The sequence below is a fragment of the Bacillus sp. REN16 genome, from assembly GCF_020731355.1.
In the GTDB taxonomy this organism is placed as follows: domain Bacteria; phylum Bacillota; class Bacilli; order Bacillales; family Bacillaceae_L; genus Ferdinandcohnia.
The window spans coordinates 173,014-288,356 of record NZ_JAJFZK010000005.1; the positions used below are offsets into that span (position 1 = coordinate 173,014).

95 protein-coding genes and 3 pseudogenes (2 of these 98 only partly in view) are annotated in these 115,343 nt (G+C 39.8%); 89 read left to right on the top strand and 9 right to left on the bottom strand.

The annotated features are described in order from the left end of the window. From LKW28_RS08170 to LKW28_RS08220, 11 genes are all read left to right on the top strand, one after another. On the top strand, positions 1-211 hold the 3' portion of the coding sequence (locus LKW28_RS08170; RefSeq protein WP_229139862.1) for a sugar transferase. Its footprint begins 431 nt before the window's first position; the window shows 211 of its 642 coding nt (coding positions 432-642); its start codon lies off the left edge, out of view; its stop codon occupies positions 209-211. Between the two features lie 166 nt (positions 212-377). Next, entirely contained in the window at positions 378-1,487 is a 1,110-nt protein-coding gene (locus tag LKW28_RS08175; protein ID WP_229139863.1) for a glycosyltransferase, read from the top strand. An 89-nt stretch (positions 1,488-1,576) separates the two neighbouring features. After that, on the top strand, positions 1,577-2,686 hold the full coding sequence (locus LKW28_RS08180; protein WP_229139864.1) for a DegT/DnrJ/EryC1/StrS family aminotransferase: 1,110 nt from the start codon (positions 1,577-1,579) through the stop codon (positions 2,684-2,686). A gap of 9 nt (positions 2,687-2,695) precedes the next feature. Further along, entirely contained in the window at positions 2,696-3,463 is a 768-nt protein-coding gene (locus LKW28_RS08185) for a Wzz/FepE/Etk N-terminal domain-containing protein (protein WP_229139865.1), read from the top strand. A 2-nt stretch (positions 3,464-3,465) separates the two neighbouring features. Beyond that, positions 3,466-4,779: a nucleotide sugar dehydrogenase gene (locus LKW28_RS08190; protein ID WP_229139866.1), complete on the top strand. Its 1,314-nt coding sequence runs from the start codon at positions 3,466-3,468 to the stop codon at positions 4,777-4,779. 88 nt (positions 4,780-4,867) lie between these two features. After that, positions 4,868-6,202, top strand: a complete 1,335-nt coding sequence (locus LKW28_RS08195; protein ID WP_229139867.1) for a flippase — start codon at positions 4,868-4,870, stop codon at positions 6,200-6,202. Further along, positions 6,199-7,353: a glycosyltransferase gene (locus tag LKW28_RS08200; protein ID WP_229139868.1), complete on the top strand. Its 1,155-nt coding sequence runs from the start codon at positions 6,199-6,201 to the stop codon at positions 7,351-7,353. Before LKW28_RS08195 ends, LKW28_RS08200 begins: the two co-directional genes overlap by 4 nt. A 1-nt stretch (position 7,354) precedes the next feature. After that, complete coding sequence (locus LKW28_RS08205) at positions 7,355-8,638, top strand: O-antigen ligase family protein (protein WP_229139869.1); 1,284 nt, start codon at positions 7,355-7,357, stop codon at positions 8,636-8,638. A 7-nt stretch (positions 8,639-8,645) separates the two neighbouring features. Next, positions 8,646-9,740: a glycosyltransferase gene (locus LKW28_RS08210; protein ID WP_229139870.1), complete on the top strand. Its 1,095-nt coding sequence runs from the start codon at positions 8,646-8,648 to the stop codon at positions 9,738-9,740. Between the two features lie 14 nt (positions 9,741-9,754). Continuing rightward, complete coding sequence (gene galU, locus LKW28_RS08215; RefSeq protein WP_229139871.1) at positions 9,755-10,630, top strand: UTP--glucose-1-phosphate uridylyltransferase GalU; 876 nt, start codon at positions 9,755-9,757, stop codon at positions 10,628-10,630. A gap of 184 nt (positions 10,631-10,814) precedes the next feature. Beyond that, positions 10,815-13,799, top strand: coding sequence for an N-acetylglucosaminidase (locus LKW28_RS08220; RefSeq protein WP_229139872.1), 2,985 nt, complete (start codon positions 10,815-10,817; stop codon positions 13,797-13,799). Positions 13,800-13,883: 84 nt separating this feature from the next. Here LKW28_RS08220 and LKW28_RS08225 read toward each other — a convergent pair whose 3' ends face one another. Both LKW28_RS08225 and LKW28_RS08230 read right to left on the bottom strand, forming a co-directional pair. After that, complete coding sequence (locus tag LKW28_RS08225; protein WP_229140035.1) at positions 13,884-14,885, bottom strand: LCP family protein; 1,002 nt, start codon at positions 14,883-14,885, stop codon at positions 13,884-13,886. 33 nt (positions 14,886-14,918) lie between these two features. Then, positions 14,919-15,560, bottom strand: a complete 642-nt coding sequence (locus LKW28_RS08230) for a YigZ family protein (protein WP_229139873.1) — start codon at positions 15,558-15,560, stop codon at positions 14,919-14,921. A 222-nt stretch (positions 15,561-15,782) separates the two neighbouring features. Between LKW28_RS08230 and LKW28_RS08235 the strand changes: the two genes are divergently transcribed. The 7 genes and pseudogenes from LKW28_RS08235 (at position 15,783) to LKW28_RS08260 (ending at position 24,897) form a co-directional block, all read left to right on the top strand. Beyond that, complete coding sequence (locus tag LKW28_RS08235; protein ID WP_229139874.1) at positions 15,783-16,922, top strand: sensor histidine kinase; 1,140 nt, start codon at positions 15,783-15,785, stop codon at positions 16,920-16,922. Between the two features lie 227 nt (positions 16,923-17,149). Beyond that, positions 17,150-17,839 (top strand): response regulator, encoded by a 690-nt coding sequence (locus LKW28_RS08240; protein ID WP_229139875.1) that lies wholly within the window; start codon positions 17,150-17,152, stop codon positions 17,837-17,839. Positions 17,840-18,046: 207 nt separating this feature from the next. Beyond that, positions 18,047-19,363 carry a hypothetical protein gene (locus LKW28_RS08245; protein WP_229139876.1) on the top strand — a complete coding sequence of 439 codons (1,317 nt, stop codon included), beginning with the start codon at positions 18,047-18,049 and terminating at the stop codon, positions 19,361-19,363. Between the two features lie 9 nt (positions 19,364-19,372). Continuing rightward, complete coding sequence (locus LKW28_RS08250) at positions 19,373-21,610, top strand: hypothetical protein (RefSeq protein ID WP_229139877.1); 2,238 nt, start codon at positions 19,373-19,375, stop codon at positions 21,608-21,610. 383 nt (positions 21,611-21,993) lie between these two features. Beyond that, positions 21,994-22,911, top strand: a pseudogene (locus LKW28_RS23220) (cache domain-containing protein); the annotation flags it as partial. Next, positions 22,903-23,850 (top strand): methyl-accepting chemotaxis protein, encoded by a 948-nt coding sequence (locus LKW28_RS23225; protein WP_420708847.1) that lies wholly within the window; start codon positions 22,903-22,905, stop codon positions 23,848-23,850. The pseudogene LKW28_RS23220 and the gene LKW28_RS23225, both read left to right, overlap by 9 nt. Before the next feature lie 204 nt (positions 23,851-24,054). Continuing rightward, complete coding sequence (locus LKW28_RS08260; protein ID WP_229139879.1) at positions 24,055-24,897, top strand: DegV family protein; 843 nt, start codon at positions 24,055-24,057, stop codon at positions 24,895-24,897. Between the two features lie 63 nt (positions 24,898-24,960). Here the strand turns inward: LKW28_RS08260 and LKW28_RS08265 are convergent, their stop codons facing one another. Beyond that, positions 24,961-25,194 carry a hypothetical protein gene (locus tag LKW28_RS08265; RefSeq protein WP_229139880.1) on the bottom strand — a complete coding sequence of 78 codons (234 nt, stop codon included), beginning with the start codon at positions 25,192-25,194 and terminating at the stop codon, positions 24,961-24,963. A gap of 143 nt (positions 25,195-25,337) precedes the next feature. On the opposite strand from LKW28_RS08265, the gene LKW28_RS08270 reads away from it, so the two are divergent. The 15 genes and pseudogenes from LKW28_RS08270 to LKW28_RS08340 all read left to right on the top strand — a co-directional run bounded on the left by LKW28_RS08270 (position 25,338) and on the right by LKW28_RS08340 (position 35,902). Next, entirely contained in the window at positions 25,338-26,828 is a 1,491-nt protein-coding gene (locus tag LKW28_RS08270) for a DEAD/DEAH box helicase (protein WP_229139881.1), read from the top strand. A 66-nt stretch (positions 26,829-26,894) separates the two neighbouring features. Then, the gene (locus tag LKW28_RS08275; protein ID WP_229139882.1) at positions 26,895-27,482 is read left to right on the top strand and encodes a class D sortase; all 588 of its coding nucleotides are present in this window, start codon (positions 26,895-26,897) and stop codon (positions 27,480-27,482) included. Positions 27,483-27,666: 184 nt separating this feature from the next. Further along, positions 27,667-27,948, top strand: a complete 282-nt coding sequence (locus LKW28_RS08280; protein WP_229139883.1) for a late competence development ComFB family protein — start codon at positions 27,667-27,669, stop codon at positions 27,946-27,948. 3 nt (positions 27,949-27,951) lie between these two features. Then, positions 27,952-28,656: a ComF family protein gene (locus LKW28_RS08285; RefSeq protein WP_229139884.1), complete on the top strand. Its 705-nt coding sequence runs from the start codon at positions 27,952-27,954 to the stop codon at positions 28,654-28,656. 84 nt (positions 28,657-28,740) lie between these two features. Further along, on the top strand, positions 28,741-29,160 hold the full coding sequence (locus tag LKW28_RS08290) for a TIGR03826 family flagellar region protein (RefSeq protein ID WP_229139885.1): 420 nt from the start codon (positions 28,741-28,743) through the stop codon (positions 29,158-29,160). 69 nt (positions 29,161-29,229) lie between these two features. Next, entirely contained in the window at positions 29,230-29,490 is a 261-nt protein-coding gene (gene flgM / locus LKW28_RS08295; protein WP_229139886.1) for a flagellar biosynthesis anti-sigma factor FlgM, read from the top strand. A gap of 20 nt (positions 29,491-29,510) precedes the next feature. Next, positions 29,511-29,993, top strand: a complete 483-nt coding sequence (locus LKW28_RS08300; RefSeq protein ID WP_229139887.1) for a flagellar protein FlgN — start codon at positions 29,511-29,513, stop codon at positions 29,991-29,993. A 14-nt stretch (positions 29,994-30,007) separates the two neighbouring features. Further along, entirely contained in the window at positions 30,008-31,561 is a 1,554-nt protein-coding gene (flgK, locus tag LKW28_RS08305) for a flagellar hook-associated protein FlgK (protein WP_229139888.1), read from the top strand. Positions 31,562-31,570: 9 nt separating this feature from the next. Beyond that, on the top strand, positions 31,571-32,449 hold the full coding sequence (gene flgL / locus LKW28_RS08310; protein WP_229139889.1) for a flagellar hook-associated protein FlgL: 879 nt from the start codon (positions 31,571-31,573) through the stop codon (positions 32,447-32,449). Positions 32,450-32,491: 42 nt separating this feature from the next. Continuing rightward, positions 32,492-33,082, top strand: a complete 591-nt coding sequence (locus tag LKW28_RS08315) for a DUF6470 family protein (RefSeq protein ID WP_229139890.1) — start codon at positions 32,492-32,494, stop codon at positions 33,080-33,082. Positions 33,083-33,225: 143 nt separating this feature from the next. Continuing rightward, a complete protein-coding gene (gene fliW, locus LKW28_RS08320) occupies positions 33,226-33,657 on the top strand; it encodes a flagellar assembly protein FliW (protein WP_229139891.1) in 432 nt (143 codons plus the stop codon). Positions 33,658-33,669: 12 nt separating this feature from the next. Next, complete coding sequence (csrA, locus tag LKW28_RS08325; RefSeq protein ID WP_229139892.1) at positions 33,670-33,903, top strand: carbon storage regulator CsrA; 234 nt, start codon at positions 33,670-33,672, stop codon at positions 33,901-33,903. A 198-nt stretch (positions 33,904-34,101) separates the two neighbouring features. Next, positions 34,102-34,308, top strand: a pseudogene (locus LKW28_RS08330) (flagellin); the annotation flags it as partial. Positions 34,309-34,586: 278 nt separating this feature from the next. Further along, positions 34,587-35,444: a flagellin gene (locus tag LKW28_RS08335; protein ID WP_229139893.1), complete on the top strand. Its 858-nt coding sequence runs from the start codon at positions 34,587-34,589 to the stop codon at positions 35,442-35,444. 359 nt (positions 35,445-35,803) lie between these two features. Beyond that, positions 35,804-35,902 (top strand): flagellin, encoded by a 99-nt coding sequence (locus LKW28_RS08340; RefSeq protein WP_420708848.1) that lies wholly within the window; start codon positions 35,804-35,806, stop codon positions 35,900-35,902. Positions 35,903-36,345: 443 nt separating this feature from the next. On the opposite strand, the gene LKW28_RS08345 is transcribed toward LKW28_RS08340, so the two are convergent. After that, positions 36,346-37,299: a hypothetical protein gene (locus LKW28_RS08345; protein WP_229139894.1), complete on the bottom strand. Its 954-nt coding sequence runs from the start codon at positions 37,297-37,299 to the stop codon at positions 36,346-36,348. Positions 37,300-37,451: 152 nt separating this feature from the next. Here LKW28_RS08345 and flaG point away from each other — a divergent pair, with 152 nt between their 5' ends. The 43 genes and pseudogenes from flaG (at position 37,452) to ftsX (ending at position 95,854) form a co-directional block, all read left to right on the top strand. Further along, on the top strand, positions 37,452-37,820 hold the full coding sequence (gene flaG / locus LKW28_RS08350) for a flagellar protein FlaG (protein ID WP_229139895.1): 369 nt from the start codon (positions 37,452-37,454) through the stop codon (positions 37,818-37,820). Positions 37,821-37,835: 15 nt separating this feature from the next. Then, the gene (fliD, locus tag LKW28_RS08355) at positions 37,836-39,908 is read left to right on the top strand and encodes a flagellar filament capping protein FliD (protein ID WP_229139896.1); all 2,073 of its coding nucleotides are present in this window, start codon (positions 37,836-37,838) and stop codon (positions 39,906-39,908) included. 16 nt (positions 39,909-39,924) lie between these two features. Then, positions 39,925-40,326 carry a flagellar export chaperone FliS gene (fliS, locus tag LKW28_RS08360; RefSeq protein WP_229139897.1) on the top strand — a complete coding sequence of 134 codons (402 nt, stop codon included), beginning with the start codon at positions 39,925-39,927 and terminating at the stop codon, positions 40,324-40,326. Then, positions 40,326-40,676: a flagellar protein FliT gene (locus LKW28_RS08365; protein ID WP_229139898.1), complete on the top strand. Its 351-nt coding sequence runs from the start codon at positions 40,326-40,328 to the stop codon at positions 40,674-40,676. The genes fliS and LKW28_RS08365 overlap by 1 nt, the downstream gene beginning before the upstream one ends. A gap of 151 nt (positions 40,677-40,827) precedes the next feature. Continuing rightward, positions 40,828-41,733, top strand: a complete 906-nt coding sequence (locus LKW28_RS08370) for a hypothetical protein (protein ID WP_229139899.1) — start codon at positions 40,828-40,830, stop codon at positions 41,731-41,733. Between the two features lie 453 nt (positions 41,734-42,186). Further along, a complete protein-coding gene (gene hpf / locus LKW28_RS08375) occupies positions 42,187-42,744 on the top strand; it encodes a ribosome hibernation-promoting factor, HPF/YfiA family (protein ID WP_229139900.1) in 558 nt (185 codons plus the stop codon). A 145-nt stretch (positions 42,745-42,889) separates the two neighbouring features. Then, on the top strand, positions 42,890-43,957 hold the full coding sequence (locus tag LKW28_RS08380; protein WP_229139901.1) for a GGDEF domain-containing protein: 1,068 nt from the start codon (positions 42,890-42,892) through the stop codon (positions 43,955-43,957). A 185-nt stretch (positions 43,958-44,142) separates the two neighbouring features. Next, positions 44,143-46,653 (top strand): preprotein translocase subunit SecA, encoded by a 2,511-nt coding sequence (secA, locus tag LKW28_RS08385; protein ID WP_229139902.1) that lies wholly within the window; start codon positions 44,143-44,145, stop codon positions 46,651-46,653. 116 nt (positions 46,654-46,769) lie between these two features. After that, positions 46,770-47,871 (top strand): peptide chain release factor 2 gene (prfB, locus tag LKW28_RS08390; RefSeq protein ID WP_229139903.1). Its coding sequence is split into 2 segments (ribosomal slippage): positions 46,770-46,841 and positions 46,843-47,871, totalling 1,101 coding nucleotides; the frame shifts between segments, so codons are not numbered across the junction. A gap of 1,360 nt (positions 47,872-49,231) precedes the next feature. Beyond that, positions 49,232-49,813 (top strand): methyl-accepting chemotaxis protein, encoded by a 582-nt coding sequence (locus tag LKW28_RS23230; protein ID WP_420708849.1) that lies wholly within the window; start codon positions 49,232-49,234, stop codon positions 49,811-49,813. A gap of 61 nt (positions 49,814-49,874) precedes the next feature. Then, positions 49,875-50,870, top strand: a complete 996-nt coding sequence (gene mgrA, locus LKW28_RS08400; protein ID WP_229139905.1) for an L-glyceraldehyde 3-phosphate reductase — start codon at positions 49,875-49,877, stop codon at positions 50,868-50,870. Positions 50,871-51,080: 210 nt separating this feature from the next. Next, complete coding sequence (locus LKW28_RS08405; RefSeq protein ID WP_229139906.1) at positions 51,081-52,091, top strand: LacI family DNA-binding transcriptional regulator; 1,011 nt, start codon at positions 51,081-51,083, stop codon at positions 52,089-52,091. A gap of 209 nt (positions 52,092-52,300) precedes the next feature. Continuing rightward, a complete protein-coding gene (locus tag LKW28_RS08410; protein WP_229139907.1) occupies positions 52,301-53,569 on the top strand; it encodes an ABC transporter substrate-binding protein in 1,269 nt (422 codons plus the stop codon). Between the two features lie 71 nt (positions 53,570-53,640). Continuing rightward, complete coding sequence (locus LKW28_RS08415) at positions 53,641-54,507, top strand: carbohydrate ABC transporter permease (RefSeq protein WP_420708839.1); 867 nt, start codon at positions 53,641-53,643, stop codon at positions 54,505-54,507. Next, complete coding sequence (locus LKW28_RS08420) at positions 54,507-55,340, top strand: carbohydrate ABC transporter permease (RefSeq protein WP_229139908.1); 834 nt, start codon at positions 54,507-54,509, stop codon at positions 55,338-55,340. The genes LKW28_RS08415 and LKW28_RS08420 overlap by 1 nt, the downstream gene beginning before the upstream one ends. A gap of 93 nt (positions 55,341-55,433) precedes the next feature. After that, positions 55,434-58,586 carry a glycoside hydrolase family 2 TIM barrel-domain containing protein gene (locus LKW28_RS08425; protein ID WP_229139909.1) on the top strand — a complete coding sequence of 1,051 codons (3,153 nt, stop codon included), beginning with the start codon at positions 55,434-55,436 and terminating at the stop codon, positions 58,584-58,586. Between the two features lie 348 nt (positions 58,587-58,934). Continuing rightward, positions 58,935-60,098 carry a galactokinase gene (locus LKW28_RS08430; RefSeq protein WP_229139910.1) on the top strand — a complete coding sequence of 388 codons (1,164 nt, stop codon included), beginning with the start codon at positions 58,935-58,937 and terminating at the stop codon, positions 60,096-60,098. Between the two features lie 234 nt (positions 60,099-60,332). Next, entirely contained in the window at positions 60,333-61,322 is a 990-nt protein-coding gene (gene galE / locus LKW28_RS08435; RefSeq protein ID WP_229139911.1) for a UDP-glucose 4-epimerase GalE, read from the top strand. 9 nt (positions 61,323-61,331) lie between these two features. Then, a complete protein-coding gene (gene galT / locus LKW28_RS08440) occupies positions 61,332-62,822 on the top strand; it encodes a UDP-glucose--hexose-1-phosphate uridylyltransferase (protein ID WP_229139912.1) in 1,491 nt (496 codons plus the stop codon). Positions 62,823-62,837: 15 nt separating this feature from the next. Continuing rightward, positions 62,838-63,884, top strand: a complete 1,047-nt coding sequence (locus LKW28_RS08445; protein ID WP_229139913.1) for an aldose epimerase family protein — start codon at positions 62,838-62,840, stop codon at positions 63,882-63,884. Positions 63,885-64,471: 587 nt separating this feature from the next. Next, entirely contained in the window at positions 64,472-65,458 is a 987-nt protein-coding gene (locus LKW28_RS08450) for a LacI family DNA-binding transcriptional regulator (RefSeq protein WP_229139914.1), read from the top strand. Positions 65,459-65,587: 129 nt separating this feature from the next. Continuing rightward, positions 65,588-67,654: a beta-galactosidase gene (locus tag LKW28_RS08455; RefSeq protein WP_324255020.1), complete on the top strand. Its 2,067-nt coding sequence runs from the start codon at positions 65,588-65,590 to the stop codon at positions 67,652-67,654. 710 nt (positions 67,655-68,364) lie between these two features. Continuing rightward, a pseudogene (locus tag LKW28_RS23235) lies at positions 68,365-69,531 on the top strand (arabinogalactan endo-1,4-beta-galactosidase); the annotation flags it as partial. A 21-nt stretch (positions 69,532-69,552) separates the two neighbouring features. Beyond that, a complete protein-coding gene (locus LKW28_RS23240) occupies positions 69,553-70,533 on the top strand; it encodes an Ig-like domain-containing protein (RefSeq protein WP_420708850.1) in 981 nt (326 codons plus the stop codon). A gap of 680 nt (positions 70,534-71,213) precedes the next feature. Further along, a complete protein-coding gene (locus LKW28_RS08465) occupies positions 71,214-71,558 on the top strand; it encodes a hypothetical protein (RefSeq protein ID WP_229139915.1) in 345 nt (114 codons plus the stop codon). A gap of 107 nt (positions 71,559-71,665) precedes the next feature. Then, entirely contained in the window at positions 71,666-72,085 is a 420-nt protein-coding gene (locus tag LKW28_RS08470) for a hypothetical protein (protein WP_229139916.1), read from the top strand. A gap of 39 nt (positions 72,086-72,124) precedes the next feature. Next, positions 72,125-76,735, top strand: coding sequence for a type VII secretion protein EssC (gene essC, locus LKW28_RS08475; RefSeq protein WP_229139917.1), 4,611 nt, complete (start codon positions 72,125-72,127; stop codon positions 76,733-76,735). Continuing rightward, the gene (locus LKW28_RS08480; protein WP_229139918.1) at positions 76,728-76,979 is read left to right on the top strand and encodes a methyltransferase; all 252 of its coding nucleotides are present in this window, start codon (positions 76,728-76,730) and stop codon (positions 76,977-76,979) included. The genes essC and LKW28_RS08480 overlap by 8 nt, the downstream gene beginning before the upstream one ends. Before the next feature lie 286 nt (positions 76,980-77,265). Next, on the top strand, positions 77,266-77,988 hold the full coding sequence (locus tag LKW28_RS08485) for a hypothetical protein (RefSeq protein ID WP_229139919.1): 723 nt from the start codon (positions 77,266-77,268) through the stop codon (positions 77,986-77,988). 4 nt (positions 77,989-77,992) lie between these two features. Next, positions 77,993-79,396, top strand: a complete 1,404-nt coding sequence (locus LKW28_RS08490; RefSeq protein ID WP_229139920.1) for an Mbeg1-like protein — start codon at positions 77,993-77,995, stop codon at positions 79,394-79,396. Positions 79,397-79,420: 24 nt separating this feature from the next. Continuing rightward, positions 79,421-79,612: a hypothetical protein gene (locus tag LKW28_RS08495; protein WP_229139921.1), complete on the top strand. Its 192-nt coding sequence runs from the start codon at positions 79,421-79,423 to the stop codon at positions 79,610-79,612. 590 nt (positions 79,613-80,202) lie between these two features. Continuing rightward, positions 80,203-80,505, top strand: coding sequence for a WXG100 family type VII secretion target (locus LKW28_RS08500; protein WP_229139922.1), 303 nt, complete (start codon positions 80,203-80,205; stop codon positions 80,503-80,505). Positions 80,506-80,545: 40 nt separating this feature from the next. Continuing rightward, the gene (locus LKW28_RS08505) at positions 80,546-80,848 is read left to right on the top strand and encodes a pore-forming ESAT-6 family protein (protein WP_229139923.1); all 303 of its coding nucleotides are present in this window, start codon (positions 80,546-80,548) and stop codon (positions 80,846-80,848) included. 66 nt (positions 80,849-80,914) lie between these two features. Next, a complete protein-coding gene (locus tag LKW28_RS08510; protein ID WP_229139924.1) occupies positions 80,915-82,174 on the top strand; it encodes a DUF6382 domain-containing protein in 1,260 nt (419 codons plus the stop codon). Positions 82,175-82,192: 18 nt separating this feature from the next. Then, a complete protein-coding gene (locus tag LKW28_RS08515) occupies positions 82,193-82,960 on the top strand; it encodes a PP2C family protein-serine/threonine phosphatase (RefSeq protein ID WP_229139925.1) in 768 nt (255 codons plus the stop codon). Between the two features lie 182 nt (positions 82,961-83,142). Then, positions 83,143-85,083: a serine/threonine-protein kinase gene (locus LKW28_RS08520; protein ID WP_229139926.1), complete on the top strand. Its 1,941-nt coding sequence runs from the start codon at positions 83,143-83,145 to the stop codon at positions 85,081-85,083. Positions 85,084-85,099: 16 nt separating this feature from the next. Next, a complete protein-coding gene (locus LKW28_RS08525; RefSeq protein ID WP_229139927.1) occupies positions 85,100-85,669 on the top strand; it encodes a hypothetical protein in 570 nt (189 codons plus the stop codon). Between the two features lie 5 nt (positions 85,670-85,674). Then, positions 85,675-91,002 (top strand): Ig-like domain-containing protein, encoded by a 5,328-nt coding sequence (locus LKW28_RS08530; protein WP_229140039.1) that lies wholly within the window; start codon positions 85,675-85,677, stop codon positions 91,000-91,002. Positions 91,003-91,288: 286 nt separating this feature from the next. After that, positions 91,289-92,155 (top strand): YitT family protein, encoded by an 867-nt coding sequence (locus LKW28_RS08535; RefSeq protein WP_229139928.1) that lies wholly within the window; start codon positions 91,289-91,291, stop codon positions 92,153-92,155. Positions 92,156-92,210: 55 nt separating this feature from the next. Beyond that, on the top strand, positions 92,211-92,552 hold the full coding sequence (gene cccB / locus LKW28_RS08540; protein ID WP_229139929.1) for a cytochrome c551: 342 nt from the start codon (positions 92,211-92,213) through the stop codon (positions 92,550-92,552). Between the two features lie 454 nt (positions 92,553-93,006). Next, positions 93,007-94,017, top strand: a complete 1,011-nt coding sequence (locus LKW28_RS08545) for an NERD domain-containing protein (protein ID WP_229139930.1) — start codon at positions 93,007-93,009, stop codon at positions 94,015-94,017. A 267-nt stretch (positions 94,018-94,284) separates the two neighbouring features. Further along, positions 94,285-94,971 carry a cell division ATP-binding protein FtsE gene (gene ftsE, locus LKW28_RS08550; protein ID WP_229139931.1) on the top strand — a complete coding sequence of 229 codons (687 nt, stop codon included), beginning with the start codon at positions 94,285-94,287 and terminating at the stop codon, positions 94,969-94,971. Further along, the gene (gene ftsX, locus LKW28_RS08555) at positions 94,961-95,854 is read left to right on the top strand and encodes a permease-like cell division protein FtsX (RefSeq protein WP_229139932.1); all 894 of its coding nucleotides are present in this window, start codon (positions 94,961-94,963) and stop codon (positions 95,852-95,854) included. The genes ftsE and ftsX overlap by 11 nt, the downstream gene beginning before the upstream one ends. 44 nt (positions 95,855-95,898) lie before the next feature. Here the strand turns inward: ftsX and LKW28_RS08560 are convergent, their stop codons facing one another. The 3 genes from LKW28_RS08560 to katA all read right to left on the bottom strand — a co-directional run bounded on the left by LKW28_RS08560 (position 95,899) and on the right by katA (position 98,748). Beyond that, positions 95,899-96,261: a hypothetical protein gene (locus LKW28_RS08560; protein WP_229139933.1), complete on the bottom strand. Its 363-nt coding sequence runs from the start codon at positions 96,259-96,261 to the stop codon at positions 95,899-95,901. Positions 96,262-96,457: 196 nt separating this feature from the next. Beyond that, positions 96,458-96,886, bottom strand: coding sequence for a Fur family transcriptional regulator (locus LKW28_RS08565; RefSeq protein ID WP_229139934.1), 429 nt, complete (start codon positions 96,884-96,886; stop codon positions 96,458-96,460). Between the two features lie 398 nt (positions 96,887-97,284). Continuing rightward, positions 97,285-98,748: a catalase KatA gene (gene katA, locus LKW28_RS08570; RefSeq protein WP_229139935.1), complete on the bottom strand. Its 1,464-nt coding sequence runs from the start codon at positions 98,746-98,748 to the stop codon at positions 97,285-97,287. A gap of 293 nt (positions 98,749-99,041) precedes the next feature. Here katA and LKW28_RS08575 point away from each other — a divergent pair, with 293 nt between their 5' ends. Continuing rightward, positions 99,042-100,655, top strand: a complete 1,614-nt coding sequence (locus tag LKW28_RS08575; RefSeq protein ID WP_229139936.1) for a catalase — start codon at positions 99,042-99,044, stop codon at positions 100,653-100,655. A gap of 165 nt (positions 100,656-100,820) precedes the next feature. Here LKW28_RS08575 and LKW28_RS08580 read toward each other — a convergent pair whose 3' ends face one another. Continuing rightward, the gene (locus LKW28_RS08580; RefSeq protein WP_229140040.1) at positions 100,821-101,249 is read right to left on the bottom strand and encodes a GNAT family N-acetyltransferase; all 429 of its coding nucleotides are present in this window, start codon (positions 101,247-101,249) and stop codon (positions 100,821-100,823) included. Between the two features lie 378 nt (positions 101,250-101,627). On the opposite strand from LKW28_RS08580, the gene LKW28_RS08585 reads away from it, so the two are divergent. The 8 genes from LKW28_RS08585 (at position 101,628) to LKW28_RS08620 (ending at position 110,580) form a co-directional block, all read left to right on the top strand. Further along, positions 101,628-103,073 (top strand): S41 family peptidase, encoded by a 1,446-nt coding sequence (locus tag LKW28_RS08585; RefSeq protein ID WP_229139937.1) that lies wholly within the window; start codon positions 101,628-101,630, stop codon positions 103,071-103,073. A gap of 573 nt (positions 103,074-103,646) precedes the next feature. Then, positions 103,647-104,849, top strand: a complete 1,203-nt coding sequence (locus tag LKW28_RS08590; RefSeq protein ID WP_229139938.1) for a PDZ domain-containing protein — start codon at positions 103,647-103,649, stop codon at positions 104,847-104,849. Positions 104,850-105,098: 249 nt separating this feature from the next. Further along, entirely contained in the window at positions 105,099-105,518 is a 420-nt protein-coding gene (gene nikR / locus LKW28_RS08595) for a nickel-responsive transcriptional regulator NikR (RefSeq protein WP_229139939.1), read from the top strand. Between the two features lie 59 nt (positions 105,519-105,577). Then, positions 105,578-107,200, top strand: coding sequence for an ABC transporter substrate-binding protein (locus tag LKW28_RS08600; RefSeq protein WP_229139940.1), 1,623 nt, complete (start codon positions 105,578-105,580; stop codon positions 107,198-107,200). Positions 107,201-107,217: 17 nt separating this feature from the next. Next, on the top strand, positions 107,218-108,186 hold the full coding sequence (locus LKW28_RS08605; RefSeq protein WP_420708841.1) for an ABC transporter permease: 969 nt from the start codon (positions 107,218-107,220) through the stop codon (positions 108,184-108,186). Between the two features lie 2 nt (positions 108,187-108,188). Further along, positions 108,189-109,031: an ABC transporter permease gene (locus LKW28_RS08610; protein ID WP_229139941.1), complete on the top strand. Its 843-nt coding sequence runs from the start codon at positions 108,189-108,191 to the stop codon at positions 109,029-109,031. Between the two features lie 18 nt (positions 109,032-109,049). After that, positions 109,050-109,976 (top strand): ABC transporter ATP-binding protein, encoded by a 927-nt coding sequence (locus tag LKW28_RS08615; protein ID WP_229139942.1) that lies wholly within the window; start codon positions 109,050-109,052, stop codon positions 109,974-109,976. Next, positions 109,966-110,580, top strand: a complete 615-nt coding sequence (locus LKW28_RS08620) for an ABC transporter ATP-binding protein (RefSeq protein ID WP_229139943.1) — start codon at positions 109,966-109,968, stop codon at positions 110,578-110,580. The genes LKW28_RS08615 and LKW28_RS08620 overlap by 11 nt, the downstream gene beginning before the upstream one ends. A gap of 775 nt (positions 110,581-111,355) precedes the next feature. On the opposite strand, the gene LKW28_RS08625 is transcribed toward LKW28_RS08620, so the two are convergent. Next, a complete protein-coding gene (locus LKW28_RS08625) occupies positions 111,356-112,219 on the bottom strand; it encodes a dimethylarginine dimethylaminohydrolase family protein (protein ID WP_229139944.1) in 864 nt (287 codons plus the stop codon). 162 nt (positions 112,220-112,381) lie between these two features. On the opposite strand from LKW28_RS08625, the gene LKW28_RS08630 reads away from it, so the two are divergent. The 4 genes from LKW28_RS08630 to LKW28_RS08645 all read left to right on the top strand — a co-directional run. Then, the gene (locus tag LKW28_RS08630) at positions 112,382-112,669 is read left to right on the top strand and encodes a hypothetical protein (RefSeq protein ID WP_229139945.1); all 288 of its coding nucleotides are present in this window, start codon (positions 112,382-112,384) and stop codon (positions 112,667-112,669) included. 228 nt (positions 112,670-112,897) lie between these two features. Next, complete coding sequence (locus LKW28_RS08635; protein WP_229139946.1) at positions 112,898-114,433, top strand: carboxypeptidase M32; 1,536 nt, start codon at positions 112,898-112,900, stop codon at positions 114,431-114,433. A gap of 118 nt (positions 114,434-114,551) precedes the next feature. Then, a complete protein-coding gene (locus LKW28_RS08640; RefSeq protein WP_229139947.1) occupies positions 114,552-114,932 on the top strand; it encodes a hypothetical protein in 381 nt (126 codons plus the stop codon). After that, a protein-coding gene (locus tag LKW28_RS08645; RefSeq protein ID WP_229139948.1) for an RNA polymerase sigma factor crosses the window boundary here: on the top strand, positions 114,919-115,343 show its 5' portion. Its footprint extends 103 nt past the window's final position; 425 of the gene's 528 nt are visible here — the first part of the coding sequence; its start codon is at positions 114,919-114,921; the stop codon falls past the right edge of the window. The genes LKW28_RS08640 and LKW28_RS08645 overlap by 14 nt, the downstream gene beginning before the upstream one ends.

Here is a 115,343-nt window from a genome sequence, read left to right on the forward strand (position 1 = left end):
TTTTAACATTAGACCAGGGATAACCGATTATGCATCCATTAAGTACAGTGATGAAAGTGAACTTCTTGGTAAGGCTGAAAATCCAGAAAAAACCTATATTGAAGAAATCATGGTTGATAAATTACGATATAATTTAGAATACCTTCGTAACCGTTCTGTGATTGAGGATATTTCTATCATTTATAAAACTGCACTGAAGATCCTTAAATGACGGAAAGCGTAGTATGTTGCTACGCTTTTTGTTCGTCATATAATGGAGCGTTATTACTTTGTGTGCGAAATTTGTCTTTTCTTGACAAATAACAATCGTGTTGTTATTGTAATATGTTGAACAATAGTGCATTTTGTGACTTTATTGTAAAGGGACTGATTCCAAATTGACTAAGAAAATAATTGTTTATTACCCTTTTCAATTGAAAACCGGTGATAGTGGTTCTGGAGTTAGACCTACCCAAATGCTTAAGGCATTTCATGAACTAGCGAATGAGCAGGGGTTTGAATGTTTAGAGGTAATTGGTAATGCGGAAGAAAGAAAGGAAAGACTTAGGAAGATCTATAAAGAAGTCAATCCAAATGATATTTTGTATTGCTATATGGAAAACCAAACAATACCAATTTGGTTAACTGACCCGGATCATATACCAAGGCATCCAACTGTGGATCATGGCTTTTTTAAATATCTTAAAAAGAATAAGATTCCACTAGGAATTTTTTATAGGGATATCTATTGGAAATTTAAAGATCTTTATAAGGTAAAACCTATTTTAAAAACTATCATGATTCGATTATTTGAAATAGAGTTATTTTTATACAAAAAGTATGCAAAGAAAATTTTTTTACCTAGCTTGGAAATGAATAATTATGTGAAGATTCCTGAAAATCAAGTCTATCCGTCACCCCCTGGTGGTATTGATCGAACAGAAATTACTGATAAACAGGGTACAGAAAAGGTACGTGCTATTTATGTTGGTGGGATTGATCCAAGGTATGGAGTATATGAGGTGCTTGAAGCCTTTAAACAGTTAAATAAAGATACTACATATATTGAACTTTCATTTGTCTGTCGTGAAAAAGAATTTAATACGTTTAAAGGTTTCCTAGAGCCATATTTAGATGAAGATTGGTTAAATATTCATCATGCTCATGGGGAGGCATTGCTTCCTATTTATAAAGAAGCTGATTTTGGAATTGTTACCCTAAAAAGGGGAACATATAATGATTTTGCAGTTCCCGTAAAATTATTCGAATACCTATCCTTTGGTTTACCAGTTTTAGCTACCGATTGTACGGCCTTACAAAAAATAGTCGAACAGGATAAAATCGGGTTAATTGTAAAGGATAATAGTAATTCTATACATGGTGGATTACAGGAAATGCTTGATTCTACAAAAAGAAATATATTGAAGCAAAATTCGGTTTCTGCACTAAAAGGAAAACATTTATGGCTTCAACGTGCGAAAGATATTCAAAATGAATTACTTTCTTAAATGTCTTTAAATAGTAAAAAAATCAGTTATCATTTTATGCTAATATAAAGATTGTCATTCAAAACAATTTATATGAGGAGAGTCTAAATATGAAAGTACCTATGTTAGACCTATCTGAACAATACCAATCACTTAAGGATGAAGTTATTAAAGCTTTAGATGATGTTATGAGTTCTTCAAGTTTCATTCTTGGGGATAACGTTAAGAAACTTGAGCACGATGTTGCAGCATTTTCACATGTTACTCATGGCGTAGGTGTTGCAAATGGTAGCGACGCATTACATATTTCACTACAAGCGTGTGGAGTGGGACCTGGTGATGAAGTCATCACAACGACATTCACATTCTTCGCAACAGCTGGAGCGATTGCTAGGGCAGGAGCAAGGCCTGTTTTTGTTGACATCGACCCAATTACCTTTAATATTGATCCAAAGGAAATAGAAAAAGTTATTACAAACAAAACAAAAGCGATTATTCCTGTTCATTTATATGGACAAGCAGCAGATATGGATCCAGTTCTAGAGATTGCTAAGAAGCATAATTTATACGTTGTAGATGACGCTGCTCAAGCAATTGGTGCAGAATATAAAGGTAGAAAAGTCGGTGAACTTGGTGACACGACATGCTTTAGTTTTTTCCCTACAAAGAATTTAGGGGCATATGGTGACGGAGGAATGATTGTCACTAATGATGAAGATTTAGCAGAAAAAATGAGCATTATCCGTGTCCACGGAAGTAAGCCAAAATACTATCATCATGTTTTAGGTTACAACAGTCGATTAGATGAATTACAAGCAGCTGTTTTAAATATTAAGTTCCCTCATCTTTCTGAATGGAGTGAACTTCGTCGTGAAAAAGCAGCAACCTATACAAACTTATTAAATGAGAAGCTTTCTGATCATGTAATTACGCCAAAAGAAGAGAAAGACAGATATCATGTGTTCCATCAATATACAATTCGGGTTGAGAAAAGGGACGAACTCCAACAATTCTTAAAAGAAAATGGAGTGGCTTCAATGGTATATTATCCTGTACCATTACATTTGCAACCAGTTTTTGCAGAGTTGGGCTATAAGGAAGGGGATTTCCCACTTGCTGAGAAAGCTGCAAAAGAAGCCTTGTCTCTCCCAATGTTCCCTGAATTAAAAAAGGAACAACAAGAATATATCATTAATGTTATAGAAAAGTTTTTCGCATAAGGAGAAATCATGTCAGAACAAAATCAATATATTCTTTATGGCTATTTACAGTTTTTGTGGAAAAAGAAATGGCTGATCATACTTGCTACAGTTATTGGAATGGGGCTAGGTTATGCTTATACTTTAACGCAGCAGACAAAATATACTTCAAAGGCTATTGTATTTACTGGAATGATTGAAAATAGAGATTTATCAAAGCCTGAAATTATTCAAAACGATTATAAACATTTATTAACTGAAATTGCACCCAGTGATTTTAGTGTAGCGATACCTATGGATAACCAAATAAATTTAACACTTGTCGGGTCAGACAAGTCAATTGTTGAATCTGATCTGACAAAAATTGCGAATCAAATTGTAAAGGATCTAACGGTAAAGTATGATGTGCAACGTCAGGCGATGGAAGACTATGTTAATGCTTTATCTGAACAAGTTGATGCCACCAATTATTTGTTAAATAATATACTTAAAGAATCGTCTAGTGGAGTAAGTAAGGACGTTATGGAACAGTTAAACTCAGATAGTCAATTGGTTTATTTAGAAGGAAAATTCTATAATGCAAACACAAAAGAACTACTCTATTATGCTGGTGAAGAATTAGCAAAAATGGTAAAACACAATCCTAGAATATCAGGTGATGATGTTAATACTAGCGAAAATAAACCAAGTTCTATTAAATTTATTATTCTTGGTGGTGCAGCGTTTTTTCAACTTATGTTAATTATTGTCATCTTGTGGAAATATATAATTAACGCTCGTCAATTTAAGGAGATGTAAGCATGAGTACATTTGAAAATTTATTAAACAAAATCGAATCTAAAGAAGCCGTAATTGGTGTTGTTGGTTTAGGCTACGTAGGTCTGCCATTAGCGGTTGAAAAAGCTAAAGCAGGCTATAAGGTAATTGGATTTGATGTACAGCAATCTAGAGTTGACCAGGTTAATCAAGGAATTAACTATATTGGTGATGTTGTTGATGAAGAACTGTCAGAAATGATCAAAGAAGGCAGACTTGAAGCAACAACTGATTATGAAAAAATCAAAGAAGTTGACACAGTTGCTATCTGTGTACCTACTCCTTTAGATCAACATATGCAACCGGACACTTCATATGTAGAAAGTTCTTCAAAGGAAATTGCTAAATACGTACACGAAGGAATGCTAGTTGTACTTGAATCTACTACCTATCCTGGAACAACAGAGGAAATCGTTAAACCAGCACTTGAAGCAAGTGGTTTAGTAGTTGGAGAAGATATCTTTGTTGCGTATTCACCTGAACGTGTAGATCCAGGGAATAAGCATTATAACACGAAAAATACACCAAAGGTAATTGGTGGGATTACAGAAAATTGTACAAAGGTTGCAGCAGCTCTTTATCGTGCGGTTCTTGAAGGAGATGTACATGAGGTTTCAAGTCCAGCCGTTGCTGAAATGGAAAAAATCTTTGAAAACACATTTAGACATATCAACATTGCGTTAGCAAATGAAATGGCTATCTTATGTAAAAGAATGGGCATTGACGTTTGGGAAGTTATTGATGCAGCAAAAACAAAGCCATACGGATTTATGGCATTTTATCCGGGACCAGGTCTAGGTGGTCACTGTATCCCAATTGACCCATTTTATCTAACATGGAAAGCCAGAGAGTATAACTATCATACTCGTCTTATCGAGCTTGCTGGCGAAATTAACAACAGCATGCCTGAATATGTTGTACAAAAGAGCTTAGAAATCTTAAATGAATATGGAAAACCCCTAAAAGGATCAAAAATAGCTGTTTTAGGTGTTGCATATAAGAAGGATATAGATGATTATCGTGAATCTCCTTCCCTTCCGATTATTACAATGTTGCGTGAAAAAGGGGCAGAAGTACTTGTAGTGGATCCATATATCAGTAGCTATAAATGTGGTAAGAATTTTGCAGAAACACTGCCTTTAACAAAAGAACTACTTAACCAGAGTGAAATGACCCTTATTTTAACGAACCACAGTGATTTTGATTATGACATGATTGTGAAAGAAAGTAAGGTAATATTTGATACTCGTAATGCATTAAAAGAATTTGATAAAAACGAAAATTATTATAAGCTTTAATAATTTAGGGGAACTATAAATATAAATAGAGGTATTTATATTTATAGTTCTATTTTATTTCTACTATCTTTTTTATAAGAGGTATATTATGAGTGATTCGAAACAATTCTTAAAAAACACATTAATGACAATTAGCCGCCAAGTATCGGCGATTTTAATAGGCCTCCTTTATACAGTAATCATAGCAAGGGTTTTAGGACCAACTGGCAACGGAATTTACCAGCTTATCATCTTGTTACCCACTATGTTATTAACCATTTTTAATTTAGGGGTTGGATCTTCTTCTGTTTATTATATAGGCAAGAAGAACTATTCCATCGAGGATATCCTAAAAACTAATACAAGAAGTGGAGTATTATTTAGTTTCCTATCTATTATTTTAGGGGCGCTTTTTCTACTGTTTTTTGCAGGGCAATTTTTCCAGGATGTTGATCCCCTTTATTTATTTGCAATCTTGCTATTGATGCCATTCTTATTTTTGAATGAATATTATTTAGTCATTTTCCAAGGGAAACAAGACTTCAAGAGCTATAATATGCTTTCCTTATCTAGGCAAATTATTGCACTGCTGTTTACATTTCTATTTCTAGTTATCATCCATCTTGATATACTAGGTGCGATCCTTGCTTTTGTTTTTGGTATTCTTGCGCAATATTTATTGTCTCGTTATTATTTAAAAAAGAAGCTTGGTATTCGAATAACTGAAGGATCCTATTCAAAGGATTATTTTAAAAAATCGATATCATATGGTATAAAGGCTCATGTTAGTAATATTCTCTCATTTATTAATTATCGTTCCGATATTTTTATCATTTCATTTTATATAAACCCTGCTGCTGTCGGGATCTACACTGCAGCTGTTTCTATTGCAGAAAGATTATGGATTGTATCACAGGCCATTTCATCTGTACTGTTTCCAACGGTGTCATCCCTTGACAGTCAGGATGAAAAGAACCATCTCACCTCAGTTTTAAGTAGAAATGTCCTTTGGCTATCGATAATCGGTGGATTAATTTTCTATCTCCTAAGTGATCTGATTATTTTCATTTTATTTGGCAATGAATACATAGAAAGTTCGTTGGCAATCAAATTTCTATTACCTGGCATTATTCTTTTTTCTGTGGATCGAATTCTGTCAAATGATTTAGCAGGACGAGGAAAACCAGAAATTAATATGAATGTTTCAATTTTTACAGTCATATCTAATGTCGTTCTTAATATTATCTTAGTCCCTATATATGGTATAATGGGTGCGGCAATTGCCACTTCAATTACATATAGTCTAGCAACAATCATAAAACTCTTTATTTTTAAAAAGCAAACCGGCGTAAAGATAAGTAAACTTTTACTTATTCAATCCGAGGATTATCAATTTTACAAACGGATTCTAAAAAAAGTTAAACGCAGAAAGGTGTCAACATGAGAATTGTTATTGTTCCATCGTGGTATCCAACTGAAGATAACCCCATAAATGGTGTGTTTTTCAAAGAACAAGCGAAAGCACTTCAAAAAGCTGGTCATGATGTAACTGTGTTGTATCCAGAAATTTGGACGTCTAGAATGTTGAATGTCCCCAAAGGAGATAAAGGTATTTCTTTTGAATTAGAGGATGGTATTAAAACATACCGTTTCAGGGGGTATAATTTCATACCTGGTCGTGTTCCTTTTTCCACTGCAACCGTGTTTTATTACAGATTACAAAAGTTATATAAAAAATATGTTGATCAAGAGGGGAAACCGGATGTGTTCCACGCTCATTCTTGTTTATGGGCAGGATGGGCTACTGCAAAGCTAACTGAATCGGAAAATATTCCTTTTTTACTTACCGAGCATTCATCAGCGTTTATACGGGGGCTTATACGGGCTTATGAAAAAAAGGAAATTTCATATGCTTGCAAAAGGGCTGAATTTATCATTTCGGTAGGACCCGGCTTGGCAAAGAAGTTAGAAAGTTATACACAGCCTGAAAAATTAACAATTATCCCCAACATTGTGGATATTGGAAAATTTACGATAGATAAAACAAAGCTTGAACATGGTGCCTTTCGCTTTTTTTCGGTTGCATTTTTAAATCATAATAAGGGCATGGATATACTAATTCAATCATTTGCGAAATATTTCATTAATAAACCAGTGGAACTTGTGATTGGTGGAGATGGGCAAGAACGGCAAGCATTGGAATTGCTTGCCAAAAACCTTGGGGTTGATAAGCAGGTACTATTTTTGGGAGAATTGGATAGAGAACAGGTTAGAGATGAAATTCAAAAAGCACATGTATTTGTACTAGCAAGTCGTTTTGAAACATTTGGAGTCGTTTTTATAGAAGCACTTGCTTGTGGAAAGCCAATCATTTCCACTGCATGTGGGGGACCAGAAATGATTGTTAATGAAATAAATGGAAAGCTAGTCCAAGTTGAGGATATTGATGGCTTAGGACAAGCCATGAAGTATATGGAAGAAAATTATGATACGTACAATGCAGAAGATATTCGTAATGATTGTGTCTCGCGATTTAGTGAAGAATCTGTTGTTACAAAAATCACAAAATTATATGAACAGGTTTTGAGGGTGTAAGATGAGGAAAAAGATATTTGTTTGTCTATTTTTGTTCTTTTTAGTTTTTCTAGATCCCTTTTTAATAAATATTCCAATTGGCCCACTTCATGTAACTTTTCTTAGAATTGTTTTAGTCCTGTTTGGATTATATTTATTCATAAAATATGTATTATTGTTTAATCCTTTGCAAATACAACCAATCAAGCCTGCTTTAGTCTTTTTAATTGGTTGGTTTTTATATGGTGCTATTTCGATTCTTTGGGCTACTAATAAGGTTGAGGGAATTAAGGAACTCTACTATTTTGGAGTATTCATCCTACTAGTTTTTTCAATTGTTGAAACACTAGATCGTAAAGATTTATTAAAGTGGATTAATTATTCTTTTATTTTGATCGGTATTGTTACTATTGTCCTCTCACTATTGGAGTTAGCTTTTGATTTTCATCTGAGCACTTCACGCTATGTTATTGAAGCTGATACATATGGTGGATTAGGATTAAGGGTAGCAACTGCCTTTTTTTACAATGAAAATGATTTATCTTTATTTCTTGTCATGATCACACCATTTTTCCTTATTCAATTTAGAAAATATGGTATTCAATTATTTATTCTTGGATTAATCTTCTTTATTATGTTTATGAATGGCTCAAGAATTGCTATCCTTGCCTTTTTATTTCAAATTCTTATTTTCTTATTTATGCTATATCGCACACATTTAGTAAATTTTTTAAAGTTTTTACTGATATTTACTCCACTTTTTATTGGAGTTGTTTTGTATTTTTCTGGAGATATAGTTGATAAGATTATTGAAATTACAGGTATTGCTGCACACGGATCTACAAGTGCAAGAATAAATTTAATTTTGACTGGTATAAATTCCATTCTGGATTCCTTCTTATTTGGAGTAGGTGCCGGAAATTTTCAATTTCATGTAAACGGATTGTATGATACAAATGGAATTGTAAATCCACATAATTGGTGGCTTGAGGTTAGTACAAATTATGGTGTAGACGTCTTTGTCTTTTACTTGGCCTTTCTCATATTTCTATTTAGAAAGCTATGGCAAATTTATAAACAAAATAATGAGGCTTCATTGTTAGCTTTTTGTCTACTTTTAAGCTATGTTGGCTTTGTGATTGCTTGCATCGGACCTAGCCGATTATTTTACTTTTGGCCAATGTGGCTATTATATGGTGCAACATTAGCATTTATAAATGCAACGAATCAAAAAGAAGGACATGTTAAAGACTTTACCCAACATTCCAAAATAAAGCCTAGGAAAATTGATTTAATAAAGGAATGATTATTTTATGCATATTTGTTTTCTCGCACCTGCAAATTCAATACATACAGTTAGATGGGTTAACTCTTTAGTGGAGAGAAATCATAAATTGACTTTATTAACTATGCACCCACCGGCAGAACATAAAATCGACTCACGAATCCAAATTATTGTGTTGCCATTTAAAGCACCACTGGGGTATTATTTGAATGTTTTAAAAGCAAAGAAAGTAATTTCAGAACTAAAACCGGATATTCTTAATACTCATTATGCAAGTGGTTATGGAACCCTATCTAGGTTTTTGAACTATAAACCAACATTATTATCCGTATGGGGAAGTGATGTATATGACTTCCCGTATGAAAGTCCATCCAAACGGAAAATCTTGATAAAAAATTTAAAAGTTGCTGATCGATTAGCTTCAACAAGTCAGGTCATGAAAAAACAAACTGAACAGTTTTGTCCAAAGGAAATGAAGATTGAAGTCACTCCTTTTGGTGTTGATATGAATCGATTTAAACCTAATAAGGATGGCAAAAATGATACCAAGATCACTATCGGAATGATTAAAGCATTAGAGTCAAAATATGGTCCTGAATATTTGATTGAGGGTGTACATCTATTACTAAACCGGTTAAAAGAGGAATACAAATATGAGGTTGCAGATCAAATAAAGCTTTTAGTTGTTGGGAAAGGATCGCGGCTTCATGAATTACAAAAACTGGTTAAAGACTACCACATGGAGGATATTGTTACATTTACTGGCGCGGTTCCTCACACAGAAGTTCCTTCATATTTAAATAAAATAGATATATATTGTGCTCCGAGTACACTAGATAGTGAGAGCTTCGGTGTTGCAATAGTTGAGGCCTCTGCTTCTGGAATACCTGTCATTGTAAGTAATGTTGGAGGGTTACCTGAGGTAGTTAAGGATCAAGAAACTGGTTTTGTAGTTAAGCCGAAGAATGCGAAAGAAATCTCAGAAAAATTGTATGAGCTTGTTATGGATAAAGAAAAAAGAGAGCGATTTGGAGAACAAGGTAGAATTTATACACAATCTTTATATGATTGGGAGAAAAATGTTACGGTAATGGAATCCATTTATAAGGATATGACTAGTTGAAAGGAGTGGTTGGTATGAAGGTAAGAAAGGCGATTATTCCAGCAGCTGGGTTAGGAACAAGGTTTCTACCTGCAACAAAGGCTCAACCAAAAGAAATGCTTCCAATTGTCGACAAACCAACAATCCAATATATTGTTGAAGAAGCCATTGAATCGGGTATTGAAGATATTATTATAGTCACTGGCAGGGGAAAACGATCAATTGAAGATCATTTCGATAAGGCGTATGAATTGGAAGATACCCTAGCAAAAAAAGAAAAATACGATCTTTTAGAACAGGTGCAGTCGGTTGCGAATTTTGCAAACATCCATTACATTCGCCAAAAAGAACCAAAAGGATTGGGACATGCTATTTATTGTGCTAGTCGTTTTATTGGCAATGAACCATTTGCTGTACTATTAGGTGACGATATTGTACAGTCTGAAACTCCAACATTAAAGCAGCTTATTGATATATATGATTCATTTCAATCACCGGTAATTGGTGTGCAGCCTGTTGAAGAATCTGACGTTTCCAAGTACGGGATTATTCAAATCAAACATCAGCTTTCTAATAAGCTTTTTGAGTTAAGCTCATTAGTAGAAAAGCCTGCTGTTAATGAAGCTCCATCTAATTATGCAATTATGGGACGCTATGTGTTAACCCCAGAAATTTTTAATATCCTTGAAAATCAAAAGCCAGGTAAAGGTGAAGAAATCCAGCTTACAGATGCAATTAACCGTTTAAATGATCTGGAAAAGGTATTAGCCTTACATTTTGATGGGAAAAGGTATGATATAGGTGATAAGTTAAGCTTTATTCAAGCAACAATTGAAATAGCATTAAGTAGACAAGAATTTTCAGACGAACTTAAAGAGTATTTAATTAAATTAACTAAAAGCTTCTCTTAAGACTCATTGTGAGTCTTCTTTTTTTTGGATATTTTTTGGTATTTCTTTGAGTCTAAGAATCATGTATTCTATCAAAGGGTCATTGTATTGAGATGACAAAAACACACAAGTTTTTATAAAAAATATGTCTGATTTTGACACATTGTCGTGTAAATTAGATATAATAAGAGGCTAGGAGGGAGTGATGATGATAAAAATAAATAAAAAACTAATTTTGCTAGTTTCCTTGTTGTACGCTTTTTGTTTTTTACTTGGTGTTCCTGGAATAACAATGGCAGAAGAATCATTTGAAATTCAAGAACCTCAAAGTAATATTGAAACGTTTGAAAACCAAGAAAATTTAAATGAACAGGTTGAACAAACGCAGACTTTAGTGAAGGTGACTGATGACATCCAATTACAAAATGAGGAAGGTCAAGTAGTCGGGAGCTTATTAAAAAATGCAATTGTCTACGTTAATCAAGATCAAGAAGGACATTATTATTTTCAATTTGGAAATCAAAATATAAATGTCGAACACCTATCTCTTGAGCCCATTGATGATGCAGAAACTAGTTACTATGAAAATAGTTCTGACCTTTCAGAATTTGTGGTTTCAGAACTCACTGATGTTTATTCGGAGGATCTAACTTCTGTTATTGGGGTAGTAGAATCTACTCAAACTTTTAGAATTCATGAGGAAAATGAAACAGAAGTCACAATCATCTTTGGTCATGTTCTTGGTAAAATAGTAAAAGCTGAGGATAAGGAAGAAAGTGAAAGTGAAGAATCAAGCACCACTATTGATGAAGTAGAAAAAGAGGAAGAAGAAGTTATTTCTGATTCATCTAATATCGAAAAAGAAGAAGTTCCACAAAATATAATAACTACACAGTCTATTAAAAAGCAAAGTATAGAAAAGACTGTAACACAACCGGTATTTACTGGTAGTGAAAAATACTTTCAATCAATTGGATCTGGTGTTCCCATTTATTTGAATGAAAATGGTTCTAATGTAAAGGTTGGAGAACTGATTGAGGGACAAGAATATGTTATTCTTAATCAAATTGATGGTTTTGTTCGAATTCATTTTGGAAATCAAAATGCATATGTTAGAAAGTCATCTATTCAACCCAGTAATGGAACCTCAATTAAAAATCTGAATAAGGGTTTGTTAAATTCAAACAGGTATTTTACAGCAAATCGGAATTTACCAGTATATGACAATACTTCCGGTAGGTTAGTAGAATTTGCAAAAATCCAGTATGGGGAGACATATCCTGTAATCAGACAATCATCTACCGAATGGTTTGAAGTGGATCTTGGTGGAAGAATTGGTTATGTGTATATACCACATGTAACTCCTATTCTGAATACTTCAGATAAGTACTTTAAAGTCGTAAATGATGGAACTTATGTATATGTAAATCAAAATGGCAAAAGTATTCCCGTTGCAAAATTAGCACCAGGTCAAGAATATTCAATACTCGGCCATATTACTGGATTTGTAAGAATAAAATATGGTTCTTCTATTGCATATGTCAGAAATGGTGAAATTGCGCCTTCTAAAGGGACTAGCATTAAAAATGGTAATAGCTCCGCAACAAACTCAGGTGAATCTATTAGAGCTAGACAAAATCTTGTAGTTTATGATAATACCTCTGGTAGTCTTGTTGAAATGGGAACTATAAATCCAGGCGAATACTACCCATTCATTAGGCAAACGTCTACTTATTGGTTAGAAGTAGACTTTGGAGGAAGAATTGGTTATGTATACAAGCCCCATCTTGAAATGTTCTTTTCATCCGATGATAAATATTTTCAATCACTCTTTAGTGATGTAAATATTTATTTGAACGAAAATGGTAAAAATGTTAAAGTTGGAAATTTGGTTAAGGAACAACAATATGTAATTCAAAGCTGGATTGATAGTTTTATTAAAATTCAATACGGTCATGGAATCGCTTATGTTAGGACAAGTGATGTTCATCCAGCCACTGGTGGCGGATTACGTGGTGTTGATCCTGGTAAAGAAGTGTCGACCAAGACATTTACAACTGTTAAAAAGACTTCTGTTGTAACTGAAGGTGATTTAGTTGAATTTGCAACTCTTGAACCAGGATTGACCTATCCAATTATTCGTCAATCTTCTAGCAAATGGCTTGAGGTTTCAATTGGTGGAAGAATCGGATATATTTATAAACCGGATGTTCAAATTGGACCATTTATTTCATATGTATATAACCAATATGGTCTTTCTTTAGAGGAGTCATTAGCTAAACAAATGGCTTCATCTCCACCACCGCAAACTGATAAGTATTATGATACATTTGTCTCTAAAGAATATATCCGATTGGATTCTACTGATCCAACGATTGGATATGTTACAGCTGGTACATTGAATGCCAGAGGTGGAGCTTCAACAAACTATTGGATTGTTGCAAAGCTTAGCATGGATACAAAAGTTAAGATTATTAAAGAAGTTAATGGTTGGTATCAAATTGAACACAATGCTACGTGGAAAAATGCGAGTCCGGAAGATACTCTCTACTATTTAAATCCAAATACCTTCAGTCGTGAGTCAGCAGCATTTTATCAGTTCATGAAATTATCTGGAACTGCTGGTGTTACTGCAAGTGAGGTAAATGAGAAAATTCTTAAGGATAAAGGCATCTTGACTGGCAGGGCAGATGCTTTTATTGAGGCAGGACAGCTATATAATATTAATGAAATTTATTTATTATCACATGCATTACACGAGACTGGAAACGGTAAGTCCCAACTTGCTTCAGGTGTTAAGATTAATAGGAAATATAATGATAAGGGTCAATTGATTATCGATATTTTAGATTCTTCCGCTGCTTCATATGATACTATCGTATATAATATGTACGGTATTGGAGCTGCTGATTCATGTGCACTAAAATGTGGCGTTGAAAAGGCTTATTATGAAGGATGGACTACTCCGGATAAGGCAATAATAGGTGGAGCTAAGTTCATTGCGGAAAAATATGTTCATAATCAAAAGGATACCTTGTATAAGATGAAATGGAATCCAGATACTCCAGGAGCATATTTGTATGCAACTGATATCGGCTGGGCTATTAAGCAGACAAGCAGAATTTATGATTTGTATCGTTTGATAGATGGCTATTCAATTACATTTGAAATTCCAGAATATCGAAAGTAATGTAAAGAGACCAATCCGTAAAAAGATTGGTCTCTTTCATTTTTTGGAAATAAAAAAGAAACCCACAAAAAGTGGGTTTAAAGATTATTTTGAGTTATTTTCTTCCAATCCATATTGATTTGATGACTGCAACTCCAAATGGGTCATCAATTCTTCGTGAATCTCAGCAACCGAATCCTCTTCAGGGATAATATAAGAAATTCCATTAATTGTGTCGCTATATCCTTCTAATGTTAGTGTTTCTATATTATTTGAACCGAAATTTGGATATTGCTTGAGAATGGCTAGTAAATCCCTTACTCTTAGGTTTGTTTGGATATTACTTCCTATTTCTTTTGAGATTTTGTCTATCTTCAAAACTGAAGTTGGTTTTACCAACTCATCAACAACTGCCATTACAATTTGTTTTTGTCGCTCGTTTCGTCCTATGTCACCCATAGGGTCCTGATATCTCATTCGCGCATAGGTTAATGCTTCATTACCATTTAATTTCATTTTACCCTCAGTAAAATAATATTTGGTGTTCCAATCACCTTGTTTGTAATCCGAAAAGTCAAATGGTACATCTACTGTTACTCCACCAAGAATATCAATTGTTTTTACAAATCCGTCAAAGTTGATTGTTGCATAATAATCAATCGGAATCTCTAAATAATTTTCAACTGTTTTAATTGTTAATTCTTTTCCGCCAAAAGAATATGAGTGATTAATTTTATCCTTTTTTTGTTTTCCTGGAATGTTAACTAGTGAGTCCCTGGGAATACTAACAAGTTTCGCCGATCCTTCATTAGGGTTAAAAGTTGCTACCATTAATGTATCGGATCTGCCGCCTTTGCCTTCGCTTGAATAATCCTCAATACCCATAAGTAATACGGAAAAAGGATCTTTACTAATCGTTACTTCTTCTTCACGCAACTCTGATTTACTCCCACGATCGATTTCTTCATATGAGTTATTTGCTGCTTTCATTGCGGAATAAAAAACATAGCCACCATACGCGAGTATGATTATCAAAACAAATAATAAAAGTCGTAAAAATATTCTTCGTTTTCTTTTCTTTTTCTTCTTTACTGATTCTCTTGACATGTTCAATTTAATTTCTCCTCTTTTTGTGGAAGCTTATTTATTTTCTACTATCTTTTCTAAATATGTCACAACACCCTCAGAAATCTCAGCTTGTCCATTCGTAAGCTCGGTCATCCATTCGGTGAATTGCGGTGTTTGGTTTTCTTCTACATAGGTTTCGATTTCCACGGCATCAATATACTTGATTTCTTTGATTTGATAAATGGAGGAGCGAAGTTCGTTCTCTACCTTGCCAAGCCAGGTGTAGTCAATTTTGGTATGCATGACTCTCATCAGTTTGCGTTCGACGATGCCAGTTACTTGGAGGCCTTCAGATGTTGACTTTCCGTATGCGCGAATTAGTCCTCCTGCTCCTAATTTTATTCCGCCGAAATACCTAGTTATGACAACAACAGTGTCTTTTAACTGTTTTTTCTTTAGGACTTCCAATATTGGGACACCCGCAGTTCCACTTGGTTCGCCGTCATCATTTGCTTTTTGAATGTGGTCGTTTTCGCCAATGAGATATGCGGAACAATTATGGGTTGCATCCCAGTTTTGTTTTTTTATTTTTTGTATGAATTCCTGCGCTTCCTCTTCGGTTGTAGCGCGGTCAACATATGCGATAAAGCGTGATTTTTGAATAATTATTTCATGCTCGCCATACCCTTTTACTGTATAATAGGAATGAAGCATTGCGTAATACCTCCCATCGGGGCTCTTACGAAACATGTAGTGACAAAATTCGGCACTGACTGAGTTTTTCTATAAAATTTTTTGCCCATTCTTCTATTATAAAACGACATAATTTTTACAGCAATGGTTTGTTTTTGGCATAGGCTAGATGTAATGGAAATGTAATCGATATGAAACGCTATAAATAACAATTATGTATATAATATAGATGGAGGTGGAAGCATGGCCACCAAAGGGTTCGACATTAAAGTTCTTGATTCAATTTTGGAAAAAATGGTACACACCGTTGATCATAGTAAAGAAGAGATTTTTCGGATTGGTGAGCAATCTCGTAATGAATTTGTATCCTTTACGGATGAGTTAAAGGATATTAAGGAACGAGTTGGAACGATTATCGATGAAGTGGATCGTTTGGAAAACCACTCTCGATTTGCAAGAAAACGGCTCTCCGAGGTGAGCAGCCATTTTAATAAGTATTCAGAAGATGAAATTCGAAATGCGTATGAGAAGGCTCATGATTTGCAGATGCAGTTAGCCGTAGTAAGGCAGGAGGAAAAGCAGCTGCGCGAGCGTCGCGATGAGCTTGAAAGACGATTAGTTGGCTTACATGATACGATTGAACGTGCAGATCATCTCGTTGGTCAAATTTCCGTCGTTCTTAATTATTTAAATAGTGATTTTAAAATGGTTGGCGAAATTTTAGAGGATGCGAAGCAAAAGCAGGCATTTGGTCTGAAGATAATTGAAGCACAAGAAGAGGAACGCCGTAAGCTTTCTCGTGAAATTCACGATGGACCTGCCCAGATGCTCGCAAATGTGATGCTGCGCTCGCAAATCATTGATAAGGTCTATCGCGAGAGTCCGGAGCAGGGTGTGAAGGAAATTCACGATTTGAGGAAGATGGTTCGTTCTGCATTGTATGAGGTGCGACGAATCATTTATGACCTACGTCCGATGGCACTGGATGATCTTGGATTAGTTCCGACCCTCAAAAAGTACCTATCGACGATCGAAGAATATAATGGCGACACTACGATTTCATTTACATTTATTGGATTGGAGCAAAGAATTCCATCCAAATTTGAAGTGGCTTTATTCCGAATGGTACAAGAAGCCGTTCAAAACGCGTTAAAACACGCGGACGCAAGAGAAATTGTCGTGAAGCTTGAGATAGGTAGAAATCATGTAACTGTTATCGTGAAAGACAATGGAAAAGGCTTTGATATCCGAGAGAAGAAGAAAGACTCGTTTGGGTTAATTGGAATGCGTGAGCGAGTGGATCTACTTGATGGAAATTTAACGATCGATTCAAGTGTTGGTGCTGGAACGCTAGTGATGATTCAGGTGCCGATTGAGGTTTGAATGGATTTGAAAATTAAAGGCTAAGATTGATATATCGTGTGGGCCTCCTTTTCGAGATTCTGAGAAATTTTCGGTGATACGTTACAAGAAATGGTTAAATTACTATACGCTACTTATTTATATAGAAAATATAAGAATAATCTTACTAATACGATGTGTTAATACTGCTTAAGGAGTATTGACCGAAATTGCCTCGATTGTCAAAATGAAAGGGGGAGGCGTTATTCATGAAAACAAGCATAGTTATTATTGATGATCACCAATTATTTCGCGAAGGTGTAAAACGAATACTAGATTTTGAACCAACCTTTCAAGTGGTAGCAGAGGGTGACGATGGGGAACAGGCGGTAGCGTTAATTGAGCAGCATAAGCCTGATGTTGTCATCATGGACATCAACATGCCACATTTGAATGGAATTGAAGCAACGAAACAATTAATTGACACTTACCCTGATACGAAGGTCATTATATTATCGATCCACGATGACGAAAGCTATGTGACGCATGCCCTTAAAACTGGAGCAACTGGTTATTTATTAAAGGAAATGGATGCGGATTCTCTAGTCGAAGCGGTCAAAGTCGTCGCAGAAGGTGGATCATACTTGCATCCAAGAGTTACACATAATTTAGTAAAAGAATTCCGTCGACTTGCCGTTGCAAGTGGCCAATCCGTTGCAGCACAATCATATGTAACAGCAGAAGTTCGCCGTCCATTACATCTGTTAACAAGAAGAGAATGCGAAGTTCTTCAGTTGTTAACTGACGGACGAAGCAATCGCGGCATCGGTGACGATCTATATATCAGTGAAAAAACGGTTAAAAACCATGTAAGTAACATTTTACAAAAGATGAACGTTAACGATCGTACCCAGGCTGTTGTTGTAGCTATTAAAAATGGCTGGGTTGAGGTTAAATAATTTAATAGATTGGTAGGAAGCTGAGCTCTCGGATGGGGGGCTTGGCTTTTTTTATTTGATTGAGGAATCCCTTTTCATGAATAAAAAGAACTACCTTCCCTACTTCCAAATGGTGTATGATCGAATTATAATCATTTCGTAGGTCGAAAGTTTTAAATACGATACAGTTATTAGATTACATAATTAGATAAAGAAGAGGGGTCAATTATGGTTCAATATTGTACGAGGTGCAAAGTCATCCACAATAACGACGAATTATGTCCTCATTACGTAAAGCAATTGAAAGAAAATCCATCATTGCTTGCGGAGGCGGCTAATTTCACAGTAGTGGCAGGACAGTATCATTTGGTTACATCTCAAACGCTAGATACCCTTGCACAAAGTGTGAATAAGCTTGCCGGGACAAACCTTACATATGAAGGGACGCATCAGTTTACCCGTGATATTCAAGTGTTTCGCCAGTTAAATGTTGATTCCTTTTCTAGAAGTGGACACTTTGCTAATGCGAAAAGCGCGCAAAATTATTTTTTAAATGGGACAGAAAATCAAAGACAGAATGTGTTGAGGAAACTAAATGGTACGGCACAGGAAATTGATTGGTTGAGATGGAAAAAAGGAAAGCTTAGTAGTTTAGCAGAAAAATCCAAGCTATTAGGGGAAGAGACGTCGAACGCACCAGGAATAGATGGAACGTCTGTGAATCGGTTTGTAAAAAAAAGAATCGAAAAAGTTACGGTTAAGGCGTCTGTGAGTGACAAGGGTCTTGGGACGAATATCAAGGGTGTCTTAAAAGCATTAGAAAAAGGAACGCTAGACCCTAAAGATACATTAGTAGGAATTGAAGGATCTTCCGAAGCACTGGCCAAGGCATTGGATCACAATATCAAAAAGGCATTAGATGCAGGCAATACGGAATATGCTAAACGTTTGCAGCAGGCTAAAGAGTATATGAAAGTAAAGGAACTAAACAATTACGAGCGTGTCAAGAGTTCAACAGCTAGATTAGAAAATAAAATAAAGTCTGGGCAGGCGGCAGTACAAGTAACGGCGAATGATGTAGCTAAAAAAGCTTGTCAAGGAGCAATTGTCGGCGCTGCGGTTTCTTTAACGATTTCAAGTATCTCGAATTATATGAAATATAAAAACGGAGAGATCAAAGAGGAAGAAGCTTTTGTTTCAATCGGAAAAGAAACGATTAAAGGTGGGGTTGTTGGTGGAGCAATGGGGGCGTTAACCCTCTTTCTGCCAGGTGGTGCGTTAGGTTTTGCAGCAGGGATGGCGATCGGTATTTATTTGAATGCGACTGCCACAAATGTTCTCGACGAAATTTTCGGGGAAGGCGCCTACGGGCAAATATTAGATGCTTCTGGCTATGTTTACGGAATGACGGTGAATTTAGAGAGTGCTCTACAAAAGATCGAGCAAAATGAGAAGCATTTAGCTGGTAATATACGTAAAGCCAAGAAAACAGCAGAATCGGTGGATGAGAATTTCGATGAATTTGATTTGATAATGAAGGAGTAAGGATTTGAAATGAGCCTACAAGAGTTACATATTGACTATGACTACTATCAACAAGAAACATCATTAGAAGATTTAAAAGAAGCGGCAAACAAGTTGAGCATTGCTGCACAGGAGCAGTTCGACGAAATTAAAAACGAGAAATGGTTTACGAGAGTGTTTGACATGGTCACTCTTTCCACGAAAAAAGACCAACGTATGGCTTCTCAAATTGGAGAACTATCCCAAGCGCAAACCATTTTTATGGAAATCCTTGTGCGCCTTTCGACTAATGATCGTCGGATTTCAGAGCTTGTGACAACCTCAATGGAGAAAATAAAACGTCTCTCTCAACAAGATTTACTTTTAGCTAAAAAAGTTAAAGAATTGGAGAATTACTGTGTTCTAGGTCTTACAAAGCAAACGGACATAGTTGATTTACCAATGAAGGAAAAGCAAATAGCAGGTGGCTTACTGCTCCATCTTATGGATCAATTTGAGCATGTATCGGAACATCAGCAAGCATACGCCAATGCTGTATTAAACTATATCGAGGTAGATCCACAACCAATTGACATTCATCAAGCCATTTATTCGTTAAACAATATTGATTCAAAAAAGATTCTGCTTCAATGCTGTATTGAATATGGATTCCTTCAGCATTTTAATTTTGATTTCTTAGAAGGAATCGAGGAGCTGCTAGAAGAATTCGATTTTGGAAATAAGACGATTAAAGAGCTGGTGTCAAAAGTTGAAAACCTATACAAGTTACGTGGAGAAGATGGCTTTATTGACAAATATGGGGGATATGATTTTCTAGAGCCAGATGAGACGTTTTATGCAGAACTTGAGGATGCTGAAGCACAATATGAAATGATAGAGAAAGAGGATGTAGTAATCTCTACAATCCTTCACATTCCATCTGGAACCGTACAAGAGTTTCATAATAAAAACATTTATATCAATACGTATATTCGTTGTGAAGGAACATTGCGCTTTGAAAACTGTTCAGTCTACTATAATGAATCAGAAGAAGCGAATGAAATCATTGTAGAAGAAGGTGCAGAGCTGGAGTTTTTAAATTGTGCCATCTTTTGTAAAGGCGAAGTAGATAATTTTTTCATACAGACAAAAGAGAATAGTGAATTATTGTTCCAAAATTGCGAATTTTACGGGTGCAGTTATTTTGCGAATTTGGAATATAACGGGTCAATCACAATTGAAAAATCAAAACTCATTAATCCCTCCGAAAACTTTTTATCTGGACAGTACAATAAGGGGACGATTCAAAACTGCGCAATTACCTTTACAACGATACCTAAGTCTTCAACAAAGGAAAATGAGTATTCTTGGAAACCTGTTTTTAATGTAAACACTTTTTCGGAGGAGCCACGATTTGTTATCCAAGAGTGTGTAGTGAATGGGGACGCACTAACCTATTCAAGCACAACACCTTCACTCATTATTTTTGATATCGAAAAAGGTGTCTATCAAAACTGCAGCTTTGAGTTTTTGAATAATTGCATTAGGAATGCGAAAGAGGTTGTTCAATCCGAATTTACGAATTGCGGATCCGTTTTGACGCTTGGTGGCCTATTTTCGTTGGAAGAAATAAAACTTACGAACAGTCTGTTCATGAAATGTGAGTCTGTTGTAGAAGCCAGCCATTCCTCTATCATTTCGAACTGTCAATTTATTGATTGTACAAACAATATTATTAAAACGGACTTTGATGGCGGGGTCACGATTGAATATTGTGAGTTTGATAATGTAACGTATACAAATGGTTCATCTTTTATAAGCGAAGGAAGTTTATATTTTCAACGAACCAAAAATAAAAGTTCGACATTTAGTACAGTGAAAAAATGTGTTTTCAATGGTTTCGAAACGGAAAGTGGTTTCTTAATTTTAGGAAATGTATTTGAAAAAATAAAAGGTCCTACTGCCTTTATTGAAGATTGCACGTTTCAAAATTGTGTTACAAAGCGGGATAGCGGAAAAATTATTAAACAGTATTCCTCTTATTTCGGGTTATTTAATAAAGAAATTGAAGTGGAAGCCATAGCTATTCGAAACTGCCGTGGATTGGATAAGATAAATAAAGAAAATGGCTATACAGAAGACGTCATTATTAAAGGGGAAACTCCGACGGGTGCAAAAATAGGAGCAAGTATTGTGGCAGGTACCAGTATTGGCCTTTCACCAATAGGACTTATTGCGGCAGGCATTATTAAGCATGTTACAACTGATACGGATAGGCATGTAGAGTAAAGAAGTAAGGATCCTGACCTAAAGTGTTCCTGAGCCCTTTTACTAAATTGGCTGGGGTGAGGTTAGATAGAATAGATTGGTGGAAAGCTGAGCTCTCGGTGAGGGCTTGGCTTTTTTGTTACTAATTTGGACATATTTACATGCTTTCGAAACTAAAAAATCTTTAATATCGGTCGATAAAATAAAAGTACTGTGAGGGTATAACGACGAACGTGACAACGTAGAAAGGAAATTCCACTATGAAAAGCAACCAGGAAAAACGTAGCAGAAAAAAATTATTTAGTTTTACAATTAGAAAGAGGTTGTATCTCACCTTTATCATACTCATTTTATTACCAAGTTTAACAATTGGTTTTGCATCCTATCATAATGCGCAAAAGGAAATGAAAGATCAGATCCTGTCAAGCTCCACTGCAAATGTGAATCTACTAGATAACTTTATTACAGAGAGCGTGTCTTCAAAGTACAGTGATGTTAAGTATTTCGGGACTAAGCTTAATGCTCAGTCTTTTGTGGAGTCAGAAATTCCAACCACAATTGAGGCCTTTAAACAATATTCACTTCTGCATCCTGACATCGTGACTATTTTTTCAGGTACCAAAGATGGAGCTATGTTTTTATATCCTCAAGCCAATCTTCCGGAAGATTTTGATCCAAGGGAAAGAGAATGGTATAAGCAAGCAATAGCTAGCCCGGGTAAAGCAATCATTACAGAGCCGTATGAGGATTTGGCCACTGGTACCATCCTGGTAACCGTAGCACAAGCGATCAATGATGGTTCTGGCGTGATCGGTCTGGACATTAATTTGGAGTCACTTAAAGCACTTACATCCAATGTAAAAATTGGTGAGAAAGGATATGCATTTATCCTTACTGCCGAGAGAAAATATTTAGTGGATCCGGTGCAAGAAATTGGTTCAGTCCCACAAGGGGAAACCTACAGCAAATTAATCTTTGAAAAACAAAGTGGAATTCTATCAGACGAATTTCAAGGCAATAAATATGAAACAGCCTTTGTTACGAATGAACTTACCGGCTGGAAAATCGCAGGTGTAATGGAACAATCTGAGATTGATGAAGCCACTCAAGGAATCCTACATTCAACATTCTTGGTCGTCGCCATTTTTATTTTAATTGGAATTGTCATTGCAGTTTTAATTGTAAGAAGCATTGCTAGACCACTAAAAATGTTAGTAGATGTGACTGAAAAGGTGAGTAATGGGGACCTTACCCAGTCTATAACAGTGAAAAACAATGATGAAGTCGGTCAATTAGGAAATAGTTTTAATAAGATGTTGGCCTCCTTGAGGGAATTATTAACTCATGTAGAGGAAAAGTCACAGACTTTAGCAGCATCCTCCGAGCAATTGACGGCCAGCTCCGAACAAAATAGCCAAGCAACTGAACAAGTGGCAAACGCGATTCAAGAGGTTGCCGTTGGAACGGATCAACAGACGGAAATGGTCAGACAAACGACAGAAGTCGTGAAAGAAATGTCGATTGGCATTAAACAAATCGAAGTGAACACTCAACATGTTTCTCGAACATCGACTGATGCGTTAGGCATTGTTGAGAACGGCGAACAGGCCATCAAAGAATCGATCCAACAAATGCAAAATATTAATTCATCCGTCACTGATTTAGGAAAAATTGTGTATTCACTAGGAGAGCGCTCCGAGGAAATTAATCAGATTGTAAATGTGATCTCTGATATTGCGAATCAGACGAATCTGTTAGCTTTAAACGCGGCTATCGAGGCTGCAAGAGCGGGAGAACATGGAAAAGGTTTCGCTGTTGTTGCGGATGAAGTAAGAAAATTAGCGGAGCAGTCAGCAAAATCGACTGAAAGCATTCGAGGACTAATCGCAACTATACAAGCAGATACAAGTAAGGCAGTAGAGTCGATGAACCATGGAGCAGAAGAGGCTGAAAAAGGAATTAATGTCGTAAATAATGCTGGGAAATCCTTTACGCAAATTCAACAATTCGTAGATGAGGTATCTTCGCAAATCCAGGAAGTTTCAGCGTCAATCGCGCAAATGACACAAGGCGCACAACAAGTCGTTGAATCTGTAAGTGAAATTGATGAAATCGCGAGGAAGACAACTGGACAAAGCCAAGAGGTATCCGCCGCAACAGAAGAACAACTAGCCTCCATGCAAGAAATTGCATCCTCGGCAGCTTCGTTATCCGATATGGCAGAAGAGCTGCAGGAAGCGGTTGGGAAGTTTAGGTTGTGATAAATGGGAATTAGTGGGTTAATTTTTCATACAGTTAAACGTTTGGAAAAGAATACCCTTAGTTATGAATAATGGGAATTAAAATTTTTAAAAACGGGACACGACATCGTGCTCCCGTTATTTTTATGTTTTGGGGAAGTGACATCCCCGCCCATTTCATTTAAAATGGAAATTACAAAGAATGAGGACAGGATGGTAAAAAATATGGAAACAACGATTGTAACTGATAGTACAGCTTACATACCACTGGAACTTCGTGAAAAACTTAATATACATATGATTCCGCTTAGTGTCGTATTTGGAACAGAAAGTTATCGTGAAGAAGTAGATATTACGGCAGAGGCTTTTTACGAAGAGCTCAAGGCTCGTAAGGATCTGCCAACAACCTCACAGCCGCCGATTGGGGAGTTTGTGGAGCTTTTTGAAAAGCTAGGGCGGGAGTATGATGCTGTCATTAGTATTCACCTGTCCAGTGGAATTAGCGGGACGTATCAGGGTTCTGTTACAGCGGGTGAAATGGTTGAAGGCGTGAAGGTTTATTCATTCGACTCTGAAATCAGCTGTATTGTGCAGGGCTTTTATGCGCTGGAAGCTGCGGAAATGGCGAATGCCGGAAAGCCTGTTGAAGAGATTATGGGGCGCTTAGAAGAAATGAAAATGTCGATGAAAGCCTATTTTATGGTGGATGATCTCACCAATCTTCAGCGTGGGGGTCGCTTGAGCAGTGCAGCGGCTTTTGTTGGCAGCTTGTTACAGGTAAAGCCAATCCTATGCTTTGAGGAAAAGGTCATTGTACCATTTGAAAAAATTCGTACTCGTAAAAAGGCGTTGAACCGAGTGTTCGAATTATTTGATGAGGATGCTAGCCAAGGTGTACCAATGCGTGCAGCGCTGATTCACGGAAATATCGAGGAAGAAGCGATTGAATTGAAGGCTGAACTCGAAAGGAAATACCCGCATGTTGAATTTTTACTAAGCTATTTCGGACCTGTAATCGGGACTCATTTAGGTGAGGGTGCGATTGGGCTAGGTTGGTATAAGAAATAAAAAATGGCGCCGTGCTGTGGTGCGGCGCTGTTTTTGGACAAAAAAAGAAATTAGGAGGGGCTCCTAATTTTTTATTAATTGTTCTTTTTGAGTCGATTTTTCTTTATTTTCTTCCACAGGAACTTTTCTGTACTCATAGCTGCTGTACAGGCTTAGCACAACAAAATAGAGTAACAACAGAACAGTCCATGTTGAGGACGTGATTTGAATTTTCTCCTGAAATAATACTGCCATTGCTCCTATGAGTAGAATCGATCCGATGCAAAGCAACAATCCATGCCTTATTACCCATTTCATCTATCAATCCCTACCTTTCACTATCTAATCTCCCCAATAATTGGTTTCTTAAACATCAAATTAGTAAAGATGGTTGAATTCATAAAATCAATCAATAAATGTCAGATGATATCAGCCAATTTAAAATAAATCGGAGGTCCTTCATGCAATTTTTAGTAGAAAACGAAAAATTAATCCCCGAACAACTAGTGGACAAGCCTGGCTCCAAACGAATTACCGATTATGAATCAAACTACCCCCAGCCCCTGAATACCACATTTGATTTCTCCACTGAACTCCAGCAATTACTCCACGGCAAACAACTCCTACTCGAAGAAATTCCATTATCCCTTGAGGATATACATCATCACTATTTAAATGGTTATTTGCAATATCGAAAATGCATCACGAAAACGCAGGATGGGTTTTTGTGTGTTCGGTGTGGGAATTCTGATCAAAAGCTGTTCGCTTCGTTTGGATGCGCAAGGTGCAAACAAGAGTGTGCGTATTGCAGGAAGTGCATTAATATGGGGCGAATGAGTGAGTGCACGGTTTTGGTGAGTTGGACTGGGCCGAGTCCGAAAGTTGATATTCCCGATAAGCCACTAGTGTGGGATGGTACGCTTTCTCCAGGGCAACAAAAGGCTTCAGCAGAACTCATAAAAGCCGTACAAACCAATGATCAGTTGTTATGTTGGGCCGTTTGTGGAGCTGGTAAAACTGAGATACTTTTTGAAGGTATCGAAACTGCACTTCAGGACGGTAAAAAAGTTTGCATCGCAACACCGCGAACAGATGTAGTCATTGAGCTCGCGCCACGTATCAAAGCTTCGTTTCCTCAAGTCGATGTCATTGCCTTGTACGGTGGGAGCGAGGAACGCAATAAAACTGCTCCCATCACCCTTGCCACAACTCATCAGCTTCTCCGGTTTTACAAAGCCTTTGACATGATCATTATCGATGAGGTCGACGCCTTTCCTTATTCGGTCGAGCCCATGCTGCAGTATGCTGTCAACCAAGCGAAAAAGGATATTTCCTCGACCATTTACCTTACGGCTACACCCAATCGGACCTGGAAAAATGAAATCGCATCAGGTAAACGAAAAGCTGTAACGATTCCGGCGAGATACCATCGTCGTGCATTACCAGTTCCGGGATTTAGATGGTGCGGGAACTGGGAGAAGGTCTTGAAAAAGAAGAGGCTTCCGGAGAATGTGATGGCGTGGATTAAAGAGCATCTTGAAATTGGCAAGCAAGGCTTTTTGTTTGTTCCACGGATTACCTATTTGGAAAGTATCGTAGGAATTTTGCAGTCCATCGACTCCCGAATTGAAGGCGTTCATGCCGAGGACCCCAACCGAAAAGACAAGGTCGCACGCTTTCGCTCCGGAGAAATCCCGATTCTTGTGACTACGACCATTTTAGAAAGAGGCGTAACCGTACCAAATATTGATGTCGCAGTTTTAGGTGCGGAGGATAAAATTTTTACAGAGAGCGCATTGGTCCAGATTTCAGGACGTGTCGGCAGGAGTGCAAAGTATCCGAGTGGCGAAATTTTATTTTTTCATTACGGTAAAACAAGAGAAATGATCAAGGCAAAACAACATATCGAAAATATGAACAAAGAAGCCATCCAAAACGGCTTCATCGATTGATTTTGCAGCCCATTTTTATTATGATAATGAGTAACGGACAAAGAACGGATAAGGTGGTGTTTTCCAGTGAAAAGGTTTGTATATACAATTGCACTATTGTTCATCATCGGTGGAGTTTCATTGACAGGATACTCGATTTTTCAAATTTGGGATTCAAATCAGGCGCAAAAAGAAGCATTGGTTCAAGCGGAGGAACTGATTTCCACACCTCCAACCGAGGAAAAAGTAGAAAAGGAAATTATCATTCCAACCTTTAAAAAAGGCGAAACAATGGGAGTGTTAGAAGTCCCAAAACTCGGTGAAAAAATGCCAATCATCGAAGGAACAGATGAGAAGGAATTGGCGAAGGGTGTTGGGCATTATCTAGGCACCGCGCTACCGACTCAAAATGATCAAATCGTCCTCTCGGGCCACCGCGATACTTTATTTAGACGCTTTGATGAGCTTGAAATTGGCGACACCTTTGTTGTGAAATTAGAATACGGCGACTTTACCTACGAAATTGTCGATACGAAAATTGTGGATGCAGACGACCGAACCATCATCAAATCGACTGCACCAAATGAGGAGCTAATTGTGACAACTTGTTATCCATTCGGATACATTGGAAACGCGCCACATCGATTCATTTTTTATGCGGAAATGGTAGACTGAAATAGAACCCTTAGGTTGGATGTGAATCCAACTTAGGGGTTTTTACAATTATTTGCATATTTTTAAAGGGAATTTTACATTTATGTCAAATTAATTACTATTGAAAGTCGGATGGTCAAAATGATTTTTAGATTATGTTTATTATGTCATAATTAGATAAGATAGAGAGAATGGAGAGATTCGTGTGAAGGTTTTTAATGCTATGGAGCCGCTTGTAGCTGAAGCAATCAATGAAAACTGGTCTGAATACAGCTTGCCTTGCAAATGTGAGCAATGTAAAAATGATGTATTTGCCATCACGCTTAATAATCTGCCACCGCGTTATGTAGCAAAAGAAACGGGCATGGCGTATGTCCGAGCGCAATATTTTAATAAACAAATGATGGCCAACCTCTATGTGAAAATTGCGGAGGCCGTTAAAATCGTTGCGAAAAATCCTCAATGTGACAATATGAAAAGGAGCTGAACTATGTCTACATGCTTACTTTGCCACACTTATTTTGAAGAAGTGGATTCCTGGTCGACATTGTTTTCGTTGGCCGAGCCAGATCCACTTTGTTCTACTTGCAACGAAAAGTTTGAAAAAGTTGGCGGTGAAATTTGTGAGATCTGCGGACGACCTTTTTCGGAACTGTCTGATGAGTATCGTGAAGGAAACCTTTGCTTTGATTGTCTTCGCTGGGAAAAGGATCCACGTTGGCAAGGTGTGCTCACAAAGAACCGCTCAATTTACCTCTATAATGACTTTGCAAAAGATGTGATCTCCCTCTACAAATTCCGCGGTGATTATGTGATTTCTACTATTTTTAAAACCCCTCTGAAAAAAGCTTTCAAAACTCATTTTAATCCAACCTATTTAGTTGTTCCCATTCCATTAAGTAAAGAGCGTTTGTATGAACGCGGGTTTAACCAGGCAAAGGCGCTGGCAGAATTATTGGGTGTACCTGTGCATGATGTTTTAGCGCGTACCCATTTGGAGAAACAATCGAAAAAGAGCCGTGATGAACGGATTACTGGAGAAAATGTATTTCGAGTGATCAAAGCGGTTGGCGCTCAAGACATTTTGTTAGTTGATGATATTTATACCACTGGTTCGACATTACGGCATGCGTGTAAGGTACTGATAGAAGCAGGGGCGAAGTCGGTATCGGCGCTGACATTGATGAGGGGGTAATTATTTCAAATATCTGTCACTATAAACTCTCCGAAAACTACCGATATAATAGAAAGAAATAAGAGATTTAGGGAGAGAATCATCATGGCAGAACTAATGAATTGCCCGAATTGTGGCGCCCTTTTTGTAAAAACAAATCTTCGTGATGTATGCGAAAAATGCTATAAGGAAGAACAGGCTGCATTTGATACGGTCTATACCTTTATTAGAAAAAAGGAAAATCGCACAGCAACTATTTTCGAAACAGCTGAAGGAACAGGTGTTGAAGAAGAACTAATCATCAAATTCATCCGAACAGGTAAGCTGAAATTAGCACAATTCCCAAACCTTGGATATCCATGTCAAAAATGTCATACCATAATCAGAGAAGGGGTTTTATGTGAAGACTGCACCAAAGATCTTCGTAGCGAATTATCAGCCTTTGAAAAGGATGAAGAGCGTAAAAAGGAATTAAATGAACGTGATAAGGAGAAAGGAGCTTATTTCTCTGTGAAAAAGTTCTAAACCTTTTTTCGTTACTGTCGATATAAATAATAAAGACATAGAGAACGGAAAAGAAAGCGAGGTTTTATCATGAAAATTAACCAGTTCGGACCAGTTGGAATGAATCCATATAAAAAGCAAATGAACAAGATTGCTGCAACAGAAAAGTCAACTCAGACAGATAAAGTTGAAATTTCTTCAGCAGCTAAACAACTACAAGAATCGTCACCAATCACGGTTGCACGCCAGCAAAAGGTTGAAGCACTGAAGCAACAGGTACAAAACGGTACTTATAAAGTGAACGTAGAAGACACAGCAAAAAGTGTATACGATTTTTATTTTAAAAAGTAATGTGAGGATGAAGGGCCATTATGTCAGCTGAAAACTTAGTCGTGTTGCTCAAAAAAATACTTATTTTACACCAAAACCTACTTAAGCTATCAGAGCAAAAAACAGACATCTTGAAAAAAGGCGACATTGATGCTCTAAACGAACAAATGAAAGAAGAACAGAAATACATTTTAGCGATTAGACAATTGGAAAATGAACGGATTACAATTGTTGATAAAATGCTTGGACCTCGTGTTCAGGAAAAGACATTAACAAAATGTATTGAAGTCGCAAGTGAACCAGTTCGTTCGGAACTAGCAGGATTGCATGAAGAATTGGTTAAAGTGACTCACGATTTAAAGACCGTAAACGAATTAAATCAGCAGCTCACACATCAATCCTTACAGTACGTGAATATGTCATTGGACTTGCTACTTCCACAGGAACAAAACGCGGGTTACGGAAACCCAGCCGGAACAAAAGAAAAAAAGCAAACACGCTCGATGTTTGATTCTAAGGCTTAACGGAGGATGGAAAAATGGTATCAACCTTTCATGGACTAGAAACGGCACGCCGCGGCATGATGACCCAACAGAGTGCTCTATATACAACTGGACATAACATCGCAAATGCAAGTACACCTGGGTACACTAGGCAACGTGTTAATTTCACTCAGACAACTCCATACCCATCTCCTGGTCTAAATACAGCGAAAATTCCTGGACAGGTTGGAACAGGTGTTGAAGCTGGTACGATTCAACGTGTGCGCGAGAGCTTTTTGGACGTTCAGTTCCGCGGAGAGCAAACAAAAACAAGCTACTGGGAAACACGCGCGAAAGCCTTGGAAAAGATGGAAGAAATCATGAATGAACCAACTGATACCGGTCTTGCCAACACATTGAACCAATTTTGGCAATCGTTACAGGATTTAGCCGCAAATCCAGAGGATCAAGGTGCGCGTTCGGTAGTGCGCCAACGCGGTGAAATGGTAGCCAACACATTCAATTATCTATCAAACTCATTAACTGCGATAAAAGACGATTTCGGTAAACAAATCAGTGTAACTGTGAAAGCAGTAAACTCGCTTTCTGATCAAATTAGTAGGATAAATAAGCAAATTTCTGAGATTGAGCCAGTTGGTTATTTACCCAATGATTTATATGATGAACGTGATCGGTTAATTGATGAACTTTCAAAATATGTCGAGATTAAAGTTCACCCACCACGAAGCAGTGGCGGAGATTCGTTAGCTGTTGCTGAGGGGATTTTAGATATTTCCATCGTTGGTGAGGGTGGCCTAGAGACGAAGTTAATTGATGGCAGTACATTTAAAAAGCTTTCAGTTGTTCCCGCAATAGACTCCGATGGCGACCGCGTTAATGACGACCCAACTGGACCGATAACTGGATTTCAATTGGATGGACAAGATATACCTTTAGTTCGCAGCGGAGAAATGAAGGCGCTAGTGGAATCATATGGATATGTGGATAAGGACGGTTCGGAAAAAGGGATCTACTCCAAAATGCTAGATGATCTGGATAAAATGGCATATTCGTTTGTAATCCAGTTTAATGCTGTGCATAGTCAAGGGTATACATTAAAAACTTCCGTCGACGATAGTAAAAAAGGTGAAGATTTCTTTGAACAATTTACGAATGGTTATAAAAATGCTGCATCCACTATTAGTGTGTCCTCAAATATAGACAATCTAAGTAATATTGCTGCTTCAGATGCGCCAAATGAATCAGGAAATGGTAAGAATGCGAATAAGCTTGGAAATGTGAAAAATGAGGATTTTAGCAATATACCGGGATCTGAGATTAAGGCAGGAAGCATTCAATCCTTCTATGAATCTCTCATCGGTTCAATGGGGGTCGAATCGCAGGAAGCAATCCGAATGGCGGATAATTCTGCAGTATTGAAGGATTCAGTGGAAAACCGTCGCCAATCGGTAAGTGCGGTTTCCTTAGATGAAGAAATGACAAATATGATCAAGTTCCAGCATGCCTATAATGGTTCTGCGAGAATGATAACAGTACTCGATGAAATGCTAGAAAGAATTATTAACGGTCTAGGTACTGGTGGAAGGTAGGTGTAACCAATGCGTATAACACAATCAATGCTAACAAATAACATGCTGCGAAATTTAAGCAGCAGCTACGAGAGACTTGGTAAATTCCAGGGTCAACTAAATACTCAAAAGAAGATTACCAAACCTTCGGATGATCCGGTAGTAGCAATCAAAGGGATGCGCTATCGTACGGACCTTAAGGAAATTGAGCAATACCAGCGTAACTTGTCTGAAGGTTATAATTGGATGGAATCGGCCGATGATGCAATGGATAAAATGACTCAGGCACTTCATAGGGTGAGGGAATTAACGGTTCAGGCGAGTACTGGTACAAATGGTGCGGATGAAAAGAAGAATATTGCGATAGAAATTGAACAGTTAAAAGAGCATATTGCGACAATCGCTAATACGAAGGTTGGGAATAAATACATTTTTAATGGGGCTAACACAAATGAAGCTCCAGTCGATTTAACTTCCAATCAAATTTCGTCATCTACTAGTGATGTTTTACTTGAGGTCTCGAAAGGAGTTCAAATGAATGTAAATGTGAAAACATCGGACCTTTTAAAAGGCAGTAATACAAATGACATCTTTACAGAACTAGATTATTTAATAGATGATTTAAATTCTAACGGGGATGTTGGAAAATATCTTGAAACATTGGACTCGCACGCATCCAATGTTTTAGCGAATCGCGCGGACCTAGGGGCAAGGTATAACTGTATTGAACTTATCGATGACAGACTTCGTTCACAAGAGGTAATCGCAACCAAAATTATCTCTGAAAATGAAGATGCGGAAATGGAAAAGGTGATTATTGGTTTGACCACCGCAGAAGCAGTTCATCGTGCAGCGCTTGGAGTTGGGGCTAAAATTATGCAACCAACACTAATGGATTTTTTACGTTAAGCTATCTTTTTATGAGATAGCTTTTTTGATAGGAGTGGGACTATGGAGTTAGCTCAAATACGTTTACAATCTCAAAATGCTAAAATAGGAATTCGGACAACCCAACCCGTTCAGGAAATTCAGCAACCAAAAGCAAACTTATCGATTGAACAGCCAAAGGCAGAGTTAAGTATACAAACTAAACCTGGAAAATTAACGATTGATAAAACAGAAGCATGGGCGGATATGGATTTGAAACATATTTCGCGAAGAAACTCTGAAGCTGCTGATCAAGGCTATCAAGATTCACTTGAAGGAATAGCAAGGCGAGCGCAAGAGGGTAACGAACTTATGCGGATTGAAAACAGTGGTAGTCCAATAGCCCAAATTGCAAAACGTAATAGTGAAGGTCCTGAGCTCCAGTTTAATGTAGGATGGATACCATCACACTTTAGTGTTAAGACTAGTTATGATCCCGCGAAGGTAGATATTCAGGTGAAGGTGAATAAGCCTATCATTAATTCAAGTATTAATAAGCCAATTCACGAGTATGCACCTGGTAAGGTGGACGTAAATCTTGAACAAAGACAGTCATTGAAAATTGATTTTGCTAATTTAAAATATGTAGGTGTAAACTACGAGCAAGAGATCTAATTTCCTTCAGTAAAAATTCACTGAAGAAAATTAATGCTTCCGGCGGACGCCAAAGATTTTTAAAAGAAGTTTTCCGAGCATGCTCGGAAAAAATCTTTTCGCAAATACGCCAAGGCGTATTTGATTAGGAAGGTTGTGAAAAAATGAAAACAAAATATCATGGTGAGATACATATAGAGGAAAATGAAATTATTACGTTTGCGAATGGTATACCGGGCTTTTTAGAAGAAAAGAAATTTGTGATTCTTCAATTTGGTGAGGACTCCGGAATCTCTGTTATGCAGTCTGTAAGTAATTCAGAGTTAGCATTTGTAGTAACAAACCCGTTTTTCTTTTATCAGGAATATGATTTTACGATAGATGACCAAGTAGTAGAACAACTTAAGTTAGATTCTGAAAAGGATGTAACCGTTTATGTGATTTTAACTGTCCAGGATCCATTCGGAAAAACAACTGCTAACCTACAAGCTCCTATTGTTCTAAACAATAAAAAGCAATTAGGCAAACAGGTTATTTTAACAAACACTTCATATCAAACAAAACACAATATTTTCGAAAAAATTACAACGAAATAGGAGGTGGGAAAAATGCTTGTTTTAACAAGGAAAGTAAATGAGTCGATAAAAATAGGTGATGAGATTGAAATAACAATTTTATCTGTTAGCGGAGAACAAATAAAAATTGGAATTGACGCACCACGAACTGTAGAAATCCATCGAAAAGAAGTTTACCTAGATATTCAAAACGAAAACAATCAAGCCTCCCAAACCTCAATCGATCTTTTAAAACAGCTTAATATTAACTTTAAGAATGCCCGTTAATCGAAAAAAATTACGGGTGTTTTTATTCACAAAAATTTTGTAGAAAAAAATCTAAAAATCTATTAAACAAATACAAAACATGTCGATATAAAGGATGTAAAACAAATAAGTATAAAAGGCGGCCGACTTTTGAACTATTTGTCAATATATTAAATTCCACATGGACGTGGATACAAACATTCAAGGAGGAAACAAGAAATGAGAATTAATCACAATATTGCAGCACTTAATACTTATCGTCAGTTGAATAGTGCAGGTAATGCGCAATCAAAATCCATGGAAAAATTATCGTCAGGTCTACGAATTAACCGTGCTGGTGATGATGCTGCCGGATTGGCAATCTCTGAAAAAATGCGTGCTCAAGTACGCGGTTTAGACCAAGCTTCTAAAAATGCTCAAGACGGTAGACAAGAAATGCCGCGCTAAGCAGTAATGCTTAGATGAAAACTCCGTGAATTCGGTGGAACCCCAAACCAAACTAGTAAGAGTTGATGGTGGGCAATACCGAGCCAAGCCTAATGAATTGGTAAAAAGTAATTAGGAAGGTGTGACGGTCAGGTGGTGAGGAACCATACCAATAACCCACCCAAGAGCGCGGAGCACCCAATTAGGGGTGAAGATATGACCTGAACTTTATGGAAACATAAAGAAGCAGAGGATAAAAAGCCACTGCGATAACATAGTTGATTTCTCTAATTCAAACAGCTGAAGGTGCGTTAAACGAGACTCATGATATTCTTCAACGTATGCGTGAATTAACAGTTCAAAGTAATAATGATACAAATACAGCTGATGACCGCGCAGAAATTCAAAAAGAAATTGGTCAATTAGTTCAAGAAGTTGATGGAATTGCTCAACGTACGGAATTCAATACAAAGAACTTACTACAAGGTAAAGTTGGGCTTAAACTTGATGCGGTAGATGACGGAACTTTAGATACACTGGCACTTAGTTATGATGTAGATGTTACAAACGCAAAAGCTGGAACAACGTATACTTTTGGTCACACAAACGATTCCAATGCGATTACTTTATCTGACGGTACAACAACTCAACAGGTTACTGTTGGAACCGCTGGAGCATTTACTGCTGGTACAGTATTAGACTTCGATAAGCTAGGTGTAAAAATCACACTAAAACAGGGTGGCACATTTGGATCAGATGCTAGTGAGCTAGCATTAAATGCTAAAACGCTTATTACTGAAGAGGATGCTTCTATTAACTCCAGTGCAAAAATTCAAATCGGAGCAAATAGTAACCAAACACTAACTATATCTATTTCTGATATGAGTGCAAGTAGTCTAGGTTCGTCTGCTACACCTGCATTTGCATTAAATGGTGTTAACGTAACAAGTCAATCATTCGATGATAATTTAGCTGTAATTGACCAAGCAATTAAGGATGTCTCTGGTGAACGTTCTAAACTAGGTGCATACCAAAACCGTTTAGATCACACGATTAATAACTTAAACACTTCTTCTGAAAACCTAACGGCAGCGGAATCTCGTATCCGTGACGTAGATTATGTTTTAGCTGCTTAAGCAGTAACAAGCACAGTCGTCCTAGCTGGTAACGGCTAGAGATCATAATCGGGTGAATTGCTGGAAAACCCTTAGAGCTTTTCTTACCACAACGTAGTTGGAAACGACAAGCGTGATGGTTTGAAAAAAGAAAAGATTGGGCAATCAGCAGCCAATCTTCTGTCTCGAAAGAGTGGAGAAGGTTCAACGACTAGGATATACCATCTAAAGCGAAAGCTATGATGATGAAATCCATAGGTGAAACAATGGTCATCAGCATTGTGAATCCGAAGTGCCCGACCCCTACTAGAAACTTAGAGGGTGAAGATATAGTCTAGTCATTTGTGAAAGCAAATGTTCGCACGATGGCGAAAGAAATGATGAACCAAACTAAGAATTCTATTCTTTCTCAAGCAGCACAAGCAATGTTGGCTCAATCGAATCAGATTCCTCAAGGAGTTCTACAACTCTTGAGATAATGATTGAAGGGCGTCTAGCTTGGTAACGGGCTAGAGGATAACTGGGTGAATTGCTGGAACTTTCTAAAGCTTCATCAACCACAACGTAACTGGAAACGGTAAGCGTGCAGGTCTGAAAATGATGAAGATGAAACAATGGATAATCAGCAGCCAAGCTCCTGTTCCGAAAGGATGGAGAAGGTTCAACGACTAGAGAAGTACGGTCTAAGGCAAAAGCTATGACTATGAATCTCGTAGGGCAGCAAAAGCTGTTCGAAGTGCCCAGCTCCATGAAAACCATGGATGAAGATATAGTCTATTCTGTGACCGAAAGGCATAGCGGCAAAGCAAGCTAACCAACAACCACAAGGAGTTTTACAACTTCTTCGTTAATATTACCTTTTATTGGCTCCAGATGTTTTTCTGGAGCCAATGTTTTTGAAATTGTTTATGATTATGTCAAATTAGTTAACTTTTGAAGTTCTAAGATACTCGAAATACTCGATACTTTCTCCTTTAGTAAAGCCCGTGCTACTTTGGAAGAATGCTAAATAACACAATTCCTCTCTGTTAAATTCAATTTGATATGAATTCGTTTGTTTATTTCCATTGCGCAAATTGTTAATATAAAAATTGTAAACATCATTAATATTAATGTTTTTATTAATTTCATTTATCATTGTATGTAAAATTAGTTTGATATCACTTGTTGGCATCTCAAAGCTAAGTTCTGATGAAATATATAGTGATGTTCTATGGTGAGGAGGGAAAATAGTTGGGTCTATATTGTTTTGAAACATATCCTTACGCTTGATTACAATATACGGCCTTATGATTGATAAGAAATATAAGATGGATGGTTTATCATAAAGGACAAGTCGTTTCTTGCCATCAATGATAAATAAAACATTGTATTTTTCTTGTATTAGACCTTTAAGAAATTTAATTTCTTCGATAGAAAATGATTCTGTTGAAATAACTATTTTTTCTGGATTGTTTTTGTTTATTTTTAAATTGCCATCATCTTGGTACCACCATGCTAAGCATAATGGTGACAATACCCACTTTATTAAATGAAATGGTACCTTTTTCACTCCGTTGGGATACCATATCTTTTTTAACAAAACATACAAATTGTCAACAGTGGATTGAACATAATAAAGGTCTGAGTGACCAGCCACTAAACGATCATCAAAAACTCTTCTGAATTTAGGCGGGCTAAGTTTAATGTGTTCCCCTAGGCTTTGGTAACTAGTTAAACACCATAAACGGTCTTTTCTAGCATGTCCAAATCTAAATCGTGGTGATTTATTTTTTTCTATTAAAATATTGCCATCCCCTAGAAGCTTTCCTGTTAACATTTCTAATAGCCTGGGATCATAGTTTTGAATAAGATACTCAATTAAATTGACATCCATCAAATTCACCTCAAATGGCATAGTTAGGAACGTATGTTCCTGTGTTTTTATTATACCACTTTCTTTAATTATTAAAATCTTAATTTAATTTAAAATTTCCTTCGACATGCCGATATAACTAATAAAGGTCCGTTCGTTTAGGAGGAAATGATATGTCTATCGATAAAATCTCTTCTAGTACAACGATGAACTTCAACACAGACTACTTTCAACGAAAAATATCAAATGAAACTGAAAATAAAGGGGAAAGTGTTTCTGTCCCTCAACAAAAATTAAACCAGAGTGAAAAGGAAGACCCAAAAGACAACGTTAAACAGGTAATCGACAGCCTGAATAAATTTTTAGAACCCAATAACACATCATTAAAATTTGAACTCCATGAGGAACTTAATGAATATTACGTGACAATCGTAAACGATAAGACTCATGAAGTTGTTCGGGAAATTCCTTCTAAGAAAATATTAGATATTTATGCAGCGATGACGGAATTTCTAGGATTTGTTGTAGATAAAAAGATTTAAAGGCGGTGAGCACCAATGAATATGCGTATTGGTGGATTGGCAAGTGGAATGGATATTGACCAGATCGTGAAGGATTTAATGAAGGCCGAGCGGATTCCACTGAATAAAATGAATCAACAAAAGCAGGTACTTGAATGGCAGCGTGATGATTACCGTAGCATGAACTCTCTACTCCTTTCGTTACGTGACCTATCGTTTAATATGAAGCTTTCTTCCACATATCGTGCGAAAAATACAACATCTTCAAATGAAAGTAAGGTTACGGCAACAGCAAGTGCAGCTGCTGGAAATGTGGCATACACACTATCAAAGGTAGACAAGCTTGCGACAGCAGCTACAAAGGTAAATGCTGGGGATATAAGAAAGGATAAAGATTCCTTTGATACGAATGCAAGTATCTGGAGTCAAAAGGCTAATTTCGATAATACCGGCTTTAATTGGAAAAAGGGCGGACTTGTAAAGGAAACAAAAAAAATTACTGAGCCTAGTAAAACTGTAAACCTTAGTAATACGAATATAAAGATTGATCAAGAATCGATTGATAATATGCAAGTTAAGGTAAATGGAAAAAGTTATACGGTCGTAACTGATCCAACCAAGCTTAATGAGAATACTGTATTTTTAGACAGAACTAACATTGATAATCCCAAATTAACATTTGCAAATAATATTGAAAAAGGTAGCACTGTTTCAGTTGATTATTTTATTGATAACTACTCACAAGAAATAACAGTACCAAAGCCATCTGATACGGCTACGAATCCTAATACTACCTTCCAGCTCTCAAAGGGTTCCTTATCAACTGAGGGGATGTCCATAAAGGTTACTACTAAAGCTGGTGGAGAAACTACTTATACTCCAATCTATTCTACTAGTGATTGGGAGGCAATGACTGATAAAACGGGGTATGTGTTAGTTGATCAAGAAACAGGTAAACTAACATTTTCAACAAGCCTTGCAGAGGGCGATATCATCAAGGCCGATTATAAACAAAACTATTTTTCATTTGGTCTTGAAACCTTCAATGAAAATGGGGAATCGGTTAAAGAAACATTCTCTGTGGAAGGGTCAAGTTCATTATCAAGTATTATGAACCGAATTAGTAGTTCATCTGTTGGTGTGAATGCATTTTACGATGATTTTAAAGGTCAGGTTACTTTGACACGGTCTCAAACAGGAAACTTTAATACAGCTGGTGATGAAATCAAGATCACAGGCGATTTTCTAAATAATGTCTTGCAGTTTAGCGCATCTACCGAAACCGGTGGTAATAACGCAGAGTTTACAATCAATGGACTAAGCACGGAACGTCATTCCAATAATTTTACGATTAATGGTGTAAGTTTTACATTAAAGGATACATTCGATACTCCTGTAACCGTCGGGGTCACAACAAATACGGATACAGTTGTAGATAACATCGTTAATTTTGTTGAAAAATACAATGAAACCATAACAAAAATTAACGAAAAATTGAATGAAGAACGTTATCGTAGTTATCAACCGTTATCAAGTGAAGAGCGGGAAGCATTATCGGATAAAGAGGCTGAGCTTTGGGAGGAAAAAGCGAAGAGTGGTTTGATCCGACGTGATTCCATGTTATCGAGTGGTTTAAATCAATTCCGTATGGATTTGTATTCACCAGTAACGAATCTTTCGGTTGATTCTACTTTCAATCAGTTAGCTAGTATTGGGATAAAAACCACGGCTAATTATATGGATCGTGGGAAGTTAGAAATTGATAAAGCGAAACTTAAAGAAGCAATTGAAAAGAATCCGGAGGCAGTTGAAAAACTATTTACAGCAGATGGAAGTACTTATGCTGAAAAAGGTCTCGTTAATCGTCTATATGATAGTTTAACTGCAACAATGGACAAGGTAAGTGAGCGCGCTGGAAAATCCACTTGGACAACACAGAAATACACAATCGGTAAGAACCTTGACCGTTTGGATGATAGTATCGACCGTTTCGAAGACCGCCTTGTCCAAATCGAAGACCGCTACTGGCGCCAATTCACTGCAATGGAAAAAGCAATACAACGAGCTAATCAACAATCTGCATACCTCATGCAGCAATTTAGCTTTTAAAGGAGTGTAACGTAAAATGGCAATCGGAAATCCATATCAAGCCTATCAATCAAATTCAGTTACAACTGCATCACCAGGTGAGCTTACGTTAATGCTCTATAATGGTTGCATAAAGTTTATTAAACTTTCTCGCAAAGCGATTGAGGAAAACAATATACAAGAAAAAAATACTAACCTTCAAAAGGCGCAAAACATCATTCGTGAGTTCATGGTGACATTGGATATGAATGTGGAAGTGTCCAAAAACATGATGGCGATGTATGATTACATGAACCGTCGTTTGATGGAAGTGAATCTTAAGAATGACCTTGAAATTTTAGCTGAGGTTGAAGGCCTTGTAACTGACTTCCGCGACACATGGAAGCAGGTTATCCAAGTAAACCGCCAGCGCCAGCATGGTCAAGGTGGACAAATCTAGTGAATCCATTAGTTGAGCTATATCGGATCACGAAGGAATTACACGGATTGTTGAGTGAGCCTGTTCAGCAGGAAAAAAGAGATGCGTTGATCGAAGCGATCAATAGATTTCTGGATGAGCGCGAGCAGCTCATCTCGGACATCAAACCTCCTTACACAGAGGAAGAACAAAAACTCGGTACTGAAGTAGTCCAAATGAATGTCTTTATTGATGATAAACTTGAATCCCTGAAAAATGATATCCAACAGGACATTGCGAATCAAAAGAAGCGTAAAACATCCACAACAAAATACATTAATCCCTATCAATCAGCCCCTGCTGATGGGATGTTTTTTGATAAGAAGAAATAGGGGAATGCCATCTTTAACCGGATGGCATATCGTTTTTATAAATAAAATTCATAAAGAAAATCCCTCGACATTTGTTACTATCAGTCATAAAGATTTTTATTTCCAATAATAATTATTATGATATACTGAAAAAAGAAAGGATTGATGTGTATTGCCAGACTATGATTATTTATGGAAAACCGTCATCTCAGACCTCTTCGAAGAATTCCTCTTATTTTTTGCCCCTGATCTTTATGAAATGGTAGACTTCTCACACCCTCCCGAACACAAAGAACAAGAATTTCACAAAATTTATCCTGATGCCATTTCGAAAAATCGGGAAGTGGACAAACTAATTGGTGTGAAGTTAAAAGATGGGAAGGAACAATGGATTTTAATACATATTGAAATTCAAGGAGACCGTGAAGAAGATTTTCCGAAAAGGATGTTCCAGTACTACTATCGAATTTTGGATAGATATGATCAAGATCTTTATACCCTAGCGATATATTCTGATTCTTCCCCAACCTTTAAGCCCGACCACTACTGTACCCGATTTTTTGGAACCGAACTTACCTATACATATAATACCTACAAAATTTTAGATCAAAATGAAAAAGAGTTACTACAATCTAGAAATCCATTTGCATTGGCTATCCTTGCTGGACTATATTTAATTAAAGGTAAGAATCATCCAATTAAAAAGTTTGAATATAAAAAAGGGTTGGTTCGGCTTTTATTTAAGGAGTATGATTATCCTCGGGAAAAAGTTGAAATGTTATTGGTCTTTATTGACCATCTTTTAGTATTACCAGAAGAAGAATCAGGCAAACTAGCAGAAGAAATCTATCCATTTATTGAAAAGGAGGCTTTAGAAATGGGATTATCAATTGAGGACACTTCATTTGCGAAATATTACAAAAAGCAGGGCGTAGAAGAAGGAAAAAATTTGGGGAAAGTCGAAAGGTCATACGAAATAGCCCGAAACATGGTAAATGAAGGATTTTCAGTTGAAGTGATCAATAAAATGACGGGCATAGAAAAGGATGAAATATTAAAATTAATTAAAAGGTTATAAAATGGAGGGTACCATTATTTTTTCCCGAAATCCCCAATATTCCTCCCATATTTTGGACATACTACTACTGAAGGATCCTTCAAGCACTCCATCTAAGAAACCACACAAGTACCATTCATAACTCGCCTTAGACATGCATATATTTTTACACCTACACATATTGTTTACAAATTTACATTAACAGCAAACAGGAGGAGAATTTGGGATTACTATGTCCGTTTTCTGCTGGACGATGTACCTGTCTCTAACACCCAAGCCGTTTCCTTTACAATGTTTACAATTTCACAATTTCTTCAAATTTCCTAGAAAAAAAAGCAGGAATTGGGGAGGGGTGTGTAGAATTAGTACATATAACCTTAAATTAAAAAGGGTTATATTGTTACACAGGTTGGTTACCCTAAACAGGGTCTTGGCTGTGTCCAATGCATTAGAGTTTAAAGGAGGAGTTCATGTATGAATTACAACGTTCGTGGTGAAAACATTGAGGTAACTCCAGCATTGCGAGAATATGTGGAGAAGAAACTAGGCAAGCTTGAACGCTATTTTGACGGCACTCCAGATTCAAAAGTAAATGTTAATTTAAAAGTGAATAATGCAAAGGATCATAAAATAGAGGTAACGATACCTATGCCTCAGCTGTTACTTCGTGCAGAGGAATCTAATGAGGATATGTACGCGGCAATCGACATTGTGACCGATAAGCTTGAGCGTCAAATCCGTAAACATAAAACCAAAGTCAACCGTAAGCTTCGTGAAAAGGGTTCTACCAAAACAATGTTTGCTAATGGTGGAGCTGGCACTGCAACAGCGGTTCAGGAAGCAGAGGATGAGGATTACGAATTAGTTCGTACGAAGCGTTTTGATTTGAAACCGATGGACAGTGAAGAGGCAATTCTGCAAATGAATATGCTTGGCCACAACTTCTTCGTTTTCACTAACGCTGAGACGAATATTACCAATGTCGTATATCGCCGTAAGGATGGCAAATACGGCATCATTGAACCTAGCTAAATAACGAATCCAAAGAGTGCAGTCTAATCCATTAGGCTGCCTCTTTTTTGAGAAAAATAGGGGAAAACCCCCATAGCCAAAACGTTTTCCATCATAGATAATACAAGTACAAGCCTACCGATTCTTACATGAAGCAGGGATACCTATGACAAATATTCTACAACCCACTCTATCCAATATTGCGATCATTTTGTTCATGTATTTATGCATGAGCAGTTTGGTGTCGAATCGAAAGTCGATCAACAAGTATCTATTTTCAATGAGCGTTCTTATTGTTACCTCGGCGTGCGTCATTTTTCTCTTTTATTTGCCGATCCGCTATGAGGGGTACCTATTTGATCTTCGTCTTGTTCCTTTGGTGGTGTTCTCCCTTTTGTTGGGATGGAAGCATGCGATTCCTGCACTTGTGATTGCGGTTAGCTGGAGGCTCGGTATGGGAGGAGCGGGAGCTTTGCCGGGCGTGTTGTTTGGGATGACATTCCCTGTGTTACTGGCTCTTCTTTTTCATAAAAAAGATAGGGCGATGCCTAGCCCGATTTCGTTGGCTCTCTTAATGACGGCGAGCTGGCTGTTATCGGACCTGCCGATTCTTTTTCTTGTGCCGAATGGTCTAGAGGTGTTTCGTGAAATTTATCTTGTGCGGTTTTTTGGACTGCAGTTGTCTGCGTTTATCTTGTATTTTTTCATTTCCCAGCTGGACAGGGAAGTGGTGTTAAAGCGAAAACTCAAGTTTTATGCGGAACGTGATCCTTTGACCGGGCTTTATAATATGCGTTATTTTGAGAATCGGATTAAAAAAATGTCGAGCACACGTACTGCATATATCGTGATGATTGATATTGATCATTTTAAAAAGATTAATGATACGTTTGGTCACCTTAATGGTGATTCGGTTTTAAAAAATGTGGCAGCAACACTTTCGAATCTTATTCCGACACACTGTTCCGTACTTGGACGTTATGGGGGTGAGGAGTTTATTTTGTATTTAGAGGTGGATTCGAAGGAAAGGCTGATGAATCTTGTTTCTGGCATTCTTAGTGGGATAGAGCGAACTCCCTTTTATGCCGAAGACAAGAAGCTGAACATCACTGTGTCAATTGGGGTTGCGGAACTCAAGGATGCAACGAAACTCTATCAAGCCATTGAAAAAGCGGATAACTCCTTGTATGCGTCAAAGCAAAATGGCCGAAATCAAATTAGTTATGCGATGTAAGTATCCTTAGGGGTACTTTTTTCGTCTTTGTCGAAATGGCACTAATCACGAAACCCGATAATATTTTACCCTTGTCCTATTTAGTGGTAAAATAGAAGATATTTCGTTAAGGTCTGATTTATATTTTTTTTGGATATCAGTCAGCCGATTGGCTGATGCGAATTTACGATAGAGGAGCGTACATAATGCTTGGAATTTTAAACAAAGTTTTTGATCCAAACAAACGCACAATCAAGCGCTTGGAAACACTCGCAGATAAAATTGATGCACTCCATCCTGAGATGGAGAAGCTTTCTGATGAAGCCCTTCGCAACAAAACCGAAGAGTTCAAGGAACGTTACCAGAAAGGTGAAAAACTTGATGATATTCTAGTTGAAGCTTTCGCTGTTGTTCGTGAAGGTGCAAAGCGTGTGTTGGGTCTGCACCCATACCGCGTGCAGCTCATGGGGGGGATTTCCCTGCATGAGGGAAATATTTCCGAGATGAAGACTGGGGAAGGTAAAACGTTAACCTCCACAATGCCTGTTTATTTAAATGCGATCACTGGTAAAGGCGTTCACGTTGTTACAGTCAACGAATACCTTGCTAGCCGTGATGCGCATGAGATGGGCCAGCTTTATGAGTTTTTAGGTCTATCGGTTGGGTTGAACTTAAACTCCATGTCTCGTGATGAAAAAATTGAAGCGTACCGCGCTGATATTACGTACGGTACGAACAATGAGTTCGGTTTCGATTATCTGCGTGATAACATGGTTCTGTATAAGGAACAAATGGTACAGCGTCCGCTTTATTTTGCTGTGATTGACGAGGTTGACTCGATTTTAATTGATGAGGCGCGTACACCGTTGATTATTTCCGGTTCCGCTCAAAAATCGACTTCACTCTATGTGCAGGCGAACGGATTTGTAACGACTCTTAAAAAAGAAGAAGACTACACCTATGATGAAAAGACAAAAGGTGTTCAGCTTACTGAAGAAGGGATTTCAAAGGCTGAGCGTGTGTTCGGTATTGAAAACCTATTTGATATTGCAAATGTAGCCTTGATTCACCATATCAACCAAGCGTTAAAAGCGAATGCAAGTATGCATCGTGATATTGACTATGTGGTGGACGAAGGGGAAATCGTGATCGTTGACCAGTTCACCGGTCGTCTGATGAAGGGGCGTCGTTATAGTGAAGGCCTTCACCAAGCGATTGAGGCGAAGGAAGGCGTTGAAATTCAAAATGAAAGTATGACACTTGCGACGATTACGTTCCAAAACTATTTCCGTATGTATGAGAAGCTTTCAGGTATGACGGGTACAGCGAAGACAGAGGAAGAGGAATTCCGCAACATTTACAATATGAATGTTGTCGTGATTCCAACGAACCGTCCGATTGCTCGTGATGACCGTCCTGATTTGATTTATAAGTCTATTGAAGGGAAGTTCCGTGCGGTTGCTGATGATATCGCAGAGCGCCATGCAAAGGGACAACCTGTCTTAGTTGGTACGGTTGCGATTGAGACGTCTGAAATCATTTCGAAGTTTTTATTGAAAAAAGGCGTAAAACATAATGTCTTGAATGCGAAAAACCATGCACGTGAGGCTGAAATTATTGAGAATGCTGGGCAAAAGGGTGCGGTTACAATCGCGACAAACATGGCCGGCCGTGGTACCGATATCAAGCTTGGCGAAGGTGTGAAGGATCTTGGCGGACTTGCCGTTATTGGTACAGAGCGCCATGAGAGCCGTCGTATTGATAATCAGCTTCGCGGACGTTCTGGTCGTCAAGGGGACCCTGGTGTGACTCAGTTCTATCTGTCGATGGAAGATGAGCTTATGCGCCGTTTCGGTTCTGACAATATGAAAAATATGATGGAGCGTCTCGGAATGGATGATTCCCAGCCAATCCAAAGTAAGATGGTCTCAAAAGCGGTTGAGTCTGCGCAAAAACGTGTTGAGGGTAATAACTTTGATGCGCGTAAACAGCTTTTACAATATGACGATGTGCTTCGTCAGCAACGTGAGGTTATTTACAAACAGCGTTATGAGGTTCTTGCTTCTGAGAATCTACGTGATGTTGTAGAAAGTATGATCAAATCTTCTCTTGACCGTGTCGTTCACGCTCAAACGCCTAAGGATGAGGTGGAGGAAGACTGGAACTACAAAGGAATCATTGATTATGTCAATGCGAATCTTTTATTTGAGGGCGACGTGACAGAGAATGACCTTCGTGGTAAAGAGCCAGAAGAAATGTCCGAGCTCATTTTTGAAAAGGTAAAAGAGCGTTACGATGAAAAAGAAGCGCAAATTGAACCAGAACAAATGCGTGAATTTGAACGCGTTGTCGTACTTCGTGCCGTTGACAGCAAGTGGATGGACCATATTGACCAAATGGATCAGCTTCGTCAAGGGATTCATTTACGTGCATACGGTCAAAATGACCCACTTCGCGAATACAATTTCGAAGGCTTTGCGATGTTCGAAAACATGGTTGCTTCGATCGAGGATGATGTTGCGAAGTTTGTAATGAAGGCGCAAATCCGCAGCAATCTTCAGCGTGAAGAAGTGGCGAAGGGGCATGCCGTTCAACCAAAAGAAGGCGGCGAAGAAAAGCCAAAGAAACGCCCTGTTCAAAAAGCAGTTAACATCGGCCGTAATGATCCTTGCTACTGTGGCAGTGGTAAAAAGTTCAAGAATTGTCATGGTCAATAATAATTGTTGAAAAGGTGAGAGCCAAGCTACTCACCTTTTCTTTCGAAAAAAACGGGACTAATCCCCCGAAAATGAGTAAGATATAAAAGAAGAATTTACATCTTGGAGGAAATTTTATGGAATTAGTAGATATTAAGCATGAACTCGACAAAATGGCTAAGAAATTAGCGGGCTTCAGGGGGTCTCTTTGACTTAGAGGCCAAACAAGCGCGCATCACCGAGCTTGATGAAATGATGTCAATGCCTGACTTCTGGAATGACCAGAATGCCGCGCAAACGGTGATCAACGAAGCAAATGCATTAAAGGACCTGGTAGTTGAATTTACAAACCTAAATGATTCTTATGAAAATTTAGAGCTTACTTATCAACTTGTGAAGGAAGAGCCAGATGCCGATTTACAAGCAGAGCTAGATGAGGAAATTCAGGAATTGTCGAAGAGCGTAAGTGATTTTGAGTTGCAGCTTCTTTTAAGCGAGCCTTATGATAAAAATAATGCGATCCTAGAGCTCCACCCAGGTGCTGGTGGAACAGAGTCACAGGACTGGGGTTCCTTACTACTTCGCATGTACACGCGTTGGGCCGAGAAAAAGGGATTCAAGGTAGAAACATTGGACTATCTTCCTGGAGATGAAGCCGGGATTAAGAGTGTGACCCTTTTAATCAAAGGCCACAATGCCTACGGCTATTTGAAGGCTGAAAAAGGAGTACACCGTTTGGTTAGGATTTCACCGTTTGACTCATCAGGTCGCCGTCACACTTCATTCGTGTCTTGTGAGGTTATGCCAGAGTTTACCGATGACATCGAAATTGACATTCGAAACGAAGATTTGAAAATCGATACGTACCGTGCAAGTGGGGCAGGCGGTCAGCACATCAATACCACTGACTCAGCTGTTCGTATTACGCACATCCCAACCAATACAGTCGTAACGTGTCAAAATGAACGTTCACAAATCAAAAACCGCGAACAAGCCATGAAAATGTTGAAGTCGAAGTTGTACCAGCTTGAGATTGAAAAACAACAAGCTGAATTGGACGAAATCCGCGGCGAACAAAAAGAAATCGGCTGGGGCAGCCAAATTCGCTCCTACGTCTTCCACCCGTACTCCATGGTCAAAGACCACCGGACAAATGCGGAGGTTGGTAACACCGGAAGCGTCATGGACGGCGATATTGACATATTTATTGATGCATATTTGAGATCGAAATTGAATTAACTTTTTTGGGAGGTGCAGCCGTGGGGCTGCCCCTTTTTAATTGGCAAAACATGCTATCAGCCGAAAAAAGTGGCTAACAGCCATAAATAAAAATTATTGGCCATAAAGTAGTAGCTATCAGCCGTAAATTTTATTTATTAGCCATAACACTAGAATGGCAGAATTAAGTGCGACTGATAGATACAAATTCTAATAGAACTAGAAAAAAATAAACGGAGGTTTTCCGATTAAACAAATAAAAACGACCCACTTTCACGTTTTTCGAGTCAATAACCGGAATCTCTCCGTCTATATAAGCTATTATCAGTGCCATTTCATAAATAAGGGAAATTTCTCCGTCTGTCAGCTTCAATTTTTATGCGATTAAGATTATAAACATATCTATATTCAATTCTATGAAAAAACTGTAAAATAGAGGTAGATATCAAAATTGGGGGACTACCTTATGAATGAAAAGATTTTATCCATTGAAGAGCTAAAACGAGAGGATCTTATTCGAAAAAACAAATTGGTCGGTCTTGTTTCACTTATTTCTGTCATTTTGGCCATTGTTGTTGAGGCTTCAATTGGGCAGCCGCTTCAAATGATTCTAACGATCGGAATTGGCGGGGTGATTTTCCTATCAATCCTGCACTTATTAATTGCTAGGAATCTATTTTTAAACCAGACCCCCTATTTTTCAGTGATCGGGATTTCGGTGGTTCTGTTTGTCATTATGTCTAGCTCGCAATCTGCGCCAATTGTCCTTTTACCGTTATATTTATTGACAACGGTTGCAATCTACAATATGCGGAAAACACTATTCTTTGGTGTCGCTTGCGCCGTCTTGATAACTGTTCTGTTTTTCCTGACAAAGGGATCGGAGTTTGGCTATACCCCGAAGGAGCTTATCATTTATTATTTAATTTTTACGGTTATTATTGCGACCCTATTTTTCCAGAGCATTGTAACTGGAAGGCTGACTCAGGATATTCAGGCAACGCATATGCATACCGAGCAGCTGCTGGAAATGAGAAAGCAACATGCAGCCCAGCTTGAGGGAAGCTCACAAACGATCAGCGAAAACATTACAAACATCCGCCGCCAAGGGGAGGAGCAAATGCATTCCTTTAACGAAATGACCATTGCGGTTTCTGAAATCTCGTCGGGAATGAATACACAAAACGAATCAGCGTCAACGATTACCGAATCGATTGAGAATCTGAACCGGGTCGTTCAGGAGCTTGTAAAAGGGTCAAACCACCTGAGCATCCAGACGGAAAATACGAATCAGGCAGCTGACAATGGAAATGAAACGATTGACCTGTTACTCACAAAAATCACGGACTTCCATGAATCCGTAGATTCGATGTCTGAAACAATGAATCTGCTTGTTGAAAAAATAAACGAGACAAATAGATTTACGGATCGTATTCAGGAAATCGCATCACAGACAAATCTACTTGCACTAAACGCCTCAATCGAAGCGGCCCGTGCAGGTGATAGTGGAAAAGGTTTTGCTGTTGTTGCGGCTGAAATTCGGAAGCTTTCTGAGGTAACATCGAACACAGCAAATCTCATCGCGGAAAATTTAAAAGAAGTAAACGAAAGCACCACCTTAACACAAAAACAAATGGCGGAAAACGCTGAAAAGATGGACGAAAGTGTTAAGCTTACGAAGGACACAAAGGGTGTGTTTACCGTAATCGATGACACCGTTTCCGAGCTAAATGAGGCTGTGAAGCATTTCGAAAAAATAACAAATGAAATCGGGAAATCAACGGTTTCCATCGAAACCTCTGTCAGTGAATTCGCGACCATCATTGAGGAAACAACAGCATCACTTGAAGAAATCACAGCATCCATCGAAAACCAAAACGGCCAAATGCAGCACCTTGTCTCCTACGTCCAAAACACAGACGACGCCACCGCTGAACTGATGGAGATTTTTAAAGAAAAATAGGGACCAGTCCCTCTGAACAAAAGACAATGGGCATCTATCCAAATAAAGGAGCGAAATACATATGGTCTACCAAGCTAGTGAAAGTCGTTATAGTGAAATGAAGTATAATCGCGTTGGAAAGTCCGGATTGCAGCTACCTGCGATTTCCTTAGGATTGTGGCATAATTTCGGAGGTGTAGACTCGTTTGAAAATGGACGAGCTATATTAAGAAGGGCCTTTGACCTTGGAGTTACCCATTTTGATTTGGCGAACAATTATGGTCCGCCACCAGGCAGTGCTGAAGAAATGTTTGGAAAAATGTTGAAAGCTGATTTTGCACCATATCGTGATGAAATAGTGATTTCCACGAAGGCGGGCTATCATATGTGGGAAGGTCCGTATGGAGATTGGGGCTCAAGAAAGTATTTGATTTCAAGCCTTGATCAAAGCTTAAAGCGATTGGGCCTTGAGTATGTGGACATTTTTTATTCTCATCGTCCAGACCCGAACACTCCGCTTGAGGAAACAATGGGCGCCCTTGATCATATCGTAAGACAAGGAAAAGCATTGTATGTTGGAATTTCCAATTACAGTCCGACTCAAACGCTGGAAGCGGTTCGTATTTTAAGAGAGCTAGGTACACCTCTTCTTATTCATCAGCCAAGATATTCGATGTTTGACCGATGGATTGAGGACGGATTGCAGGATGTGTTAACTGAAAATGGCGTGGGTTCGATCGTTTTTTCTCCGATGGCGCAAGGCTTGTTAACAAATAAATATCTTGGAGGCATTCCGAATGATTCAAGGGCTGCCAAGCAAAATACATTTCTTCAAAAAGATCAAATTACAGAGGATGTTTTACATAAAATCCAAAGTCTGAATGAACTTGCATCCGAAAGAGGACAAAGTCTAGCGCAAATGGCGTTAGCCTGGGTTCTGCGCAAAGGGCGTGTCACATCTGCCTTGGTTGGGGCGAGCAAAGTGAGCCAGGTCGAGGATAGTGTAGCCGCTATAAATAATCTCGAATTCACCGAAGAAGAATTAGCAAAAATTGAGGATATTCTAACCCAAAACTAGTCATACTAGTAGTGCGCATAATAGAAGGGGAGTAACCTATACTTTAGGTTGCTCCTCTTTTATTTGAGGTCTTTGCACTTTAACTTAAAATCTTGGGACATTGCCCCCGCTGTCTCAGTAAAAAATAAAAATGTTTACTAAAAATGTTTACTTTACTCCAATTTCTGTATACTATATAAGTATAGGAATTACGGAAGGGATGAGAATAATATGGCCACGATTCGTGATATCGCGCAAAAATCTGGCTTTTCAATTGCGACGGTTTCCAGGGTTCTAAATAATGATCTGAATTTATCTGTAAGTGACGAAACAAGGGATAAAATTAAAGCGGTTGCGGATGGATTGGGATATAAAAAGAAACAAGGAACGACCCAGCTTAACAATATCGCCTTCCTATACTGGATATCCAACGAAGAAGAACTTGAGGATGTTTTTTTTAAGGGGATTCGGACGGAGCTTGAAAAGCAAGCAAAGGAACGGAAAATTGAACTGATTCGTTATAACAAAGATGAAGGTATTGAAAAAGTTGAGAAGAATACGACCGCATTCATTGCAATTGGAAAATTAACCGATAAAGAAATCAAATACTTAGAGGAAATTACACCTCATGGCGTGTTTTTAAATACAAGCAGAGACCCTCAAAATCTGGATTCGGTCCTGCCGGATTTGAAGCTAATGACAGAATACATGATTCAGTTTTTTGAAAATCTAGGCTATGACCGTATCGGGTTTATTGGTGCTGATGATTATGACATTGAAACAAATGAACCGATTCCGCAATTAAGGGAGATTACGTTTAGAAACTATCAACGGGAACGAAATAAATTAAGAGAAGAAGATATCTTGATTGTACCTTCAAGTACCGTAAAGAATGGCTTCAAGGCAGCGATGAAAGCGATTCAGGAAATGGGAGATGACCTTCCGGGAGCATTTGTCGTGGCGACAGATCCGCTTGCGATCGGGGCCCTTCAAGCATTTAATGAGATGCAAATTCCAATACCGCAAAGGGTCGCATTCTTTAGTATCAATAATATCAGTGTAACGAAATATGTTTCCCCGCCATTAACAACCTTCCATATTGATATTCCTACCATGTGTGAAACTGGTCTGGATCTAGTCGAGGAAAGGTTAACAAAAAATAGAACAACTGCGAAAACCGTATATATTCAGGGAAAACCCATTTTTCGAAAAAGCACACCATCAATTGAAGAAAAAAAGTGAGCCAGCTGGCTCATTTTTTTTGTCTTCAAAATGCGTTTTTATGGAGAAAGTAATAAGGGTGTTGTTAAGGAATGGGAAAAATGGTAAACAAAAGGGTAATAATCAAATATATGTTTAGTAAAATAACTCAAATTAAACGTTTACATGTTTAGTTAAAAGTGCTATGATTTTATCAGTAAACAAATTACTAAAAAGGGGAAGGTGTTTTTATGAAAAACAAATTCGGCTTGTTTATGTCAGGAGTTGTATTTACTGGTTTACTTACTGCTTGCGGAAGTTCGGGTGGCGGTCAAGGTGGCGCAGCTGATGATGTTGTTACAATCTGGGCAAATAATATTAACGTTCCAGTCTTAGAAAAGGCTGCGGAAATTTATAAAAAGGATCATCCAGATTTTAAAGTGGAAATTGTTGAAACTGGTGGTCAGGATATTAAAAGTAAAACAACCACAGGATTGCAGGCTGGCGGTAAAGGCCTCCCGGATGGAATGCTTCAAACAGATGATGAACTACAAGGGAAATTAGAAGCGTTCCCAGGGGCGTTTGCAAACTTAAGTGAACTCGGGTTTGATGAGTTTAAGAATGATTTCCCGGATTTTAAATTAGAGGCTGTTTCAAAAAATGGAAATATCTACGCAATGCCATTTGATACTGGCCCAGCGGCTGTATTTTATCGTACAGATATCTTCGAAGAAGCTGGAGTAAATCCGGACGACATCAAAACATGGGATGACTATGTTGAAGCTGGCGGAAAAGTTAAAGAGGCAACAGGTAAAGCAATGCTAAGCTTTGACCAAGCAGATGCGAACCAATACACAATCATGTTAAACCAGCAAGGTGAAGGCTATTATGATGAGAATAATAACTTGACTGTTGGCAGTGAGGCTTCTGTTACTGCACTTGAAGTGTTGAAAGGTTTGCATGACAAGGATGCTCTTCTCGGTGTTACGGGTTGGGATGCATGGGTAACGTCAATAGCAAACTCAGAGACTGCATCTGTTATTGCAGGTGGTTGGCTAGTTGGAACAATTGAACAACAAGCACTTGAGACAGAAGGTAAGTGGGGCTTAATGCCGTTACCAGCACATGAGGAAGGCGGATCACGTTCATCTGTTCAAGGTGGTAGCTCATTTGTGATTCCTTCAACTGGTAATCAGGTGGAAGAAACATATGACTTCTTATCATGGTTTACAACAAGTGTTGAGGCACAAGAACTTGCAATGGAAGGCGGATTATTCCCTACCTATGCACCTGTTTTCGAATCAGAAATGTTTGATGCAGAAGAGCCATTCTTCGGAAATCAAAAAATCTGGCGTTTCTTAGCTGACGAAATGGACAAGATTCCAACGATTATCTATACAAAAAATGACCCAATCGCTCGTGATGAAATTGTAAAAGCGCAAGGTGAAGCGTTGAATGGAAAAAGCGCGGACGAAGCGATGAAACAGGCTAAGAAAAATATTGAAAATCGTATGAAATAAGTAATCTACCAAATCGAGGTAATGAAGGACATCTTTCATTACCTCTCCCATGATTAAGGGGGTTTGACAACATGATGAATCAAATAAACAGAACAAAATGGACACCGTATTTATTTTTAGCCCCAGCGCTCATTTTATTTCTTATATTCACGGTATACCCGATCATTTCTTCATTTATTTTAAGCTTTCAAACATCTGAGGGTGGAGTATACGTATTTACTGGACTTGATAACTATATTCGATTATTCAAAGATACAACATTCCATCAAGCCCTATTCAATACATTTATCATCTTCATTGTTCAAGTACCAATTATGATATTTTTCGCGCTCATACTAGCAGCGTTATTAAATAGTAAGCTATTGAAATTTAAGGGATTTTTCCGTACAGGATTCTTTTTGCCAGCTGTAACGTCATTGGTTGCATATTCTATTTTGTTCTCAATCATTTTGATGGACAAAGGTATCTTCAATCAATTTTTATCACTGATTGGAATTGACGCTATTCCTTGGTTAAATGATCCATTTTGGGCGAAGGTTTCGATTATTATTGCGATGACATGGAGATGGACAGGTTATAACATGGTCATCTATCTTGCAGCAATGCAGAATATTTCAGAGGAAACGTATGAAGCTGCTTCCATGGATGGTGCAGGAAAGGTTCGACAATTCTTCTCGATTACAGTTCCACAGTTGAAGCCGATTATTTTGTTCACTTCAATTATATCGACAATCGCAACTTTACAGCTATTTGATGAACCGTTTAACCTAACAAAAGGTGGACCTGGAGATTCAACAACAACACTAGGATTAATGATTTATAAAAATGGATTCCAATACTATGACTTTAGCTATGCTTCTGCCATTGCCTATGTAGTGGTCGTCATCGTTGCAGTCCTATCACTCATTCAGTCTAAAGTAACGGGAGATGGTAAATAATGCTGGAAAATAAGACATCAAGATTTTCGAGAAAAGCAGGTCTTTATCTTCTCCTGCTGATTGGTATCGTGATTTCAATCTTCCCATTTTATTGGATGCTAGTTGGTGCAACAAATCATACAAGTAAAATGTTCTCAAATCCTCCGACATTATGGTTTGGAGATCAATTTTTAACGAACTTTACAAACTTAAATAATAGCATCAATATTTGGCGGGTATTGTTTAATTCCGTGTTTGTTTCAGGTGTTTATGTGATATTGGCACTGATGGTATCAACGATGGCTGCATATGCACTAGCGAAATTTCATTTTAAAGGGAATAAATTTATTTTTACAACGTTTCTATTATCGATGATGATTCCGTATCAAGCCCTTCTGATTCCTCAGTTTCGGATGATGGCTGATTACGGATTACTAAATACGTATATTGCGCTTATTTTACCAACCGTTTGTACACCTTTTGCCATCTTTTTAATGAGGCAAAACTTTATGGCGTTTCCAACAGAATTAATTGAAGCGGCCCGCATGGATGGAGCGGGAGAAATGAAAATCTTCTTCCAGATTGTCATCCCGTCTATGAAACCGGCACTTGCTGCAACTTCGATCTTCTTATTCCTGTCACAGTGGAATAACTTTCTGTGGCCATTGGTTGTAACGACAACAACGGATATGTATACATTCCCAGTTGCGTTATCAAGTCTAAAAGGTGTTTCAATCATCGACTATGGTCAAATCAATGTCGGAATTTTAATCGCAACTATTCCAATTATCATTTTCTTCCTTGCCCTACAAAAGCATTTCATCCAGGGAATGCTGGGAAGCGCGATAAAATAATGGGTCAAGGGGGCAGGTTCACTGTCCTACTTCACTAAAATACTGGGACGAGGGACAGCTCCCTTGTCCCAAAATTAACTTTTGGAGGTCAGTATGCTACAACTTAAAGATTACGAGAACCAGAATGTACTTCAAAAGAATCGAATAAAAGATCGTTCTTATTTTATGTCTTATCATAATATGGGGGATGCGCTTAGCTTTGATAGAGGCCGTGCACATGGATTTTTATTATTGAATGGTATGTGGAAATTTCATTACGCCGAAACACCAGAACATGCTCCAGCTTCTTTTTATGATAAAAACTATGATACTAGCAATTGGGATGATTTGCAGGTTCCTTCAAGCTGGCAGCTGCATGGGTATGGAAATCCGCATTATACAAATGTTCAATATCCATTTCCGGTCGATCCTCCCTTTGTTCCAACTGAAAATCCAACAGGCTCCTATCGTCGCGATTTTTATGTGACAGATGAAATGCTTAAAGGCCTTGTTTTTCTTCGATTTGAAGGGGTCGATAGTGCATTTCATGTATGGATCAATGGTCAGTTTGTCGGCTACAGCCAAGGAAGTCGGATGGCTTCTGAATTCGATGTAACAGAGTTTGTCGAGGAAGGAAATAACACGATTGCAGTAAGAGTCTATCAATGGTCAGATGGAAGCTATATTGAAGATCAGGACATGTGGTGGTTAAGCGGGATTTTCAGAGATGTGTATTTACTAGCAAAACCAAAGGTCTATACTCATGACTTCTTTGTGAAAACAAATTTGGATGAAGCCTATCAGGATGCAGAGCTTCAGCTTGAATCCTTGATCCATTCACATATTGGAAGTGTCAAAGAGTACAAGTTAGAGCTTCAGCTTTTTGATGAAAACTACAAAGAGATTGAAGAAGCGAAACGGGAAGTAGCATTGCTGTTAGGTGGGGCTGCTGAAACAAAATTGGATACTAGTATTCTAGTAAAAAATCCTTTAAAATGGAACGCCGAAACTCCGAATTTATATACCTTTGTTATGACGTTAAAAGACAACGAAGGCAATATCGTGGAGGTCATTCCGTGTAAGGTTGGCTTTAGACAGGTGGAACTAAAGGATGGCTTAATTCAGGTGAATGGAGTACCGGTTCTTTTTAAAGGGGTCAACCGCCACGACCATCATCCTGACCTGGGACGTGCTGTTCCGCTTGACTGGATGATTAAAGATATCAAACTGATGAAGCAGCATAATATCAATGCGGTACGTTCAGCGCATTATCCGAACGACCCAAGATTTTACGATTTATGTGATGAATATGGATTATATGTTATTAATGAGGCGGATTTAGAATGTCACGGATTTGATCGAATCGGGAAACCGCATCAATTAAGTCAGGACCCAGAGTGGAAGGATGCCTACCTTGACCGAATTAAGCGAATGGTTGAACGTGATAAAAACCATCCATCAATTCTGATTTGGTCGCTAGGAAATGAATCAGGTTTTGGCGAAAACCATATTGCGATGGCGGAGTGGACAAAGCAAAAGGATCCAACACGACTTGTTCATTATGAAGGGGAAACCCGTTTCATCATGACTCAGGAAAAGAATAACCCGACACGTCTGCATGAAGCGGCTGACATGTTCTCAACCATGTATACTCCTCATGCGATTATGGAGCAATTAGGCAGCAGAACTGATTTAGCTCAGCCACATATTTTATGTGAATATGCACATGCCATGGGGAATGGACCTGGTGGATTCAAAGAGTATTTTGACTTATTTTATAAGTATGAACGCCTTCAAGGTGGATTCGTTTGGGAATGGCTAGACCACGGAATTCGTCAATACACAGAAGATGGCGAGGAGTATTTTGCATATGGCGGTGATTTCGGGGAAACCCCGCATGACGGCACATTTGTTATTGATGGACTTGTCATGCCAGATCGCACTCCATCTCCAGCACTATTAGAGTATAAAAAGGTGATTGAACCTGTGAGAGTCGAAGCGGTTGATCTAAACGCGGGTACCGTCAGCATTCACAATCTGTACAATTTTAGTACATTGAATCACCTCGGTCTTTCCTGGACCTTAGTTGCAGATGGAAAAGTATTAGGTAGTGGAGTGGTAGAAATGCCTGATATTTATCCAGGTGAGTCGGGTGAAATCTCAATTCCATTTACATTGCCGAGCTTAATTAAAGCAAATACTGATTACTGGCTAAACGTTCAATTTAATCAAACGACAGAAACGAAATGGGCGAATGCAGGGCATGAAGTGGCATGGGCTCAATTTGAGTTGCCTGTTCGTGAAAGTGTGGAAGCAAAGGATAATCATGTGTATCGTCCTTTAGTTGTTAATGAAACAGACCTTCAGCTTGAAGTAAGCGGAGAGAATTTCGCGTATAGCTTCAATAAAATATACGGAGTCCTTGAGTCGTGGAAGCACCAGGGAATTGAATTAGTAGATCAAGGTCCGAAGATCAACATCTGGCGAGCACCAACTGATAATGACAAGCTAGGCTTAGAGGAATTTAGTGTGAAAAAGGAAGAACCAGAGTGGAGAAAATTCGGTTTGCATCACATGCAAACTCGTGTCCAAGCTGTTGAACATGAAGTATCGCCAACAAACGATCAAGTAAAGGTTTACGTGAGATCTCGAACAGCTCCTCCTGTCCATGCATGGGGCTATGATAACACAATGACGTACACTATCACGAAAAACGGGGCAATGACGATTGCTGTGGACGGAATAAAACAAGGCGAGGCTTCAGCTACATTACCTAAGATCGGACTTCAAATGAAATTAAAACCTCAGCTGGATCAAGTCGATTGGTATGGCAGAGGGCCAGGCGAGTCTTACTCCGACAGCAAGCTAGCGAATCGCGTTGGGAATTGGTCTAAGACAGTAGATGAGCTCCAAACTTCATATGTCGTTCCTCAGGATAATGGAAATCGACATGAAGTGAGATGGGCATCGCTAACAGACCTTTCAGGTGTTGGTTTATTAGTTGCAGGACAGCCTAGCTTTGATTTTAGTGCAAGCTATTATTCAACTGAGACGCTTGAAAAAGCGAACCATACCTATGATTTAGTGAAGGATGATGTGATCACCTTTAACATTGATCACAAGCAGCAAGGCTTAGGATCCGCAAGCTGTGGACCAGGCGTTCTCGAACAATACCAATTAAAAAATGAGGACTTCCATTTCACAGTCAGCTTCCGTGCCTTTTCAAAAAGAGAGTACTCACCAATTGAGTTAAGTAAAATGATGTAAGCAGTGGCGCCTGCCATCATGGGATTTCATTCCTGTGGTGGTGGGCATTTTTTTGTATTTGGACAGAAGGATTGGCGTGCGGGGATTAAGTTGCGGAATACGGCTGTGATTCGGACAAGCTAAGTATAAAAGTTGATAGTTCTGTCTGAATGGAACCCTGATTGGGACAAGTTCTCAAAGAAAATCGCAAAACGAGTCCGACTGCGAAACCCCACTCTCAAAAGTAATTAGAATCTATCGTAAACCTCCGTGAGTAAAGTTTTAGTAAAGTTTAACTAAAAATCATTGACCTCTTTAACAAAGCGATCTACAATGAAAGTAGAAACCAAAGTATTGGAGGCAATCAACATGGATCTTAAACAACTTTCAGATAAATTCACAGCAATTTTTAACGAAAACGATTACAGAAGCTTCTTCGCGCCAGGGCGCATCAACCTCATCGGTGAGCATACCGACTATAACGGCGGCCATGTATTCCCGGCATCCATCACAAAAGGAACCTATGCGCTAGCAAGAAAACGCCAAGACGACAAAATCAGAATGTACTCAGTGAATTTTGAAAACCTTGGTGTGATTGAGTTTGACCTTAACAACCTAGATTACAACAAAGCTCATGACTGGGCGAATTATCCGAAGGGGATGCTTCGTTACTTGCGTGAAAATGGGTACGACATCCCGACTGGTGTAGATGTGCTCTTTTACGGAAATATCCCAAATGGAGCTGGGCTTTCTTCATCGGCATCCATCGAGCTCGTATCAGGTGTGCTGTTTGAAAAACTATTCGATCTTGAAATTGACCGCGTCGAGCTTGTAAAAATCGGCCAACTTGTAGAGAATAAGTTCATTGGAGTCAACAGTGGCATCATGGACCAATTTGCAATCGGAATGGGTAAAAAGAATGCAGGAATTTTACTAGATTGTGATACATTAAAGTATGAATATGCGCCAATCGAGTTAGATGAGCATCTCATTTTAATCATGAACACGAATAAGCGCCGTGAGCTAGCGGATTCCAAGTACAATGAGCGCCGCAGTGAATGCGAACAGGCCCTTGCCCAGCTTCAAAAAGAACTCAACGTTCAAGCGCTTGGAAACATTACGAGCGAACAATTCGAAGAACACAAGCATTTAATCCAAAATGAGACACTAATAAAACGTGCGAAACATGCTGTAGATGAAAATGAACGAACTTTAGAGGCGTTAAAAGCTCTTAAAGCTGGCAATTTAACGGAATTTGGGCGCTTACTCAATGCATCTCACACATCATTAAGAGATGATTATGAAGTAACCGGCAAAGAGCTTGATACGTTAGCAGAAGCAGCATGGGCACAGGATGGCGTGCTTGGTGCGCGCATGACTGGTGCCGGATTCGGCGGCTGTGCGATTGCACTTGTTGAAAAAGACAAAGCACAACAAATCATCGAAAACATTGGAAAAATCTACGAAGAAACCATTGGCTACCCGGCTTCTTTCTATGAGGTAAGTATCGGTGATGGCGCGAAGGAACTATAAACGGGACGTAGTGACAGGTTGAGACCGCTGGTTAAGTGGTCCAACACTAATAATCTTAGAATTGCGCTTTATTTTTGATAATTGCGCGATAGTTCTAAGGAAATGCGCTTTATTTTTGATAATTGCGCGTTAGTTCTAAGGAATTGCGCTTTATTCTTAATAATTGCGTTTTGTTACCTGAAATTGCATTTTTGAGGGGCCAGTACCCCAACCAAACAAAAGGAGCGAATCAATATGAGTATTTTAGTTTTAGGCGGAGCGGGTTATATCGGTTCACATGCGGTGTATCAATTAATTGACGCAAACGAGGATGTTGTCGTTGTTGATAATCTTCAAACTGGACACAAAGATGCGGTTCACCCAAAGGCAAAGTTTTACCAAGGCGATATCCGCGACAGTAAGTTTTTACAATCTGTTTTTGAAAAAGAAAGCATAGATGCAGTGATCCATTTCGCAGCGAATTCACTTGTCGGTGAATCAATGGTGGACCCGTTAAAATACTATGACAACAATGTGTACGGAACACAGATTGTACTTGAAACGATGAAAAACAATAATGTAAAATACATTGTTTTCTCATCAACAGCAGCAACCTATGGCGAGCCAAAGCAGGTGCCAATCACAGAAGACATGCCAACTGTACCGACAAACACGTACGGTGAAACAAAACTAGCGATGGAAAAAATGATGAAATGGTCTGAAATCGCGCATGATATCAAGTTTGTGTCACTGCGTTATTTTAACGTAGCTGGGGCACGCGCAACTGGTGAAATCGGGGAGGACCATGATCCGGAAACACATCTTATCCCGGTTATTTTACAAGCGGCATTAGGAACTAGAGAGTTTATCACAATCTTTGGTGAGGATTACGACACTCCAGATGGCACTTGCATCCGTGACTACATCCATGTCGAGGACCTCATTAACGCACATATTTTAGCGTTGAAATATCTGCAAAATGGGGGCGAAAGTAACTATTTTAACCTTGGAAGCAACAGCGGCTTCTCTGTGAAGGAAATGGTTGAGGCTGCAAAAGAAGTTACAAAGCGAGACATTCCTGTAAAATTAGGCGACCGCCGTGCAGGCGACCCGAGCATTCTTATCGCCTCATCTGGAAAAGCGAAGAAAGTACTGGGGTGGGAACCAAAACGTACCTCTATCAACGAAATTATCAAGGATGCGTGGAACTGGCATGTAAACCACCCAAATGGGTATGAAAGCTGAGGGATTAGCATGACAATTTATGGGACTGTACAACAGCTAACAGAGCAAGCCGTTAAGGTCGGACTGCTTGAAAAAGAAGACAGGATTTACGTCCGCAACCAGTTCCTTTCCTTGCTGGGCCTTGAGGACTTTACACCAACCGAACATGTCTCACCTGAAAAAGATATTCCAACTCTAGTTGAGGAATTAGTAGAGTACGCGTGCGAAAAAGGTATCATCGAAGACTATTTTGACGCAAAAGAAATTTTAGCGAGCAAAATCATGAACACGATGATCCCCTTACCGTCCGCGGTAACAAAACATTTTTACAAGCTTCGGGAAAAGGATCCGGTGGCTGCGACGAACTATTTTTATGAATTAAGTAAAAATAGCAACTACATTCAAATGAAGCGAATCGAAAAGAATATTGAATATAAGGTGGAAACGAAGTACGGCGAGCTTGATATCACGATTAATCTGTCAAAACCGGAAAAAGATCCAAAGCAAATTGCTCTTGAAAAGGAGACAAAAACAACAGGCGAGAAGTATCCAAAATGCTTACTATGTGTGGAAAATGAAGGCTATGCGGGACGAATCGGCCATCCGGCTCGTTCCAACCATCGCATCATTCCGGTACCACTTGAGGGTGAAAACTGGTATCTCCAGTATTCGCCATATGTGTACTACAACGAGCATTGTATCGTCCTTTGCGAGGACCACCGCGATATGAAAATCAGCAAGGATACATTCAAGCGTTTACTTGCTTTTATCGAGAATTTTCCGCACTATTTCATTGGGTCAAACGCGGACATCCCGATTGTAGGGGGCTCGATTTTAACACATGATCACTATCAAGGTGGAAACTACGAATTTGCGATGGCAAAAGCAGAAGACGATCTAAATTTCACCTGGGATCGCTATAAAAATATCGAGTTCTCAACTGTAAAATGGCCGATGTCTGTTCTTCGCTTAAGAAGCAGTGACCAAGAAGCCTTAGTTGAAGCAGGTGACCATATTTTACAAGCATGGCGGCAGTATAGCGACCCAGAAGCTGAGATTATTGCTTTTACAGGCGATACGCCACATAATACAATCACACCAATTGCCAGAAAGAGGGACGGAAAATACGAGCTTGACCTTGTGCTTCGCAACAACCGCACAAACGACGAGCATCCACTTGGCATTTTTCATCCTCATGCCGATGTTCATCATATTAAAAAGGAAAACATCGGTCTCATCGAGGTAATGGGTTTAGCGGTACTTCCGGCTCGACTAGAAACGGAACTGCAAGAGGTTGAAAAATACTTAATCGGCGAGGCGAATTCAGTCAATCCTATTCACCAGGAATGGGCGGACGAACTAAAGGCATACAATCCGACTAGTGAAAACGTCCATGAGCTTGTGAATCGTGAAGTTGGTAAAAAGTTCATGCGCGTCCTAGAGGATGCCGGCGTCTACAAGCGTGATGAAGCGGGCCAAGCGGCGTTTAAGAGATTTATAGAGTCTATAAAGGGCGAATAAATGGAGGGTGAGAACATGAAGGTCACAGCAGATATTTTTGGTGAATTAGGGAATAAACCAGTTCACGCATACACAATCGAAAATAACAACGGGATGTCAATTCGTTGTATTAACTACGGGTGTATCATAACTGACATGATTACCCCTGATCAAAACGGCGATTTTGAGAATATTGTCCTTGGGTTCGATAAGATTGAAGACTACCTGCAATACTCTCCTTATTTTGGAGCGATTGTAGGACCAGTTGCGGGGAGAATTAAGGCAGGACAATTTGAACTTGACGACACTGTCTATCAGCTTGAGAAAAATGAGAATAACAACCATTTACATGGCGGAGCGAAAGGCTTTAGTAACCTCATTTGGGATGCAAACCTCATTGAGCAAGCAGAGGAAGCAGGCGTCGAATTTGAATATATTCGTCAAGATGGCGAAGGCGGATATCCCGGAACAGTAACTGTAAAAGTGAGATACATCTTAAACAACAATAACGAATTCAAAATAACCATGTCAGCGGTATCAGATAAAAATACAATTTTAAACCTGACAAACCATACGTATTTTAATCTTTCTGGAAATGCAAAACGCGATATTCTCCAGCATGAATTAACATTAAAAAGCAATCGATTCCTGGAGTTAAATGATGAGCTGCTTCCTACTGGAAAAATGCTAGATGTAGAGGGCACAGCATTTGACTTCCAACAGGGCAGAAAAATTGTAGATGGAACAACAGCTGATCATCCACAAAACATCTTAGCAGGAAATGGGTATGATCATCCTTTTCTCTTAACCGACAACCAAAATCAAGAGATCCAACTAAGCGATGAAACATCAGGAAGAACCCTGATTGTCGAAACAAACCAACCGGCAGTAGTTATTTACACAAGTAACCAATTAAATGGTCAATTTGAAATCCGAGGATCGAAAGCCCGTCCCTACCTGGGAATCTGCCTAGAAACCCAAGGACTACCCGACGCCATCCATCACCCCCACTTCCCATCAGTTGTCGTCAAAAAAGACGAACAATACCAATGGGAAACAAAGTACACATTTTTAACAAAATAGGAAACAAGGGGAAACGGGGGGACGGTTCTCTTGTTTCCTTTCTGAAAATTAAGGTACACTCAAATTATGGTTTTTAGACGCAAATAATGAGTGGGCGACGCAAATAATGTGGAAACGACGCAAATATCGTGGGAACGATGCAAATATGCGTGCGAAGATGCAAATCTGTGTGGGAACGAAGCAAATAAGTGGGCGATGATGCAAATCCGTGTGGGACCGAAGCAAATATGCGTGCGAAGATGCAAATCCGTGTGGGAACGAAGCAAATCTGCGTGCGATGATGCAAATCCGTGTGGGACCGAAGCAAATATGCGTGCGAAGATGCAAATCCGTGTGGGAACGAAGCAAATCTGCGTGCGATGATGCAAATCCGTGTGGGAACGAAGCAAATAAGTGGGCGATGATGCAAATCCATGTGGAACGAAGCAAATAAGTGCGTGATGATGCAAATCCGTGTGGGAACGAAGCAAATAAGTGCACAACGATGCAAATATCGTGGAAACGACGCAAATCCTGCCCAGACCGACGCAATTCCGCCACCCCAATGCACCAACCAAACAAACAACTCCCGAGAAAGAAGGTGAACCATGGCAACGATTAAAGATATCGCGGAAAAAGCAGGCGTCTCAATCGCAACGGTATCAAGGGTTCTCAATTATGATGCCAGCTTATCCGTCAGCGACGATACAAAAAAGAAAATATTTGAGATTGCTGAGGCGCTTTCGTATAAAAAACGCCCATCCAAGAAGTCTCCTTCTGCTCGGATAGGGATTCTCCTTTGGTACACCGAAAAGGAAGAGCTGAATGACCTTTATTACATGTCGATTCGACTTGGAATTGAGCAGCGCTGTGAACAGCACGGTATCCAAGTGGTCAATTTTTATAATAGCATTGAAAGCATGAAGCAGGAGGAGCTTCAGGGGATCATCGCGGTTGGCAAGTTCAGCACTACTCAAGTCGAAGAACTGTCAAATCTGACACAGCATCTTGTGTTTGTTGATTCGAACCCGAATGAAGACGTTTACGATGCAATCGTAATCGACTTTGAAAAAGCAACGCGAACGGTGTTGAAGCATTTTACCCAGACCGGTCATACGAATATCGGCTATCTAGGCGGACGCGAAGAGTACAAAGACCATTCTTCAGAAATCGAAGAAATCCGTGAAAAGACATTCAAAAACTACCTCAGTGAAGCCAATCTATTAGATGAGAGCAACATGTATATAGGAAGCTTTACGGTTGAGGATGGCTATATGCTAATGAAGCAAGCAATCCAAGAAAAAGGTGACACGCTGCCAACAGCCTTCTTCGCAGCCAATGACTTGATCGCAATTGGTGCATTGCGTGTGCTGAATGAAGAAAAAATCGAAGTACCCAACCGGGTCAGCTTAATCGGCGTCAATGATATTAGCGTATCCAAGTACGTCTTCCCATCGCTGTCGACAGTTAAGGTCCATACTGAAGTAATGGGTGAAACCGCTGTTGACACGATTCTTGAACGGATCACAGGAAGGCAAATCGCGAAAAAAATATTCATCACTACCAATCTCATGATCAGGGATAGTAGTAAATAGTAATCCATGACATCATGCATCCACAGATTGAAACATCACTGTATTTGGCTTGAAAAAGTCTAGGCACAACTATGCCAAGACGATTGATAAAAATGGCAAGATAGTAATGAAGATAAAGGATGGATGTAAATGTCAAATCAACGCGCGAATAAAACATTTGTCACAAAAGCAATGCACATGCTTCACGGTGGGGATTACAATCCTGATCAATGGCTGGATTACACAGAAATTTTAGCTGATGATATTAAATTGATGAAGCTTTCTCATACGAATACGTTCTCTGTTGGGATCTTTGCGTGGAGTGCGCTTGAACCTGAAGAAGGTGTTTTCAACTTTGAATGGCTTGATAAAATCATCAATGACATTCACAGCATTGATGGAAAAGTAATTTTAGCAACACCAAGTGGGGCAAGACCTGCCTGGATGTCGCAAAAATACCCTGAGGTGCTTCGTACAAATGCAGCTAGGGTCAAGCAATTACATGGTGCAAGACATAATCACTGTTTTACATCGCCTGTCTATCGTGAAAAAACACAGCAAATGAACCGTAAGCTAGCTGAACGATATGGCAACCATCCTGCCCTTATCATGTGGCATATTTCCAATGAATATGGCGGGGAATGTCATTGTGATCTTTGCCAGGATGCTTTCCGCAATTGGCTAAAAGAAACATACAACCATGATTTGAAGGCATTAAATCATGCGTGGTGGGGACCCTTCTGGAGCCACACGTTTACGGATTGGTCACAAATTGAGTCTCCGTCTCCAATTGGTGAAAATATGGTGCACGGTCATAATTTAGACTGGCGCCGCTTTGTAACCGATCAAACGATTGATTTTTATAAAAATGAAATTGTTCCGATTCGTGAATTGACACCAGAAATTCCAATTACAACGAATTTCATGGGTGATACGCATGATTTAATTCCATTCCAGGGGCTTGATTATAGTAAATTTGCGAAGCACCTTGATGTCATCAGCTGGGACGCGTACCCTGCTTGGCACAATGATTGGGAAACGACTGCTGATTTGGCGATGAAGGTTGCCTTTATTGATGATCTCTATCGCAGTCTTAAGCACCAGCCGTTTTTACTCATGGAATCAACACCAAGTGCTGTAAACTGGCATAACGTCAACAAAGCGAAACGCCCGGGAATGCATTTGCTTTCTGCGATGCAGATGATTGCGCATGGTTCCGATAGTATCTTGTATTTCCAATGGCGTAAATCAAGAGGCTCCTCAGAAAAATTCCATGGTGCGGTCGTTGATCATGATAATAGTGCAGAAAATCGCGTTTTCCAAGATGTCGCAAAAGTTGGTCAAACGCTGGAAAAGCTTTCCGAGGTAGTGGGCACAAATCGTTCTGCCGAAGTGGCATTCCTTTACGATTGGGATAATCACTGGGCATTAGGTGATGCGCAAGGCTTTAGCAATGCAACAAAGCGTTACCCGCAAACAATGCATCAGCATTATCGTGCGTTCTGGGAAAAAGATATTCCAGTAGATGTGATTACAAAGGAACATGATTTTTCTTCCTATAAATTACTTGTTGTGCCAATGCTTTATCTTGCAAGTGAAGAATTAATAGCAAGACTGAAGGATTACGTAAAAAAAGGCGGCACACTCGTGATGACGTATATTAGCGGGCTAGTGAACGAGCATGATTTAACCTATTTAGGTGGATGGCCAAGTGATCTGCAGGAGATTTTTGGAGTAAAACCACTTGAAACAGATACGTTATTCCCGGCAGATCGAAATGGTGTCACTTTCAACGGGAAGTCCTATGAATTAAAGGATTATGCGACTGTTCTTGAAGTGAGCGATGCGAAAGTTGACGGTGTCTACGAGGAAGATTTCTATGCGAATACACCAGCTATTACAAGCCATGAATATGAAGCAGGAAAAACGTATTACATCGGCGGACGACTTGAGGATGATTTCCAACGTGATTTTTACGAAGCGATCATGAAGGAATTATCCATTCAGCCTGCTGCGGATGTGAAGCACGATCGTGGTGTTTCCGTACAAGTAAGACAAGCTCCTGATCATGACTACATTTTTGTCATGAACTTCACTGAAGAAAAACAACAGGTGAACTTTGCGTCTAAAGTTACAGATGTTGTAACAGGTGAATCATTCCATGGTGAAGTTATATTAGGAAAATATGAAGTGCGTGTTGTTGAAAAAAATGAATAACAAGTAGTCGTTGATAACGGCTACTTGTGTAGTATTAAACTATCATTAAGGAGACTTGATGATAGTTTTCTAGAATAATAATGTAAGCGCTTTATGATTAGGAAGGAGAGAGAAATGTGCATAAACATAGACGTGGGTTAGTTGTATTGGCTGCGATTGTTCTCTTTTGGAGTACATTATTTATGAATACAACTTTTGGAATGGCTGCTACATCAAGTGGCGTCGTAAACGGTGGCTTTGAATCGAATTTCTGGGATGATGGTTCCTGGACAGTTGAAACCACCAATTGGACAGGAATTGACGTTCAGCATTTCGCTTATTCAGATGACTCTTGGATAACGCCAGCTGAAGGGGATCATGCATTGAAGTATTGGATTAAGGATATGGCAACAGAAGCCCAAGACTTTACTGTCCACCAGATAATTCCGACTTTATCAGCTGGTACATATATCTTAACCGTTCAATCTATGGGTGGTGAAGGTGCCGAGGCAGGGCAGGTAACTCTTTTTGCGGGTGATGCTAAGAGTGAATCTGCCTCAACAGCTGGCTACAATAAGTGGGGAATGCTCAGTCTTGACTTTGAATTAACGGAAAATGTGACAGACTTCAAGATAGGTTCAATCGTAAAAGGTGCACCAAATGCATGGGGCTACCTCGATCATTTTTCACTTGTCAAAAAAGGGGCAGATACTGAGGTTCCAGAGCCGGTTCAAGCTGATCTTTTCGTGAAGCGGGTCGATGGTCTTAGTGATGATTTTATTAAAGGTGTAGATGTTTCTAGTATTCTATCATTAGAAGATAGTGGCGTTACCTTCTATAATGAAGCAGGAGAACAGCAGGATATTTTTACAACGCTAAATGATGCTGGTGTGAATTATGTCCGCGTACGTGTTTGGAATGATCCTTATGATGCAAATGGAAATGGATATGGAGGCGGCAATAATGATGTCGCCAAAGCGATCGAAATAGGAAAACGTGCAACTGCGAATGGAATGAAGGTCTTAGTCGACTTCCATTATTCTGATTTCTGGGCAGACCCCGCCAAGCAGATGGCACCGAAAGCTTGGAAGGATCTCAGTTTTGAAGATAAAAAGAGTGCGCTTTACACTTTTACAAAGGATAGTTTACAACAAATGGTTGATGCTGGTGTTGACATCGGCATGGTCCAGGTCGGGAATGAAACCAATGGTGGACTTGCTGGAGAGAATGATTGGATAAAAATGAGTGAGCTATTTAATGAAGGAAGTCGTGCGATTCGTGAAATTGATCCTTCGATTTTAGTTGCGCTGCATTTTACAAATCCTGAAACCTCTGGCCGATATGCGACAATCGCTGAAACACTTGCTAAAAATGGTGTGGATTACGATGTATTTGCAAGCTCCTACTATCCGTTTTGGCATGGTACTTTATCAAACCTAACGAATGTCTTAAAAAATGTCGCAACAACCTATGGGAAAAAGGTGATGGTTGCTGAAACCTCTTATGCGTATACAGCGAAAGATGGAGATGGGCATGGAAATACCGCTCCAAAAAGCACAGGTCAAACGTTAAACTATCCGATTACGGTTCAAGGACAAGCAACTGCTGTAAGAGATGTCATTGATGCGGTTGCGAAGGTTGGTGACGCAGGAATTGGTGTATTTTATTGGGAGCCAGCATGGTTGCCAGTTGGTCCAGCCGAGAACGTCACACAAAATAAAGTTCTTTGGGAAAAATATGGCTCAGGCTGGGCAACTAGCTATGCCGGTGAATATGATCCACATGATGCAGGGGAGTGGTATGGAGGATCAGCTGTTGACAATCAAGCATTATTTGATTTCACAGGTAAACCACTGCCATCTTTGAACGTATTTAAATATGTAGAAACTGGTGCAGTTGCTCCAATCCGAATTGATGAAATTAAGGATGCCAATGTAACTGCAATTCTAGGAACAGACATTACTTTACCAGATGCAGTCGAAGTGACTTACAATAACGGTGAAAAAGGTTCAGCTGCGGTAACGTGGAATGAAAGCGAGTTGCAGCAAGCAATTGAAAATGGTGTCGGGGCATATGTCATCAACGGACAGGTTGAAAGTGGAATGTCTGTGAAGGCATATCTGACAATCAATCCAGAAAACTTTGTGATGAATCCGAGCTTTGAGGATAGTGACCGAAGTATGTGGGAAATCATCTATCCAGAAGGCATTGAACCACACGCAAGCTTCCAACAAAAAGCGTCTGATGCGAAGACAGGTGAGTATTCCCTGCACTTTTATTCAGGAACAGGTGTTAATTTTAAGGTTCAACAAACGATTACTGGTCTAAAACCTGGCTATTATACTCTCTCTGCGTTTGTTCAAGGTGGTGATGCTGGAAATCAAGTCATGTCGATCTTTGCCGCTACTAATAAGGCGGATTACTTTGAATCCACATCTGTGAATGGCTGGGTCAATTGGAGCAACCCACAAATAGAGAGCATTCTTGTGATTGACGGCACCCTTACAATTGGCGCAAATATCAAAGCGGACGCTGGTGCCTGGGGAACGCTTGATGATTTTTATCTCTATCGTGTCGCGGATTATGAGGTTGTAGAACCAGAGAATCCAGATGATGACAAGGATCAACCAGGTAAAGGGAATGGTAACACACCAGGAAATAATAACGGGCAGATACCAGGGAATAACGGGAAGCCTCCTGTAAATCTAGGTGATCAAGGCAAATCACCAAATCAAAACAACAAGCATTCCCAGCCGAACAAACCTAATGAAGGTAAAGTACTGCCAAAAACCGCAACAAACTATTACAATACTTTGCTGCTAAGCTTTGCACTTCTTACAATAGGTACAGCTGGTATGATTCTTTATAGGGGCAAATCAGCTAAAAGACATAGAGAATAAAGGATGAAAAACCTAGTCCCCCGGGCTAGGTTTTTCTCGTACCTATTTAATAGGAAAGAAAGAGTACAAAAACCCCCGCTACGACCGCGAAAATCCAAGAAACCTTAGTCCTATCCTCTCATTTTCCTACAAATGACAGCATTGATTTTTGACACATAAAGCACCAATTGACAGAAAATGGACCTTCTTTTACAAATCTATTACTAATTTCCAGAGGCACCCCACTTTTTTCCTTCTGTGAGTATGAAAATGCTTACAAATCTCAGGAATCATTCTAACTTATGTCAAGTTACAAATATATTACAAACATTAATGATAAAAGGACTATTTTCCTATTAAATGTAATAAAGGGCTTCGAGAGGCTTGAATTCGAGATATTTGTCGAGGTTTATCAACGTTCTTAGGTTTTGTGAAATTACCAAAGGTACTAGTGGGGTCGTACACCTAAGGTAGTAAGCGGGTCTGACAGAACCGACAATTTGTAGAAAAATGTAGATAAAACAGGTCTTTCGTATCGGTTTTATCGTTATTTGAATATTCGGTAAAAATTGACCTAAGCCGAAATATCGGGTAATTTTTAGTATATATTTGGAAAAAATGTGAACGAACTATGTGATTTTTTACTTCGAATAAAGGTACTACACGATATAAAACTTATTTACAATAAGCGGGTGATTATTATGGGAATTAATGTTTCTGCTGCAATTTCACAGGCAAACCAACTTCGCAATTATGCCTCACAGCTTCGCAATCTAAAAAGCTCTCTAAATGGGTTTAAGGGAAATATCAACTCTGCCTGGCAGGCGACAGAGGTTCAGTATCTCAATCAAGCAATCTTGGAGATCAATCGTGAGCTAAATCAGATTGCCTCAAAGCTTGATTCAGTCGCACCAGACATCATCTCAGTCGCAAACCAAATCAAACGTGAAGAAGAGGCAGCTGCTCGTGCAGAAGCTGAAGCGAGAAGGAAGGCCGAGGAAGCAGCACGACAAAGAGCTGATGCTAGGGCACCGCATCTTCGCTGATCGAGTCAGTTTATTCTTTGTACTTTTGCTTACAAGTGTGATGAAATAGGCAATCGCGATGGTGGCCAGAATTTTCGCCAGTCAAGTGATGAAAGGCGGTCACGTCCTTGATTTTCATAAAAAAATTGGTTCAATACCTCTCCTTGTTCTTTTTGATGGCTTTCTATATTGCAGCCTTGGAGGGTATCTATGTTGGGAATATTACGGGCGGTCTAATTATGCTCATCATTCTCCTTCTACTAAACTATTGGATATTAAAATGGATGAGCAAGTATCCTGTATCTTATCCGGGCCTGTATTTTTTAAACGGATTATTAACGATCATTAGCTTTATTTTTATCATTTATTTACTTATATTCATAACCGGCAGACGTACGTTTGGCGAAGGTGTAAGTTACTCCATCCTTACCCTTGGGCTGTTATCTGCCGTGTTTTGGTGGAATTTTAATATTTTGGAAGTATTGAGAAATAAAAAAGGAACACCCCAAAGGTTTCAGAAGAAGTCGTTTAAAAAACGAAGAATGTAGTCGTCATTTTAAACGCTTATTGTAAGGGAGAGATTTGCTTTGATATTAACTCTATTTGATCGGGAAAAGGCTTTTACATTTGTGCTGCCTGAACGCGTGACTGGAAGGTATATTTTAACGTCTGAGGATGCGAATGGCAAAGCTGCAGACATGATGGCGATTGAGGCGGAGGACGGGAAATGGTTTTTAAAATCCAACAAATCGGCGTTTCTCACGAACGATAAGCAGGAAACGCTTGTCAAACAAGAAATTGAGCCATTTAAAACATATACGATTTCCCGCAATCATGACGCATCGGCACTTTTGTATGTGGAGCCACCGACAAGTGATCGAAATGAGTATACAAAGCATGAGGTAACGGGAAACAGTATTCGGGTTGGCCGTGGCAATGACTGCCATATTCGGTTTTCAAATAAGCTCGTTTCCAGCTCCCACTGTGTGATTCAGTATGATGCACAGGGGCACGCAATTATCCGGGACAACAACAGCTCGAACGGTACATATGTCAACGGTGAACGCGTGAAGGAAAAAGTTCTCTCAACCGGTGATGTTATTTACATCATGGGGTTAAAAATTATCTACAATGGCAAATTACTTTCACTAAATAACCCACATCAATTGGTATTTTTAGACCGCAATGCCTTTCGTCCGTTTGAGGTGCAAAAGCCGATTATTGAAGAAGAGGAGCCGCTTGACGATTTCGAAACCGAAGAAATAAATGATGACCTCTATTATCGCTCGCCACGTTTTAAGCGGGATATAAAAAGAACCGAAATTAGAATTGATCCGCCGCCACAACAGCGGGACCTTGATGAAACGCCATTGATGTTTATGCTTGGGCCTTCCATCACAATGGGGATGGGGTCGCTCTTTATGGGGTTGTTCACGCTAAACAATGTAATGGCGCGGGGCGGGGATTTCACACAAGCAATGCCGACATTGATTATGTCTTTCAGTATGTTAATCGGAACCGTATTATGGCCAATTTTAACAAAGCGCCACGAGAAAAAGCAGCGTATTAAGCACGAAAAAAAGCGTCAGGAAAAATACTCAAAATACATTGAAGAAATGGCCCAAAAGATTGAAGAAGAGTGTGTAAGACAAAGTGAGATTCTTCATGAAAACCATGTCGCCCTGCAAAACTTAACTTCAAGGATTACGATGCGAAAACGAAATCTTTGGGAGCGCGGGATTGGCCAAGATGATTTCCTTAAGGTTCGCCTTGGGATTGGCGATCTCCCGTTAAACGCAGAACTGAAATACCCTGAGAAAAAATTTACCCTGGAGGACGACAATCTCCAGGATGAGCTTTATAAAATGGTGGAGGCGCCGCACATTTTAAAACAAGTGCCGGTAACCTTAAGCTTTGTTGAGGAATATGTCAGCGGTGTGATCGGAAGACGCAGTCGCGTGCAGGATTTTGTGAAGGGACTTATTTTTCAATTAACTGCCTTACATAGTTATGACGAGCTGAAGCTTGTGTTCCTTTACGATAAGAATGAGGAAGAATACTGGAAGTTTACGAAATGGCTCCCGCATGTGTGGGATGAGGCGATGCAGATTCGCTTTATCGCAACAGATGCGACCGAGGTGAAGGAGCTGTCCGCTTATTTTGAAAAAGAAATCACGAGTCGTGCAGCGATGGATGAGGAGCAGCTAAAGGACCTTGACCAGCACTATTTGATTTTTTCAATGAGTAAGTCACTTGCGTCAAGGGCTGAGATGTTCAACCTCCTTTTAGAAGAGAAAAAGAACATCGGAATAAGCCTTGTCACCCTGTACGATGAGCTTAAAAATTTACCGAAAGAATGTACGATGGTGGTTGAGCTTGCGGACGACATGTCCAAGATTTTCGACAAGGATGACATTTCTGGTTCCTTCACAGCATTCGATGCAGAGTTTTATGAGCGTGATGACGCTGAGGAGGTTGCAGTTCGCTTAGCTAATATCCAGCTTGCATCCTCGGTTGAGGCATACACGCTTCCAGAAATGATTACCTTCCTTGAAATGTTTGGGGTCAGTAAAATCGAGCACTTGAACGCACTGACTCGCTGGAAGGAAAATAACCCAGTGCTGTCGATTGAAACACCGATTGGGGTCGACACGATGGGTGAGCTGTTCAAGCTAGATCTTCATGAAAAATACCACGGTCCACACGGGCTAATTGCGGGTATGACAGGGTCTGGTAAGTCTGAGTTCATCATGACATTCATTTTGTCACTTGCGGTGAACTATCATCCGGACGAGGTTGCGTTTATTTTAATCGACTACAAGGGTGGGGGAATGGCGAATGCCTTTTTAAACCTGCCGCATCTGGCTGGAACGATTACAAACCTTGACGGGGCAGCCGTGAAGCGCTCCTTGATTTCGATTCAAAGTGAGCTGAAGCGACGTCAGTCAATTTTCAGTGAGACGAGTCGACGGATGAATGTAAGTAATATTGATATTTATAAATACCAAAAGCTGTATCGCGAAGGGCAAGTAACGGAGCCATTACAGCATTTGTTTATGATTTCAGATGAGTTCGCCGAGCTTAAAACCCAGCAGCCAGAGTTCATGGAGCAGCTGGTGAGTGCGGCACGTATCGGACGAAGCTTAGGTGTCCACTTGATTTTAGCCACACAAAAGCCGTCTGGTGTCGTCGACGATCAAATTTGGAGTAACTCGAAATTTAGAATCAGTCTGAAGGTACAGGAAAAAGCGGACAGTATGGAGGTCATCAAACGACCAGATGCTGCTGAGCTGTCAACGACGGGCCGTTTTTACTTACAGGTTGGGTATAACGAATTGTTCGAGCTTGGTCAATCAGCATGGGGCGGGGCGCCGTATTACCCATCTGAAAAAGTGGAAAAACACGTGGATGAAAGCATTAGCGTCATTGACCACCTGGGTCGCGTAATCAAGAGTGCGAAGATTGATCGCAGAACAATGGTTCAACATCCTCCGAAACAGCTTGATGAAGTAACAAAGTACTTAGAAAATCTAGCAAAACAGGAAAATATCACAGTCAAGCAGTTATGGCTTGACCCGATACCTGCAAAAATCTATTTAGATCATTTAGCTGTTAAATATCGTGAAGTAACAACGAATCGCTTTGAATTGAACCCGGTGATTGGGGAATATGATGATCCGGCGAACCAACGCCAGAATGTAATGAGACTACCAATAACAAAGGATGGCAATACTATCATTTACGGAGTTGCGGGTAGCGGGAAGACGACGTTTGTTGCGTCAATCATGTACTCGCTCATGGAATCTCATACGCCAGATGAACTGAATGCGTACTTGCTAGATTTTAGCTCGGAAACATTAAGCTGGTTCCGTGAAGCGCCACATGTTGGGGATGTTCTATTATCCCATGACAGTGAGAAGATTGATAATCTCTTTAAAATGTTAGGCAGCGAGATTGAGAGACGTAAAAAGCAGTTGTCCAATTATGGCGGCGACTTGCAGACGTACAACCGTCTGTCAGAGGACGGTCTGCCATCGATTGTGATTGTGATCCACAACTATGCCGCGTTTTCTGAAATGTACGAGTCGCATGAGGAGTCGATTTCCTTCCTCACTCGTGAGGGGACGAAGTACGGGATTTATTTTATCGTGACAGCTGCCCATACCGGTGCAATTCGCTACCGCTTGATGCAAAACTTCAAGCAGCTGTATGTATTGCAGCTTAACGACACGACGGAGTATTCAGCAGTACTTGGAAATGTTGATGGCGTCTTCCCATCGAAGCATAAAGGCCGAGGTATTTTCAAGGCTGACGGCGTCTATGAATTCCAAGTTGCCCTGATTACGGAGGGTGTAGAGGACATGTACCAATACATCACCGATTACTGTCGTCGTTTGCGCGACAATTGGGGCAAGAGTGCTGCGAAGCGAATTCCAGTCTTGCCGGAAAAAGTCGATATCGAGTATCTGCATGATGAAATTCATTACAACAAGTCTAATAAACTTCCAGTTGGTGTGGAAAAAGATTCGCTGGCTGTGACATATTTTGATTTCGGTCAATCATGTGTGAATCTTGTCTTGGCAAGCAGCAGCGAAACCACATCAAGCGTGATGCAAGGGATTTCCGAAATCATTCATACGAATGAGAAAAATGAAGTCATCGTGTTTGACCCGAATGAGGATCTGATTGAACTTGGCGGCAAGCATGTGTCGAGTGCAGCAGAAATCGAGGAAACCGTCGTTTACCTCTTTAACACATTGGTGTTCCGCAACAACACAACGAAAGATGCGGTTGAAGAAGGTGCAACACCACCAGTGTTCGAACCGATTTTCTGCATGATTCATTCATTCAGCGACATGATGATGCTTTTATCAGAGGACGGTCAGGATAAGCTGAAGGTCTTTCTCGAGCGGATTGACGGACTCAATGTATATATGGTCATCTCAGACCGTGCTGATGCGTTGAATTCAGTTGCATTTGAGCCTTGGTTTAAAAAACAGGCTTCGTTAAGCGACGGAATCTGGGTTGGAAACGGCATTACCGATCAGTATTTAATGAAGGTTTCAAAAGTCACAAACAGCATGTATCAAGAAATCCCAGAGGACTTCGGATATGTGCTGACAAAAGGAAAACCAAAGTTAGTCAAACTTTTAACGGGTTCGAAGTCACGCGTTGAGGAGGCGGTCTATCATGGATAAGGTGTTAGTCGAGGTTTTCATTCCAGCCTCAGGCGAATCCTATGACGTCTTCATCCCGTCCCAGAGCAAGCTCTATGAAGTCACATTTTTACTCGCAAACACGATGACAGAGCTCTCGGGCGGCTACTTCGTCGCAACCGACACCACCGTCGTCTGCGACCGCGAAACCGGCACAATCTTTGACATCAACCAGACTGTGGAAGAATTGGGATTTTTAAACGGTAAGAAATTGATGCTGGTTTAGGATTGCCAGGGGCCAGATGAGTTCTTGGAAAAGCGGCATTGACGGGCTATGTCCGATATATCTGAAGATTTGTCCGATATCCGGCCGAAATTGTCCGATATATTGAATCTTTTGTCCGATATGTTCAAAGTTATGTCCGATATACACATAACTTTGTCCGATATCTTCGAAAAAGGGGTTATTTTTATAAACTAGCAATTCGTAAGGAAGGTGCCAAATGAGGTTTCAAAAGAGGGTAGTCTTATTCCTTCTTCTATTCATTCTCATAATAGGAGGAACAGGGTGTATGAGTTCAAGTAGCGCAAGTACCGAGGATAAAGCGATTCAGTATTTAGAAGACAAGTATGACAAGGAATTTGAGGTCATGTACGCAAAAGAGGGAAGTAAGCTTTTCCAGGATTTATATGGCGGGGACATGATTACCGTTCATCCAAAGGGAGAACCGAACGAGGTTTTTACTGTTAAAGAATTTAATGATAAAGGTGAATGGATTGATAACTATTTACTGGCTAAATGGGGATATGAATTACAACAAAAGCTTGAATCGGATATAGCTAAAGAGCTACCTGAGGGGACCCTTTTTAAGGTGAATTTTTCGATTAATAGCCAGTTAGATGAATCAATGATGGATATGTCAGTGGAAGATTACCTAAGTAAGTATAACGATGCCAGGGTATCCCTTATTGCGGGAATTAAAACTTCTGGTGAGCCGGACATCGATCAATATAGCGAAGGAATTTACAACCTTTTTCAATTGTTTAAGGGATTAGGTACGGAGCTTTATGTCATTTCTGTTGGATTTGTCGATCAATCTGAAGACATTTCTGAATACATTCAAACATCTTTCGTAAATAACCTTCCATGGTCAAATTTAAAAGGGAAGGTATACGGTGAAGTGAACGTTGATGACAGACTTGATCCTGAAAATCCAAGTGAAAATGTCCATCCGGATGTAATCTTACAAAGTCCTGCGAATGTAATGGCGAATTACGAAGCATTTGAGGAGTGATCAAATGTCTCTTGCACAGCTAACAGAGGAAGAAAAGTATATTTTACTTGAATTTTCCTATCTTGATATCCCTAGTGATTCAATGCCAAGTAAAAATAAGCAATATACAATCGACGATATTCTTAAAAATATTCGAGTTCCAGACTTAAATGAAGGGCAACTGACAAAATACAATGCCATAAAAAAGTTTATGGATGAGGACCGAAATGAATTTTCTCCACTTAAAGATGTTACCTTAAGTGGTTATCAAAATAATAACCCTAATGGAGGAAACAATTCCGGAGGGGATTCTTACTCTGGCTTTGTCGGCTATGCGTTTACCGATAAAGAAGGGAACGGTACAGCTGTATTTAGAGGTAGTGAGGATTTAACAAATGTGGCTCATATCGCAACAGACTGGGTATCCAATGTTGAGGCGGGTATCGGAGTTACGATTCAACAGCAAAGGGAAGCAGATGCCTTTTATGGAAAATTCATTAAAGGCTTAGATGGAGAACAGTATGTATTCGGTCATTCCAAAGGCGGAAATCTGGCGGAATATGTACTCGTCAATAATCTCGATGATGAAAAGTTGACCTCGTATATTGTGAATGGCGCTCCCTTATATTATTGGACCTTAACAAAGGCGCAACGGGATGCTTTAAAGGATCGCAATACATTTATTGTACATGAAGGAGATGTTGTTTCATCTCTTGGATATGCGCCATATGTAGATAAAACAGTTAAAATAAACAGCACGGAAGAAGGCTTGATGTATCCACATGGCTTGGATAGCGTGGATTTTACAGCACAGGGGGATTTTAAAAATGCAACTGAGGGAGCCTCCCTTGTGCGGGATATCGGAAATCCAATTGCCGGAATTATTATGTTGGCAGCCTCACTTCATCCAAAGGTCTTGGTGTATAGAGCAGCGGCTGCGATTCGCGATGCCACATTATATATTTTAGAAGCAGCAAAAAGAGGACTTGAAAAGGCTGTTAACTGGGTGAAGGACCAGGCAACCAAATTCATTGCAAAGGTAAAAGAACTAACGCAACAGGTCAAGGATGAAATTAACCAATTCATAACGAATGTAGCATCAAAAGCAGCCATGATTTTTGTAAAAGTAGTTGCGAAGCTTGGTGGTTACTTCCCGGTTGAACCTTACCTAAAAGTGAATGTAGATCGTCTTTACTACTATGCCCAAAGACTTGAAAGCATTAAGCGTCGTGTGAACGCACTGAATGACAGGATCGATTCCCTCTATTGGGAGGTTGATCTTTTAGACATACGTCATGTGTTGAGCGCCGATATCCTAACTTCATTTTCGTTCAGGCTTAATCAAAACATTAGCTACTTAAATACTGCTGCCCGATTGCTTGAATCGAGCGAAACAAAGCTAGTTGGCAAGGCAAGGATTATTCGCTAGGAGAAACCAAAGGAGGGACTGCAGGTGAAGCCTCATGTTCAACGGAAGATTAATAGCATTATCGCTGAAATCAATGCGATCTCACGGGAACTCGATGAGATCTCCAATGGACTCAATCGGGAATTTAAAGGGATTGGCTCAACCAAAAGTGCATCCAGCCTGCAAAGTGCAGCCGACAAATATCGAAGGGTTGGCCATAACTTACGGCGGATTTGAGCTGTGAAGCTAGCAGGCTAGCAAATACGTACCCTTCTGCGGATAGTTTTGGGGAAATGGGAACGCATCAGGGGCTTGCGTGCCCGATTGGGGTAGAGTTGCTAGAAAAAGGTAACGAATCGGGTGCATGCGTGCCCGATTGGGGTAGAGTTGCTGGAAAAAGGTAACGAATCAGGTGCATGCGTGCCCGATTGGGGTAGAGTTGCTGGAAAAAGGTAACGAATCAGGTGCATGCGTGCCCACTTCGATAGAGTTATAGAAAAATAGGTAACGCATCTCAGCCAAATGTCCCCTTTTAGATACTCCTTTTATAAAAAAAGGAAAGAAAGCGGGCTAGCGGTGTATCAAAAGGGTAGATTCACAGGCGTGATATACCGCAAACGAGTTTATCGGTATACCAACGGTTCAGAATCGCAGGCGTGGTATACCGCAAACGCACTAATCGGTATATCAGTGTGTCAAATTCACAGACTTGATATACCGCAAACCAGGCACGATCCAAACATCCTGTGCATCAACACGAATCCAAAGTTCTCTCGGACCAAACCGAGTTAACTTATACATATTCCATCTTAAGGAGGTGAAAAAATATGGCACGTTCAATTACAGTTGATCCAGCGAAATTAGACACTGCGGCTACTCGCATTGACCAGCAATCTGCTGACTACGAGAGACTTTACAAAGCTCTTTACACAGAGGTTGAGGGCATGGGTGCAGCATGGCAAGGTACTGATAATATGGCATATGTTTCTCAAATCAAGGGCTTCATGGATGACTTCCAAAAAATGACGAACTTGATGAGACAATACTCCGAATTCTTAAAAGTAAGCTCAAAAACATACCGTGAAACACAAAGCGAGGTTGTAAACCAAGCACGTCGCTTAACAAACTAATCTAGTAACCTACTAAACTATCAAAAAAGGAGGTGCCACTATGTCAGTTGATGGAATCAAGATTTCCCTTGGTGAGGTAAGTAAAACCGCTGGGCAAATCCGTACCCTAAACCAACAGCTTGCAACTGCATTAGAAGACATCAAGAAGGAAATGAACGGCTTAGCCGCTACATGGAACTCTGACGCTTCTAATACAATTCGCGGAAACTTCAATGCATTGGCTCCACGTTTCGAGGAGTATCGCCAAGTCATTGACAGCTACGCTAAATTCCTAGACAACACTGTTACAAACTACAACGCAGCTGAAACAGCAATTAACAATAACGCTAGCGCATTTAAATAATCCATGAGGAGGGCAATTGGCCCCGCCGGTTGTCCTCATCATCTTTAAAGTATGGGAGTGCAAGAAATGATCAAACATGTTGATTTACAGATTGAAAACTACGGTGTTTCGAAATTCATTTTTTATAAGGTGCCATCTGAGCTTCGTGTTGATTTTACAGAAGCCGATAAGCTAAAAAACAACAAAGTCCCGGGGCTTTTGCCGTGTGTTGTGATTAACAAGACCGATGAGGCGTTCTTTCGCTATGACTTGGTGACGGAGGTAACACTTGCGCAAGCAGCAACGAACGAGCTCACCAAAGAACAGCTTCACTCATTTTTCACCAACATCGTCGAAACATTGATCGAGGCCGAGCGACTCGGGTTGAATGTGAACAACTTTGTTTTTGATGAGAACTACATCTTTATTGATAATTTTTCAAACAGATTAATTCTACTGTACATGCCAATTAAAAATAATATTTTTGAAAAGGTATCAATCCGGGAATTCTTCACCAGCTTTCTGCACTCCCACTCCTATGATGAAAATGATGACCTTACTTTTTTTGTGAGATTACATAATTATTTCGCAACATCAGAGGAAATCAATCTTTATGCGATTCAAAAAAAGCTGCATGAACTGTTAATGAACAAGCCGGCTTCGCCTCAAAGTTTTCAGAAGCTGCCGATTCATGATGAAGAACCTAGGACGCCGAATTATTATAGTCCAGGCAGCGAAATCAAGGCATCTGAAGAAAATGGTGTTATCACATCAGAATACAGCAGCAAAAGGTCTGATAAAAAGAAACGACAGCAGCTTGAGATTGAGGAAGAGGTCCAATATAAGCGGATCACTCGTACCGAGCTTGGCGAAGGGAATTCCCTGTTAGCAGGCGGGACCTCGATCAACATTAAGCCGAATATTGGCAGTCCTATTTCCTTTGATACGGATGAGCCAGACGAGGAGGAAGAGGGCACAACCGTCCTCACTGCCTTTAAGGAGCCTGAAGAGGAAGAAGGCACAACTGCACTTGGCGTCGGTACTGGCTTCCACCAGCAGCAGCCATTCCTGCTCACGGCTACTCAAGAAAAAATCATCGTTACAAAGAAAGTCTTTAAAATTGGGCGTGACCCCGGGGCTACTGACTACACGTCTAAAAATAAGGTCGTGGGACGCGTGCACGCGGAGTTGATAACTGAAAACGGGGAGTATTTTATCGTTGACCAGGAATCGCGAAACGGCAGTTATGTAAATGGCATCAAGCTCGTGCCGAAAAATAAGGTGAAAATCAAGCATGAAGATCATATCAAATTAGCGAACGAAGAATTTGTGTTTAGGCTTTTCTAATAGTTGAGGTGATAAAAAGTGGCGTTCATACATGCATACCACACAGATGTTGGAATTAAGAAAAAAACAAACCAGGATGCCATGCTTGTCAAGACGGCGAGAACGCCGAACGGGTATGTCGGGATGTTCGTTGTTTGCGACGGAATGGGCGGGCTCTCTCACGGGGAACTAGCGAGTGCCACGGTCGTTCGCGGACTATCCGACTGGTTCGAACAAGGACTTCCAGACCTGCTGCATTCTACCCGGCAAGAAGAGGATATTCGCGAAGCACTTGAAGCCTGCATAACCGAGCAAAATGAAAAAATCCTCAATTACGGGGATGAAACTAATACTCAGGTGGGAACAACAGTGACCGCGCTTCTAATCATTCATTCGCGTTACTATATCGTACATATTGGCGATAGCCGCGCCTATCAAATTCAGGATCAGGTGACAAGGCTAACGAAAGACCAAACCTTGGTGGAACGTGAGGTGGAGCGCGGAAACATTACACCTGAGCAAGCCTTGAAGGATCCGCGCCGCAATGTGCTTTTACAATGTGTTGGTGCGACAAAGGAGCTTGAGGTCGTCATCCTAACCGGTGAAACGCAAGCGGGAACGTTATTCTTACTTTGTACGGATGGTTTTTACCATAAAATCACGGATGAGGAGCTGCTTGAGGAACTCCGACCGAATCCATTTTTAAACGAGAAGCAGTTAAAATACAAGGCGATTAAACTAATTGATGCCGTGAAGGAACGAAAAGAGGTCGACAATATCTCGATTGTTCTTGCGCATGTAGTGTGAAATATTGATTGGTGGATTTAAAGATTTGAAATTTGAACATAGAATTCAGTGTCTAGCTCCAGCGCCTAGCCCCTCGAGGTCATAAGCCAATCGCTTCGGAAGGTAAAATGCACCTTCTGTCAGCGCTTGTCTTATGCTTGTCGGGGCTAAACAAGGCGCTTGCGCATTTCGGGGGAATTACGTTGATTAAAATCGGAAGTTTTATAGATGATAGATACGAAGTATTGAAGGAAATTGGGCGCGGCGGGATGAGTATTGTCTATTTGGCGATGGACAACCGGCTCAACAAGTCCCTTGTCGTCAAGGATATCCGCAAACGTGACAACAGCAACAACGAGCTTCTTATCAACAGCTTAGTTGTCGAAGCGAATATGCTGAAAAAACTCGATCATGGCTCACTTCCGAAGATTTACGACATCATCGAATCGGAGGGCGACATTTACGTCGTGATGGATTACGTCGAGGGTGAATCGCTTAAGCAAAAGTTGAAACGGGAAAAGATCATTCCGGCAAAGCTTGTGATCAATTGGGCGAAGCAGCTTGCAGAAGTACTCGGATATTTACATACTAGAAAGCCGCATCCGATTATTTACCGCGACATGAAGCCAGATAATATCATGCTCACGCCAGAAGGAAAAATCAAGCTGATTGACTTTGGGATTGCGCGCGAATTTAAGGATGAGAGCCTGACGGATACGACGAATCTTGGGACGAAAACCTATGCCGCACCCGAGCAGCTCTCCGGAAAACGAACCGATGCCCGAACTGATATTTATAGCTTAGGTCTGACACTATACCAACTTATAACCGGTAAAAGCCTAGCTGACCCACCGTATGAAGTACGACCAATTCGGCAGTGGGACCCGACCTTACCGGAAGGGCTCGAGCACATCATTTTAAAATGCACGCAGGCTGAACCGGAAAATCGTTATCAAACGTGTGCCGAGCTTTTATATGATCTTGAAAACATCAATAAGCTTACTGCCGGCTACCGGAAAAAAATGATGAAGCGGCTCTATCTCTTTTTAATACCAGCCGTCTTATGTCTAGGTTTTTCAACGACATCCGTGTTTGGCTATCAAGGCATGAAAAATGTGCAGTTCCAGGATTACATGGGGCTAGTCAATGAATCTAGCATTGCATTGATTGAGGACGATGATACTGTGGCGATCAAGCTTCTGGAAAAAGCGATCAAGGTTGATAAGGGCCGCGCATCCGCCTATAACAACCTGCTCGACGTGTATATCAATCGAAATGACGTGGACACAGGTATTTCAAAAATCGAGTCCTATATCAATGATGAATACGGGAATATCCATAAAAACAGTGAGGTTCTTTTTAAACTAGGAATGACGTATTTTGACCGAAAACGGGATTACCCTGTGGCATTGAAGTATTTTAAGCAGGTGAATGAAAAAGAGATTCCGGACGCGACCTACTATATCACGCTTGCAACAACATTGGGCGGCATGAATATCGATTACGATCAGTTCTCTACGAATCTCTTAGAGTTTGAGTCGTTTAATGATAACCTCCCGAACAACGCGAAAAAGGTAGATAACTATAATTCACTAGCTAATATTTACATTTCATATAAGGGGCAAATCGCTGACGCCAATACAAAAGCGATCACGGTTGTTCAAAAGGCACAGAGGGTTCTCGAGTTAGCTCCGGATGAGCAGCTGCAGCTTAAATACGAGATTGAATTTGAGCAAAAGCTTGCTCAGGCTTTTTACAGTCGAGGTGTGAATTCAGAGGATCAAGTGGCCGCTCGCGATGATTTCGAGCAGGCGATCGAGCACTATAATAATCTTCTTGAACTGAATGTGCCGAACAAAGAAGAGGTTATGGTCAATATCGGCGTCATATATCAGGAGATGGGCGAGCATTCCCAAGCCGTCGAGCAATTTGAAGGAATCATAAAAGAATATCCGAAAAGCCTGAATGCCTATGTAAAGCTTGGCAATCTGATGCTTGATATTGAGCAAGGCAAGCAGGAGGACCAGCGCAACTATGCGAAGGCGAAGGAAGTCTTTGATAAAGCAGGCGCGCTTGAGGGCGCGAAAGACAACGAAGCATATAAAAAACTGGCAAGGCGCATGGCGAATTTAAATATCAGCTAGAGAGGGGGGCTATCGTTTGGAATACCAAATCATGTTTTATGGGGGATTAGCGGGCGCGTTGGTCACGCTCATTATCTCAATCATCGTCTATATGAAGCTACAAATCTCTCAAGTTTTTGCAGACCTTACGGGAAATCGATTTATGAAAAAGAAGAAAAACGGCCGCATTTCCCTTGAGGCTCAGGAAACGAAGCGGACAACGAGTGAAATCAAGCTTCGGAAGAAGGAAGTTCCAGTTGCGGCATCGGTTGAGGACACTTCCCTCATGAGCCAAGAGCTCGAGTCTACCTCCTTGCTTGAGGAAAACACAATAGCACCCACGGGTTTGCTGGCAGAAAGCAAATCAGCAGAGGAAACGTCACTATTGGAGGAAACCTCGCTTTTATCACAAGAAACAGCCCTTTTACAGGACGACGATGAAACGACCTTGCTAGTGGATGACGATGAAACATCGATTCTCCTTGAAGGCGATGGCGAAACAGCCATCCTCACTGTGCCTGAGGAAGAATCCGATTTTGAAATTGAAGTGGATGTAATGATTATTCATACAAATAAAGTAATCGAACAAAGGAGCGTCGTAAAGTGATAGCAATGATCTCAAAAAGCTACCGAAAAAACAAATCGGTCTTCTGGATCCCGATCGCGTTTGTGTTAGTGCTGTCGGTGGTTTTGTTTAGCCTGAATGTATCATCACAGGTTGACACAAAACAATTGATCCATTTTAAAAATGAACAACCTTGGGAAATTGGCCAGGAATTTTCAAATGAGTGGTATATAAATAGTAATACCCTTCAGTTCCAGGTCGATTTAAAAGAAGACTATGCGAATTATATGACGCCAAAAGAGGGTGGCGACCAAACAACTGAGGATTCAATTACACCCCCTGATCCGACCAAAATACCTTTTGACATCCAAATAAAAGGCTCAGGAAATGTGGCTAGTATAACGCCAGTCACGGAAGGCGGATTCACAGGTCTTTACAATGTATCCATTCCGGACATTAACAAGGATGGTAAAGTACCGGTAACCATTAATTTTGATAAGGATACGTGGGTAATTGACCCGCCAAATGAATCAACCTTTAATGTAAACAAAGATTCTAAGGCACCCGTTGTTAAGTTATATGGTGTCGAAGAAGGCTGGTTTTTTGATAAAACAGTGAAACTATACATCGAAGTTGATGAAGAACACTTTACACAAGATGGAGTGAAGATGGCCATCATCAAGGATGAATCCGAATATGAATCAAAAGATCAGATTGAATGGAATGGAAATAAAGGTTCCATTACTTTTGATGAAACAGGATATTATGAGATATCCGTGACAGCAATAGATAAAGCAGGAAACCCAAGCGAAGCAAAGTCCATTTCTTTTGGAAACCTTCATGGCGGGCAAACACTAAATATTGAAAATAAAACAGAAAATGATTTTTATAATAAAGATGTCAAATTTGTTTTACAAAATCCACTCAATATTTCTTCAGCATCTTTAACGTATAAGAAAGATGGAGAAGAGCAAGAACAAGAGATCCCAATGGTAGTTGGAGGAATCTTTAATAAAAAATCAGCAACTGCCACGATCTCAGGAGAAGGAAAGTACGCAGTATCTGCGAAGGTAACTGATCGTAAGGATACTGATAAGAAATTAGGAACCATCCTAAATGTCATCATTGATAAAACAGCACCTGAGCTTTCCGTTACTGGTGTTGAAAATGAAGAGAAGTATACACAATCCAAGGATTTAGTCGTTTCAGCAAGTGACCCAAATTTTGACGAAGATAAATCCATATTAAAGATAACGAAAAATGGAACAACTGAAACCATTAAAGGTAAAGCAGCTATTGGGACACACAATTTAACAGATGGTGTTTACAGCGTCGAAGTAAGTGTGTTTGACAAAGCTGGAAATGAAACGAAATCCACTGCACTTACTTTTACAATCGATACTGAGAAACCAGTTGTTGAGATTTCTGGGATCGAAAACGGGAAGTTTTATTCAGAAGATCCAACTGTCCATTTTTCAGTAGAAGACCTTACTCCTGATTTAGATAAAACAACTCTTGTTGTTAAACATAACGAAACAGACTTTACGGAAGAAATAAATTTCGTACAGGACGGTACAAAGGCTGAAGCAATTCATACATTTAAAACGGAAGGCAAATACACAATCGAGTTAAGCTCAACTGACCAGTTGGGGCATGTGGCGGATAAGGTCACAAAAACATTTACACTTGATAAAACAAAACCAACCGTTTCCCTTACTGGTATTGAAAATAACAAAAAATATAACAGTCAAGTGGACGTAGAAATTGTTGCTGAGGATACAAACAAAGCTGACGGAAGTACTGTTTTAACAGTAACAAAAGATGGTAAAACAGATGTATTTAAAGGCGACAAAGCTCATAAGACTCATAGTTTCAAACAAGAAGGTGTTTATGAAATTAACGTAGACTACTTCGACAAAGCAGGAAACAAGGCTGACTTTACTCAATTAACTTTTGTAATTGATAAAACAGCTCCAGATCTTTACATCGAAGGCGTAAGTGAAGGCGAGTTTTACAATGATGAAACGCCAGTCGAGTTGAGGGTTGAGGATTGGAATATCGACTTAGACAAAATTGAACTAACGATTACAAAGGATGGAGAAACCTATCCAACTGATGGAATCGATTTTACGAAACAAAAGAACCGAATCGCTGAGGCGGAACATACCTTCACCGAGAATGGCAAATACGTTGTAAAACTAAAGTCAACTGACGAGGCAGGAAATACCGCTGCCGAAAAACAAGTCAGCTTTACAATCGATAGAGTATCTCCAGAAATTACTGTATTAAATATTGGAGAAAAAGGAAGCTATGACACAGATCGTGATGTGAAAATTTCAGTCACTGACCTCCATATGGGCGAGTCAAGTGTAGTGGTTACACATAATGGTGAACCATATTCAATTGATCCACTAAAGCTGGAAGGACAAAAAGCAACGACAGGATATAACTTTACAGTTGATGGCGTTTATGAGCTAAAAATTGTTTCAACTGATAAAGCTGAGAATGTTAGTAAAAAAACAGTAAAATTCACACTTGATAAAACTGGACCTGACATTAAGTATAATATTGAAAACGGCAAGTATTTTAAAGATGAGAAAGTGGATCTAACTGTAACTGTTGATGATTACACACCGTTTGTTCCTGAAATCACAGTGAATAACGAGGATATAAAAGAAAGTTGGATTCAGAAGGTGAAATGGTTTATTACACAAGAATTAACCATTTCATTTGAAGAAGAGGGCGTTTATTCAGTTAATGTAAAAGCAAAGGATGCTTTTGAAAAGGAAAGCAGCAAGGATTTAGGCTTCACAATCGACCACACACCACCAGCTATTCAAATCGGTGGTAACATCCCGAACGAAGGCTTTGTCCAAGGCAACAACGAGTTAATCGTTGATATCAACGACCTTCATTTTGATGCAACTAAAAATGAAGTGTTTGTTAATGGCAAACCGGTTCAGGATGCAAAATGGACTGAAACTGAAACAGGTTATCAGTTCAAGCAAAGCTTCCCAGAAGATGGTGACTATGAAGTCATTGTTCGCTCTGAAGACTTTGCGGGTAATAAAGCAGTAGAGCAAAAACACAAATTCACAGTGGATAACGTAAAACCTGTGATCACAATCGAAAACGTTAAAGACCAAACATTTTACGCTAAAAAACAAACAGCTACCGTTAAGGTTAACGAGCTGAATTTTAAAAACAATCAGGTTGAAGTTAAAGTAAACAATCAGCCTGTTGAGTGGAAAAACCAAGGTGTAGAATCAAGTCTTGCGATTCCGTTCAACGAAGATGGCGACTATGTGATTAAGGTAACGTCAACGGATGCTGCCGGTAACATTGCGGACGCACAAGAAGTTACGTTCACAGTTGACGAAAGCTTCCCGGCTCTAAAAATCACTGGCGTTGACCACATGACAAACTACAATGTAAGTAAGCAAGTTTCTTTCGAAGTTAATGATGCGAACATCGGCCAGACGTCATTACGTGTGACAAAGGACGGCAAGGCTTACGAGGTTGGAGCTCTAAACCAATCTAGAACAAACGCAAGCCTGACTCATAATTTCACAGAAGAAGGCAGCTATGTCCTATACTTCAATGCAACTGACAGATCAGGCAATAAAACAACCTATGATGAAATTGCGTTCATCATCGACAAAACGTATCCAGTTGTAAAAATTGACGGTGTGGATCACCAGTCCTTTAATCCAACTGGCAAACGTGTTACCGTTTCTGTTGATGAATTGAATTTCGGTACGAATTATGTTGTGCTTTCCGTAACGAAGGATGGCAAGGTATTTAACATCGGAACATGGGAAAACAACAACAAGCTTTCAAGTTTAGGCTACAATTTTAATGATGATGGCTTGTACACGATTGCGATTAGCGCGAAGGATAAGGCTGGCAACGGTCCAATTGCCGCAAATAAAACATTTACAATTGATACAACAAAACCGGCAATTGAAATTACAGGTGTTGAAAATGCAGCCCATTACAATGTCGATAAGCCTGTTAGTGTAGCGATCCGTGATGTGAACCTTGATGTGAATCGCATTACCGTGACACGTAACGGCAGAGGATACAATGCTGGTGGATTTGCGGTAGCAAATCAGACTGCACGACTCAGCCATAATTTTAGCCAGGAAGGTGACTATGTTGTAAGTGTCGAAGCGATTGACAAAGCGGGTAACCAATTCAGCGACCAGATTGCTTTTACAATCGATAAAACAGCTCCAGTCATCACTCCGAAATTTAAAGGTCAAAGCCGTGTGATTAAGGATGGCGAATATATTAATGAAGTATTCACACCTGAATTTGCACTTGACCAAAGTGAAGATACAATTGTTTCGGTAACGATGAATGGTTCAAATGTGACCGGCCGAATTCCAACGGCATCACTTGAAATGTCGTATAAATACAGTGTTCTTGCGCGAGATAAAGCAGGAAACGAATCAACAATTGATATTAGTTTTATTCTGGATACGACAAAGCCGGTATTGAATATTACAGGGGTTATCGATGGATTCTTCAACAAGAACCAAATGCCAAATGTAACGTATTCCGACCGATATCTTGATTCAAGTCGTACAAAAGTAACCTTAAACGGCCGTCCATATGTGAATGGCTTACAGCTAAGTGACGAGGGAGATTACATTTTAAAAGCGGAGATTTATGACTTAGCAAACAATGTGTCATCCCGAACAATTGTATTTACGATTGATAAAACATCACCAGTTATTAAGTTTAAGGAAGCTATTTCAGATAAGTATTTCAAGGAAAGCTTGCTTCCAGAGCTGTTGATTGAGGATCTAAATGCATATGATATCATTTCACAAACCTTGAATGGTCAGCCTTACAATCTTGGTGACCCAATCGAGGAAGAAGGAAAGCACGTTCTCTTCTTCGAGGTGAAGGATAAAGCAGGAAATATCCAGCAGCTTAGCGTTGAGTTTATTATTGATAAAACTCCTCCAAAAGTGAATTTCGATGGCGTAAAGAAAAACGAGACCTATCGTGACCCAGTGACGATCAACATCAGCCTTGATAATCCGAGTGATTACCTCAAATCTGTCATGATCAATGGAGAGCTTTTCGATGGGGATGTAAAAGAAGTGAACGGTACAAAAGTGATAACTGTTACACTTTCTGATATCAACCAATACAAGGTTGAAGTGTTAGCTTTCGATGAAGCGGGGAACGAGAATAACGAAGTCATGGAATTCGAAATCGTAGAAAAAAGTGTACTCGTCAAGTTTTACGAAAATAAAACGTTATTTGCGGGCACAATGGTCGGGCTTGTCGGGGCCGCAGCAGCAGGTGCTGTAGCAATCCGAAAAGTGATCATCCGCAGACGAGACGAAAAGGATATGTAATTTTAAAACAAGGCATAAGAACGCCACGTCTTGTGGCAACGTTCTTGTAACCCACATCGTGTGGGCCTCGGGCATTCGCTATTTTGGCGGATGCCTGTTTTTTTGATGTTGCATGGTTAGGATTCATTTTTTTGTAATAATTATTCATTAATCGTTACAAACTAAGGCTGTGGTTGTATATTTTGTTGCTTTACCACGTTATTTGACTGGCGTTTACTTGCTTTTGAAGCCATGGTATACTTCCTTAGGCTTAAAACGTGCCATGATTGGATACGGAGGTATTTTCATGAATAGAAGAAAACGTCAGCACGAAGTACATCCAACACTTCAAACGGTAAAGGAATACATATACATACTACTTGGTTCAGCCACGGTGGCTCTTTCATTTAATCTGTTTTTGTTGCCGAATAGGGTTGCATCTGGTGGTGTAAGCGGGATTAGTACAATCCTGAACTCCCTTTTTGGATGGGAAGCAGCCTATGTTCAATGGGCTTTTAATATCCCTTTGTTTATTGCAGGAGTCATTTTTCTTGGAAAGGTATATGGTGCCCGGACGCTTATCGGCACTATTTTTCTACCATTTGTTGTTTATCTTTCAAGAAATCTGGAGCCAGCAACGCTTGACCCATTGCTCGGAGCTTTATTCGGAGGAATCGGAATAGGTCTGGGACTTGGCATCACATTCCGAGGCAATGCATCAACAGGTGGAACAGACCTTGCCGCCCAAATTGTTCATAAGTATACAGGAATCTCGCTTGGAAAATGTGTCGCTTTCATCGATGGCCTGATCGTGTTAACAGCTGCAATCGTGTTCGATATTGAGAGTGGGCTTTATGCACTGATTGGACTTTTTGTCACAAGTAAAACGATTGATTTGGTACAGGTTGGTCTTGGCAATTCGAAAATGGCTCTCATTATTACGAATAACCAGGATGAAGTGAGACAAGAGATTTTTGACAAATTGGATCGAGGGGTAACAAAGCTCTCTGGATATGGGGGCTACACTGACGATGAACGCCCAATGCTGATGTGTGTGGTTGATCAGAAAGAGTTCACAAAATTGAAACAAGTGGTTCGAAGCATTGATACATCTGCATTTGTGGTCGTTATGGACGCTGCAGAGGTATTAGGAGAGGGTTTTAAAAGGGCGTAAAAGGGGTATAATAAACATTGTATAATGGAAAAATTTATTACAGGGGGTAAAATTTGTGAAACGTAAGCTATTTGGATTTCTATTAGGTACAACGCTTGTATTCGCTCTAGCAGCATGTGGTGGTGGGGACGACGACAATGCAGCAAATGAGCCAGCAGGCGATAACGGCGGGGCTACTACCGTTAATGCTGAAGAAGTCGCACAACAAAACTGTGCATCTTGTCATGGTAAAGATTTAGCTGGAGGTGCAGGTCCTGACCTTACAAAAGTAGGATCTAAGTACAGCCAAGACGAAATTGCAGGAATCATCGAAAATGGTCAAGGCGCTATGCCAGGTGGACTCATCAAAGGTGAAGAAAAAGACGCAGTTGCTGCATGGCTAGCTGAGAAAAAATAATAATTAGTATGTCGGCCTTCCGGGTTAACCGGAAGGCTTTTTATATGGGCTGGATTATGCGGTATGTCCGATAAATTAAGATAAATGTCCGATAAAACCTCGGCATTGTCCGATAACTGGTCTCCATTGTCCGATAACCCCAATTTATTGTCCGATACCTCTCAACCCGCTTTAGATACTCTGCCTTCCGGGTGAACCGGAAGGCTTTTAATATGGCCTGGATTATACGGTATGTCCGATAAATTAAGATGATTGTCCGATAAAACCTCGGCAATGTCCGATATCTGTCCCCCATTGTCCGATAAACCCAAATTTTTGTCCGATACCTCCCAACCCGCATTAGATACTCGGCCTTCCAGAAGATCCGGAAGGCTTTTAGAAAACCAAAATTTTAAAAGAATGCAGGAATAACCAAAATAATGTCGAAATCTTGTTTATAACCAAAAAGGAGTAGATGTATTTGATAAAAAAAGCACGAACAATTCCAATTGAAATTTTAATCCTTGTCGCACTCATTAGGAGATTGAGGCCTGATCATCCGAAAATTCCTCAAATTCAAGTCGAATTAGCGAAAAGAAAGAAGGGATACCGAGGAGAACTTTCCTTAAACTATTATTTTGACCTCATTGATACACCCGAAATTCTTATCCTCCACGATATCAGACTTCCATACGGCAAATCCTATTTCCAAATTGACACACTCATGATAACCCCACATTTTATCTTAATCCTGGAAATTAAAAATATAGCTGGGACTCTTTATTTTGAGGATGAATCAAATCAAATGATCCGCACATTCAACAATGAAGAAGAAGGAATGACAAATCCGATCCTACAAGCTAGACGTCACACCCGCCAATTAACAAACTGGCTCAAACGGCGGAAACTTCCAATCTTGCCAATCGAATTTTTGGTCATTATAAGTGACTCAAAAACCATTATTAAGTCCTCAAGACCTAGTATTTTCACAAAAGTGATGCATAGCGCCAATCTCCCTTTTACTTTTGAAAAAATTGAAAAAAGACATACTAAAGAGACGTTGACAATGAAGGAAATGAGAAAAATAGCGGGGACGATTGAAAAGCACCATACACCCAAAAAACCTGACTTGATTGCGCGTTTTTCAATTCGACAATCTGAAATTCGAAATGGTGTTCATTGTCCAAAATGTTTCGCCCTTCCAATTGATAGAAAAAAAGGTCATTGGTATTGTGAAAATTGCGATACAAAATCAAAAAATGCCTTCAATCAGACCATCGAAGATTACGCCTTACTCATAAAACCTACAATCACAAATGAAGAATTGAGGGATTTTTTGCAAATTCCTTCAAGCAAATATATTTTCCGTTTATTAAAATCCATGAATCTAGAATATACAGGAGAGAAGAAAGGAAGAACCTACTACCTCCCCCAATACCAATATTTACACACCACCACCCGAACCCTGTCCACAACACATCCTTAACTGCCATGAAATCAAAATGTAATATTTTTAGTCGTTTTTTGACGAATAATGATGTTATAATGGAAAAAGTAAACTAACTGGTTTACTTTTTGACTTATATATTTAAGTTGCATAGTTTAATAGGGGCGCCGTATGCCTAAATGGGCATTCGCGCTTCTATTTCCATTTGAAAGATTACTAACTTAACAAACGCAATCCTCCACGGATCCGGTGGAGGCCTTACTTCCAGTGGACGAGGGATAAAAAAACGATGATAGGTGATTCGTAATGATAGAAATGAAGGATGTCTACAAAAAGTATCCGAACGGCGTCATGGCCGTTAATGGTATAAATGTTAAAATCGAACAGGGTGAGTTCGTGTATGTCGTTGGCCCAAGTGGAGCGGGAAAGTCAACTTTTATTAAAATGATGTACCGTGAAGAGAAACCGACTAAGGGTTCCATCGTCATAAACGGGATTGACCTTGGTAAATTAAAGGAAAAAAAGGTTCCGATGCTCCGAAGAAATATCGGGGTTGTGTTCCAGGATTTCAAGCTTTTACCGCGTTTAACTGTATATGAAAATGTGGCGTTTGCGCTTGAGGTAATCGAAGAAAACCCGAAGAATATTAAAAAACGTGTAATGGACGTGCTCGATCTTGTTCGTCTCAAGCATAAAGCAAGACATTTACCGGATGAGCTTTCTGGTGGGGAGCAGCAGCGTGTGTCGATTGCGCGCTCTATTGTAAACTCTCCAGGCGCGCTTATTGCGGATGAGCCTACGGGTAACCTTGACCCGGAAACATCTTGGGAAATTATGAACATTTTTGAAGAAATTAATTTTCGTGGGACAACCATCGTTATGGCAACACATAACCGTGAAATTGTAAATACGATTAAAAGACGCGTAATTGCGGTTGAAAGTGGAAAAATCGCACGGGATGAAGTAAGGGGTGATTACGGCTATGAAGCTTAACACACTCCGCCGTCATTTTCGAGAAAGTACAAAAAACCTTGGGCGTAATGGCTGGATGACATTTGCATCTGTCAGCGCCGTAACTGTAACGCTACTGCTTGTAGGTGTATTTTTAGTGATCATGATGAACCTAAACAGTATGGCGACTTCTCTTGAAAAGGACGTCCGCATTAGTGTTCACACCGAATTAACATCAACAAAGGAACAACAGGACGCATTAAAAGCGGAAATTGTAAAAATTCCGCAGGTTGCCGATGTCGTCTTCTCATCAAAGGATGAAGAGCTTCAGAAAATGATCGAAAGCTTTGGTGAGGATGGTAAGGTCTTTCAAATGTATGAGCAAGGTAACCCACTCCATGATGTGTTTGTCGTGAAAACGAAGCAACCACAGGATATCATGAAGGTTGCCGAGCAGGTTGAAAAAATGGAGTATGTTCACAGTGTGAACTATGGAAAAGGGAAAGTAGAAAAGATTTTTAGTACCGTTGGTGTTTCACGGAACATTGGAATCGGGCTGATCATCGGACTTCTTTTCACAGCTATGTTCTTAATTTCAAATACGATTAAAATTACGATATTTGCGAGACAAAGAGAAATTGAGATTATGAAGCTAGTTGGCGCAACAAATTCGTTTATCCGCTGGCCGTTTTTCCTTGAGGGATTATTCCTTGGAATTCTAGGTTCTTTGATACCAATTGGTGTTATTCTCGGATTCTATAATTTCCTATATGATTTAATTCAACCACAATTAAACGGAACATTCCTGGAGCTTTTAGCATTCAATCCATTTGCATTCCAAGTAACGGGGCTGCTGCTTCTAATTGGTGCATTTATTGGAGTTTGGGGAAGTTTAATGTCTGTTCGAAAGTTCTTAAAAGTATAAGAAAAAGCACACCTCCACAAAGGTGTGCTTTTTCGCGCTTACTATTAATAATAGAACGGGAACGGAAAGAAGAATGGGAATACGAAAAAGTTATATGGGAAACGACGACGGCGGAAGCGGCGAAAGCGTCTCCGACCATAACCACCATATCCTCCGAAGCCAGCATACCCGCCAAATTGACGTTCAGGCCCCATTTCAGCCTCTTCAACTTCTTCAGGTACAAGCATCGTTACTCCCTCATCGTCCATATCCTCGATGATGCCCTCCATTTGCGAGCCATCATGCATTTGTCCGATGACATAATAATTCTTTAAATTGTGGCATGTGTGTTTAATGTCATGCCCCTGTGACATGGGCATGCCGTATGGATTGTAGTTCATCATATAATAATCCCTCCTTTGCACCACTAGGTTATTCACCCATGGCTTGTGTGGTTACTCCGGGATTAAAGGAATTTGCAATAAAAAAACCCGACCGCTAAGTCGAGCCCTATCCTACAAGTTTTGTTTTGGCTTTCTTTAATTTCATCCCACATTCACAGCTGGTGCTATGTTTAAGGATTTTGATTTCCGTTTTGCAGGTTGGACAGATTGTTTTTGGCATTTACACATCACCTTCTTCTTTCTGGCACGATTGACAAAGTCCATATACTTCCATCTGATGCGAGAAAATTTTAAACTGCGTTAACTTGCAGGCGACATTCTCAATTTGGGAGAGGGTTGGATACTTAAAATCAATGATTTCCCCACATGATTCACATAAAATATGATAGTGATTTGGCTGATTAGCAAGTTCATATTTGCTTAACCCATTGCCATAGGGCAGTTCTTTTAAAATCCGTAGTGAAACAAACAGTTTGATATTGTTATAAATGGTGGCAAGGCTAATATGCGGTATTTGACGATGTATGTCTTCCACCGTAGGATGGCCTTTCAAGGAAAGGATAGTTTGTAAGATTAAGGTTCGTTGAGGCGTAATGCGTAAGCCACGTTCTTTTAAAAAGGGTATGAGTTCTGCCATTTGTTCCTGCACGATTAACAACCTCTTTTTCAGATATTTAACTTTAACCAGCTAAAGCCTGTTTAAAGTTAAGGCCTCCGGCGGATGCCACGATTTTTTGAAGGAAACTTTTCGAGCAGTAAGATCAAAGACTAAGTACGCCACTTCCTGTGGCAACGTCTTTATGACCCACTTCGTCTGGGCCTAAAAATCGGGCGCAAATACGCCAAGGCGCATTTGATTAGAATAGGTACCCGGTAGGCGGATACCTATTATATGTGAGAATAAAATGAAATGAAACTACTATGTCTAGCTTCAGCGCCTAGCCCCTCGAGGTCACAAGCCAATCTGTCGAGAAGGTTAAAGAGCAACCTTCTAGCCAGCTTTTCTTGTGCTTGTCAGGGCTGATCGAGGCGCTTCCGCATTTCTTTTTACTTTGTTGCTAAAACCTGACCAGGTACTTCTAGTCCAAGACCTTCTGCGATACGGGTACCGTATTCCGGGTCTGCTTTGTAGAAGTGTTCGATTTGACGAAGCTTGATTTCTTCTAGTTCAACTGGCTTCATGGCACCCACAATTGTATCAACAAGACGAGTGCGCTCTTCCTCGCTCATTAAGCGGTATAGGTCACCAGCTTGGGTGTAATGATCGTCTGAATCATAAGCTACACTATCTGCAATACCTTCCACTGGGAATGGATGCTGCTTCGCTTCCTGAACTTCTTTTGGACCGCTAAAGCTATTAGGCTCGTAATATACGGAATTGCCACCGTTATGATCAAAGCGCATTTGACCATCGCGTTGATAGTTATTCACATCCACTCTTGCACGGTTGATTGGAAGTGCTTGGTGGTTTGCGCCAACACGGTAACGAGCTGCATCATGGTAGGCAAACAAACGGCCTTGAAGCATTTTGTCAGGTGATACATCAACACCAGGCACTAATGTTCCAGGTGAGAATGTAGCTTGTTCAACCTCTGCAAAATAGTTCTCAGGGTTGCGGTCTAATACCATGCGGCCTACCTCAATTAATGGATAGTCCTTTTGGGACCAAACTTTCGTTACATCAAATGGATCGAAACGATATGTATTCGCATCCTCCAATGGCATGATTTGCACGTAAAGCTTCCAAGCAGGGAAGTCCCCTTTTTCAATTGCGTTGAACAGATCTTCCGTATGATAATCAGGATTTTCCCCAGCTAGTTTTTCGGCAAGGTCTGGTGCTAGAGCTTTCACGCCTTGTTCTGTGCGGAAATGATACTTAATCCAAACTCCTTCACCCTCAGCATTTGTCCACTTAAATGTATGGCTTCCATAGCCATGCATATGACGCCATGTCGCCGGAATCCCACGGTCACCCATTAACCAAGTCACTTGGTGTAAGGATTCAGGTGAATGAGACCAGAAATCCCATACAGCCGTTGGATTCTTCAAATGTGTTTGAGGATGACGCTTTTGCGTATGAATAAAATCAGGGAACTTAATCGCATCACGGATGAAGAAAATCGGTGTGTTGTTACCAACGATATCATAGTTTCCTTCTTCTGTATAAAATTTGACCGCAAAACCACGCGGGTCACGTACAGTATCAGCAGAACCATTTTCCCCGGCCACCGTTGAAAAACGGATGAATAAAGGAGTACGCTTGCCAACACCATTAAACAACTTTGCTTTTGTATATGTTGAGACATCATTTGTTACTTCGAAATAACCGTGCGCACCGCTGCCTTTCGCATGTACAACACGTTCAGGAACCCGTTCTCTATTAAAATGTGCTAATTTTTCTAGGAGGTGTACGTCCTGGATTAGGACAGGTCCTCTTGAACCAGCTGTAATTGAATTCTGGTTATCGCCTACTGGTGCACCCCAGCTTGTTGTTAGATTATAGTTACTCAACTAGATCACCTCTTGAAGTAGTTTTTAATACATATATTATAATAACATCTATAAATTAAAAATCAATACTTTATTATAATTATTATAATGTGGATAGATTTTAATGTTAATAAACACTTAATAATAGCGATAACTCACTTCTAGAATATGAATTCTATTCTATTAATTTTCAATTAGGACTCATTTTTATCCTTCTTTGAGAATGAAAAAAGTTTCGACAAGTTTCGATTACATAGGAATAGAAGCAAATGGAAATAATTACGTAGATATTCCATTTTAGGAGGATATGCGACATGAATGATAAAAAGCATCATGGAAGCGTAGAAGGAGTGGGCGGGCCCCTCGACGAGCGATTAGGTACAGGGGAATCTGCTGAATCATTAACAAATAGGCAGGGTCACCCGGTTACAGATAATCAAAATATCCGAACGGTCGGAAATCGTGGCCCTTCTACATTAGAAAATTACGATTTCATTGAAAAAATATCCCACTTTGACCGTGAGCGAGTTCCAGAACGCGTCGTGCACGCAAGAGGTGCTGGTGCACATGGGTATTTTGAAACGTACGGAAAGGTTGGGGACGAGCCGATTGCCAAATATACGCGAGCTAAGCTATTCCAAGAAGCGGGAAAAAAGACCCCAGTTTTTGTACGTTTTTCAACGGTTGCAGGTGCCATGGAGTCTCCTGAAACGGCACGAGATCCACGCGGGTTTGCAGTCAAATTTTATACCGAGGATGGGAACTGGGATTTAGTCGGAAACAATTTAAAAATCTTTTTCATCCGCGATGCGATGAAGTTTCCGGATATGATTCATGCGTTTAAACCAGATCCAGTCTCAAATCTATCACATCCTGAAAGAATGTTTGATTTTTTATCTAAAACACCCGAAGCTACACATATGATTACATTCCTTTTTTCACCATGGGGGATTCCGGCGAATTATCGCCAAATGCAAGGATCTGGTGTCAATACATATAAATGGGTAAATCAGGATGGTGAGGCTGTATTAGTGAAGTATCACTGGGAGCCATTAAAGCAAGGAATCAAAAATTTAACTCAAAAAGAAGCAAATGAAATCCAGGGGACAAATGTGAGCCATGCAACGCAAGATTTATACGAAGCAATCGAGCGTGGTGATTATCCGGAGTGGGAGCTTTATGTACAAATCATGAGTGACGATTATCATCCTGAGCTCGATTTCGATCCACTTGATGATACAAAGCTCTGGCCGACAGATACGTTTCCATTCATGAAAGTCGGTAAAATGGTGTTAAACAAGAATCCTGAGAATTATTTTAATGAAGTCGAACAGTCTGCATTTGGTACAGGTGTCCTCGTGGATGGGCTAGATTTTTCTGATGATAAAATGTTACAGGGCAGAACATTCTCATACTCAGATACGCAGCGGCACCGTGTTGGAACGAACTATTTGCAGCTGCCAATTAATGCTCCGAAAAAGCGTGTTGCCACCAATCAGCGTGGCGGGATGATGTCGTACTATGCCGATGTGCCACCAAGTGGCAATCCGCATAGCAATTACGAACCATCCATGATAGGCGGATTGAAGGAAGCGAAACAGGAAGGCAAAATTCATGAGCCGCATTATGATGACAACCTCGTTCGTGAAAGAATTGATCGCCCAAATGACTTTGGACAAGCAGGTGAGACCTATCGAAGTTTCTCGGATGCAGAAAGGGAGGAACTCATCAGCAATCTGGTGGAGAACCTAAAAGTTTGCCGGCCAGAAATCCAAAACAAAATGCTCGAGTACTTCACAAATGCCGACGAGGATTATGGCCGACGTGTTAGGGAGGGACTTGCGCAAGCAATGGACACAAGCTCAACAGCAGCGGACGAAGCAGTTGAGAAGTCTAAAAACATGGGACAAAAAACAGACGGGTATTAAAAATGTGGGGCATCGGTTTCGAATGAGACCGATGCTCTTTATGCCAAAAGCCACAATTTACGGCTAAAAAAATAAAATACGGCTAATAGCCGAAAAATATGGCTAATAAAATGAAAATACGGCTAATAAAAAAAATTTATGGCCAATAGCAGTACCTGACCTTTTTTACAATTCTTTAACAAACGCATAGCTTTTCCGCTCATATCCCATTTTTTCCTCATAAAAACGATGCGCATCCACTCGCTGCAGCCCAGACGTCAACGCCACCTTGCCACAGCCCAATTCCCGCGCAAGCTCATGTATATAAGATAGAAGTGCCTCACCATAGCCTTTCGAGCGACCTGCTTCGTCCGTCACTAAATCATACACATACATATTCTTTCCGTAATATAGATTGAGCTGCTGGGCAACGCCAGTGACGGCCACAACTTTACCCTCATCTACTAATGCAAACAATCGATAGCCCTGAGGCTTCATCTGAGTCGCTATCACCACAAATTCCTCGATCCCCAAATGTGTCCGCAACTGCTTCATAACCGGGAACGCCATTTTCCACTCATCATCAGTTATTAACTCACGAATTTCATACGCCAACACCATCACTCCTCAAAAAGATTTCTTCTATCATACTGCGGAAGCACATGAGTTACTACATTTTTCTTTACTTCATTCTTAAAAAACTTTTATAATAGAAAAGGAACGAAATTTTTACCAATTGCGTATTGAGGCATGCCCTCATTTTTGTCATAAACTGTACAAGCATTACATATTTTTATACAAAGGCATCGCACTAACGCATGTGTGGTGCCTTTTCCTGCAATTCCACTGGGATAGTCAAAAAGTTCCAAGCCTTTTTTCGAATGAGCCTTTTCGACTATCCATCGTGAGTGAGGGGATGAATAAGAACATAAAAGCTACAAAAATTAACGGTATGCATTTGTATTTGTAATCGTTACGGAGGAGGAACAATAGGTGAGTCGTAAAATTGTCGCATTATACATGGTACTATCCCTACTATTAGGAGCGAGTGTTACGTTTTTGGTCATCCAATTGCAGGGTCAAGACGAACAACCACTCGTTCAGCAGCCAGCCCAAAACAATGAAGGTACTAAAAAAGAAAATACAAAAAGCCTAGCCAAAATCAGTCAAGCGTACGAGATGATTTTAACAAACTATGTTGAAAAAGTGGATGAAAAACAATTAATTGAGGGTGCCATTCAGGGGATGGTTAGCACGCTGGAGGACCCTTATTCTGCATATATGGATGAAGAGACAGCTGCCCAATTCAATGAATCACTGGAATCATCCTTTGAGGGAATCGGCGCAGAGGTTAGCATGATGGAAGGCAAGGTCACCATTGTCGCACCATTCAAGGATTCACCGGCTGAAAAAGCAGGGCTAAAACCAAATGACCAAATCATCAAAATTGATGGAAATAGCATCGAGGGCCTTGATCTTTACGAAGCCGTTTTAAAAATCCGTGGTGAAAAAGGAACCGTTGTGACACTGCAAGTGATGAGACCGGGTGTCACAAATGTAATGGATGTCAAAGTAACCCGTGACACGATTCCGATTGAAACGGTATATACAGATTTAAAAGAGAACAATAATAAAAAAATTGGCTATATTGAAATCACATCATTCGCACAAGATACAGCGGAGGATTTCATTGTAGGATTAAATGAGTTAGAGGAAAAGGGCATGGAAGGTCTGATCATCGATGTTCGTGGCAATCCAGGCGGCCTTCTCGAAAGTGTTGAGGAAATTTTAAAACAGCTTGTCACAAAGGATAAGCCATATGTTCAAATTGAAAACAGAAATGGCGAAAAGCAGCGCTTCTTCTCCACTCTTGAAAAACCAAAGGACTATCCGATCGTTGTGCTAACAAATGGGGGTAGTGCATCTGCGTCCGAGATTTTAGCAGGTGCGTTAAAAGAAGCTGGCGGCTATGATATCGTCGGTGAAAAAACATTCGGTAAAGGAACAGTTCAACAGGCGCGCGACATGGGGGACGGCAGCAACCTGAAATTAACCATGTTCAAATGGTTAACACCAGATGCAAATTGGATTCACCAAAAAGGAATTGAACCAACGGTAGAAGTGAAACAACCTGAGTACTTCTATGCGAACCCAATTCAGTTTGAAAAAGAGCTTACGCAAAACATGAACAACGAAAAAATAAAAAATGCACAAATCATGCTGAATGGACTAGGTTTCGACCCAGGCCGTGAAGATGGATATTTCAGCGGAGAAACAGTCATTGCCGTAAAAGCATTCCAAATGGCAAATAATCTAGATGACACTGGCACAATCAACGAAAAAACAGCCAGCGCTCTCGAAGCAAAAGTCATCGAATCCATACGTGACGAAAAGAACGACCAACAGCTCAAAAAAGCAATGGAAGTATTGTTTAAATAAGATTTTCCTGCACCTCTCCTAGTCGGAGAGGTGTTTTTGTTTGGTTAAAAGCCTTCCGGATTGCCTGGAAGGCAGAGTAACTAATGGGCTTTGTGGTTGTCCCCTGGGATCTGTGGTCACTTTACAACCCTGGGCGCGGTTATCGGACTAAATTTTGAATATATCGGACAAACTTCGCCAGATATCGGACAAAGATGAAAATATATCGGACAATAATCTTAATATATCGGACAAAGATTAAAATATATCGGACAAAGCCAAATCTTCGAACCTCAACATCTCTTTTCCATAAAAATCAACGTATGTTTTACCCCGCATTAACGGGCAGTAAGACCCCCACTTTTGGTGGGGCTTAACTTCCCGTAAAAGCCCTATATATGAACAAAGACTAAGAACTCCACATCCTGTGGCAACGTCTTTGTGACCCACATCGTGTGGGCCTCAACTAACAATCAGTGAGTGAGGAAGAAACTCCCTCACTGATTGAGTTTCACTTTATGTCAAGTATTTGGTACAATAAAAGTTAGTAAATCGAACGTAAAATTTGTACATATCAAGTCAAATCCATAGGTGGTGAAACGATTGATTGAGACATGGTTACTTGAATTTGCAAAAGGGATTGGACGATTCTTCCTCCATCCATTGTTTTATTATTTCGTGGGGTACTGTGTGCTTTTAGGCTATTTCCGAGTCAAACGTGAGCGCCGGGCCTTTCATATCAGGGTAGAAGACGGATTTTTCGACCTAAGATCACTCCTTCCAGGCGGCTGGCTCGCAGGACTGTTCATATCCGCCATAACCATCGCAGCTGGTGTAGTGATCCCATTCGGAAGTATCGTATTAATCGCGATCGTCACACTATTACTTAGCTTGCCAATCAAAACACGTTTACTATCTCCGGCCTATATTTTAGGAGTATCGTTTTTCGGAATTATTTTACTTTCCAAACTATCAGTTGAGAATAAATTTATTACGAGATTGCTAGACGACATGGGTAACACAAGCCTAGCTTCAATTGCGCTTTTACTAGGAGCCCTTTTACTAGCGGAAGGAATTCTGATCCTGAAAAAAGGTCATATTGGTACGTCACCAGATCTTTTAAAAAGTAAACGCGGACTTCCGGTGGGTGCTCATATATCTCAAAGATTATGGCTTGCACCTGTATTTTTACTGATGCCTGGGGAAGTGCTCACCACACATTATGAATGGTGGCCGGTTTTCACTGTGTCTGGACAAGCATACTCACTGATTTTAGTACCGTTCGGAATCGGTTTTTATCATAAAGTAAAAAGCATGCTTCCAACACAAAGTATCCCGATTGTCGGAAAACGCGTCATTTTATTAGGAATCGTCGTTACTGGCTTAGCGATCGCGAGTATCTGGTTTCCAATTACGGCCATTATTGCAGCATGTTTTGCAATGGCGGGACGTGAACTTATATACCTGCAGCACTATTTCATGGATGAATCGAAACCATCGATTTTTTCACAACGAAACCAAGGTGTGCTCGTTCTTGGGATTATTCCACATTCGCCTGCTGAAAAAATGCAAATCAAAATCGGTGAGACGATTTCAAAGGTCAACGGCATTCAGGTTAAAACCGTGCAAGAATTTTACATCGCCCTGCAAAAAAATCGCGCTTTATGTAAGCTCGATGTGTTAGACACTAGCGGTGAGGTTAGATACGTGCAGCGCGCACTATACGAAGGTGAGCATCACGAACTTGGCCTCCTTTTTGTGAACGAGGGTAAGGGATGGAAACATAAAGCGGTATAATTGTTCTTAATTCTTCCGGAAAGAATCTTATAAATTTACGAAATAGCATTTAATCAAAACTAAAAGAGAAACGGCTTAGGACGTTTCTCTTTTGTTATGGAAAAAGTATTATGTGGTTGAATAATTACGAGTAGGATATTAATATATATCTGTACTATGGTGTTACAAATGACAATAAACGTGTCACTTAATCGCGGAAATACATATCCAATAATGGGATGATTACAATTAAAAATTTAGGAGGAAATAATGGAAGATTCAAAGTTAAAAAGATTTGGGATCTCGATGGAGGGGCATTTACTTCGAAAGTTTGATAGCTTAGTTCAGCAGAAAGGGTATGAAAATCGCTCGGAAGCGATTCGAGACCTGGTTCGTGATGCGCTGATCCAACACTCATGGGAAAAGGATGACAAACAAGTTGCAGGAAGCATTCTACTATTTTATGACCATCACAAACGAAATTTAGTAGAAGAACTGACAAAAACCCAACATGAAATGCATGATTTGATCATGTCCACAACACATTTTCATCTGGATCATAATAATTGTCTTGAGCTCATTATCGTAAAGGGAAAAGCGAAGGAAGTCCAGATACTCAGTAATAAACTAACTAGTTTAAAGGGTGTTCAGTATGGAAAGTTTACAGTCGCACCGATTGAAAACATATAGCGGCATCTTACATATCGAAGAATACTTTTGGATTCAAGAGTAAAAATGAGGCGAATAATTTGAAAAGAAAATCGTTTGGAATTCTTTTGACAGCTATTTTTATTTTTTCATTGGTACTATCAGGCTGTGCACAATCGAAGCCCAATGAATCAAGTACCGATACGAGTAAAAATCATGAAACGAAAAAGGAAGAGCTTGTGTTGGCCTTTGGATTGGAGCCTGAAACAGGATTTGATCCAACGACAGGCTGGGGACGTTATGGTTCACCGCTATTCCAAAGCACACTGCTAAAAAGAGATGACAAGCTTAATATTGTGAATGATTTAGCAACCAACTACACCGTGAATGAAGAAGGTAAAGTTTGGACAGTAACAATAAGGGATGATGTGAAATTCTCAGACGGACAGCCATTAACAGCCGACGATGTTGTGTATACCTTTGAAACAGCTTCAAAAGCTGGCTCAGTTGTTGATTTGAATGTCTTGGAGAAAGTTGAGGCAGTAGATGATTACACAGTAACATTCACATTAAAAGAGCCTCAATCTACATTTGTGAATACGTTAATCGGAACGGGGATTGTCCCAAAACATGCTTATGGTGCAGACTATGCGGAAAACCCAATTGGATCGGGACCATTTCAACTAGTTCAGTGGGATAAAGGGCAACAGGTCATTGTAGAAGCTAATCCTGAATACTATGACAAGCAGCCCTATTTTAAAAAAATCACATTCTTATTTTTAAGCGAAGATGCCTCTTTTGCTGCTGCTCAAGCAGGAGAAGTTGATCTTGCCTATATACCTGCTGCATTTAGCACTCAGACAGTTCCAGGAATGAGATTAGAATCTGTTCAAACCGTTGATAACCGAGGTATTGTTTTCCCGTTTGTAAAATCGGGAGAATTCACTGAAGATGGTGATCCAATTGGGAATGATGTGACTGCTGATCCTGCCATTCGACATGCAATTAATATGGCTGTTGACCGACAAGCACTAGTAGATGGAGTGTTAGAAGGGCAAGGAACACCAGCTTATACATCAGTTGATGGTCTTCCATGGTGGAATCCTGATACATTGATTAAGGATGCTGATATGGAAGGGGCGAGGAAACTTTTAGAAGAAGCGGGCTGGAAGGATCAGGACGGGGATGGAATTCTCGAAAAAGGATCTTTAAAGGCGGAGTTTACACTTTATTATTTAGCAAATGATGCCGTTAGACAATCGTTATCCATCGCTGTTGCTGATATGATGAAGCCGCTAGGGATTCACATTAAGCTAGAGGGTGGAAGCTGGGATGCGATTGAAAAAAACATGCATTCGAGTGCTGTCCTTTTAGGTTGGGGAAGTCATGACCCACATGAAATGTACAATATATATAGCAGTGAATTCGCAGGAGTAGACTATTACAACACCGGCTATTATGAAAATAAAACAGTGGATGATTATTTTGTAAAAGCGCTCCGTGCTACAGATGAAAAAGAAGCAATTGAATTTTGGAAAAAAGCTCAATGGGACGGTACAACAGGTTTAAGTGCGAAAGGTGATGCTCCCTGGGCATGGTTAGTGAACATGAATCACTTGTATTTAGTGAAGGATGGATTAGATATTGGGGAACAAAGAATCCATGTTCATGGTCATGGCTGGCCAGCGACTGATAATATTACGGAATGGAAATGGACTGAGTAATAGTGGGGAAAAATCTAGTGAAATTCCTATTATTAAAAGGAGTAAGAATGGCGACTTTGCTAGTCGCCATCTGCTTTATTTCCTTTCTATTAATAAAAAACTCTCCGATTGATCCGATTCAAGCCTATATTGGAGCTGATCTGTTGAAGGTTGGTCCTGAACAAAGAGATATGATTGCTAAATATTGGGGTCTTGATCAACCTGTAATGGTGCAATTCTTAAATTGGGGCTCAGCTTTGGTACGAGGAGATTTAGGTACTTCGATGATCTATCGTCGTCCTGTAGCTGATATCATTGGTGAACGTTTTATTAATTCCCTGGCTCTCATGATTTCGGCATGGATTTTATCAGGTTTTATCGGATTTATTATGGGCGTTGTCGCTGCAATGAAAAAAGGTACATGGATTGATCGATTGATAAAATGGTACTGCTTTACTTTAGCCTCCACTCCAACCTTTTGGATGGGGCTTCTTATCTTAATCTTCTTTGCTGTCTGGTTAAAATGGTTTCCAATTGGCATGGGAGTTCCAGCGGGGATACTTGCCGAAGATGTTACAATTGCAGATAAAATTAAACATCTGATCCTCCCGACACTTACACTGAGTATAGTTGGGGTTGCAAATATCGCCATGCACACGAGACAGAAGCTGATTGATGTTCTTGCCAGCGATTATGTCATATTCGCAAGAGCTAGGGGTGAACAAGGCTTCATCCTATTTTGGAGACACGGATTAAGAAACATAGCTTTACCAGCGATAACCTTGCAATTCGCTGCGTTTAGTGAATTATTTGGTGGAGCTGTGCTGGCAGAACAAGTCTTTTCGTATCCTGGGCTGGGACAGGCAACGGTAGAGGCAGGTTTAAGGGGGGATGTTCCCCTTTTATTAGGCTTGGTCATTTTTAGTACATTATTTGTTTTTGTTGGTAATTTAATAGCGGATTTAATCTATCGAATGGTAGATCCGAGGATGAGGGAGGGGCGTTAGAAATGAATAATAGTATTAGTAAACGATTCCCTCTGACTAGAAGACAGTGGACACTCCTTTCGATTCTCTTAGCCTTTCTTTTTTTAGTCACTGTCATTTTAGGAAGCTTTCTAGTAGATGAAGGAAAAATAGCGACTAATCTTCAAAATCGGAATGCGCCCCCATCTATTCAACATATGTTTGGCACCGATTGGTTAGGAAGAGATATGTTCACACGAACGGTAATGGGACTTTCATTAAGTATATGGGTTGGCTTGATTGGAGCAATTGGCAGTACGGCAATTGCTCTTTTCCTGGGCATGGTGGCAACAATGGGGAAAGTTGCAGATCTTATTGTCACATGGCTCATTGATCTTTTTCTAAGCGTGCCGCATCTTGTCACTTTGATTTTAATTGCCTTTACATTAGGTGGCGGATTTAAAGGGATTGTAATTGGGCTCGCTCTAACCCATTGGCCAAGCTTAGCTCGTGTTATTCGAGCAGAGGTCATGCAAGTTCGTTCAGCAGAATATGTGCAAGTATCTCAGAAAATGGGGAAATCCAAATGGTGGATTGCGATGCATCATATACTTCCACATGTGTTCCCGCAACTTTTAATTGGTTTTATGCTTATGTTTCCTCATGTTATTTTACATGAAGCAGCCATTACATTTTTAGGATTAGGGATGTCTCCTCATGAACCTGCAATTGGGATTATCCTGTCAGAATCGATGAAATACTTATCTACGGGTATGTGGTGGCTTGCCTTTTTCCCTGGGCTTTGCTTGCTGTTGATTGTGAGGGCATTCGATCATATCGGAGAAAATATCAGAATGCTTTTCGATCCGGTTAGGGCGCATGATTAAAAGTAAAGGAGTAATGAAATGCCTATCCTTGAAGTAGAGAATTTATCAGTTTCGTTTAAGCAATATAATGCTGGATTTAAACAGATTCATAATCAAGTGATTTCTAGCTTAAATATTACATTAGAAGCAGGCGAAATCCTTGCTGTTGTTGGAGCAAGCGGATCAGGAAAAAGTCTGCTCGCTCATGCCATTCTTGGTATCCTTCCGAGCAATGCAAGTACGAGTGGAACGATTAAATATAAGGGTGAGATTCTAACCCCTGCTCGGCAAGAGGCGTTGAGAGGAACGGAAATCGCAATTGTTCCTCAATCGGTAAGTTTTCTCGATCCGCTTATGCGGGTCGGAAAACAAGTGCGCACATCTGTCAAAGGAAGTGAGGATCCGACCACCATTCAGCGTAAAGTATTTGAACGCTATCGCTTATGTGAAGAAGATGAAACGCTATATCCGTTTCAACTTTCCGGGGGTATGGCGCGAAGGGTTCTTCTCTCGACTGCAATGGTGAGCGGAGCAAAACTGATTATTGCAGATGAGCCGACCCCAGGCCTTGATCCCATTGTTATGAAAGAAGCTTTACAAAATATCCGTGAGTTTGCCGATAACGGCAGAGCGGTCATGTTCATTACGCATGATATCGAATCAGCTCTTCAAATTGCGGATAAAATTGCTGTATTTTATGCCGGATCTACCGTAGAAATTGCTCCCGTAAAAAATTTTAAGAACCAGGGCGAGGCGCTAAGACATCCTTATACGAAAGCCTTATGGAGAGCTCTGCCTCAAAATGAATTTATTCCGATACCAGGATCACAGCCTCAATCGAGTGAATTGCCAACGGGCTGTTTATTTGCTCCTCGTTGTCCAATAGCTACCACTGAATGTCATGAAAAGCATCCAGAAGCAAGAGAACTAAGGGATGGAATGGTGAGGTGTATCCATGCAAATTGAGGCAAAAGGGATTGGATTTCGGTATGAAAATGGACCATGGCTATTTCAAGATGTTAATCTCACTTTAAATCCAGGTGAAATCATTGGGATAACTGGACCAAGCGGACGTGGGAAAACAACATTTTGTCGTCTATTAGCAGGGTTTGAACAGCCTGCTGAGGGAACTATCACGTTTGATGGGAAACCGTTACGAAAAAAAGGCTATCATCCTGTTCAATTAATCTTTCAGCATCCAGAAAAAGCAGTGAATCCTCGTTGGAAGATGCGGAAAACTCTTCATGAAGGATGGAGCCCCGACCAAGAGTTACTCGATTTATTTGGAATTAAGAGGGAATGGCTTGAGCGCTGGCCAAATGAGTTATCTGGAGGCGAGTTGCAGCGATTCTGCGTTGCGCGTGCATTGGGACCAAACACACGCTTTCTCATTGCAGATGAAATGACAACGATGTTGGATGCAATCACACAAGCTCAGATATGGCATGCAGTACTTCAAATTGCCGAAAAAAGAAACATGGGGATAGTCGTTGTCAGTCATGAAGCTAAGTTGATGCAAAGAATTTGTCACCGAGTGATTCAATTCGGTCATTTAAATGCTTCATACTAAAAATTGGACTTTTTGCCATTACAATTAACTCTTTAACCGACAAAAAAACTTTAAAAAATGTTTATTCGATAAATTCGCTGGATTAAACTAAGAAAAATAAAAATAGAGAAGCCAAAACTTAACGGGTTCCGTTTCCTGTCGAAAAACCCGAAAATGTAGCCCATTTTGTACTGCTTCTTGTATCTGTTTTTGCAATTAAAAATAAAATGGCTCAGTTCACTGAGCCATTTTTGATTGGAAAAGAGGTTAGGGGGCAGCTTACGACCGGATTTTAAAAAATAGAGGGAGAAATTCCTCTTAATTTGTAAATAAGCTAAAAAATAGCGTAAATAAGAGGAGAAATTTCCCCTATTGACTCAAGTAACGTAAAAATTGGGGATTTTTCTTTGCATAAGCGGAAAATTTCCCCCTATAAACCCCGAAAAGAGCTCTATTCTGCATTTAACGGAAATATCTCCGCTTATTTTAAATATCACTGGGTATTCAATTAAGGATAGGATTTCTTATGTTTCTAAGCACTTTTGTAAGATAAAATGTATGCCAAATTGTAGGGGTACAACAGCCATTGTACCCCTACAATTTGGGGGTCATTTTCCTATACAAATTTTTATGTAATTTCGGCACAAATGGCTTTACTCCAATAAAAAATGAGCATCAATTTCATATGCAGCAAATTGGCACTCATTTTAACATACATTTTTAATGTTTGTGATAGTTAACGGAACCCGTTAGCTAAAACTTCTCTATTTTTATCTGTAAATGAATTCCTAAGAAATTACATTTTTCTTTCAATCGGCAGTGTACAGCAGCGGAAGGAACCTCCGGATTTTATAATTTCTGTAATATCAACCTCGATAATTTCAAAGCCACGCTTTTCAAGTTCTTCATTTACCTTTTTATTTACAGGCAAACTAATGATTTTTTTATCGCCAATAGATAATACATTGGTACCAAGTGTAAACGCCTCTTCATCAGTAACCTCAATCAAATCATATTTAGATTTAAGTAATTCAATATTCTCAGGTTTTAATGCAGGAGGATAAATTAATGCAAGGTCCGGCGAAACAATATTAAATACACAATCCAAATGCAAATATTTCTTTTCAAAATCGATGGTAATAATTTCGAATTGCTTATTTAATAGTTTTTTTAAGTGATCAATCGCTTCTTGGTTCGTTCGAGAGCTCAATCCAATATAGACCCGGTCTCGATCGATAATCACATCTCCACCTTCAATTTGATGACCAATGATATTATAGTAGGAGATTTCTTCATCCTCGAGCCAGACTTTTAGCACATTTTCTTCGCCACCTCGAATTTCACTAGCCATATCAGCAACAAATACCGTTTCCCCAAGGGTAAATCCGATGTCCCTCGTAAAGACTTGTTCAGGATATTTTTTATGATAAGGCAGTAAAATGACTTCAATTTTGTGATCACGCAATATCTTTACAAAATGGTCATGCTGTTCAAGAGCCTTCTCGATATTAATTCCCTCATCTTTATAATGTTTTTGTGTTTCATTAAGGATATCTCGGATGGTCATATATTGAGGTTGGCAAAGGATTACTTTTTTTAACACATCGTATTCACTATAACAGCTAATTTTATAAGGTTCATTTGTTTGCTCGATTGCCACTGGGAATCCTCCTTTGCTAATAAACATATTATCTGCTGGAATCGGAAGGAATATGTTTGTAAGACAAGAAAAGCCCTCCTCCAAACAGCTCATTTTTCATGACACCCCCTCTTATATGGACACATACACTAAAGTGCAGCCTATTTGAGGAGGGGAGAAAATTTGGAAAGACAACTATTTGGAATTTACGGGGGTTCGCCAGGTCTGACGATACAGCCTTTTCCAGTCGGTTATAACCCGGGACCCGGGTATCATCATGGTCATGGCACATATAATCCAGGCCACGGCTATCACCACGGACATGGCGGTTATTATCCAGGCCACGGCTATCACCACGGACATGGTGGCTATTATCCAGGTCATGGCTATCACCATGGTCATGGCACATATAATCCAGGCCATGGCTACCATCACGGTCATAGCGGATACTATCCAGGTCATGGAAGATGACCCCAAAATAAGCAGGATGAAGAAAAACGAGGGAGCGAATCCCTCGTTTTTTGTTTTTCTCTCATAGTTTTCCATGTATGACTTGAACTCATGAAGAGAGCTAATTGGCTCTCTTTTTTCAATGTCTAGCTCCAGGCGCCTAGCGCTTTTTTAAATAGTATTGTTAATTTTCTAAATTTATTTATAATTAATTATGCAGGATGTATATTCAGGTTAGGGGGAAAAAGTATGTCAATTACACAAGGATTAACCATTGAAGTTCAAGAGAAGGTCAATCAATTTAAAGAATTAGATCAAAAAATCACTCATCTCAATAGTGTGTTAGCTCTTGCGGATTGGGATCAAAAAGTCATGGCACCAAAAAAAGGGCGCTCTTTGTTTGCAAATTCCATTGGAACATTATCAACCGAAATCTTTAAATTATCGATTTCTAAAGAAATGGGTGAGCTGCTTGAAGCATTAATTGCTGAAGATGTGTATCCCCAATTAGATGATGTAACGAAAGCAACTGTACGAGAACGGAATAACTTTTACCAGCAATCCAAAAGCATTCCATCAGAACTGTACAATGAATATATCGTGTTAACCTCGAATGCGAACGATGCGTGGGAAGAAGCAAGGGAAACGAATAATTTTGAGGTTTATCTGCCATATCTTGAACGAATTGTGGAGATTAAAAAGAAATTTACCGAGTATTACGGATATGAAGGACATCCATATAATGCCTTATTAAATGAATATGAGCCAGGATTGACCGTCAAAAAGCTGGATCCGCTTTTTGCCGAATTGCGAAAAAGCAGTATCGATTTATTAAACAGAATCAATCAGTCCTCTTCTAAACCAAATGGTGAGGTTTTTGAAAAGCTTTATGATGCGGATATTCAGAAAGAGTTTAATAAATTCCTTCTCCCGCGCATTGGATTTGATATGAATGCTGGCCGACTTGATGAGACTGTACATCCATTTGCGCAATCGATTAATACGGGTGATGTGAGGATTACAACTCGCTATCTTGAAGATAATGTTCGTTCTGCCATCTTTGGAACCATTCATGAAGCGGGACACGGAATCTATGAGCAGAATATTAACCCTGAATTAGAAGGAACCTCCATCTGCTCTGGAACATCCTTTGGAATTCATGAATCACAATCAAGGTTTTTAGAAAATATGGTTGGGCGCAGTGAGGAGTTTTGGAAGCTGTTCTACCATGACCTGCAAAATCATTTCCCTGACCAATTAGGTGGTCTGGATGTTAATGATTTTTACCGTGCGGTCAATATTGTGGAACCTTCTTTCATTCGTGTGGAGGCAGATGAATTAACTTACAATCTGCACATCATGCTCCGTTATGAAATTGAGAAAGGTCTGATCAGTGGCGATATTGCAGTGAAGGACCTTCCAAAAGTATGGAATGAAAAGATGAACGAATATCTAGGCATTGTTCCTCCTACTGACACATTAGGCGTACTGCAAGACGTGCATTGGTCATTTGGCGGCTTAGGCTACTTCCCATCTTACTCACTAGGAAACCTATATGCTGCACAAATTTTGAATACGATTAAAAAGGAACTCCCTGACTTCTACGGTCATATTGAAAGAGGAGAATTCAATGTCATTCAGGATTGGCTAAAAGAAAAAATACACCAGCACGGTGCGATTTATACTCCGGATGAACTCATTAAGAAGGTCACTGGTGAAAGCTTAAACGCTACATATCTAGTGAATTATTTAGAAGAAAAGTATACAAAGGTTTATCAACTTTAATAAATTAGTAGGCGATTCTTCTTTGGAGAAGGTCGCCTTTTTTCCATATTAAAATAAAAATGAACCTTTCCCTCACTTCATTAGTATAAGGAGTAAGAACATAAAAAGGGGAGAGTTGATGATGACGTCGATTACAGGAATGATTGTGAGCTCCATTGTTGTAGCAATTCTTGGATCTGTTTTTGCGGTGGTGATTGGTTCGATGAATAAGAAAGTAGTCCGTGATAAAAAGGGGGATATTGATTTTACGAAAACAAACATCTATTTTTATTGGTCAAGATGGGATACGATTATAACAATAGCGGCTGTATATACCTTTTTATGTATCACGGGGCTTTTGGTTTTCCTTTTACGAGGAGACACCATCAATAGTCCAATTATCCAATTTTTCATCCATCAAACCTTTGTCTTCAGCTTGATTACATTTATTTGGTTTATTTCAAAGCTTGCCTATGTCTATAAAGGAATTAAAGCGCGGTGGTCAGATGAGTTACAGTAATGTTGAAAAGGCACTTCTGCAACTTCAACAAGGGGATAAAGAAGCGTTGGAAGTTATATACAATGTCTACAAAGCCCCTCTCTATCAGTTTATTTTTCGATATACGAATAACGAACAGCTAAGCATCGACCTTGTTCAGGACACCTTTGAGAAACTGTATCGCAAGTTTCATCAGTTCGATCCGGAAAAGGGAAAGTTCAAAACCTATCTCTTCCAGATTGCCTATAACACAATGATGACAAGGCTGAGGCGACAGAACTTTTTTCGTACTTTACTGCCAATTTTGGCGGATCGACAAACACATCAAGAAAACGCCGATGAAAAAATAACCGTTCAAACCGCAATAGGGTTGCTACCAGAAGATTTACGCGCGATTGTGTTGCTAACCTACTACCACGATCTTACACAAAA

Bases quoted from the DNA above. Each gene is read 5' to 3' on its own strand.
- LKW28_RS08200 (WP_229139868.1), top strand. From the start codon at position 6,199: ATGAGAATTGTTATTGTTCCATCGTGGTATCCAACTGAAGATAACCCC.
- galU (WP_229139871.1), top strand. From the start codon at position 9,755: ATGAAGGTAAGAAAGGCGATTATTCCAGCAGCTGGGTTAGGAACAAGG.
- LKW28_RS08575 (WP_229139936.1), top strand. From the start codon at position 99,042: ATGAATGATAAAAAGCATCATGGAAGCGTAGAAGGAGTGGGCGGGCCC.
- LKW28_RS08465 (WP_229139915.1), top strand. From the start codon at position 71,214: ATGGGAATTAATGTTTCTGCTGCAATTTCACAGGCAAACCAACTTCGC.
- LKW28_RS08480 (WP_229139918.1), top strand. From the start codon at position 76,728: ATGGATAAGGTGTTAGTCGAGGTTTTCATTCCAGCCTCAGGCGAATCC.
- nikR (WP_229139939.1), top strand. From the start codon at position 105,099: ATGGAAGATTCAAAGTTAAAAAGATTTGGGATCTCGATGGAGGGGCAT.
- LKW28_RS08290 (WP_229139885.1), top strand. From the start codon at position 28,741: ATGGCAGAACTAATGAATTGCCCGAATTGTGGCGCCCTTTTTGTAAAA.
- LKW28_RS08185 (WP_229139865.1), top strand. From the start codon at position 2,696: ATGTCAGAACAAAATCAATATATTCTTTATGGCTATTTACAGTTTTTG.
- LKW28_RS08425 (WP_229139909.1), top strand. From the start codon at position 55,434: ATGCTACAACTTAAAGATTACGAGAACCAGAATGTACTTCAAAAGAAT.
- fliS (WP_229139897.1), top strand. From the start codon at position 39,925: ATGGCAATCGGAAATCCATATCAAGCCTATCAATCAAATTCAGTTACA.
- mgrA (WP_229139905.1), top strand. From the start codon at position 49,875: ATGGTCTACCAAGCTAGTGAAAGTCGTTATAGTGAAATGAAGTATAAT.
- LKW28_RS08180 (WP_229139864.1), top strand. From the start codon at position 1,577: ATGAAAGTACCTATGTTAGACCTATCTGAACAATACCAATCACTTAAG.
- galE (WP_229139911.1), top strand. From the start codon at position 60,333: ATGAGTATTTTAGTTTTAGGCGGAGCGGGTTATATCGGTTCACATGCG.
- flgL (WP_229139889.1), top strand. From the start codon at position 31,571: ATGCGTATAACACAATCAATGCTAACAAATAACATGCTGCGAAATTTA.
- LKW28_RS08530 (WP_229140039.1), top strand. From the start codon at position 85,675: ATGATCTCAAAAAGCTACCGAAAAAACAAATCGGTCTTCTGGATCCCG.
- LKW28_RS08230 (WP_229139873.1), bottom strand. From the start codon at position 15,560: ATGCTTCATTCCTATTATACAGTAAAAGGGTATGGCGAGCATGAAATA.
- LKW28_RS08250 (WP_229139877.1), top strand. From the start codon at position 19,373: ATGAGCCTACAAGAGTTACATATTGACTATGACTACTATCAACAAGAA.
- LKW28_RS08210 (WP_229139870.1), top strand. From the start codon at position 8,646: ATGCATATTTGTTTTCTCGCACCTGCAAATTCAATACATACAGTTAGA.
- flgK (WP_229139888.1), top strand. From the start codon at position 30,008: ATGGTATCAACCTTTCATGGACTAGAAACGGCACGCCGCGGCATGATG.
- LKW28_RS08445 (WP_229139913.1), top strand. From the start codon at position 62,838: ATGAAGGTCACAGCAGATATTTTTGGTGAATTAGGGAATAAACCAGTT.
- secA (WP_229139902.1), top strand. From the start codon at position 44,143: ATGCTTGGAATTTTAAACAAAGTTTTTGATCCAAACAAACGCACAATC.
- LKW28_RS08405 (WP_229139906.1), top strand. From the start codon at position 51,081: ATGGCCACGATTCGTGATATCGCGCAAAAATCTGGCTTTTCAATTGCG.
- LKW28_RS08225 (WP_229140035.1), bottom strand. From the start codon at position 14,885: ATGTCAAGAGAATCAGTAAAGAAGAAAAAGAAAAGAAAACGAAGAATA.
- LKW28_RS08345 (WP_229139894.1), bottom strand. From the start codon at position 37,299: ATGGATGTCAATTTAATTGAGTATCTTATTCAAAACTATGATCCCAGG.
- flgM (WP_229139886.1), top strand. From the start codon at position 29,230: ATGAAAATTAACCAGTTCGGACCAGTTGGAATGAATCCATATAAAAAG.
- LKW28_RS08245 (WP_229139876.1), top strand. From the start codon at position 18,047: ATGGTTCAATATTGTACGAGGTGCAAAGTCATCCACAATAACGACGAA.
- LKW28_RS08505 (WP_229139923.1), top strand. From the start codon at position 80,546: ATGTCAGTTGATGGAATCAAGATTTCCCTTGGTGAGGTAAGTAAAACC.
- fliW (WP_229139891.1), top strand. From the start codon at position 33,226: ATGAAAACAAAATATCATGGTGAGATACATATAGAGGAAAATGAAATT.
- LKW28_RS08430 (WP_229139910.1), top strand. From the start codon at position 58,935: ATGGATCTTAAACAACTTTCAGATAAATTCACAGCAATTTTTAACGAA.
- LKW28_RS08340 (WP_420708848.1), top strand. From the start codon at position 35,804: ATGAACCAAACTAAGAATTCTATTCTTTCTCAAGCAGCACAAGCAATG.
- LKW28_RS08450 (WP_229139914.1), top strand. From the start codon at position 64,472: ATGGCAACGATTAAAGATATCGCGGAAAAAGCAGGCGTCTCAATCGCA.
- LKW28_RS08635 (WP_229139946.1), top strand. From the start codon at position 112,898: ATGTCAATTACACAAGGATTAACCATTGAAGTTCAAGAGAAGGTCAAT.
- LKW28_RS08300 (WP_229139887.1), top strand. From the start codon at position 29,511: ATGTCAGCTGAAAACTTAGTCGTGTTGCTCAAAAAAATACTTATTTTA.
- LKW28_RS08240 (WP_229139875.1), top strand. From the start codon at position 17,150: ATGAAAACAAGCATAGTTATTATTGATGATCACCAATTATTTCGCGAA.
- csrA (WP_229139892.1), top strand. From the start codon at position 33,670: ATGCTTGTTTTAACAAGGAAAGTAAATGAGTCGATAAAAATAGGTGAT.
- LKW28_RS08620 (WP_229139943.1), top strand. From the start codon at position 109,966: ATGCAAATTGAGGCAAAAGGGATTGGATTTCGGTATGAAAATGGACCA.
- LKW28_RS08195 (WP_229139867.1), top strand. From the start codon at position 4,868: ATGAGTGATTCGAAACAATTCTTAAAAAACACATTAATGACAATTAGC.
- ftsX (WP_229139932.1), top strand. From the start codon at position 94,961: ATGAAGCTTAACACACTCCGCCGTCATTTTCGAGAAAGTACAAAAAAC.
- LKW28_RS08485 (WP_229139919.1), top strand. From the start codon at position 77,266: ATGAGTTCAAGTAGCGCAAGTACCGAGGATAAAGCGATTCAGTATTTA.
- LKW28_RS08380 (WP_229139901.1), top strand. From the start codon at position 42,890: ATGACAAATATTCTACAACCCACTCTATCCAATATTGCGATCATTTTG.
- fliD (WP_229139896.1), top strand. From the start codon at position 37,836: ATGAATATGCGTATTGGTGGATTGGCAAGTGGAATGGATATTGACCAG.
- LKW28_RS08545 (WP_229139930.1), top strand. From the start codon at position 93,007: ATGTATTTGATAAAAAAAGCACGAACAATTCCAATTGAAATTTTAATC.
- LKW28_RS08410 (WP_229139907.1), top strand. From the start codon at position 52,301: ATGAAAAACAAATTCGGCTTGTTTATGTCAGGAGTTGTATTTACTGGT.
- LKW28_RS08265 (WP_229139880.1), bottom strand. From the start codon at position 25,194: ATGAAATGGGTAATAAGGCATGGATTGTTGCTTTGCATCGGATCGATT.
- ftsE (WP_229139931.1), top strand. From the start codon at position 94,285: ATGATAGAAATGAAGGATGTCTACAAAAAGTATCCGAACGGCGTCATG.
- LKW28_RS08235 (WP_229139874.1), top strand. From the start codon at position 15,783: ATGGCCACCAAAGGGTTCGACATTAAAGTTCTTGATTCAATTTTGGAA.
- LKW28_RS08420 (WP_229139908.1), top strand. From the start codon at position 54,507: ATGCTGGAAAATAAGACATCAAGATTTTCGAGAAAAGCAGGTCTTTAT.
- LKW28_RS23225 (WP_420708847.1), top strand. From the start codon at position 22,903: ATGTTGGCCTCCTTGAGGGAATTATTAACTCATGTAGAGGAAAAGTCA.
- LKW28_RS08490 (WP_229139920.1), top strand. From the start codon at position 77,993: ATGTCTCTTGCACAGCTAACAGAGGAAGAAAAGTATATTTTACTTGAA.
- LKW28_RS08500 (WP_229139922.1), top strand. From the start codon at position 80,203: ATGGCACGTTCAATTACAGTTGATCCAGCGAAATTAGACACTGCGGCT.
- LKW28_RS08535 (WP_229139928.1), top strand. From the start codon at position 91,289: ATGAATAGAAGAAAACGTCAGCACGAAGTACATCCAACACTTCAAACG.
- LKW28_RS08205 (WP_229139869.1), top strand. From the start codon at position 7,355: ATGAGGAAAAAGATATTTGTTTGTCTATTTTTGTTCTTTTTAGTTTTT.
- LKW28_RS08610 (WP_229139941.1), top strand. From the start codon at position 108,189: ATGAATAATAGTATTAGTAAACGATTCCCTCTGACTAGAAGACAGTGG.
- LKW28_RS08615 (WP_229139942.1), top strand. From the start codon at position 109,050: ATGCCTATCCTTGAAGTAGAGAATTTATCAGTTTCGTTTAAGCAATAT.
- LKW28_RS08285 (WP_229139884.1), top strand. From the start codon at position 27,952: ATGTCTACATGCTTACTTTGCCACACTTATTTTGAAGAAGTGGATTCC.
- hpf (WP_229139900.1), top strand. From the start codon at position 42,187: ATGAATTACAACGTTCGTGGTGAAAACATTGAGGTAACTCCAGCATTG.
- LKW28_RS08640 (WP_229139947.1), top strand. From the start codon at position 114,552: ATGATGACGTCGATTACAGGAATGATTGTGAGCTCCATTGTTGTAGCA.
- LKW28_RS08415 (WP_420708839.1), top strand. From the start codon at position 53,641: ATGATGAATCAAATAAACAGAACAAAATGGACACCGTATTTATTTTTA.
- LKW28_RS08190 (WP_229139866.1), top strand. From the start codon at position 3,466: ATGAGTACATTTGAAAATTTATTAAACAAAATCGAATCTAAAGAAGCC.
- LKW28_RS23230 (WP_420708849.1), top strand. From the start codon at position 49,232: ATGAATCTGCTTGTTGAAAAAATAAACGAGACAAATAGATTTACGGAT.
- LKW28_RS08455 (WP_324255020.1), top strand. From the start codon at position 65,588: ATGTCAAATCAACGCGCGAATAAAACATTTGTCACAAAAGCAATGCAC.
- LKW28_RS08270 (WP_229139881.1), top strand. From the start codon at position 25,338: ATGCAATTTTTAGTAGAAAACGAAAAATTAATCCCCGAACAACTAGTG.
- LKW28_RS08220 (WP_229139872.1), top strand. From the start codon at position 10,815: ATGATGATAAAAATAAATAAAAAACTAATTTTGCTAGTTTCCTTGTTG.
- flaG (WP_229139895.1), top strand. From the start codon at position 37,452: ATGTCTATCGATAAAATCTCTTCTAGTACAACGATGAACTTCAACACA.
- LKW28_RS08260 (WP_229139879.1), top strand. From the start codon at position 24,055: ATGGAAACAACGATTGTAACTGATAGTACAGCTTACATACCACTGGAA.
- LKW28_RS08510 (WP_229139924.1), top strand. From the start codon at position 80,915: ATGATCAAACATGTTGATTTACAGATTGAAAACTACGGTGTTTCGAAA.
- galT (WP_229139912.1), top strand. From the start codon at position 61,332: ATGACAATTTATGGGACTGTACAACAGCTAACAGAGCAAGCCGTTAAG.
- LKW28_RS08315 (WP_229139890.1), top strand. From the start codon at position 32,492: ATGGAGTTAGCTCAAATACGTTTACAATCTCAAAATGCTAAAATAGGA.